Origin of the sequence: Methylocella silvestris, from assembly GCF_002891535.1 — a bacterium.
GTDB lineage: Bacteria > Pseudomonadota > Alphaproteobacteria > Rhizobiales > Beijerinckiaceae > Methylocapsa > Methylocapsa silvestris_A.
The window spans coordinates 1-115,343 of sequence record NZ_PDZR01000007.1; the positions used below are offsets into that span (position 1 = coordinate 1).

The 115,343-nt window shown below is 63.6% G+C and carries 99 protein-coding genes, 1 tRNA gene and 1 pseudogene (1 of these 101 running past the window's edge); 47 read left to right on the forward strand and 54 right to left on the reverse strand.

Translation table 11 applies throughout. The features are described 5' to 3' along the window. Positions 1-260: 260 nt before the first annotated feature. From gshB to CR492_RS08045, 4 genes are all read left to right on the forward strand, one after another. Positions 261-1,283, forward strand: coding sequence for a glutathione synthase (gene gshB, locus CR492_RS08030; RefSeq protein WP_102843238.1), 1,023 nt, complete (start codon positions 261-263; stop codon positions 1,281-1,283). A 121-nt stretch (positions 1,284-1,404) separates the two neighbouring features. After that, entirely contained in the window at positions 1,405-4,218 is a 2,814-nt protein-coding gene (locus tag CR492_RS08035; protein ID WP_102843239.1) for a [protein-PII] uridylyltransferase, read from the forward strand. 120 nt (positions 4,219-4,338) lie between these two features. Further along, the gene (gene grpE, locus CR492_RS08040; RefSeq protein WP_102843240.1) at positions 4,339-4,899 is read left to right on the forward strand and encodes a nucleotide exchange factor GrpE; all 561 of its coding nucleotides are present in this window, start codon (positions 4,339-4,341) and stop codon (positions 4,897-4,899) included. A gap of 601 nt (positions 4,900-5,500) precedes the next feature. Continuing rightward, a complete protein-coding gene (locus CR492_RS08045; protein ID WP_102843241.1) occupies positions 5,501-6,682 on the forward strand; it encodes a glycosyltransferase family 4 protein in 1,182 nt (393 codons plus the stop codon). A 29-nt stretch (positions 6,683-6,711) separates the two neighbouring features. Here CR492_RS08045 and CR492_RS08050 read toward each other — a convergent pair whose 3' ends face one another. Continuing rightward, positions 6,712-7,620: a LysR family transcriptional regulator gene (locus CR492_RS08050; protein ID WP_102843242.1), complete on the reverse strand. Its 909-nt coding sequence runs from the start codon at positions 7,618-7,620 to the stop codon at positions 6,712-6,714. Positions 7,621-7,758: 138 nt separating this feature from the next. Between CR492_RS08050 and CR492_RS08055 the strand changes: the two genes are divergently transcribed. Continuing rightward, entirely contained in the window at positions 7,759-8,532 is a 774-nt protein-coding gene (locus tag CR492_RS08055) for an SDR family oxidoreductase (RefSeq protein WP_102843243.1), read from the forward strand. A gap of 362 nt (positions 8,533-8,894) precedes the next feature. Here the strand turns inward: CR492_RS08055 and CR492_RS08060 are convergent, their stop codons facing one another. From CR492_RS08060 to CR492_RS08075, 4 genes are all read right to left on the reverse strand, one after another. Further along, positions 8,895-9,506 (reverse strand): ABC-type transport auxiliary lipoprotein family protein, encoded by a 612-nt coding sequence (locus CR492_RS08060; RefSeq protein ID WP_245412013.1) that lies wholly within the window; start codon positions 9,504-9,506, stop codon positions 8,895-8,897. A 59-nt stretch (positions 9,507-9,565) separates the two neighbouring features. After that, complete coding sequence (locus tag CR492_RS08065; protein WP_102843244.1) at positions 9,566-10,639, reverse strand: MlaD family protein; 1,074 nt, start codon at positions 10,637-10,639, stop codon at positions 9,566-9,568. A 178-nt stretch (positions 10,640-10,817) separates the two neighbouring features. Continuing rightward, positions 10,818-11,693 carry an ABC transporter ATP-binding protein gene (locus tag CR492_RS08070; protein ID WP_245412014.1) on the reverse strand — a complete coding sequence of 292 codons (876 nt, stop codon included), beginning with the start codon at positions 11,691-11,693 and terminating at the stop codon, positions 10,818-10,820. Between the two features lie 8 nt (positions 11,694-11,701). After that, positions 11,702-12,841, reverse strand: a complete 1,140-nt coding sequence (locus CR492_RS08075) for an MlaE family lipid ABC transporter permease subunit (RefSeq protein ID WP_102843245.1) — start codon at positions 12,839-12,841, stop codon at positions 11,702-11,704. A gap of 286 nt (positions 12,842-13,127) precedes the next feature. Here CR492_RS08075 and CR492_RS08080 point away from each other — a divergent pair, with 286 nt between their 5' ends. From CR492_RS08080 to CR492_RS08105, 6 genes are all read left to right on the forward strand, one after another. Further along, a complete protein-coding gene (locus tag CR492_RS08080; protein WP_102843246.1) occupies positions 13,128-13,520 on the forward strand; it encodes a hypothetical protein in 393 nt (130 codons plus the stop codon). 68 nt (positions 13,521-13,588) lie between these two features. Continuing rightward, the gene (locus CR492_RS08085) at positions 13,589-14,566 is read left to right on the forward strand and encodes a hypothetical protein (protein WP_102843247.1); all 978 of its coding nucleotides are present in this window, start codon (positions 13,589-13,591) and stop codon (positions 14,564-14,566) included. A gap of 9 nt (positions 14,567-14,575) precedes the next feature. Further along, entirely contained in the window at positions 14,576-14,947 is a 372-nt protein-coding gene (gene copC / locus CR492_RS08090; protein WP_102843248.1) for a copper homeostasis periplasmic binding protein CopC, read from the forward strand. Between the two features lie 15 nt (positions 14,948-14,962). After that, complete coding sequence (locus CR492_RS08095; RefSeq protein WP_102843249.1) at positions 14,963-15,907, forward strand: CopD family protein; 945 nt, start codon at positions 14,963-14,965, stop codon at positions 15,905-15,907. A gap of 50 nt (positions 15,908-15,957) precedes the next feature. Beyond that, the gene (dgcA, locus tag CR492_RS08100) at positions 15,958-16,965 is read left to right on the forward strand and encodes an N-acetyl-D-Glu racemase DgcA (RefSeq protein WP_102843250.1); all 1,008 of its coding nucleotides are present in this window, start codon (positions 15,958-15,960) and stop codon (positions 16,963-16,965) included. Positions 16,966-17,205: 240 nt separating this feature from the next. Beyond that, a complete protein-coding gene (locus CR492_RS08105) occupies positions 17,206-19,728 on the forward strand; it encodes a glycosyl hydrolase family 28-related protein (RefSeq protein WP_146030207.1) in 2,523 nt (840 codons plus the stop codon). Positions 19,729-19,786: 58 nt separating this feature from the next. Here CR492_RS08105 and CR492_RS08110 read toward each other — a convergent pair whose 3' ends face one another. From CR492_RS08110 to CR492_RS08125, 4 genes are all read right to left on the reverse strand, one after another. Beyond that, positions 19,787-21,286 carry a phosphomannomutase/phosphoglucomutase gene (locus CR492_RS08110; RefSeq protein ID WP_102843364.1) on the reverse strand — a complete coding sequence of 500 codons (1,500 nt, stop codon included), beginning with the start codon at positions 21,284-21,286 and terminating at the stop codon, positions 19,787-19,789. A gap of 258 nt (positions 21,287-21,544) precedes the next feature. After that, positions 21,545-21,901, reverse strand: a complete 357-nt coding sequence (locus tag CR492_RS08115; RefSeq protein ID WP_102843251.1) for a ComEA family DNA-binding protein — start codon at positions 21,899-21,901, stop codon at positions 21,545-21,547. Positions 21,902-22,028: 127 nt separating this feature from the next. Next, positions 22,029-23,009 carry a thioredoxin-disulfide reductase gene (gene trxB, locus CR492_RS08120; protein ID WP_102843252.1) on the reverse strand — a complete coding sequence of 327 codons (981 nt, stop codon included), beginning with the start codon at positions 23,007-23,009 and terminating at the stop codon, positions 22,029-22,031. Positions 23,010-23,166: 157 nt separating this feature from the next. Further along, a complete protein-coding gene (locus CR492_RS08125) occupies positions 23,167-23,661 on the reverse strand; it encodes a DUF992 domain-containing protein (protein ID WP_102843253.1) in 495 nt (164 codons plus the stop codon). Positions 23,662-23,806: 145 nt separating this feature from the next. Here CR492_RS08125 and CR492_RS08130 point away from each other — a divergent pair, with 145 nt between their 5' ends. Then, complete coding sequence (locus CR492_RS08130; RefSeq protein WP_102843254.1) at positions 23,807-24,184, forward strand: GtrA family protein; 378 nt, start codon at positions 23,807-23,809, stop codon at positions 24,182-24,184. Between the two features lie 120 nt (positions 24,185-24,304). On the opposite strand, the gene CR492_RS08135 is transcribed toward CR492_RS08130, so the two are convergent. The 10 genes from CR492_RS08135 to CR492_RS08180 form a co-directional block, all read right to left on the reverse strand. After that, entirely contained in the window at positions 24,305-24,553 is a 249-nt protein-coding gene (locus CR492_RS08135) for a hypothetical protein (protein ID WP_102843255.1), read from the reverse strand. Between the two features lie 104 nt (positions 24,554-24,657). Continuing rightward, positions 24,658-26,391, reverse strand: coding sequence for a ubiquinone-dependent pyruvate dehydrogenase (gene poxB, locus CR492_RS08140; RefSeq protein ID WP_102843256.1), 1,734 nt, complete (start codon positions 26,389-26,391; stop codon positions 24,658-24,660). Between the two features lie 186 nt (positions 26,392-26,577). Next, on the reverse strand, positions 26,578-27,060 hold the full coding sequence (locus CR492_RS08145) for a TspO/MBR family protein (protein ID WP_102843257.1): 483 nt from the start codon (positions 27,058-27,060) through the stop codon (positions 26,578-26,580). A 164-nt stretch (positions 27,061-27,224) separates the two neighbouring features. Continuing rightward, complete coding sequence (locus tag CR492_RS08150; RefSeq protein ID WP_180982473.1) at positions 27,225-27,680, reverse strand: PTS sugar transporter subunit IIA; 456 nt, start codon at positions 27,678-27,680, stop codon at positions 27,225-27,227. A 26-nt stretch (positions 27,681-27,706) separates the two neighbouring features. Further along, positions 27,707-28,399: a response regulator gene (locus tag CR492_RS08155; RefSeq protein WP_102843259.1), complete on the reverse strand. Its 693-nt coding sequence runs from the start codon at positions 28,397-28,399 to the stop codon at positions 27,707-27,709. Beyond that, positions 28,396-31,104 carry a sensor histidine kinase gene (locus CR492_RS08160; protein ID WP_102843260.1) on the reverse strand — a complete coding sequence of 903 codons (2,709 nt, stop codon included), beginning with the start codon at positions 31,102-31,104 and terminating at the stop codon, positions 28,396-28,398. Before CR492_RS08160 ends, CR492_RS08155 begins: the two co-directional genes overlap by 4 nt. A 20-nt stretch (positions 31,105-31,124) precedes the next feature. After that, positions 31,125-31,727 (reverse strand): K(+)-transporting ATPase subunit C, encoded by a 603-nt coding sequence (locus CR492_RS08165; RefSeq protein WP_102843261.1) that lies wholly within the window; start codon positions 31,725-31,727, stop codon positions 31,125-31,127. Between the two features lie 10 nt (positions 31,728-31,737). Then, on the reverse strand, positions 31,738-33,846 hold the full coding sequence (kdpB, locus tag CR492_RS08170) for a potassium-transporting ATPase subunit KdpB (protein ID WP_102843262.1): 2,109 nt from the start codon (positions 33,844-33,846) through the stop codon (positions 31,738-31,740). Between the two features lie 76 nt (positions 33,847-33,922). Next, positions 33,923-35,632 (reverse strand): potassium-transporting ATPase subunit KdpA, encoded by a 1,710-nt coding sequence (gene kdpA / locus CR492_RS08175; RefSeq protein WP_102843263.1) that lies wholly within the window; start codon positions 35,630-35,632, stop codon positions 33,923-33,925. A gap of 9 nt (positions 35,633-35,641) precedes the next feature. Further along, positions 35,642-35,731: a K(+)-transporting ATPase subunit F gene (locus CR492_RS08180; protein ID WP_102843264.1), complete on the reverse strand. Its 90-nt coding sequence runs from the start codon at positions 35,729-35,731 to the stop codon at positions 35,642-35,644. A 435-nt stretch (positions 35,732-36,166) separates the two neighbouring features. Between CR492_RS08180 and CR492_RS08185 the strand changes: the two genes are divergently transcribed. Next, positions 36,167-36,439: a hypothetical protein gene (locus CR492_RS08185; RefSeq protein WP_146030208.1), complete on the forward strand. Its 273-nt coding sequence runs from the start codon at positions 36,167-36,169 to the stop codon at positions 36,437-36,439. Between the two features lie 65 nt (positions 36,440-36,504). Here CR492_RS08185 and modA read toward each other — a convergent pair whose 3' ends face one another. Next, positions 36,505-37,365, reverse strand: coding sequence for a molybdate ABC transporter substrate-binding protein (gene modA, locus CR492_RS08190; RefSeq protein ID WP_180982474.1), 861 nt, complete (start codon positions 37,363-37,365; stop codon positions 36,505-36,507). Here modA and CR492_RS20755 point away from each other — a divergent pair. Next, positions 37,364-37,528, forward strand: a complete 165-nt coding sequence (locus CR492_RS20755) for a hypothetical protein (protein ID WP_180982475.1) — start codon at positions 37,364-37,366, stop codon at positions 37,526-37,528. The genes modA and CR492_RS20755 overlap by 2 nt on opposite strands. Before the next feature lie 58 nt (positions 37,529-37,586). Here CR492_RS20755 and CR492_RS08195 read toward each other — a convergent pair whose 3' ends face one another. Beyond that, positions 37,587-38,423, reverse strand: coding sequence for a molybdate ABC transporter substrate-binding protein (locus tag CR492_RS08195; protein ID WP_102843267.1), 837 nt, complete (start codon positions 38,421-38,423; stop codon positions 37,587-37,589). A gap of 558 nt (positions 38,424-38,981) precedes the next feature. Between CR492_RS08195 and CR492_RS08200 the strand changes: the two genes are divergently transcribed. The 5 genes from CR492_RS08200 (at position 38,982) to CR492_RS08220 (ending at position 45,605) form a co-directional block, all read left to right on the forward strand. Beyond that, entirely contained in the window at positions 38,982-42,155 is a 3,174-nt protein-coding gene (locus CR492_RS08200; RefSeq protein WP_180982476.1) for a filamentous hemagglutinin N-terminal domain-containing protein, read from the forward strand. A gap of 30 nt (positions 42,156-42,185) precedes the next feature. After that, complete coding sequence (locus CR492_RS08205; RefSeq protein WP_102843269.1) at positions 42,186-43,910, forward strand: ShlB/FhaC/HecB family hemolysin secretion/activation protein; 1,725 nt, start codon at positions 42,186-42,188, stop codon at positions 43,908-43,910. A gap of 87 nt (positions 43,911-43,997) precedes the next feature. Further along, on the forward strand, positions 43,998-44,426 hold the full coding sequence (gene exbB, locus CR492_RS08210; RefSeq protein ID WP_102843365.1) for a TonB-system energizer ExbB: 429 nt from the start codon (positions 43,998-44,000) through the stop codon (positions 44,424-44,426). After that, positions 44,419-44,802 (forward strand): ExbD/TolR family protein, encoded by a 384-nt coding sequence (locus CR492_RS08215; RefSeq protein WP_102843270.1) that lies wholly within the window; start codon positions 44,419-44,421, stop codon positions 44,800-44,802. The genes exbB and CR492_RS08215 overlap by 8 nt, the downstream gene beginning before the upstream one ends. A gap of 44 nt (positions 44,803-44,846) precedes the next feature. Then, positions 44,847-45,605 (forward strand): energy transducer TonB, encoded by a 759-nt coding sequence (locus tag CR492_RS08220; protein ID WP_146030209.1) that lies wholly within the window; start codon positions 44,847-44,849, stop codon positions 45,603-45,605. 213 nt (positions 45,606-45,818) lie between these two features. Here the strand turns inward: CR492_RS08220 and CR492_RS08225 are convergent, their stop codons facing one another. The 10 genes from CR492_RS08225 to CR492_RS20460 all read right to left on the reverse strand — a co-directional run bounded on the left by CR492_RS08225 (position 45,819) and on the right by CR492_RS20460 (position 55,500). Beyond that, positions 45,819-47,075, reverse strand: coding sequence for a cupin domain-containing protein (locus CR492_RS08225; RefSeq protein ID WP_102843366.1), 1,257 nt, complete (start codon positions 47,073-47,075; stop codon positions 45,819-45,821). Positions 47,076-47,099: 24 nt separating this feature from the next. Continuing rightward, positions 47,100-47,879 carry an alpha/beta hydrolase gene (locus tag CR492_RS08230; RefSeq protein WP_102843272.1) on the reverse strand — a complete coding sequence of 260 codons (780 nt, stop codon included), beginning with the start codon at positions 47,877-47,879 and terminating at the stop codon, positions 47,100-47,102. 183 nt (positions 47,880-48,062) lie between these two features. Then, positions 48,063-48,296 carry a hypothetical protein gene (locus CR492_RS08235; RefSeq protein ID WP_146030210.1) on the reverse strand — a complete coding sequence of 78 codons (234 nt, stop codon included), beginning with the start codon at positions 48,294-48,296 and terminating at the stop codon, positions 48,063-48,065. A gap of 325 nt (positions 48,297-48,621) precedes the next feature. Next, positions 48,622-48,987: a response regulator transcription factor gene (locus tag CR492_RS08240; protein ID WP_102843274.1), complete on the reverse strand. Its 366-nt coding sequence runs from the start codon at positions 48,985-48,987 to the stop codon at positions 48,622-48,624. A 73-nt stretch (positions 48,988-49,060) separates the two neighbouring features. After that, positions 49,061-49,729, reverse strand: a complete 669-nt coding sequence (locus tag CR492_RS08245) for a response regulator transcription factor (protein ID WP_102843275.1) — start codon at positions 49,727-49,729, stop codon at positions 49,061-49,063. Further along, the gene (locus CR492_RS08250) at positions 49,726-51,717 is read right to left on the reverse strand and encodes a PAS domain-containing sensor histidine kinase (RefSeq protein ID WP_102843276.1); all 1,992 of its coding nucleotides are present in this window, start codon (positions 51,715-51,717) and stop codon (positions 49,726-49,728) included. The genes CR492_RS08245 and CR492_RS08250 overlap by 4 nt, the downstream gene beginning before the upstream one ends. Before the next feature lie 189 nt (positions 51,718-51,906). Next, positions 51,907-52,410 (reverse strand): cytochrome P460 family protein, encoded by a 504-nt coding sequence (locus tag CR492_RS08255; protein ID WP_102843277.1) that lies wholly within the window; start codon positions 52,408-52,410, stop codon positions 51,907-51,909. 162 nt (positions 52,411-52,572) lie between these two features. Beyond that, positions 52,573-53,397, reverse strand: a complete 825-nt coding sequence (locus tag CR492_RS08260) for an alpha/beta fold hydrolase (RefSeq protein WP_102843278.1) — start codon at positions 53,395-53,397, stop codon at positions 52,573-52,575. Between the two features lie 119 nt (positions 53,398-53,516). Beyond that, the gene (locus CR492_RS08265; protein WP_102843279.1) at positions 53,517-54,476 is read right to left on the reverse strand and encodes an MBL fold metallo-hydrolase; all 960 of its coding nucleotides are present in this window, start codon (positions 54,474-54,476) and stop codon (positions 53,517-53,519) included. A gap of 664 nt (positions 54,477-55,140) precedes the next feature. Next, a complete protein-coding gene (locus CR492_RS20460; protein ID WP_146030211.1) occupies positions 55,141-55,500 on the reverse strand; it encodes a hypothetical protein in 360 nt (119 codons plus the stop codon). A 103-nt stretch (positions 55,501-55,603) separates the two neighbouring features. On the opposite strand from CR492_RS20460, the gene dusA reads away from it, so the two are divergent. Next, positions 55,604-56,611, forward strand: a complete 1,008-nt coding sequence (gene dusA, locus CR492_RS08275; protein WP_102843367.1) for a tRNA dihydrouridine(20/20a) synthase DusA — start codon at positions 55,604-55,606, stop codon at positions 56,609-56,611. Between the two features lie 65 nt (positions 56,612-56,676). Here dusA and CR492_RS08280 read toward each other — a convergent pair whose 3' ends face one another. Together CR492_RS08280 and CR492_RS08285 are read right to left on the reverse strand one after the other, a co-directional pair. Continuing rightward, a complete protein-coding gene (locus CR492_RS08280; protein ID WP_102843281.1) occupies positions 56,677-57,576 on the reverse strand; it encodes an ATP-binding protein in 900 nt (299 codons plus the stop codon). Between the two features lie 91 nt (positions 57,577-57,667). Further along, on the reverse strand, positions 57,668-58,015 hold the full coding sequence (locus CR492_RS08285; RefSeq protein ID WP_210200246.1) for a darcynin family protein: 348 nt from the start codon (positions 58,013-58,015) through the stop codon (positions 57,668-57,670). A 136-nt stretch (positions 58,016-58,151) separates the two neighbouring features. On the opposite strand from CR492_RS08285, the gene CR492_RS08290 reads away from it, so the two are divergent. The 13 genes from CR492_RS08290 (at position 58,152) to CR492_RS08350 (ending at position 71,971) form a co-directional block, all read left to right on the forward strand. Continuing rightward, positions 58,152-58,739, forward strand: coding sequence for a TetR/AcrR family transcriptional regulator (locus CR492_RS08290; RefSeq protein ID WP_245412015.1), 588 nt, complete (start codon positions 58,152-58,154; stop codon positions 58,737-58,739). Positions 58,740-58,848: 109 nt separating this feature from the next. Then, positions 58,849-59,190: a preprotein translocase subunit YajC gene (gene yajC, locus CR492_RS08295; protein ID WP_102843283.1), complete on the forward strand. Its 342-nt coding sequence runs from the start codon at positions 58,849-58,851 to the stop codon at positions 59,188-59,190. Between the two features lie 62 nt (positions 59,191-59,252). Continuing rightward, positions 59,253-60,851, forward strand: a complete 1,599-nt coding sequence (gene secD, locus CR492_RS08300) for a protein translocase subunit SecD (RefSeq protein ID WP_102843284.1) — start codon at positions 59,253-59,255, stop codon at positions 60,849-60,851. A gap of 36 nt (positions 60,852-60,887) precedes the next feature. After that, positions 60,888-61,844, forward strand: coding sequence for a protein translocase subunit SecF (gene secF / locus CR492_RS08305; protein WP_102843285.1), 957 nt, complete (start codon positions 60,888-60,890; stop codon positions 61,842-61,844). Positions 61,845-61,900: 56 nt separating this feature from the next. Further along, positions 61,901-62,299 carry an Mth938-like domain-containing protein gene (locus tag CR492_RS08310; protein WP_102843286.1) on the forward strand — a complete coding sequence of 133 codons (399 nt, stop codon included), beginning with the start codon at positions 61,901-61,903 and terminating at the stop codon, positions 62,297-62,299. Next, positions 62,299-63,162, forward strand: a complete 864-nt coding sequence (locus CR492_RS08315) for a phytoene/squalene synthase family protein (RefSeq protein ID WP_102843287.1) — start codon at positions 62,299-62,301, stop codon at positions 63,160-63,162. Before CR492_RS08310 ends, CR492_RS08315 begins: the two co-directional genes overlap by 1 nt. Positions 63,163-63,290: 128 nt before the next feature. Next, positions 63,291-63,551 (forward strand): hypothetical protein, encoded by a 261-nt coding sequence (locus CR492_RS08320; protein WP_102843288.1) that lies wholly within the window; start codon positions 63,291-63,293, stop codon positions 63,549-63,551. A gap of 347 nt (positions 63,552-63,898) precedes the next feature. Then, positions 63,899-66,898 carry an isoleucine--tRNA ligase gene (gene ileS, locus CR492_RS08325; protein WP_432431202.1) on the forward strand — a complete coding sequence of 1,000 codons (3,000 nt, stop codon included), beginning with the start codon at positions 63,899-63,901 and terminating at the stop codon, positions 66,896-66,898. Then, positions 66,895-67,410 (forward strand): signal peptidase II, encoded by a 516-nt coding sequence (lspA, locus tag CR492_RS08330; RefSeq protein WP_102843290.1) that lies wholly within the window; start codon positions 66,895-66,897, stop codon positions 67,408-67,410. The genes ileS and lspA overlap by 4 nt, the downstream gene beginning before the upstream one ends. Positions 67,411-67,499: 89 nt before the next feature. Next, positions 67,500-68,201 carry a hypothetical protein gene (locus tag CR492_RS08335; protein ID WP_102843291.1) on the forward strand — a complete coding sequence of 234 codons (702 nt, stop codon included), beginning with the start codon at positions 67,500-67,502 and terminating at the stop codon, positions 68,199-68,201. 487 nt (positions 68,202-68,688) lie between these two features. Continuing rightward, positions 68,689-70,062 carry a M16 family metallopeptidase gene (locus tag CR492_RS08340; RefSeq protein ID WP_102843292.1) on the forward strand — a complete coding sequence of 458 codons (1,374 nt, stop codon included), beginning with the start codon at positions 68,689-68,691 and terminating at the stop codon, positions 70,060-70,062. 55 nt (positions 70,063-70,117) lie between these two features. Next, positions 70,118-71,425: a M16 family metallopeptidase gene (locus CR492_RS08345; RefSeq protein ID WP_102843293.1), complete on the forward strand. Its 1,308-nt coding sequence runs from the start codon at positions 70,118-70,120 to the stop codon at positions 71,423-71,425. A gap of 123 nt (positions 71,426-71,548) precedes the next feature. Then, positions 71,549-71,971, forward strand: coding sequence for a hypothetical protein (locus tag CR492_RS08350; protein ID WP_146030212.1), 423 nt, complete (start codon positions 71,549-71,551; stop codon positions 71,969-71,971). Between the two features lie 19 nt (positions 71,972-71,990). Here CR492_RS08350 and CR492_RS08355 read toward each other — a convergent pair whose 3' ends face one another. From CR492_RS08355 to CR492_RS08365, 3 genes are all read right to left on the reverse strand, one after another. After that, positions 71,991-72,572 carry a GNAT family N-acetyltransferase gene (locus tag CR492_RS08355; protein ID WP_102843295.1) on the reverse strand — a complete coding sequence of 194 codons (582 nt, stop codon included), beginning with the start codon at positions 72,570-72,572 and terminating at the stop codon, positions 71,991-71,993. Beyond that, on the reverse strand, positions 72,572-74,416 hold the full coding sequence (locus tag CR492_RS08360; RefSeq protein WP_102843296.1) for a pyrroloquinoline quinone-dependent dehydrogenase: 1,845 nt from the start codon (positions 74,414-74,416) through the stop codon (positions 72,572-72,574). The genes CR492_RS08355 and CR492_RS08360 overlap by 1 nt, the downstream gene beginning before the upstream one ends. Positions 74,417-74,574: 158 nt before the next feature. Further along, positions 74,575-75,327 carry a hypothetical protein gene (locus tag CR492_RS08365; protein ID WP_102843369.1) on the reverse strand — a complete coding sequence of 251 codons (753 nt, stop codon included), beginning with the start codon at positions 75,325-75,327 and terminating at the stop codon, positions 74,575-74,577. 336 nt (positions 75,328-75,663) lie between these two features. On the opposite strand from CR492_RS08365, the gene mutL reads away from it, so the two are divergent. Further along, positions 75,664-77,484 (forward strand): DNA mismatch repair endonuclease MutL, encoded by a 1,821-nt coding sequence (mutL, locus tag CR492_RS08370; RefSeq protein ID WP_102843297.1) that lies wholly within the window; start codon positions 75,664-75,666, stop codon positions 77,482-77,484. Positions 77,485-77,494: 10 nt separating this feature from the next. Here mutL and CR492_RS08375 read toward each other — a convergent pair whose 3' ends face one another. After that, positions 77,495-78,496: a lysozyme inhibitor LprI family protein gene (locus tag CR492_RS08375; protein ID WP_102843298.1), complete on the reverse strand. Its 1,002-nt coding sequence runs from the start codon at positions 78,494-78,496 to the stop codon at positions 77,495-77,497. 373 nt (positions 78,497-78,869) lie between these two features. Between CR492_RS08375 and purD the strand changes: the two genes are divergently transcribed. Together purD and CR492_RS08385 are read left to right on the forward strand one after the other, a co-directional pair. Further along, on the forward strand, positions 78,870-80,168 hold the full coding sequence (gene purD / locus CR492_RS08380; RefSeq protein WP_280951530.1) for a phosphoribosylamine--glycine ligase: 1,299 nt from the start codon (positions 78,870-78,872) through the stop codon (positions 80,166-80,168). Positions 80,169-80,209: 41 nt separating this feature from the next. Beyond that, entirely contained in the window at positions 80,210-80,767 is a 558-nt protein-coding gene (locus CR492_RS08385; RefSeq protein ID WP_102843299.1) for a fasciclin domain-containing protein, read from the forward strand. A gap of 81 nt (positions 80,768-80,848) precedes the next feature. Here CR492_RS08385 and rsmD read toward each other — a convergent pair whose 3' ends face one another. Further along, entirely contained in the window at positions 80,849-81,424 is a 576-nt protein-coding gene (gene rsmD / locus CR492_RS08390; protein ID WP_102843300.1) for a 16S rRNA (guanine(966)-N(2))-methyltransferase RsmD, read from the reverse strand. Positions 81,425-81,429: 5 nt separating this feature from the next. Then, positions 81,430-83,409, reverse strand: a complete 1,980-nt coding sequence (locus tag CR492_RS08395) for a pseudouridine synthase (RefSeq protein ID WP_245412016.1) — start codon at positions 83,407-83,409, stop codon at positions 81,430-81,432. Between the two features lie 195 nt (positions 83,410-83,604). Here CR492_RS08395 and CR492_RS08400 point away from each other — a divergent pair, with 195 nt between their 5' ends. Then, positions 83,605-84,066, forward strand: coding sequence for a DUF4126 family protein (locus CR492_RS08400; RefSeq protein ID WP_102843302.1), 462 nt, complete (start codon positions 83,605-83,607; stop codon positions 84,064-84,066). Beyond that, positions 84,063-85,439 (forward strand): FAD-containing oxidoreductase, encoded by a 1,377-nt coding sequence (locus CR492_RS08405; RefSeq protein WP_102843303.1) that lies wholly within the window; start codon positions 84,063-84,065, stop codon positions 85,437-85,439. Before CR492_RS08400 ends, CR492_RS08405 begins: the two co-directional genes overlap by 4 nt. Positions 85,440-85,464: 25 nt before the next feature. Here the strand turns inward: CR492_RS08405 and CR492_RS08410 are convergent, their stop codons facing one another. Then, positions 85,465-85,824 (reverse strand): (2Fe-2S)-binding protein, encoded by a 360-nt coding sequence (locus tag CR492_RS08410; protein ID WP_146030214.1) that lies wholly within the window; start codon positions 85,822-85,824, stop codon positions 85,465-85,467. 681 nt (positions 85,825-86,505) lie between these two features. Here CR492_RS08410 and CR492_RS08415 point away from each other — a divergent pair. Beyond that, a complete protein-coding gene (locus CR492_RS08415; protein WP_102843305.1) occupies positions 86,506-87,330 on the forward strand; it encodes a methyltransferase, TIGR04325 family in 825 nt (274 codons plus the stop codon). A 47-nt stretch (positions 87,331-87,377) separates the two neighbouring features. Here CR492_RS08415 and CR492_RS08420 read toward each other — a convergent pair whose 3' ends face one another. From CR492_RS08420 to tagH, 6 genes are all read right to left on the reverse strand, one after another. After that, positions 87,378-89,255, reverse strand: a complete 1,878-nt coding sequence (locus tag CR492_RS08420; protein ID WP_102843306.1) for a serine/threonine-protein kinase — start codon at positions 89,253-89,255, stop codon at positions 87,378-87,380. Then, on the reverse strand, positions 89,252-90,040 hold the full coding sequence (locus CR492_RS08425; RefSeq protein ID WP_102843307.1) for a PP2C family protein-serine/threonine phosphatase: 789 nt from the start codon (positions 90,038-90,040) through the stop codon (positions 89,252-89,254). Before CR492_RS08425 ends, CR492_RS08420 begins: the two co-directional genes overlap by 4 nt. A gap of 5 nt (positions 90,041-90,045) precedes the next feature. After that, entirely contained in the window at positions 90,046-90,717 is a 672-nt protein-coding gene (gene tagF / locus CR492_RS08430; protein WP_180982478.1) for a type VI secretion system-associated protein TagF, read from the reverse strand. A 5-nt stretch (positions 90,718-90,722) separates the two neighbouring features. After that, positions 90,723-94,157, reverse strand: a complete 3,435-nt coding sequence (gene tssM, locus CR492_RS08435; RefSeq protein WP_102843309.1) for a type VI secretion system membrane subunit TssM — start codon at positions 94,155-94,157, stop codon at positions 90,723-90,725. A 104-nt stretch (positions 94,158-94,261) separates the two neighbouring features. Further along, positions 94,262-95,746 carry a type VI secretion system protein TssL, long form gene (tssL, locus tag CR492_RS21360; protein WP_102843310.1) on the reverse strand — a complete coding sequence of 495 codons (1,485 nt, stop codon included), beginning with the start codon at positions 95,744-95,746 and terminating at the stop codon, positions 94,262-94,264. A gap of 87 nt (positions 95,747-95,833) precedes the next feature. After that, positions 95,834-97,438, reverse strand: coding sequence for a type VI secretion system-associated FHA domain protein TagH (tagH, locus tag CR492_RS21115; protein ID WP_245412018.1), 1,605 nt, complete (start codon positions 97,436-97,438; stop codon positions 95,834-95,836). Positions 97,439-97,715: 277 nt separating this feature from the next. On the opposite strand from tagH, the gene CR492_RS08455 reads away from it, so the two are divergent. From CR492_RS08455 to trmD, 5 genes are all read left to right on the forward strand, one after another. Next, positions 97,716-100,889, forward strand: coding sequence for a caspase family protein (locus CR492_RS08455; protein WP_180982479.1), 3,174 nt, complete (start codon positions 97,716-97,718; stop codon positions 100,887-100,889). 97 nt (positions 100,890-100,986) lie between these two features. Continuing rightward, positions 100,987-101,061 (forward strand) — tRNA-Val (locus tag CR492_RS08460). 279 nt (positions 101,062-101,340) lie between these two features. Continuing rightward, positions 101,341-102,774, forward strand: a complete 1,434-nt coding sequence (locus CR492_RS08470; protein WP_102843313.1) for an aspartate aminotransferase family protein — start codon at positions 101,341-101,343, stop codon at positions 102,772-102,774. An 8-nt stretch (positions 102,775-102,782) separates the two neighbouring features. Next, positions 102,783-103,382, forward strand: coding sequence for a ribosome maturation factor RimM (gene rimM, locus CR492_RS08475; protein WP_102843314.1), 600 nt, complete (start codon positions 102,783-102,785; stop codon positions 103,380-103,382). A 112-nt stretch (positions 103,383-103,494) separates the two neighbouring features. After that, complete coding sequence (gene trmD, locus CR492_RS08480) at positions 103,495-104,190, forward strand: tRNA (guanosine(37)-N1)-methyltransferase TrmD (RefSeq protein WP_102843315.1); 696 nt, start codon at positions 103,495-103,497, stop codon at positions 104,188-104,190. Between the two features lie 21 nt (positions 104,191-104,211). Here the strand turns inward: trmD and CR492_RS08485 are convergent. Further along, a pseudogene (locus tag CR492_RS08485) lies at positions 104,212-105,333 on the reverse strand (glycosyltransferase family 2 protein); the annotation flags it as partial. A gap of 263 nt (positions 105,334-105,596) precedes the next feature. Here CR492_RS08485 and CR492_RS08495 point away from each other — a divergent pair. Then, a complete protein-coding gene (locus CR492_RS08495; RefSeq protein ID WP_102843318.1) occupies positions 105,597-106,031 on the forward strand; it encodes a hypothetical protein in 435 nt (144 codons plus the stop codon). 127 nt (positions 106,032-106,158) lie between these two features. Here the strand turns inward: CR492_RS08495 and CR492_RS20465 are convergent, their stop codons facing one another. Further along, positions 106,159-106,923 carry a phosphoribosyltransferase gene (locus CR492_RS20465; RefSeq protein WP_146030215.1) on the reverse strand — a complete coding sequence of 255 codons (765 nt, stop codon included), beginning with the start codon at positions 106,921-106,923 and terminating at the stop codon, positions 106,159-106,161. A gap of 162 nt (positions 106,924-107,085) precedes the next feature. Further along, positions 107,086-108,054 carry an IS1595 family transposase gene (locus CR492_RS08500; RefSeq protein ID WP_102843319.1) on the reverse strand — a complete coding sequence of 323 codons (969 nt, stop codon included), beginning with the start codon at positions 108,052-108,054 and terminating at the stop codon, positions 107,086-107,088. A gap of 54 nt (positions 108,055-108,108) precedes the next feature. Here CR492_RS08500 and CR492_RS08505 point away from each other — a divergent pair, with 54 nt between their 5' ends. Both CR492_RS08505 and CR492_RS08510 read left to right on the forward strand, forming a co-directional pair. Further along, entirely contained in the window at positions 108,109-108,378 is a 270-nt protein-coding gene (locus CR492_RS08505; RefSeq protein ID WP_245412019.1) for a helix-turn-helix domain-containing protein, read from the forward strand. 343 nt (positions 108,379-108,721) lie between these two features. Beyond that, entirely contained in the window at positions 108,722-109,567 is an 846-nt protein-coding gene (locus CR492_RS08510) for a hypothetical protein (RefSeq protein ID WP_146030216.1), read from the forward strand. Positions 109,568-109,609: 42 nt separating this feature from the next. On the opposite strand, the gene CR492_RS08515 is transcribed toward CR492_RS08510, so the two are convergent. From CR492_RS08515 to lnt, 5 genes are all read right to left on the reverse strand, one after another. Beyond that, positions 109,610-110,368: a hypothetical protein gene (locus tag CR492_RS08515; protein WP_146030217.1), complete on the reverse strand. Its 759-nt coding sequence runs from the start codon at positions 110,366-110,368 to the stop codon at positions 109,610-109,612. Positions 110,369-111,150: 782 nt separating this feature from the next. Then, the gene (gene trmB, locus CR492_RS08525) at positions 111,151-111,960 is read right to left on the reverse strand and encodes a tRNA (guanine(46)-N(7))-methyltransferase TrmB (protein ID WP_102843323.1); all 810 of its coding nucleotides are present in this window, start codon (positions 111,958-111,960) and stop codon (positions 111,151-111,153) included. Between the two features lie 110 nt (positions 111,961-112,070). After that, on the reverse strand, positions 112,071-113,267 hold the full coding sequence (gene metK, locus CR492_RS08530) for a methionine adenosyltransferase (RefSeq protein ID WP_102843324.1): 1,197 nt from the start codon (positions 113,265-113,267) through the stop codon (positions 112,071-112,073). 139 nt (positions 113,268-113,406) lie between these two features. Beyond that, positions 113,407-113,904, reverse strand: coding sequence for a helix-turn-helix domain-containing protein (locus CR492_RS08535; RefSeq protein WP_102843325.1), 498 nt, complete (start codon positions 113,902-113,904; stop codon positions 113,407-113,409). Positions 113,905-114,006: 102 nt separating this feature from the next. Then, positions 114,007-115,343: the 3' portion of an apolipoprotein N-acyltransferase gene (gene lnt / locus CR492_RS08540; protein ID WP_102843326.1), read on the reverse strand. It continues 394 nt past the right edge of the window; 1,337 of the gene's 1,731 nt are visible here — the last part of the coding sequence; the start codon falls outside the window, past its right edge; it ends in the stop codon at positions 114,007-114,009.

The following is a 115,343-nucleotide window of genomic DNA, read 5'->3' on the forward strand; positions in this document are numbered from 1 at the left end:
GGCCTCGGAGGAGCCTGCTCGGGGGCTGGCGCAAGGGCTGGCGCAGGGGCAGGCGGAGAGCGGCTTGGCCAACGGGCGGAAGACGGAGCCCCCCGCCGCGCTGGCGGGTTAGCATTGTCTGCCTTCTGCGCGTGGGCCGCGGCTTGACGCCGCGCCCGCGCCGACGCCTTGTGCCGAAGGCGCATCCTCTGCGAAAACACCGTCGGCGCAGAGCATGACGCCGAACGCCCGCTGATCGCGCCTCAGAAAGCAAATAATCCATGCCGCTAACCGTCGCCGTCCAGATGGACCCGATCGAAAAGGTCAATATCGCCGGCGACACGACGTTCGCCCTGATGCTGGAGGCGCAGGCGCGCGGCCATCGGCTGATCTATTATACGCCCGACAAGCTTTCCTTCTCGGACGGGCGCGTCATCGCGCTGGCCTGCGCTGTGGCGGTGAGGGATATCGCGGGGGATCATTTCACGCTTGGCGAGGAACGGGCCGTCGATCTTGCCGGCGTCGACGTCGTACTGCTGCGCCAGGACCCGCCCTTTGATCTTGCCTATATCACCTCGACGCACCTCCTTGAAATGCTGCCGCCGCGCGTCCTTGTCGTCAATGATCCGGCCAGCGTCAGGAACGCTCCGGAAAAGCTGTTTGTCATGAAATTCCCCGAATTGATGCCAAAGACGCTGATCTCGCGCGACAAGAAGGCCATCGAGGAATTTCGCGAGGCGAATGGCGAGGTGGTGATGAAGCCGCTTTACGGTCATGGCGGCTCCGCCGTCTTCAAGGTCGCGCGGAAGGATCCCAATTTCGGCTCGCTGTTCGATCTGTTCACGGCGACTTTTCGTGAGCCCTGGGTCGTGCAGCAGTTCCTCCCCGCGGTCAGCCGCGGCGACAAGCGCATTATCCTGATCGATGGCGCCGCGCTTGGGGCCGTCAATCGCGTGCCGGCAGAAAACGACATCCGGTCCAATATGGTGCGCGGCGGCGCTGCGGCGGCGACCGAATTTACGCCGCGCGAGCGCGAGATCTGTGCGGCGATAGGTCCGGAACTTAAGCGGCTTGGCCTGATTATTGTCGGAATCGACGTCATTGATGGGCATTTGACCGAAATCAACGTCACCTCTCCTACGGGCGTCCGGGCGATCAGGCGGGTCGGAGGTCCAGATCTCGCCGTAGCGGCATGGGACGCGATCGAGGCGAGACGGCATGCGAAAACCGCTATAGTCTCGCCAGAAGCCGGGGCGGGCGCGCACGGCTCTGGCGAAGATCGCGCTGCAGCCTCGCGCCCATGATGTCGAAAAGAAGCAGCTCTTTCGGATCGACGTCAGCCTCGGAAGACCTGGAATAACGTCGTGTTTTTCGGATTGATTCAATTCAACCCATCAATCTGATCTAATCGGAATGTTTGACGGCATGCTCGAGACGATTTCCCCAACGAAGCGCAGACGCGCGTCCGGGCCGCCGCCCGGATCGCTTTTCGACCGCGCCGGCGTCCGCGCCGCGATCGCCGCCGTGCATCACGACGGGCAGGTCGCTGACGAATCGCCGCGCGCGGCGGTCCTCTCGATCCTGCGCGCGGCGCTCGACAGCGGACGCGCCCGAGCGCGCGCCGCTCTTGAAGCCAAGGGGCGGGGCCTCGTTTGCGCCGGGCAGCTCGCCCAAATCGAAGACGAGATGATTGGGGCAATCTATCATTATGTGGTGACCTATCTTCATCCGCCGATAGCAGGCGCGCCGGCAAAGCCGTTCGCGATCGCCGCGGTCGGGGGCTATGGCCGCTCGACCCTGGCTCCGGGCTCAGACATTGATCTGCTTTTTCTTCTGGACAAGGAGCCCGGCGCGCGCTGCCAGGCGATCGTGCAGTCAATCCTCTACATCCTGTGGGATCTCGGACAGAAGATCGGCCACTCGGTCCGCTCCATCGAGGAATGTCTTGAGGAGGCCCTTGCCGATTTTACCGTGCGGACCGCTCTTCTCGAGGCCCGCTTGCTGGTCGGCGACGGCGCGCTATTCGAGACCATGCGGACGCGCTTCGAGCGTGAGATCGTGCATGGCGCGGGCGCCGAATTCGTCGCCGCCAAGCTGGCTGAGCGCGACGCCCGCATCGCCCGAGCCGGCCGTTCGCGCTATCTCGTCGAGCCCAATGTCAAGGACGGCAAGGGCGGCCTGCGCGACCTCAATACGCTGTTCTGGATCGCGAAATATGTCTACGAGGTGCGCGAGGCGTCCGAACTCGTCGCTGCCGGGCTGTTTTCAAAGGCGGAATATCGCCTGTTCTGCCGCTGCGAGGATTTTCTCTGGCGGGTGCGCTGCCATCTTCATTTCATGACGGGCCGCGCCGAGGAGCGGCTGAGCTTCGACCTGCAGCTGCCAATCGCCGCGCGGCTCGGCTATTCCGAGCGCGTCGGCCTTGCCAGCGTCGAGCGCTTCATGAAGCATTATTTTCTGATCGCCAAGGACGTCGGCGACCTCACCGCCATCGTCTGCGCCGCGCTTGAGGAGCGTCAGGCCAAGCCGATGGCCATGCTCGACCGCTTTGGCCCCTTCCTGCCGCCGCCGGCCTCGATCGCGGCGGGCGATTTCGCCATCGACAATGGCCGCATCACCGTTGCCGGGCTCGAAGCCTTTGAAACCAATCCAGTCAACCTCATCAAACTGTTCTGGGTCGCCGACCGCAACGGGCTCGCCATTCACCCCGACGCGACGCGTCTCGTCACGCTCTCGCTGAAGCGCATCGACGCCAAGCTTCGCGCCGACCCCGAAGCCAATCTGCTGTTTCTCGACATTCTGACCTCGCGCAACACGCCGGAGATCGTGCTGCGTCTCATGAACGAGGCGGGCGTCCTTGGCCGTTTCGTGCCGGATTTCGGCCGGATCGTCGCTCTGATGCAGTTCAACATGTACCATCATTATACGGTGGACGAGCATCTCCTGCGCACCGTCGGCAATCTCGCCGACATGGAGCAGAACCGCTATTCCGGCGAGCATCCCCTGGCGAGCGAGATGTTGCAGGCGATCAACAACCGGACCGCCCTGATCGTCGCCTCGTTTCTGCACGATATCGCCAAGGGCCGCGTCGAGGATCATTCCATCGCCGGGGCGCGGGTCGCGCGCGAGGTCTGTCCGCGGCTCGGCTTGAGCGACGCCGAGACGGAAACCGTCGCGTGGCTGATCGAGAATCATCTTGTCATGTCTGATACGGCGCAGCGTCGCGATCTTGGCGACCGGCAGACGATCGTGACCTTCGCCAAAAAGGTGCAGACGCTCGAACGGCTGAAAATGTTGTTCATCCTGACGGTTTGCGACATCAGGGCGGTCGGTCCCGGAGTCTGGAACCATTGGAAGGCCGAGCTGATGCGCACCCTCTATTGGGAAACCGAGATGATGCTCGCGGGCGGTCATTCGACCATCGACCGGAGGCGCAGGGTCGCGCAGGCTCAGCTTGAGCTGCGGCGGGCCCTGCCGAATTGGTCGGATCTGGATTTCGAGGCTTACGCCCAGCGCCATCCGCCGGCCTATTGGCTCAAGGCCGACCTCAACCAGCAGATCCTGCACGCCAAGCTGCTGAACATGACGGAGGTCGAGATGCGCGCGCCGGTGACGCATATCGACATCGAGCCGCTGCGCGGGGTCACCGAACTGACCGTGATCGCTCCGGATTCGCCGCATCTCCTGTCGATCATCGCTGGCGCCTGCGCCGCCTCGTCTGCCAATATCGTTGACGCGCAGGTGTTCACGACGACTGACGGCATGGCGCTCGACACCATCGTCGTATCGCGCGAATTCGATTTCGACGAGGACGAGCTGCGCCGCGCGAGCCGCATCGCCTTTGCAGTCGAAAATGCGCTCGCCGGGGAAATCACCCTCGCAGATATGGTCGCCGCCCGCGTGAGTTCGTCGGCGGCGCGGCAGCAAACCTTCAAGGTGCATCCCGAGGTTACGATCGATAATTCGCTCTCGAGCCGATTTACCGTCATCGAGGCCTCCGGCCTCGACAGACCAGGGCTACTGTTTGATCTCACGACGGCGATTTCGGAGCTCGACCTCAATATCGTCTCGGCGCATATCGCGACCTTCGGCGAGAAAGCGGCCGACGTCTTCTATGTGTCGGATAATGAGGGGGCGAAAATCACCGTGGCGGAGCGGCAAGAGGCGGTCCGCCGCAAGATCCTTCCGATATTCGATCAACCCAAAGGCGAATCTGGCGCGAGGCCTGCTCGCAGATAGTGTTTTTTGGCGGCGCAAGGCCGCGTCCGTCTCTAGTTAATTCAAGGCGCCGCGAAAAACTTGATTTTTGCGTCCGCAGAACTGATATCCGAACTGCCTTAAGCTTCAAAAGAATGAGTCATGAACGATATAAAGAACGCGGAAAACGGTCCCGGCGAAGCAGACGCGCCCCAGGGGCCGTCCCAGGAGCCAGATCCCTTCGTGGTGCTCGAGAACCTTCAGGCCGAGAATACGAGCCTCAAGGACAAGCTCCTGCGCACACTCGCCGATATGGAAAACCTGCGCCGTCGCACCGAAAAGGAAGTAGCCGACGCGAAAACCTATGGCGTCACGGCGTTTGCCCGCGACATGCTGACGTTTGCCGACAATTTGCATCGCGCTCTCGCCAATGTTCCGGCGGAGGCTCGTGCCAGGGCCGACGCGGCGGTGCAGACCCTGATCGAGGGGCTGCAGCTGACCGAGCGCGACTTCGCCTCTCGTCTCGAACGCTTCGGCGTCAGGAAGGTCGATCCGGCCGGCCAGAAATTCGACCCCAATCTACATGAGGCCCTGTTCGAGCAGCCTGATGAATCCGTGCCGAACGGAACGGTGACGCAGGTGATCGAACCCGGCTATGTGATCGGCGAGCGGGTGCTTCGTCCGGCGAAAGTCGGGGTGTCGCGCGGCGGGCCGAAAGGTTAGGCGTCGCGATCGGCGCGTGTGGCTGCGTTCTCTCGTCAAATTGAATGAAGGCGCGCCGCGCCCAAAGGCAGGAATTTGCGGGCCCTTTTTTGCCCCGCGCGATCTTTTGGTCATCCGTAATTGTGTTTTCGGCGTCGATCGGCGCTTTTTTGGCGCGATTTGATTATTTCGCGTCCTTTCGCCGAAGCGCCCGCGCGGGGGCGGAGGAGCCGTGATATTGACGCCATCCCAAGTTTCGGCAAAGCATTCGCAACGCATGCATTTGCTGGATACCGAGCTTGCTGGGGCCTATAGTCCCGGACGGCGGCGGGATCGCGATTGCTATTGATCGACAGCAACGTGGCGCGCATAGGATAGGGCGTCCGCGCTTGAGGACAAGGGTTTTCGAACCGGGATTTGTTTGCCCCTCGTCTTTGATGGCAGTCGGTGTCCGACCGTGATGGCCTTGCGCATTGGTCGCCCGCCCGAAACGGCAAAAGCCCGCGCCCGACTTGACCGAAAACAGACGCCGTGGGGCTGCCACGCCCAGAATGGTTCTTGCATGGCGGAGGCCGCTGTGTTCGTTACCCGACGGTGTCATAGGGATTTAGGCGATGCAGAGATGACCGCGGAGTCGATTGTATTCGTCTGGGAAAATTTCGGTCCCATCCATTCCGACCGCTGCGACGCAGTGGCCTCGCGCGTGGGCGGAGGGCGCAAAGTCATCGGGCTTGAGCTTGGAGGAAACAGCCAAGTTTATGAATGGAATTCCGAGTCCGGAACAAAATTCAAAAAGAAGACGCTGTTCCACGGCAAGAAAATTGACGAAGTTTCCTTCCTGCGAAAATTTTACGCTCTTGCCCGAGCCTGTTTCGCGTTGCGCCCGGCGGATTTTTTTTTCTGCCACTATGAATCGCCCTTCATCTTCCTGACCGCGGCGCTGCTGCGACTGACAGGAAGCCGCGTCTTCGTCATGAATGATTCGAAGTACGACGATTATCGCCGCTACGTCGGGCGCGAACTCATCAAGAAGATGTTCTATCTACCCTATGCGGGGGCGGTCGCCTCGGGCACGCGCGCCGCTGATTACTTCCGCTTCCTTGGCCTGTCCGAGAAGCGGATCGTCCTGAATTACGATACGCTCTCGACCGACCGGATCAGGAGTCTTGCGGGCGTCGATCGCGCGCCGGGCGGCCCGCCCTTCGCGGCGCGCCATTTCACCATCGTCTCGCGCATGGTGCCGAAGAAGAACCTCTCCATGGCGCTCAACGCTTACGCGCTCTATCGCGCCGCAGCGGCGCGCCCGCGCCCGCTGCACATCTGCGGCTCGGGACCGCTCGAGGCCGAATTGCGCGAGGAAGCCGAACGGCTCGACCTGTCGGACAGCGTGGTCTTTCGCGGTTTTCTGCAGATCGAGGAAGTGTGCCCGATCCTTGGCAAGACTCTCGCTCTGATCTTGCCGAGCACGCAGGAGCAGTTCGGCAATGTGGTGATCGAGGCGCAGGCGATGGGACTGCCGGTCATCGTCTCCGAGAATTGCGGCGCGCGCGACCTTCTCGTGCGCAGCGGCGTCAATGGCTTCGTGATCGAGCCAGACAATCCGGAGGGTCTTGCCTATTTCATGGGGCTGATCGATGGCGACGAGGCGCTGTGGCGGCGCATGGCGATTGCGACGGCGCCATTTTCGGCCCTCGGCGACGCCTCGCGTTTCGCCCAGGCGATCATCGATCTTACGGGCGATTGCGTTGCTGGCCTCGCGCCCATAAATGAGCCGCCGAAAACCTCGATCGCGGATCGGCTCTAAGCCGCCAGCCCATATCGGCGTTCGCCCGGTCAGTCCGCTGCCGGAATGGTCGCGGCCAGAAGGACGCTGAGCCAGTCAAGGCAGAGCTGCAGTCGGCGCGAGAGATGACGCCGATGTGAGTATAAAAGCGCCATCGGCATCGGCGCCGCGCGGTAGGACGGCATGATGTCGGCAAGCTGTCCCGCCGCCAGCTGATCTGCCACATCATAGGCGGGAATCTGGATGACGCCGAGGCCGGCGAGAGCGCAGGCGATATAGGCCTCGGCGCTATTGACCGTCACGCGCCCGCGCATCGGCGTTGTGCGGATCTCATGACCCTCGACCCATTCAAAATCGGCAACCCGCCCTGTCGATGGCGAGGCGTAGAAGACAGCCCAATGATTTTCGAGGTCGGCGGGGGTCCGAGGGGCGCCAAATCGTTGAAGATAGGCGGGGCTTGCCGTGTTGATCAGGGGCAGGTCGCCGATACGGCGGGCGATCAGGCTTGAATCCGTCAAATCCCCTACACGCAGCACGCAGTCGACGCCGTCCTCGACAAGATTCACGGCGCGGTCGGTCACCCCGAGTTCGATATTGATTTCGGGGTAGCGCGCAAGAAAGTCAGGCAGCGCCGGGGCGATGATCCGCCGGCCAATGCGGCCTGGCGCATCGATCCGGATCGTGCCGCTCGGGCTGACGGACGTCTGCCGGAATAAATTCTCGGCTTCTTCGACGTCGGCGATCAGGCGTAAACAGCGCTCGTAAAAGGCCTCGCCATCCTGCGTCGGGGAGACTTTGCGCGTCGTTCGGTGGAGCAGGCGCGCGCCAACCCGGATCTCCAGATCCTGGACGGCGGCCGACAGGGAGGAGCGCGGAAGCCTCAGCGTTTCGGCGGCACGGGTAAAGCTCCCGCAATCCACCACGCGCGTAAAAATTTGAAAAAGGTCGATGCGGTCCATGTTGTCAGGCGCAGTCCGGCGTCATTGTTCGGATTTTCTGACATGTGACGTCAAGTTTTACGACTTTATACAGAAATTATAGACGCTATCTTGTGCGCCGTCCAGGGGCGATCGGCTCTTGGCTGAAAGGGAAACGGCATGGCGGATCACAGCATCAGGGGTAAGACAGTTCTCATCGCCGGCGGCGCAAAAAATCTCGGCGGCCTGATCGCACGGGATCTCGCCGCGCATGGCGCGCAGGCGATTGCAATTCACTACAACAGCGCCGCGACAAAGCGCGCTGCCGATGAAACCCTCGCCGCCGTCAAGGCCTCGGGCGCCGCGGCGGCGGCGTTTCAGGCTGATCTGACAACGGCGGCCGCGGTGACCAAGCTGTTCGACGACGTCAAGGCGGCCGTCGGCAAGCCGGATATCGCCATTAACACGGTCGGCAAGGTCTTGAAGAAACCCTTCCTCGAGATCACGGAGGCCGACTATGACGAGATGACGGCGGTGAACTCGAAAACAGCGTTTTTCTTCCTCAAGGAGGCTGGCCGCAACCTCAACGACAACGGCAAGATCGTTACGCTGGTGACCTCGCTGCTCGGCGCCTATACGCCTTTTTACGCGGCTTACGCCGGGACCAAGGCGCCGGTCGAACATTTCACCAGAGCGGCGTCCAAGGAATTTGGCGAGCGGGGCATTTCGGTGACGGCGGTCGGCCCCGGCCCAATGGATACGCCGTTTTTCTACCCCGCCGAAGGCGCCGATGCGGTCGCCTATAATAAGTCGGCGGCGGCGCTTTCCAAATTCTCCAAAACGGGGCTGACCGACATCGAGGACATTGTCCCCTTGATCCGCTTCCTCGTCTCCGAGGGCTGGTGGATGACGGGCCAGACCGTGCTGATCAACGGCGGCTACACAACCAAATAGCCGCGACGAGCGGCTCGTTCAGCTGTGCCGGGGAAGCATCGTTGCGCGCCATGTTCGCCCGTTCATCGAAAAGCGCCGCATTTGCACACGGACCCGTGGCGCCAAGGCGGATCTGGAGAGCGGTGGGAATTGCGCACCGTTTCGGCGCCCACGCAGGGCGCAGCTCAGCCACGAGCTTTTGCATCATCTGTTGCTAGCGGGGCTTTCGGCCGGCGTCGCGCGGGCTTGCGCCGGATCGACATTGCATCGCATCAAGAGCGGGGATAGCCGGTCGATGCTGCGGCGCGCGGTCGTGCCGCATCCCGCTTTTGGCGGAGCCTGCGGATAAATTTTCCGTCCGATGAACCGGTCGGCTTCGCCGACTAAATCTGCGGCGCCGTCCAGCGTACGATCTGGCGCATGACCTCGGCCGTCGCGGCGTTCAGCGCGGCGACGATGGTCGCGCCGTCATTGGCGGGCGCCGGGGCGGTCGCGGAGAATATCTTCCCGGCCACAATGCGGCCGGCGCCGCCAACGATCTGCGCCGAGATTTCGACGAACACCGCGCCGCGGCCCGCCACATATTCGAATCTGCGGATCTGGCTGCGCAATTCATAATCGGCGGACATGCCGGGCGCCACCACGGCGCGAATCAGACTGGCGTTCTGAAAAGTCGCGATGAGTTTGGCCTGTAACAGCGCCGGCAGCTGATCGGCCCAGGCGGCGCCCGTCAGCAGGGCGATCTGATCCTCTCCGACGCGGACGACGATCCGGTTGGAATCGACCGGCGGCAGCGCCGTTGGGGCGGCGATGGCGATCTGTCCGCGGCGCGCCTGCTTCGCCGAAAACCCGCTCGCGGCGGAGTCGAGATTGAAGGTCGCCGGCGGCGCGGAGGCGCAGGCGGCCGGCAAAACGCCAACCGAGACGAGCGCGGCCAGCCGCGCCAGCCGCGCGCAAACCGTAGGGCGGCGCGCCTCTGATCTGGTGAAAGTCATGCGTCCATCGGCAAGGTAAAGGGAAAGCCCGTTATAGGCGCCAAAGACATCATCGACGATTAACGCGCCCCTGAATATTCCGGAATCTGCTGTTTCCTGCCGAAGATGAATTGCTGCGGATTCTGCTCGATCGAGCGGATCGCCTGATTGAGCAGATCGAGCGTCTTGCGGCCGTCGGTCGCCAGCGCTTCATATTGGCGCAGGCCCGACCCGCTGAAGCGGGCCAGATTGCCGCCAATATCCTTCCAGCGGGCATTGACGTCGTCGGCGAGCTTGCGGATCGAGCGCGCCGCCGCGGCGATCTCCTCGAACACGCCCTTGTTGTCTCCCGTCGCAAGGAAGCCGTTCAGATTGGTCAGCACGCTGTCGACCTTATCAGCCGCGGCGTTGAGCTTGCCGGACATTTGCGCGAAATCGGTGACGATCGTCTTCACCTGCGCCGGATCGACCGCCTTGATGACATTATTTGCGCCATCAGCGAGCGTTTCGAGTTTCGCGGTCAGCGGCTTGATGGCGCGGCCGACATCGGCCATGGAGCCGAGAAAATCCTTCAAACCGTCGGAATTGGCGGCGAGCGCATCGGAAAATTTCTCGATATTCTTGACCGAAGCGGTGATCGAGCCGGAGTTTTCGTCGAGCACCTTGTTGGTCCGGTCAAGAAACTCCGTCGCTTGCCCGGCGATCTTGCGCGCGCTCTCGATCAGATCCTGGAAATCGGAGCGTTCGGCGATGATCGTGGGCGGCGCCCCGTCCGGGCCGGGCTCGAGCGTCTTGGCGTCCTCCGAACCGCCGGAGAGCGCGACATTGGCGACGCCGGTGAGGCCGGTGGTCTCAAGCCGCGCCTTGGTGTCGACCCGGATCGGCACGCGGGCGTCAATCTCGATCAGCGCATAGACCTTTCCCGGACTGTCGGGAACAAAGTCGATCTTGGTCACGCCGCCGACCCTCACTCCGTTGAAAAGGACGGCCGCGCCGCGCAAAAGACCCGACACCGATCCGGTAAAAACGACCCTGTAGACGTGCTGGCCGCCGGCCTTCTCCCCGCCCGAGAACCACAGGACGAAGGCGAAGGCGGCGGCGACCACCGCGAGGGTGAAGCCGCCGATCAGAGCGTAATTGGCCCTTGTTTCCATCGAGACGCCTTGTCCTGTTCCTTAGAGCCGCGCCGAGGATTGCCCACCTGAGGGAGCCCCGCTGGCCTTGAGCATATTCCGATCAGGTTGATAAAATTGATCGACAAGAAAACGCTCAAGCTTTTGAATCCGGACCGATTTCTTTCGACCGAATGGTTTTACGCGGTCGCAAAGCGGCCTATTGCCGATCTCCCTGCGCCGTTTTTCCCATCGTGGACGCGCTGAGCTGGCGCGCCCGCTTGCCGTGAAAATATGCCCTGAGCCAGGGATGCTCCGACGCGAGCATTGTCTCGATCGGCCCCGTCTCGATCACCCTTTTGTCGGCAAGGGCGGCGATGCGATCGCAGACCGAATAGAGGCTGTCGAGGTCATGCGTCACCATAAAGACCGTGAGCCCGAGAGTCTTTTGCAGGGTCGTGATGAGATCGTCAAATTCGGCCGCTCCGATCGGATCGAGGCCGGAGGTCGGCTCGTCGAGAAACAAAAGCTCGGGATCGAGCGCGAGCGAACGCGCCAGCGCCGCCCGCTTGATCATGCCGCCCGACAATTCCGACGGAAATTTGTCCGCGGCGTCCGGCGGCAGACCGACAAGCTCGATCTTGAGCATGGCAAGATCGTCGGCAAGACGGCGGGAGAGGTTCAGATGCTCTCGCATCGGCACCTGAACATTCTGTTTCACCGTGAGAGCGGAAAACAGCGCGCCCCCCTGAAACATCACTCCGATGCGGCGCTCCAGCGCGTCGAATTCGACACGGCTGACCTTGTCGAGATCGGAGCCGAACAATTCGATTTTGCCGGCGCGTTTCGGGATGAGGCCAAGGATGGTCCGGGTCAGCACGGATTTTCCGGTGCCGGAGCCGCCCACGAAGCCCAGGATCTCGCCGCGCCGCACATCGAGGTCGAGCCCGTCGAGAACAAGTTTTTCGCCGAAGCCGACGACAAGACCGCGCACGCTGATCGCGATCTCCGGCGCCGCGGCGCGGGGATTGGCGCGGCTGCGCTTTTTTGGCGCAGGGGCGACTTGCGGCGCGGGCGGCGGAGACGGAGTCTGCATCTGGCCGCCTAAAACCGGATCGTCGCGAAGAAGACGGCGAACAGCCCGTCGACGACGATCACCATGAAGATCGATTTCACCACCGAGGCCGTCACCTGGCGGCCGAGCGATTCGGCCGAGCCCGCGACGGCGAGCCCCTCCATGCAGGCGATGAGGCCGATGATGAGCCCCATAAAAGGCGCCTTGATGAGGCCGCTGAGGAAGGTGCGCAGCGCGATCGCCTCGGGGAGCAAGGCGACGAAGCTTTTCGGCGTGATGCCGCCATAGAGCCAGGAGACGAGCATGCCGCCGGCGAGCGCCGCCATGTCGGCGAGGAAGGTCAACAGCGGCAGGCTGAGGATGAGGGCGAGGATGCGCGGCGCGATCAAGACGTCGATCGGGCGCAGCCCCATCACGATGAGCGCGTCGATCTCCTCCCGCATCTTCATCGAGCCGAGTTCGGCGGTGATCGCCGAGCCGGAGCGGCCGGAGATCATGATCGCGGTCAGCAGCACGCCCAATTCGCGCAAGATCAGAATGCCGATGAGATCGACGACGAGGATCGTCGCGCCGAACCGCCGCAACTGGAAAATGCCCTGCTGCGCGACAATCGCCCCGACAAGAAAATTGATGAGGACGATGATCGGAACGCCGCGCAGGGCGATCGTCTCTATCTGGGCGACGAGGGCCGTGCCGCGGAAATGGGCCGGCTGGATGACGCTCTTGCCGATGGAGGCGACAACCTCGCCGAGAAATTCGACGCCGCGATAAACGTCGCGCCCCGAGGCGACGACGCTTTCGCCGACGTCGGCCAGCAGCGTCACGATGTAGAGGCCCTTGCGCCCGGGCGGTTGTTCGAAGCTGCGGAAATGGGCTTCCTTGAGCAGAATGTCGATTTCCGGCCGCCCGCCGGCGAAATCGGCCGAAACGCCTTTGGCGTCGAGCTGCTGCCGGGCGCCGTCTATCAGCCACGCCCCGGCGGTGTCCATGCGCTGGACGCCGGCAAGGTCGAGTATGGCGTGCTTAACGCCGGCGCCGGCGTCGACCAGCGCCTGCGCGCCCTCCTCGATGTCGGCGCAAGCGTCAAGCGTCCAATGGCCGGCGAGTTTCAGGCGAACGCCCTCGTCAGAGGGTTCGCTCGAAAATGTCGGGCCTTGCGCAACGTCCAATGTCAGCTCCAGGAGTCAGGCTGCAAGCGTCGAGCTCGGCGCGGAACCCGCGCGCTAATGGATGTAGCCGTCAGCCGCGGCGAAGTCGAGGCGAGCGCCGGCGGCCCTCACCTGCCGTGATAGAAATGTCGCTTGAAGGGGCAATCTCCAGCCTCCGCTTGTAACCGGTTGCAGAAGGGTCGTTCCAGGTCTTAGCTTTTGTCGTGCGAATTACCGTTGAAGCTTAGTTTCAGGTGCGCGCGTGTCGAAGAGAAGTCGGAGTGGGGGGCGGCGTGCGCCTCACGCGTTGACGCGTTATCGCCTTGGGGCCGATCGCTGTCTGGCGTTCGTCGCGCTGCTGGCTTTTGTTCTTGCCGCCTTCAACCCGTGCTGCCGCACGCAAGTCACATCCGCCTCCTTCGATGCAGGGCTCCAGACGGCGCTTGGTCCTGCGGCGCATGTCGCTCTCTGCGCCGGCGTAGCCGGCGACAAAAAGCGTCAGTCGGGCGACGACCAGCAGCCTTGCGATGGTCCCTGCTGTAGCCTGTCGCAAAACGACGCACTTCTCGCCGTGGCCGCGAGCGAAGCGGATTATCCGGGGGATGCTGCGCCCTCGCCTGTTCTGCGCCCCGCCAGCCATATAATCGTCATCGCGGCTGGACCGGTCGTTGGCCGACCACGCGGGCCTCCGTCGATCTGAAAATGCGCCGCCGGCGCCGCCCCTGACGGGACGCCGGCCTCTTCGCTTTTCATTTCTCGAGGCTGTCCATGACTTTGAACGCTTTTCTGGCGCGCGCCTGCGCGATCGGCGCTGCGGCCTTTGCCGCTGGCGTAACTCCCGCTCTCTCTCACGTCGTCGTCGGCGATCGCTTCTTTCCGGCGACGCTGCTCATCGACGATCCTGGCGTCAACGACGAATTATCGCTCCCGACTTTCGCCTACCTTACAAATCCGGATGGATCGCAGACCAATGTGTTCTCGTTCGAATATGACAAGCGCATCACGCCGGCGCTTGGCATTTCGATCGAAGACGGATTCATTCATCAGAACAACCCGCGGGCGAACGGCTGGGACAATCTTTCGACGTCGCTCAAATACGTCCTTTTTATCAACCCCGAGCATGAATTTATGCTTTCCGCCGGCGTTGAGTTCGAGTGGGGACACACTGGCGCCGCCGGCGTCGGCGCGGAGGCCTTCACAAGCTGGTCGCCGCAAATCTTTTTCGGCAAGGGATTTGGCGATCTGCCGGCAAGCCTTAACGCGCTGAGGCCGTTCGCGCTGACCGGGCAGCTTGGCGTCGAGCTTTCGACCCATCCGATCTCGACGATCATCACGCGAAACTTCGAGACCGGCGACGTCGACATCGATGTCGATCAAGACCCGACCTTCTTCAACTGGGGTTTTTCGCTGCAATACAGTCTGCCCTATATGAACTCCAATATCAGCGCGATCGACAATGATCTTCTCAAGCGGCTCATTCCGCTGGTCGAGGTTTCTCTCTCAACGCCCGTGGCGAATATCGGACCGCCCGGTAGCGGCAACAGCCACGTCACGACAGGTCTCGTCAATCCTGGCGTTATTTATGTCGGGCAGACGTTTCAGCTCGGGCTCGAAGCGCAGCTGCCGATCAATTCGGCGAGCGGCAAGCATGTCGGCGTCATCGCGCAGTTGCATCTCTATCTCGATAACATCTTCCCGGATTCGATCGGCCGTCCGCTGTTCGACGGGCCGGCTTCTGCTTTTTAGGGGACGTCCATGCAAAAGTTTGTAAAACTGGGTCTTGTGCTTTGCCTTGGGCTTGGCGTCGCCGCGACCAACGCACATGCGCACGCCTTTCTCGACAAGGCCACGCCGCCGGTCGGGGGGACGGTTTCGACCGCGCCAACGGAGATACGGCTTGTTTTCAGCGAGCCAATTGTCCCCCAGTTCAGCGGATTGAGTCTGACGACGGCGGGCGGCGCTTCGGTCGCCACCGGCAAGCCGACGCAGCCGCCGGGCGACAAGGCGGTTCTGATCACGCCGATCGCCAATGCGCTGGCGCCAGGCGCCTACCAGGTTAAATGGCACGCCGTTTCGGTCGATACGCATCGGACGCAGGGAAGTTTTACTTTCTCTGTCGGCCGCTGAGCCGGAGCGGGCGGCGTGAGCGTCGAGGCTCTGCTTTTCGCCGCCCGCTGGCTCCATTTCGCCGCCCTTAGCCTTATGTTCGGCGCGCCGCTGTTCTGGTTCTACGCTTTTGCCGACCCATTGGCGGCGAGCCGCCTTTGGCCGAAAACATTTGCGGCGACGCGAAGGTTGCTTCGCGTCGCTGCGCCGGCCGCCACCCTTTCAGGCGTCGCCTGGCTTTGCGCCCTCATCGTCAATGCGGCGAGCGACCCTGCCGATCCGCAATGGGGCGCGCTGTTCGATTCTGAAACCTTGAAACTGTTTTTCCTTGAAACGGAATTCGGCGCGGCGGCTCTTTTGAGACTCGGCTTGCTCGCCGGCGCGCTCGCCCTCGCGATGCGGCCGAAGATGGGGCTCGCCGTCTTCGCCGCGTTCGGCGTCCTTGGCGCTCTGCTGTTCGTCAATCAGGCGTTTCTCGGACACGCGGCGCAAGGCGGCGCGGGATTTTATGGGGCTACGATGATCGCCGCCTACAGTCTGCATGTTCTTGGGGCCGGCGCCTGGATCGGCGGCCTCGCGCCGCTTCTATCCGCCCTGGCCGAAGACCGCGACGGCGGGGATAAAGTCCTTACCGCAAAGCTCGATGTGCTCTTGCGCTATTCCGCAATAGCCATGATGGCCGTCGCGGCGGTCCTTCTTGGCGGCGTCGCCAATATTGCATTTCGGTTGGGCAGATCCTTCCAGCGACTTTTCGAGACGCCCTATGGGGACATCCTGTGCGCCAAGGTCGCGATGGCGGTCCTTATGCTCGCCCTCGCATGCTTCAATCGGTTCGTGCTGACGCCAAGGTTTCAAGTTGCGGGGAAAGCCCAAGACGCGCCAGCTGGCTTTCTCATCGGCGCCATTGCAGCGGAGCTTATTTTGGGCTTCGCCGTGCTCGCAGCTGCGGCCATTCTCGGCGTGACCCCGCCGCCGCAATAATCAGCGCCGGCCGCAATTGCCGCGGCGCGCGGATTTTGCGATCAACGCTCATGGCAAACCCCGCGTCAAAACTCTCCGTCGCCGTCGAAAAATTTCCCATCGCCGGTAAATTCGTCATTTCTCGCGGGCAGAAGACGGAGGCCATCGTCGTCGTCGCGACGATCGTGGATGAACGCCACGCAGGGCAAGGCGCAAGGGGGCGCGGCGAATGCGTGCCCTACGGCCGCTACGGCGAAAGCGTCGAAAGCGTGCTGGCGCAGATCGAGGCCGTTCGCCCCGCGATCGAACAGGGGGCGGACTGCGCCGTGCTCGGCCAGCTGTTGCCGCCGGGAGCGGCGCGCAACGCGCTCGACTGCTCCCTTTGGGATCTTGCAGCCAAACGCAGCGGGCGCCGCGCCTTCGAACTTGCGGGCCTTGCCGCCCCTCGGCCGGTCGTCACCGCCTATACGATCTCGGTCGGCGAGCCGGACGAAATGGCGGCCGCCGCGGTCCGGGCGGCAGCGCGCCCCCTGCTTAAGATCAAGCTTGCCGGCGCGGGCGATCCGGCCCGCATCGCGGCCGTGCGCGCTGCGGCGCCCGAAGCGACGCTGATCGTCGACGCCAATGAGGCCTGGAGCGAAGAGGATCTTCCTGCCCATTTTGCAGCCTGCGAGGCGGCGCGGGTTGCGCTGATCGAGCAGCCGCTGCCGGCCGGACGCGACGCCGCGCTGGTCGGGCGCCCGCGCCGGATTGCCGTCTGCGCCGACGAGAGCGTCCACGCGCGGCAGGGTCTTGAATCGCTGCGCGCAAAATATGACGCAGTCAATATAAAGCTCGACAAGACGGGCGGCCTGACGGAAATGCTGGCGATGGCGGCGGAAGCCGAAGCGCTCGGCTTTCAAATCATCGTCGGCTGCATGGTGGGCACTTCGCTCGCCATGGCCCCGGCGCTTCTGGCCGCCGCGCGCGCCCGCTTCGTCGATCTTGACGGTCCCTTGCTGCTCGAGAGGGACCGGGTGGACGGGCTCGTCTACGAAGGCTCCGTCATTCTGCCGGCCTCAGCAGCCCTTTGGGGCTGAGGCGGCGCAGCGCAGCTTGGCTCGCTTCCACGCGCGCTGAGACGGCATTCCCTTGCGTCACGCCGCAGCGTTAAGCGCAGTCGCGCACAATTTAGCAGATAATATTCAATAATATATCCGTTCCGCATAGAGCGTGGCGTAACGTCTTTGTCTCATGTTGCTGACCATTGAACAGGCTATCGGCTTATATTTCTGCTTTTACAGAAATTTAGTCAATCTTATCGTTCATTGGAGGCAAATATGCTGCGAATTAGATCGATCTATACATCTCTTTTACGTAGGGGAGGCGCGCTTGAGCCGCCGGCCCGGAGGCGAGGACGCCGCCGCCGCGCCATCGCCATCCTCGCCGCCGCCCCGCTGGCCGCCCTGGCCATTCATCCGTCCGGCGCAGCCCTGGCCGACGCGGTCGCAAAGCCCGTCATCATCAACAAGCCGTTCACGGCAAAGCCCGGCGACGTCTTCAGCCTTGCTGGCTCGGGCTTCGGTTCGACCCCGCGCGTTTATCTGAAGCCGCGCCGGCTGACGACGACCACGGAGCTGCCCGTCAAGACTGCGGACGACGCAACCATTGTCGTCGAAGTCCCCAAGGCGGCGGTCTTCGATGTCTATGAGGTGTGGGTTGCAAATGGCGCGGCGACCAGCCCGCATGTCCTCATCAATACGCCGCAGCCGCAGCATTTCGACAACCCCGAGATTGCCGCCGGCGCGCATTTCCGGATCTTCGGCCGCAATCTCCTGCTTGGGACGCTCGCGCCGACGGCGACGCTTGTGGACGTCGGCACGGGAGCGCAGATCAAGGCGGTCGTCGGCGTTTCGGCGAGCAATGCCTATATGCTCGACGTGACGCCGACCGGCGTTCTCGCCGGCCATGCCTACAAGGTTCTGGTTTCCAATGGCTATGCGAGCGCCATGAGCGAGGCGAGCGTTGCTGGCCACGCCGCGGGCGTCGACCGGTTCGCGATCGGGCAGCCATGGGCCTATGATTTCGTCACCGCCGACGGTCCCGGCTACAAGGCCGGCGTCAAGGGAACGAACCTCGCCGACCACCATGTCTTCAATGTGCGAACCGACGTCGTTCTGCCGACCTTGGCCAAAGGCGACGGAAAGACAAACGACGGACCGGCCATCCAGGGGGCGATCAACGTGGCGGCGCGTTACGGCGGCGTCGTCTATTTGCCGGCGGGAACCTATAATATCGGCTCCACCAGCATCAGTCTGACGTCCAACGTGGTGCTGCAGGGACAGAGCGCGTCAGCGACGAAGATCATCTACACGGCGACGAAGCCGGGGTTCATCATCGGCGCGGGCGCGTCAATGACCGGCTTCGTCGATCTCACCTTGCAAAATCAGGACAAGACGAGCACGACGACCAATCTTGGAACCTGGCAGCAGCCGGTCTCGAAGGTCATCATCCAGCGGGTTGTATGGGATCTCGGCACCGGATTTTCCATCAACCTCAAGGGCGATCGCATCGCCATCCTCAATTCAACATTCAAACAGGCGATCAACTCCTGGAACGGCAGCGGGGCGGGGGCGCTGCTCATCACCAACACCACCAATCTGACGCTCAAGAACAATACGATCAGATGGGCGAGCAATCAGAACGCCTTTGGGGATCTCGTCAACGCGATTTTTGAGAACAACCACTTCACGCGCAGCGCGTCGGATACGGTGGTCGCGGGGCCGGACCAGCTCTCCTGGCCGTGGATCGTCAGGCCGATCAGGCTGGGCGACGTGCTGTCGCGGACAGCCGCCGGCGGAAGGCAGGTCTCGCTGAACTTCGGCACAAATATCGTGTTTCAGAACAATATCTTCGACACCTCGGACGGCGTCATTCAATATAATGCGGGCGATGGCGAGACCATTCTGAACGAGGGCGGCGGCGGCTCGCCGCGCGAGGACTTCGGGACCGTCACCACGGCGAGCGCCGCGATCATCGCCGACGATTCGAAATGCTCTGGAGCCTGCACCTGGAAAGTCTACCCCAATTCGAAAGTCGTGATCGTCAGCGGCGCCGGCGCCGGTCAGTGGCGCAAGATAGCCGCGCAGAACGGCAACAGTTTTACCGTCGACCCGCCCTTCGACGTCGTCCCCGCCGCGGGGGATCATTTCACGATCTCCGCTCCGTCCTATGAAAACGCCCTTATCCGCAACAACACGATGGTCGGCAATCCGATAGGGATCGCCATGTATCATGGCGTCTTTCTCAACGTCTCCGTCGTCGGCAACCAGCTCACCAACAATGGCGGCATCTATCTCCTGCCGTCGCAAGCCAATCAGCGCGCGGGGCGGAACTTTTTCAATGTCGCGCGCAACATTGAAATCAACGGAAATGTCCTGAAAAATCTCAACGGCAACTATCCGTCATATGTCTCGATCGGCTTCGTCATGATGACGCAGAATGTGTTCTGGGGCAAAAGCGTGCTCGCCGCCGAGGTCCGCAACAATCAGATCACGGCGCGCAGCGGCACCTTTCCCTACACATTCGGGGAAGGCTACAATCACCTGACCTTCTATCAAAATCCGGGCGGCGGCGCCTATGTCGAGGAAGGGAATGGGGCCATGTGGGGAACTGTATGGCAGGGCAACAGCTGCGCCAATTGCGCGGTCAACTACAACCTTAGCACCGGAGCCATGGATACGACGATCTGGAACGCAAAGGCGACGAATTCACCTGGCTTCGTCTCCACGATCCTGAAAGACGTCACGATCGCAAACAGCACCAAACAGGCCTCGACGCGAACGCTTGTCGGCAAGGATTGACGCCCGTAAGGGCGCCACGGGTGGGGATAGCGCGTTGAGCGCTGTCCCCACAGCAGGGTCAGATCGTCTGATTATAGGCGCCGACTTCGGGATTCTCGCGCAAAATCCCGTCGACAGCGTGAAACATCTCGCGCATGCGCGCTTCCGAAACGGGGCTTTCGACGACGACGACAAGTTCGGGCTTGTTCGAGGAGGCGCGCACCAGCCCCCAAGTGCCGTCCTCGACAGTGACCCGGACGCCGTTGACGGTGACGAGGCTCTTGATTTTCTGGCCCGTCAACTTTGCGCCTTCGGCCTCAAGGGCGGAAAACCGGGCGAGCGTCTTTTCGACGACGCCATATTTCGTCTCGTCGTCGCAATGCGGCGACATGGTCGGCGAGCCCCAGGTTTTCGGCAGCGCCTCGTAAAGCTCTGACATCGACTTGCCGGGGTTGCGGTCGAGCATGTCAAGGACATGGATCGCGGTCAAAATCCCGTCGTCATAGCCGCGCCCGACCGGCGCGTTGAAGAAGAAATGGCCGGATTTTTCAAAACCCGCGAGCGCGCCAAGGTCGCTCACGCGCCGCTTGATGTAGGAATGGCCGGTCTTCCAGTAATCCGCCTTGACGCCGCGGCTTATGAGGTCCGGGTCGGAGGCAAAGAGGCCGGTCGATTTGACGTCAACGACAAAAGTCGCGCCGGGATACAGCTTGGAGAGGTCGCGCGCGAGCATCACGCCGATCTTGTCGGCGAAGATTTCCGCGCCCTTGTTGTCGACGACGCCGCAACGGTCGCCGTCGCCGTCAAAGCCGAGGCCGACATCGGCCCCCGTCTCCAGCACCTTGGCGGCCATGGCGTGCAGCATCTCAAGGTCTTCAGGATTTGGATTGTAGCGCGGGAAATTGAAGTCGAGGTCGACATCGAGCGGGATCACCTCGCAGCCGAGCTGTTCGAGGATCGCCGGGGCGAAGGCGCCCGCCGTGCCATTGCCGCAGGCGGCGACGACTTTCAGTTTGCGCTTGAGTTTCGGCCGGTTCGTCAGGTCGGCGGCGTAACGGGCGGGAAAGTTTTCGACAAAACGATAGGAGCCGCCGTCGGCGTAGCTATAGGCGCCGGCGAGAACGATCTCCTTCAGCCGGCTCATCTCGTCAGGCCCGAACGTCACCGGCCGCTGCGCCCCCATTTTCACGCCGGTCCAGCCATTGTCATTATGCGACGCCGTGACCATGGCGACGGCCGGAACGTCAAGTTCGAACTGCGCGAAATAAGCCATCGGCGACAGGGCGAGGCCGATGTCATGCACCTTCACGCCGGCCGCCATCAGTCCCGTGATCATGGCGAGTTTTATCGAAGAGGAATAGGAGCGGAAGTCGTGGCCGGTGACGAGCTCGGGCTTGACGCCCATCTCGCGCAGCAGCGTCCCAAGCCCCAGGCCCAGCGCCTGGACCCCCATCAAATTGATCTCCTTCTCGAACAGCCAGCGCGCGTCATATTCGCGAAAGCCGGTCGGCTTCACCATCGGCGTCGTCTCATAGGCGAGCGTATTGGGAAAGAGCTGCGGCGCGGGCTTTGGAAACATGAAGTCATCCTTTTTTGCCGCGCCGGGCGGGCGGCTGGCTTGCATAGGCAATGGCGATTAGCACAGCTACGACGACAGTTGAATGCGGCGAACGATCTCCTGACAGATGGCCGAAGGCAAGCGCCCGGAGCGCTCCGCAAGAGCCGCTTCCGGCCGCGGAGATCCGGGCAGCAAGATCTCCGGCGAAAAACGCTACTGGCCTAGCGGCAGAGGTTGCCGCGGGTCGCCGTAAAAATCGATTGTAAAAATGCGGGGCGTCTATTTTTGCCTGGCGATAATCTGACTTTTGATCTTGTCGTAGACGCCCTGCGGGATGATTTTCTTCTGCACCAGCTCGTCCTTGCCCTTATAGGGCCGGCCTTTGATGATGTCGGCGGCGCGTTTGTCGCCAATGCCGGGCAACGCCTGAAGCTCGGGCTCGCTGGCCGAATTGATGTCCAGCAGCGCGGCGGCCGGCGTCGCGGCCTTGGCGGGCGCCGCCGGTTTGGCCGGCGCGGCGGCGGGTTTCGCCGCGCTCGGGGCCGCGGGCGCGGCGGTCTGCGCATGGCCTGCGATTGGCAGGCTGGCGGCGGCGGCGAAAAGCAGGGCGTAAAGCAAATTGCGGCTGGCGTTCATGGAAGTTCCCCCGTGCAGGCATAATTGCCCGCGCCGGCGCGTCTTGAGGGCGCGCTGTGCGTCTGGAGGATGACGCAAATCGTTGAAACTACAACGCCGCCAGAGGGATGCGCGAAAATTTGATGACTTATTCCGCGGCGATCCGGCGATGTTCCTCGGCGGCGAGCCAGCGTTCGGCTTCGAGCGCCGCCATGCAGCCCATCCCAGCCGCCGTCACCGCCTGACGGTAGATGTCGTCGGTCACGTCGCCAGCGGCGAAGACGCCTGGAATGTTGGTCGCGGTCGAATTCGGAGCGGTCTGGATATAGCCGTTTGGTTTGATGTCGAGCTGGCCGGCGAACAGTTCCGAGGCGGGCTTATGGCCGATCGCCACGAAGACGCCATGCGCCTCGATTGGCCGGAGCGCGCCGGTGACGGCATTCTTCAAGGTGACATGGGTCACGCTGGGCGGATTGTCGGAGCCGTGGATCTCGTCCACGACATGATCCCAGATGATTTCGACATTCGGCCGTTTGAATAGGCGCTCCTGAAGGATGCGTTCGGCTCGGAAGGCCGAGCCGCGATGGACCACTGTCACCCGCGCAGCGAGATGGCTGAGGTACAAGGCTTCCTCGACCGCGGAATTGCCGCCGCCGACGACGATCACATCCTTGCCGCGGTAGAAAAATCCGTCACAGGTGGCGCAGGCGGAGACGCCATAGCCCTTGAAGGCGTCTTCCGACGGCAGGCCGAGCCATTTCGCCTTGGCGCCGGTGGCGATGATCAGGCTGTCGCAGACATAGGCCTCGCCGCTGTCGCCGAACAGGCGGAACGGCCGCCGGTCAAGCTCGACCTTGACGATATGATCCGAAACCATCCGCGCGCCGACATTTTCCGCCTGCGCGCGCATCTGCTCCATGAGCCATGGACCCTGGACCGGAGAGGCGAAGCCGGGATAGTTCTCGACGTCGGTCGTGATCATCAGCTGGCCGCCGGATTCGAAACCGGCGATCACCAGAGGCTCGAGCATCGCCCGCGCCGCGTAGATCGCGGCGGTGTAGCCGGCGGGGCCAGATCCGACGATGATGACTTTGGCGTGGGCGGATCGGGCGGCGGAGGAAGCGGGCATGGGGCGTCTCGATCGGGCGCGGCCAAACCGGCTCGCCTGCTAAATTTAAGCTTCCGGACCTCTGGCTGCAACTGCAGCATGATCTGGAAAGCGCGGGCGGCTGAAGAGCGCGCGACGCCCGCTTGCGCGAACGCGGCGCTCCGGTTCGAGATTGCCGTCAGTGCGGATTGGCGACGGGCTCGAGCGTGATGGCGCCGACGCCGGCCGAAAGGTTAATCCCGGATTCGACGCCGACCGACAGCGGCTGCAGGCTGATCGACCGATTGTTGCCGCCGACAAGCACATTGGCGGTCAGGCCGCCGCCGAACGAGGCGTTGCCCCCAGCGCCAACGAATTCGCCCGCCAGGGCGAAGGGCGGCACCGAGCGCCCGGCCGCGAGAACGGCCCAGGCGAATCGGCCGCCGGTGGTGAAGCCGATGTCGAGGCCGAAGCGGCGGATCGTTCCGACATAATATTCCGGCTGCCCGCGGCGGGGGCTGAACACGCAGGAAAGCGCCCGGCTGGACGTGACGATAAAGCCGACCCCGGCTGCGACATTGCATTGCAGCACGCCCGCGCGGGTGATGGCGGCGTCAGCGCCTCCAGCCGTGATTCCGACCATGGCGAGGCCGGCGGCGAGAGCCGCAAGAGATCCCCCAAAAACGTTCTTCATTATCTCTATCTCCAAGACGGGCCGGCTGCTTCGCGCTCAGGCTCTGGCCAGCGGCGCGTCGCAAACCGCGACATTGACAAAGCTGAAGTCCAGACCAAAACAACCCCGCGCGGCGAAAATGCCGATGGGGAAGCGATCTATAGCGATGCCGCAGTTGTTTCGCCAGCTTTCATCCTTTACCGGCGTCGGCCTTCTCGCGACGGCTCTCCACTATGGCGTTCTGATTGGGCTTGTCGAGGTTTGGCGCGCGCCCCCTCCGGCCGCCGCGGTGGCCGGCAGCGTCGCCGGAGCGGCGCTCTCCTATGTGTTGAACCGGCGCCATACGTTCCGCTCCGAGCGCCCGCACCGGCGCACCGGCGCGCGATTCGCGCTCGTCGCCCTCGGCGCGGCGGCGCTGACCTATGTGTTCATGTCGCTGTTCGTGAACGGTGCTGGGGCGCCCTATCTTGCCGCACAGGTCGTGACGACGGGCATCGTCGCCCTGTGGACGTTTCTGGCGCACAGGATCTGGACATTCGCCTAAGGGTCGCCTGAAGGTCGCAAATGCGGCGGCAGCGCGCGACGAGTTGCGCGCCAAACGGCGCCGGCAAAAGGGCGATAAGAGGCGTCCCCGATCAGCGCGAGCAGGTACGGCTGCGAAAGCTCAGTGCGCGGTCGCGTCCTGGCCTGGCGTGGCTGGCGCGGCGCCATCGACAGACGGAACATCGCGCGATTTCGCGCCAGCGTCCTGATACGTCGTTTCGTCGCGTTCCACATAATGCGGAACGGCGACGCTGCGGCCCGTCGTCAAATAAGGCGCCGCCGGGCCATAGGTGCGAACTTGAGCGATCGTCGCGCCGGAAAAGGCGCATGCGACCGCAAAGCCGGCCGCAACTGTCGCAAGCAGTTTCATCGAACTCTCCAAAAGCCGCCTTGCCTTAGGCGTAACCCGCGTACTAAACGCTCAAGCTTGCAGCAAAGTTCAATAGCGGCTTAAAAAAATAGCAGAAAGCGCGCTCAACGCAGAACGTTGGTGCGCGCGAGATCGATGATCTCGTCGCCGCGCCCGTTCATCACGGCGCGCAGCATATAAAGGCTGAAGCCCTTCATCTGTTCGACCGTCGTCTTTGGCGGCATCGGCAGTTCATGCCGGGCGGTCACGACATCGACCAGCGCCGGGCCGTCATGGGCGAACGCCCGCTCCAGCGCGCCGCGCAGATCAGCGGGATCTTCCACCCGCTCGCCATGGACGCCGATCGCTCTGGCCATGGCGGCGAAATCCGGATTATCGAGGCTGACCCCCATGTGCAGGAAGCCGGCGGACTGCATCTCCAGCTCGACAAAGCCGAGCGTTCCATTGTTGAAGATGACGATCTTGACGGGCAGTTTCTGCTGCCGCAGCGTGAGAAAATCGCCCATCAGCATGGCGAAGCCGCCGTCGCCCGAGAAGGAGACGATCTGCCGCTTCGGGAAGGCCGCCTGCGCGCCGATCGCCTGGGGCATGGCGTTCGCCATCGATCCATGCACGAAGGAGCCGATCAGGCGGCGCTTTCCATTCATCTTGAGGTAGCGCGCGGCCCACACCGTCGGCGTGCCGACGTCGCAGGTGAAGACTGCGTCCTGACTGGCGACTTCGCTGACCGTCTTTGCGACGAACTGCGGATGAATCGGCTTTTTGCCCGGCTCGCCCGTCGCAAGATCGTCAAGGCCCTCGCGCGCTTTTTTATAATGCGCGAGGGAGCCGGCGAGGTGCGCCCGGTCCTCCTTTGCGGCAAGGCGCGGCAGCAGCGCGCGAAGGCTGGTCTTGACGTCGCCGACAAGGCCGAGTTCGAGCCGGCAGCGGCGGCCGAGATTTTCCGGCCGAAGGTCGATCTGCGCGATCTTCGCCTTCTCCGGATAGAACTGGCGATAGGGAAAATCCGTGCCGAGCATCAGCAGGACATCGCAATCCTTCATCGCCTCATAGCCCGAGCTGAAGCCGATGAGGCCAGTCATGCCGACGTCGTAGGGATTGTCGTATTCGACATATTCCTTGCCGCCGAGCGCATGGACGATCGGCGCTTTCAGCGTTTCGGCGAGCTCCAGAAGCTCGGCGTGGGCGCCCTTTGTCCCGCGGCCGCAAAGCAGCGTCACCTTCTTTGCGTCGCGCAGCAGAGCGGCCAGAGCCTCGATCTCGGCAGCGGCCGGCCGTGCTTCAGGCGGCGGCGGCAGCAGGCCCGAATTGGGCGATATCGCGGTCGCGGCGGCCGGCAGCATGGCGACGTCGCCCGGCAGCACGATGACTGACACGCCGCCGAGGCCGAGGGCGGCGCGGATCGCGCTCTCAAGGATGCGCGGCAATTGTTCGGGAACCGAGACAAGCTCGCAGAAATGACTGCATTCGCGAAAGAGGTTCTGCGGATGCGTTTCCTGAAAATAGCCCGAGCCGATTTCGGGGCTTGGAATATGCGCGGCAATGGCGAGCACGGGCACGCGCGAGCGGTGGCAGTCGAACAGTCCATTGATGAGATGCAGATTGCCAGGGCCGCAGCTGCCGGCGCAGACGGCGAGGTTGCCGGTCAGATGCGCCTCGGCGCCAGCCGCGAAGGCGCCAGCCTCCTCATTGCGCATGTGAATCCACTCCGGCGCGCCGCGGACGCGGATCGCTTCCGTCACTGCGTTGAGACTGTCTCCAACGACGCCGTAGATGCGGCCGACGCCGATCTGAGTGAGAGTTTCGATTACCAGATCGGCGACGGTGTTGATTTTCATGTATACTCCCCGCGTTGCGACGGATTCCCGCCCAAATGCGCCTGTCAGCTGCAAGGCTCCACCCCGCGGCGGCATTTCTGACAGGACTGGGCCACGGCAAGATTGCGCCAGCCTTGACGGAGGTCAAGGCCGGAGCAGGCTGAGAGCGATCCGCCAATGTGATCAACAGAGGCTCTGGATCTGTTTTCAGGATTTGGCGTGCGCGAAAGGCTCGTTGATCCTGACGATCGTGAGATTGAGGAAGGCGGCAAACGCGACCCACATGAGATAGGGCAGGAGCAACCAAGCCGCCAGCGAAGAGAGCGGCGCAAGGCCGACCATGAGCGCAAGGATCGATAGCCAGAGAAACGGAATCTCGATCAACGCCCAGTCCGGCCGCCGCAGGTTGAAGAAGAGCGGACTCCACAGCATATGCAGAACGATGTTGACGCCGAACAGAAGCGCGATGCGAAGCTGCGCCGCGGCGTCCGGGGCGTTGGCCCAGGCCAGCACGCCGGCCGCGGCGGCAAGTCCGAGGATGATCGTCCAGGCGGGACCAAAGACCCAATCGGGCGGAGTCCATGCGGGTTTGCGCAAACTGCGATACCACGGGTCGACGGTCGTCGTCATTCCGCCGACCGCAAGGACAAGCGCCGTGACAATGACCGCGACGGCAATGGGGAGCGTCATGTCTGTTCCCTGAGGCGCATGATTGGCGCGCCTTGGCAATGCAAATGCGGCTATTCGGTTCCGCGGCTTCTAAAAAATCTCTCCGGATTCAAAAACTTGGGGCAGATTGTTGTGGCGGCGGCCGGTCCGGATTAAATGATGAATTGTAAATCAACGGGACGATCTCAGGATTTCTGATTGACGCAAAGAATGTCATAGGCGGCGCCGCTGTTGGCGGCGCGCCGCAAATCGTCGCGCAATTTGGGTTGGCGCAGACGGCGCGAGAGGCAGCTCAGCGCTTCGAGCGCGGTCCCGGCGCCGCCCTCGGGGAGCGCCAGCAGCACGACGACATCGACCGGCTTGTCGTCGATCGCCTGAAAATCGACCGGACGGCCGAGGATCGCAAGGACGCCAACCGGATTTTCGACATTGGCCAGGCGCGCATGCGGGATCGCGACGCCATCGCCTATGCCGGTCGAACCAAGCGCTTCGCGTTTCAGCACGGCCGCCAGCAACGCCGGCTCGTCGCAGCCGGCGCGCTCCGCCAGCCGACGCGCAAGCGCCGCTAGCAGCGCGTGCTTGTCGGCGGTTTTCTCGATCAGCAGAACGCGGTCCGGGCCGATGATCTGTTCCGGATTCATGATCGATCCATCCATTCAAGAAAAATCTATTCGGGAGCCTGTAGACGGTAGCCGACGCCGGTTTCGGTCAGGATATATTTCGGCTGTTCCGGGTTTTGTTCCAGCTTTTGGCGCAACTGACGCACATAGACGCGCAGATATTGCGGATCCTGCGCGTCGCCCCAGATTTCACGCAACATGAAGTGATGCGTCAGGACGCGGCCGGCATGCTGCACCAGAAGACGCAGCAGATCATATTCCTTCGGCGAAAGCTTCACCTCCCGGCCGCCGACGCGGACGATGCGGCGCACGAGATCGACGGTGAGGTCGCCGATCTCGAACACCGGCCGTTCGCCCTGTTGCTGCAGCCGATGGCGCAGCGCCACGCGAATGCGCGCCAATAGCTCATTCATGCCGAAGGGTTTGGTCACATAATCGTCGGCGCCAAGCTCCAGCGCCTGCACGATGCCGGCCTCGTCGGTGCGGCTCGACAACACGACGACCGGCACGTCGAGCCGCTGCTCGCGCCAGCCGCGCAACAGTTCGAGACCCGGCGTATCCGGCAGGCCGAGATCGAGAATGATAAGGTCCGGCTTTGACTCGGCGAGCGCCGCGCGGGCGAGGCGCGCGCTCGGCGCGTCGCTGATGCGAAACCCCTGCGTTTGCAACCCGGTGCGCAACAGCTTTCGGATCGCCGGCTCGTCATCGATGATGAGAATATGAGCGGCGACAGGGGTCATGCGGAAAGCTCCGCGCCGGCGGCCGGCTCCAGCGCAGGCAGACGGATGGTGAAGACGGCGCCATGCCCGTCGGAGCGGGTGCCGGCGACGATCGTTCCATGCATAGACTCGATGAAGCCGCGGCAGACCGCAAGGCCAAGGCCGGTGCCGGCTCCGACCTGATCGCCCTTTTGCGCGCGCGTGAATTTATCGAAAATCCGCTCGACGTCGGCGGCCGGGATGCCGGGCCCTTCATCGAGAATCTGCAGCACGACGAAGCCGCCGTCCCTGACGGCCTGAAGCCGGATCGAGGATCCCGTCGGCGCATATTTCGCCGCATTGTCGAGAAGATTGAACAGAGCCTGTTCGAACAGTACGGCGTCAATATCGAGCATCGGCAGCTCCGGCGCGAGAGCAACCTCGACGCGATGGGCGGCGAGGATTTTCCGCGCCCGCTTCAGCACGGCGCCGAGGACGTCGGAGAGATCGTGAGGGGCGGCGTTCGGACGGATGGCGCCGGATTCAAGCCGCGTCATGTCGAGCAGATTGGCAATGAACCGGTTGAGGCGCTCGGCCTCCTCCTGAATGGTGTCGGTCAACTCGCGCTTTGACTCGTCGGTGAGCTGACCGGCGAAATCCGAGAGCGCGCCCGCCGCGCCCATGATTGAGGCAAGCGGAGTGCGCAGATCATGCGAGATGGACGTAAGCAGGGCGCTGCGCAGCCGGTCAGTTTCGCTGACGAGCCGCGCGCGGTCGAGATCCTCGACGAGACGGACGCGCTCGATGGCGAGCGCTGTCTGGTCGATCAGGGCGTCGAGCAGGCGCCGGTTTTCGGGACTGAGCAAAGGGCCTTCCCGGTCGCTGTCGAGGCCGACGACGCCGATCGAGCCGCGCCCGGTCCACATCGGCAGAAACAGTCGTTGGGCGCCCGGCAGAGTGTCGGCGCCGCGCCCGGCCGAACGGTTGTTCTCGAAGGCCCAGCGCGCCGCGGCGACGTCTGCGGGCTCGACCTGATCCTCGGGCGGATAGCCGGCCCGCACCTCAAGCCTGCCGTCATCCTCGGGCAGAAGAATGACAACCCGCACGCTCAGCATGGAGGCGATCTGAAAGGCGGCGGCCCAGAGCACATCGTCGAGCGCGCCGACGCCGGCCAGCTTGCGGCTGAACAGATAAAGGCCCTCCGTCGTCTTCGCCCGCTTGCGCGCGACCACCGCCTGGCTGCGCACGCTTGCGGTCAGATTGCTGGCGATCAGCGCGACGATAAAGAAAAACACCAGCGCGACCACGCTTTCCGGATCAGCAATGGTGAAGGTGTAGACGGGCGGCAGAAAGAAGAAGTTGAACGACAGCACGCTGACGACGCAGGCGAACAGCGCGGGGTAGAGGCCAAAGGAGACGGCGCTCGTCAGCACCCCCATGAGATAGACCAGCGCCACATTGTGGACGTCGAGATATTGCCGCAGCACTGCCCCGAGGCCGGTTGCAAGACCGACGAGGCCGACGACCGCCAGCGCCTGCTTCCAGCCCAGCGATCGCGCGCCGCTGGCTTTTCGCTCATCCGCTTTGGCCGGTTGCGCCGCCGCCTCGCGCGGCGCAATTACATGGACGCTGATGTCGCCGGCGCCGCGGATCAGGGAATGAGTGACAGAGCCTTGCAGCAGTTCTCGCCAATGCGGGCGCTGGCTTCGCGCGATCACGATATGCGTCACATTGGTTTCGGCGGCGTAGCGCAGGATCTCCTCGGCGATCGTGCGTCCGGGCAGCACGATCGCTTCGGCGCCGAGATGCTGGGCCTGCCGCAGCGTTTCGGCGAGCCGGTCGCGCGCGGCCTGATCGAGCCGGACCGACGCGCCGGTCTCGATGTTGATCGCGGCCCAGGGGGCGCGCAGGCGCTCGGCGACGCGCCTTCCGTAGCGCACGAGGCCGATGGCGTTTGGCGAGTCGTTGACGCAGACCAGAATGCGCTCGCCGGCGGCCCAGGGGCCAGAGATCGCATGGGCCTGCATATGGGTGAGCAATTGCTCGTCGACCCGTTGCGCGGTGCGCCGCAAGGCGAGCTCGCGCAAGGCGGTGAGATTGCCGATGGAGAAATAATTCTCGAGCGCCCGGCCGGCCGTGTCCTGCGCGTAAACCTTGCCCTCATGCAGGCGCTGGATCAGATCGCCCGGCGTCAGGTCGATCAGTTCGATCTCGTCGGCGCGGTCGAGAATCGAATCTGGAATTTTTTCCTGAACGCGGACGCGCGTGATCTGCGCGACGACGTCGTTCAGGCTTTCGAGATGTTGCACATTGAGGGTTGTGTAGACGTCAATGCCGGCGTTCAACAGCTCCTCGACGTCGAGGTAGCGCTTCGGATGCCGGCTTTCGGGCGCGTTGGTATGGGCGAGCTCATCCATCAGGACCAGCTGCGGCCGGCGCTTCAAGATGGCGTCGAGATCGACTTCGCCAATCGTGCGGCCCTTGTAGGCGATCTGCCGCAGCGGAACGATTTCGAGACCGCGAATCAACGCTTCGGTCTCGGGGCGGCCGTGGCTCTCGACGACGCCGATGACGACGTCGACCCCTTCAGCCTTTCGCGCATGCGCCGCCGTCAGCATTTCGTAGGTCTTGCCGACGCCCGGAACGGCGCCGAAAAATACTTTCAGCCGGCCGCGAGTCTCCTGCTCCGCGGCGCCGAGGAGGGCGTCGGGCGAGGGCCGTTTGTCGAAATCGCGCCGCTCGCTCAACCTTTGCTCCTCCGCCGCCCTTATTTGCCCGATTCGTCCAGCGCCAGATTAAGGGCGAGGACATTTACGCGCGGTTCGCCGAGGACGCCAAGCAGCCTTCCCTCGACATGCTCGCTGACGAGGCGGCGCAGCGCATCTTCGCTTAAAGCCCGCGCCTTGGCGACCCGCGGAATCTGAAACAAGGCGGCCTCGGGCGACAGATGCGGATCGAGCCCGCTGCCTGACGTCGTCACGAGATCGACCGGCACAGGCTGAGACGGGTTCTCGGCCCTGAGCGCCTCCGCATCGGTTTTCACCCGGTCGATCAGCGCCGAATTGGTCGGCCCGAGGTTCGAGCCGGCGGAGTTCGCCGCATTATAGGGCGCAGAGATTGTCTTGGCCGGGTCGTTCGGGTCCGTCGTCGTCGTCGCCGACGGCCGTCCGTGGAAATAGCGGTCCGAGGTAAAATTCTGGCCGATGAGGGCCGAGCCGACGATTTGGCCGTTGCGGGTGATCAGGCTGCCTTCGGCCGCGGCCGGAAACAGCGCCTTTGCGACGCCCGTCATGGCGAGCGGATAGATAAGCCCGGTCAGGATCGTGAACAGAACGATCATCACAAGGGCGGGGCGGATTTGCGCGATCATGGAAGCACTCTCAGATGAGGTGAATGGAATTGACGAGGAGGTCAATCGCCTTGATGCCGATAAAGGGGGCAAGAATGCCGCCGACGCCGTAGATGAGCAGATTGCGCCGCAGCAGCGCGGAAGCGCCGATCGGCCGATAGGCGATGCCCTTCAGCGCCAGTGGAATCAGCGCGATGATGACCAGCGCGTTGAAGATGATGGCCGACAGAATGGCGCTCTGCGGGCTGCCGAGATGCATGATGTTGAGGGCTCCGAGCTGCGGGTAGAAGGCGAGGAACATCGCCGGGATGATGGCGAAATATTTGGCGACGTCATTGGCGATCGAGAATGTGGTGAGCGCGCCGCGCGTCATCAACAGTTGTTTGCCGATGCCGACAATCTCGATCAGCTTGGTCGGATCGCTGTCGAGATCGACCATGTTGCCGGCTTCGCGTGCCGCCATCGTGCCGGTGTTCATCGCGACGCCCACATCGGCCTGCGCCAGCGCCGGCGCGTCATTGGCGCCGTCGCCGCACATGGCGACGAGTTTGCCCTTGGCCTGCTCGGCGCGGATCAGCTTCAGCTTCGCCTCCGGGGTCGCCTCGGCGAGGAAATCATCGACCCCCGCTTCGGCGGCGATCGCGGCGGCCGTCATGGGATTGTCGCCGGTGATCATCACCGTGCGAATGCCCATGCGACGCAGCTCGCCGAAGCGCTCGTTGATGCCGCCCTTGACGATATCCTTGAGGTAGATCACGCCAAGCAGCCGTCCATCGCGCGCGACCGCGAGCGGCGTGCCGCCGGCCTTGCCGATGTCGGACGCGATCGCCTGGATTTCGCGCGCCGCCTCGTTCGTTGCGCCGCGTCGCGAGAGCGTTGTGGCGCCGCCTTGCGTCTCGACCTCGGTCGGGGCGTTGACGAAGGCTAGCACCGAATCGACCGCCCCCTTGCGGATGTGGGCCTCCGCGCCGGCTTCATTGATATCGACGCCGCTCATGCGGGTATAGGCGGTGAAGGGAACAAAACGCGCGTGCAGCGAAGCCATGTCGCGGCTGCGGATGCCGTATTTTTCTTTGGCGAGCACCACCACAGAACGGCCTTCCGGCGTCTCGTCGGCGAGCGACGCCAATTGCGCCGCCTCGGCCAGTTCGATCTCGCTGACCCCGCGCAGGGGGCGGAACTCGGAGGCCTGCCTGTTGCCGAGCGTGATCGTCCCGGTCTTGTCGAGCAACAGCGTGTCGATGTCGCCCGCGGCCTCGACCGCGCGGCCTGACATGGCGAGGACGTTGAAGCGCACGAGGCGGTCCATGCCGGCGATGCCGATGGCCGACAACAACGCGCCGATCGTCGTCGGAATGAGCGTCACGAACAAAGCGACGAGGACAACGACGGGGATGGCGCCGCCCGCATAGGAGGCGAAGCTCGGGATCGTCACGGTCGCCAGGACGAAGATCAGCGTCATGCCGGCGAGCAGGATGTTCAGCGCGATTTCGTTCGGCGTCTTCTGCCGTTCGGCGCCTTCGACGAGCGCGATCATGCGGTCGATGAAGGTCGAGCCGGCGGCCGCTGTAATGCGCACCAGGATCTCATCCGAGAGCACCTGCGTGCCGCCGGTGACGGCCGACCGGTCGCCGCCCGATTCGCGGATAACGGGCGCGGATTCGCCGGTGATCGCGGCCTCGTTGACCGAGGCGATGCCCTCGATCGCTTCGCCGTCGGAAGGAATGACGTCGCCCGCCTCGACGAGGACGATATCGCCGACCTTGAGGCTTTCGCCCGGCACGAATTTCATTTTCGAGCGATCGCCGCCTGGCAGGAGCTTGGCCTCCGTTTGCGTGCGGGTGCGCCGCAGCGCCTCGGCCTGCGCCTTGCCGCGGCCTTCGGCGACGGCTTCAGCGAAATTCGCGAACAACACCGTGAACCACAGCCACAGGATGATCTGGAACGAGAAGCCGAGTTGGCCGCCGCCGGTCAAAAGATCGCGGACGAACAATACGGTCGTGAGCAGCGAGACGACCGCCACCACGAACATCACGGGGTTGCGCGCCAGGAGACGAGGGTCGAGCTTTGCGAAAGCCGAGCCGATCGCCGGCGTCAGGATTTTGGGATCAAGCAGATTTGCAGATTTGGTCTTGGCCATGGGTCCCTCTCGGGGAAGGCGTCAGCGCGGGACCTCGCCCTTGCTGACGTTAATGAAGAAATGCGCCGCCGTTGCGTTAGCCGCCAAAGCTCTGCCCGGCGAGAGCCGAGAGCTGTTCGACGATCGGTCCCAGCGCCACCGCCGGAAAGAAGGTGAGGCCGCCGACGATCAGGATCGTGCCGATGAGGAGGCCGACGAACAGGCCGCCGTGCGTCGGGAACGTTCCGAGTGAAGGCGGCGCCGTCTTCTTGGCGGCGAGCGAGCCGGCGATCGCGATCGCGGGAATGATCACGAAATATCGTCCCATCAGCATCCCGAGGGCGAGCGTGACGTTATACCAGGGCGTGTTGCCGGTGAGGCCGCCGAACGCCGAGCCATTGTTGGCGGCGGCTGAGGTGTAGGCGTAGAGGATTTCGGAAAATCCATGCGGCCCCGGATTGGCGATCGAGGCGACCGCCGCCGGCAACACGACCGCCGCCGCGGTGAAGCCGAGCATCGCGAGCGGCAGGCAAAGCACGCCGAGCATGGTCATCTTGACCTCCTTGGCCTCGATCTTTTTGCCAAGGTATTCCGGCGTGCGGCCGACCATCAGGCCCGCGACAAACAGGGCGATGATGATGAACAAGATCATGCCGTAAAAGCCGGAGCCGACGCCGCCGATAATAATTTCGCCGAGCATCATGTTGATGAGCGGGATCATGCCGCCGATCGCCGTAAAGCTGTCGTGCATGGCGTTGACGGCGCCGCAGGAGGCGTCCGTCGTAACGACGGCGAAGAGGGACGACATGGCGGCGCCGAAGCGGACCTCCTTGCCTTCCATGTTCGGCCCATTGACGCCAAGAGCGTGGATCAGCGGGTTGCCGGCGGCCTCTGCCCAATAGACGATCACGACGCCAACAAAGCAGAGCGTCAGCATCGCGGCGAGGATCGCCCAGCCCTGGCGCTGGTCATTGACCATACGGCCGAACACGTTGGTCAGCGCAGCGCCGATGACGAAGATAGACGCCATCTGGATCATGTTCGACAGCGCCGTCGGATTCTCGAATGGCTGGGCGGCGTTGGCGTTGAAGAAGCCGCCGCCGTTGGTCCCAAGCATCTTGATGGCGATTTGCGAGGCGACGGGCCCGAGCGCCAGCGTCTGCTTGCCGCCTTCGAGCGTGGTGGCGTCGACATAGGGCCCAAGCGTCTGCGGCACGCCCTGCCAGACAAGCACAAGCGTGTAGATGATGCAGATCGGCAGCAGCACATAAAGCGTGGCGCGGGTCATATCGACCCAGAAGTTGCCAACCGTCTTTGACGAATGGCGCGAGAAGCCGCGGATCAGAACGATCGCGACCGCAATGCCTGTGGCGGCTGACAGGAAATTCTGCACAGCGAGCCCTGCCATCTGCGTCAGATAACTCATGGTTGATTCGCCGCCGTAGTTCTGCCAGTTGGTATTGCTGATGAACGAGCCGGCGGTGTTGAAGGCGAGCGCCGGATCGACGGCGCTCATCTCTGCCGGGTTGAAGGGGAGAGACGCTTGGAAGCGCTGCAGCGCATAGAGCAACACGAAGCCAGCGGCGTTGAACGCCAGCAAGGCGACCGCATAAATCAGCCAATGCTGCTCATCGTCTTCCCTGACGCCGGAAAGACGGTAAAATGCGCGCTCAACGGGGCCGAGCCCCAGGCTGAGGAAGGTTCTCTCGCCGGTGAAAACGCGCGTCATATAAAGCCCGAGCGGTTTTACGGTGGCGAGGACGAGCGCAAAAAAGATCAGGATCTGAATCCAGCCGATGGGGGTCATGACGGCCTCTTAGAAGCGTTCGGGGCGCAGCAGCGCATAGACGAGGTAGATGAAGAGAAACAGCGACACTGCTCCCCCCAGCACATAATCAAGGGTCATAATGGCTCCTAAGGTCAGAGGCGGTCACAAAGGACGCCATAGGCGATGGTGAGAGCGAAAAAGCTCAATCCAAGGCCAATGAGGGCGACGTCGAGCATCGAAATCTCCAGTGCCGGGATGTTTTCAAGTCGAGCGGGCGCGGCGCGGTCCGGCAGCCGGACCGCGCCGGCGCTGATAAGGGTCCCGGACCGACTGGAGATCGCATCTGCCGCATAAAGGATCGAGACCTTGAGCGGTCCGACTTTATAAAGACGGTATAAAGATTTTCGCGAGCGCGCGTCGGGATAGGGGGGCGCAAGGTGCGGCGGGCAAAAAGCCTCGATTCGGCTTTTGAAGACAAGCGCCGGGCGCGGCGCCGAGCCGCCCGCCTCAAGAACGGCGCGCGTGGTCGAGCTGTCTCGATCCGAAGAAGTCCATCGGCGCGGGCTCGCACAAATGATCGAGGACGATCCCGATCCGGCGATTCACGCGGTCGTGCGCTGGCGGCCGATCAATCCGGCGCTATTGGATCATCGAGGAATTCCGCATCAGCATCACGACGCAGAGTCTGAGCCGGCAGTTGCGCCTGCGTGGCTATCGCAAGCTTTCGTCGCGGCCGCGCCAAAATACTCTGGGCACAGCGGCCGCTGCAGAACCCGATCACAGCTGCTTCGCCGCGCGCAGGCTTGTCGATGCGCCATGGAAGATCATGTCGGCGCGCGCGAATGATCAATGCAACTTGGTACAACGGTCCAGGCGCGGTCCCGCGGGCGCGCCTGGTTAAGCGCAGGTCCTCAGGGAAGCTGATAGCAGTAATACTGAATTTTGGCCGTCCCGAGAGTTGTGCCGACGCCGGTCAGGAAGTTCAGGAAATTCGTCAGTTCCGTTTCCTGATCCGCGGTACGGCTTTTGACGACTTTGACGCCATATTGCTTGATCTGGTCATAGGGATGGGCGGCGTCATTATAGAGATATTCGTGGTGAGACGTATGCGTGCTGTCGTACCAAACTTCCGTCGTGCTCGGCTTCGTGCAGACCGCCGATTTGGCGACAAATCCATAGGGAAACGTTCCGTCTTTCACCGCTGCGTAGGTCGTGTTGATGTTCGGTCGAGTCTGGGCATAGCCGGAGGGGTATGTGGTCGACGTCGGAATCGACCAGGGCGCGGACGACAAGACCTGTGATGCAGCCTTTCCATAAGGCGCCTTGGTCGGATCGGCGAGGACAAAATTCGTCGTCAAGGGCGACGGCAGACCTCCGCTGATATCGACGTGATTGGTGGCTCCGGACCAAAGCACGAGGGAGCCTGTGGCATATTGAAACGGACTTCCCACCACCAGGCTGGAATAGCTCGTGTATAATTGTTGTGGGGCGGCAAAATCCGCCGACAGAAATAGATCATAGGGGCCGGCCCCGGCGCCGCTTATAATGGCGTTCTTCAAATTCGTCGTGGAGTCGACGACCGTGACGAACTTATAGGTATAAGTCCCGGAGTAGTAGGAGCTAAAGCTATTGATGATCGCGTTCAGCGTCGTGGAAAAATTTGCGGCCACGCCGATCGTGATCGTCGTTGTCGTCGCATAGGCGGGCGAACAGGCCATCGCCAACGTCGCCACAGCGGCGAAAGTGAGCTTTCTCTTTTTTCGACTTAGCATGATTTTTTCCTTTCCAAGAGACGCTGCGCCCATCGACGCGAAGCTCTATGTTGAATTCATTCCTGCGGCCCGATGGCCGCACATGCTGAATGGTCTGGAATTTAGTGACGGCGCGAAAGCTCCTCACGAAATCGAAATGACCGCCTGGAAGGCGACGCTCTGATTTGGCGTGTGATGAGCTTTGCAAGGATGGCTGAAGCCGGGCCTGCGAGGCTGCAGTCTCAGGGGAGCTTGTAGCAATATTGCTTGAGGATGTCGGTCCCTACAGCCGTTCCGGCGCCAGTTAGGAAGTTAATGAAACTGGTGAGTTCTGTCTCTTCATCCGCTGCGCGCGTGCGGGCAATCTTAATTCCCTTGAGCGCAAGTTCGAGATAGGGATGCGCCGCATTGTTCGAACGATATTCGTGGTGGTAGGTCCCATCCACATAATGCTCTGCGCCGCCGTAATATTGGCAGATTTGCGATTTCGCGACAAACCCATAGGCGTAGCTGCCGCCATCGACCGCAGCGAATGTCGAACCGATATCGTCCCGCGTCTTGACGTGGCCTTGTTGGAGCGCGGTAAGAATGCCGGGCGTTGTCGCCAATACCTGGGCCGTCGCCTTTCCATAGAAATCCGCGGCCGGATCAGCCATCACGAAATCCTTGGTTAAAGAGGAGGGCAGGCCGGCGCTGATATCCACGGAAGTGGAATAAAGCATCAATGAGCCGATGGCGTAGCGAAATGGGCTGCCGATCACAAGACTCGGATTGCTATTGACCAGATCATATGGGGATGCATATCCCGAAGACAAGAACAGATCATAAGGCCCCGTGGCGCCGCCATTTACGATGGCTGATTTCAGATTGTCCGTCGTGTCGGTGGTCACTACAACATTATAAGTCAGATTGCCATTGATTATGTAGTAGTTCTGGAAGGACGCAATAATGTCATTCAGCGCGTCGGAAAAACTCGGCGTTGCGCCAATTCTTATTGTCGTTGCGTGAGCTGGCGAATACAACAGCGCCAAGACCGTCGAAACGCCGAGCGCCAATTTTTTAACCTCACTACGTAACATGCTTGTTCCTTTCTTGTGAAGCTTGCTAATCAAGGCGAGACTTCCGCCTCAAGCGATCTACCCGGCCCGCTCGCGCCGGTCGGATAATCCATTGTCCCGCGCGCGATCAACGCAGCCGCGATGATGCGCGCAGCGGGAAACTCATAAAGACGCCAGCGTGATCGAGGATTCCGGATTAACGCGGCGGGCCAATTTGCGTCGCGACAATGAATCGCCGCGCCAGCAAGGGGGCGAGCTGATCTCGAATTCCATCGCGCCGGACGCGTTGGCCCATGTATTTATTTTGCGCAACCATATCCATGGCGTTCCGACGCCTCCTGCTGCGCGTGAGTCCTTGGTGCGCCCTGTACCAGACTACAGGGTCAGGACGCCGCGAAACGACCGCGTGGCCAATTTACCATACCGTCCGGAGATATCAGGCGTCCGCCGCGCTGCGCGGGATTGGGGCGCATTTTTCCGGTTGACGTAAGCGGAGCCGTTCCGTAACTAGGATGTACTATATCAAAAGGTATATAGCAAGCGCCGGCTTGGCGCGGGTATGTGATGTGTGAGTCCGCCATGTCCTCAACCTCAGTCGGAACGTCGAACATAGCGTGCGCCCTAGCCTCGCACCGCGGGCTGCGCCTTTCGGTCCGGTTGCGCGCATTGCATGGCCCCTTCGGCGCCATGACGACCATCGCCGCATTGCTCGCTCTGCCCCGTCCCGGACTCGCGGCGCCTGCCGGCGGCGTAGTGGTCGATGGCTCGGCGAACATCGCGCAGGCGGGCAGCGTCACCAACATCAATCAGTCCTCCAACCGGGCCATCATCAATTGGCAGGGCTTCTCCATCGGCTACGGGGAGACCGTCAACTTCAATCAACCCGGCGCGTCGGGGGTCACTCTCAACCGCGTCGTCGGCAATGAAGCGAGCATCATTTCCGGCGCGCTCAACGCCAATGGCCAGGTCTTCATCGTCAATTCCGCCGGCGTCCTCTTCAGCAAGAGCGCGCAGGTCAATGTCGGCGGGCTCGTCGCCTCGACGCTCGATATTTCCAATGCCAATTTCATGGCCGGGAACTACGTCTTCTCCGGCTCGTCGGCGGCTGCCGTCGTCAACCAGGGCTCCATCCATGCGAGCGATGGCGGCTATGTTGCGCTGCTTGGCAAGAAGGTCTCGAACGAGGGCGTGATCACCGCGACGCTGGGCGCGGTGGCGATGGCGTCGGGCAACAAGATCACACTCAATTTCGCCGGTGACTCGCTCCTCGACGTGACGATCGACGAGGGAACTCTCAATGCGCTGGTCGAGAACAAGCGGGCGATCAGGGCGGACGGCGGCCGGGTCATCCTGACGGCGAAGGCCGCCGACGCCGTCCTGTCGGCGCAGGTCAACAATACGGGGATCATCCAGGCCCGCACCATGGCGGCGCTGAAGGGCGGCGCAACCACGCGCGGAACGGCGCGGATCGGCTCGATCAAGTTGATCGCCTCGGGCGGCACGGTGAGGGTCGGCGGCACGCTCGACGCCTCGGCGCCCAGGGGCGGCAAGGGCGGCAAGATCGAAACCAGCGGCGAGAAGGTCAAAATCGCCGATAGCGCCTTCGTCACGACCAAAGCTTTGAGCACGGCGAACGGGAACTGGCTGATCGATCCCGACGGCTTCTCCATTGCGGCGAAGGGCGGCGACATCACCGGCGCGCGGCTCGGCGCTTTGCTTGACGAAAACAACATCACCTTGCAATCGACGAGCGGCAAAGGCAAAAGCGGCAACATCAGCGTCAACGACGCCGTGAGCTGGGCGGCCAACACGCTGTTGACGCTGGACGCCACCAAGACCATCCATATCAACGCGCCCATCACCGCCACGGGCGACAGCGCCGGGCTTGTGCTAAACTATGGCGGTTATGCGACGACTGGCAGCGTGGCGGCTGGCGCCGACTATCGAATCAACACAGGCATGGGCGCCTCGATCACCCTCAGCGGCGCCAACGCCAGCCTGAGCATCAACGGAAATGCCTACACGCTGATCCACAGCATGGCCGATCTGACGGCGATCACGCCGCTTCTCTACGACGCGAACGGCAATCCGGTCTACGATCCGGACACGCTGCTCCAGGCTTACGGACCCGGGGGAACGGGCTATTACGCGCTGGCGCAAAACCTCGACGCCGCGGGCGTCACCTATAACGGCCCGTTGATCTCGAACCTCTCCGGCGTCTTCGCCGGCCTCGGCCATACGATCAAAAACCTCAAGATCGATTCCACGGCGCCGAACGCCTACGGTCAATACGCCGACGGAGTTCTCATCGATGAGATCGGGGAAGGCATCGGCTCCGCCGCCGTGGTCCGCGACATCAAGCTGACGAATGTCAATATCGCGGGCTTCCAGGAGGCAGCCGGCTTGGCCTCGTCGAACCGGGGGACGATCAGCAACGTCTATGTGACGGGAAATATTAAGGTGACAGACGCCGGCAGGGCCGCGGGTCTGGTGGATGCCAATTCTGGACTGATTACGAACGCGCGTACCAATGTCGCCGTGACGGCCACACATGGCGGATCGGAAATTGGCGGGCTGGTCGGATACAATTCCAGCAGGGGCGTCATTCGCTACTCCACCGCCGATGGGTCCGTGCGAGCGGCCGGATATAGCACCTCCCCTGACAGCGGTCTTTATGGGAGCGTCGGCGTCGGCGGCCTGGTCGGAACCAATATCGGAACCATCGCCTACTCGAACGCCAATGTGACGGTGACGACAAAAGACAGCGTCAACGTCGGCGGCCTCGTCGGCGCCAATTACAACTTCAATACGCCCGGCGACGGCACGGCAGGCGTCATCATCAACTCCTCCGCAACGGGCAATGTGACGGCGACTTTCACCAGCAGCCAGTTGCTCGGTCAGTCTGGCTACGGCGTAGGCGGACTGGTCGGTTCCAACTATGGAGGCACGATCACGGGCGGGGTCGAGAGCGGGAACGTAAAAGTAACCTCGACGGACGCCTCCGGGCTCTCGGGCGTCGGCGGACTGGTCGGATATAACGAGTTCGGCACGATCTCCGATTCGTCCGCGACCGGCAATGTCTCAGCCGCCGGCAAAAATGTTTCCGACATCGGCGCCCTCGTCGGAATGAATCTGGACGACATCGCAGATGGCTTTGGCGGCATCGATAATTCCACCGCCAGCGGAACCGTGACAGGAAAAGGCGCTGGCGGACTGATCGGATCTGGTAACCTGAAAGCGGTCTCGGATTCTACGTTCACCGGGTCTGTAAACGGCGTCGGACCCGCCGTCGACGCCGCCGCCGCGGCGCAAGCCAAAGCCCAGGCCGACGCGGAGCAGGCGACGGCCCTGGAAGACGCCCGGCAGACGGCGGCGATCGCTCAAGCGGCGGCGAATTCAGCGACGGTCGTCGCCACGACGGACGCGGAAGATTCCGCGACGCCTCCCGACCCCGTGCGGGCGACCGCGGCGGGCAAGCGCGCAACGGCCGCGATCGCCGGACCGAAGACAGAGGACAGCGTCAAGATCGAGCAGCCCGCGCCGCGCGTCGCGACCACCGAGGAGACGCCCGCCTCGAGCGAACCGGCGCCCGTCCGCCACAAGGCGGAAACCAGGACGGCGCAGAAATCCGCCGTCAAAGGCAAGGGCGCGGGCTTCGGCGCCGCGATCCGCAGCATCGAGATCGATGGTCAGCACTACGATCTGCAGGACGACGCCTCGAAGAAAAACGCGCCGGGACAGAAAGCCCAGTAACAGGCCCTCGCGTCGGAAAGGTTTATCGTCATGAAGCTCCGCACCTTTCTTCTATGCTGTGGCGCACTGGAGGCCATGCTGGCCGGCGCGTTTCCGGCGCGGGCGCAAACCCCCGCGCCCATCGTGCCCTTTAATATCGGCGATGCGGTGCGCGAGAGCGAACAGTCGCGGCGGCCTCCGCTGCCGGCCCCGTCTGCCGCGCCCGTGCTGCCGCAACTCGTCGAGCCGCAATTTACGATGAAGGACAAGGAGACGCTGTTTGTCCGCAGCATCGAGATCGAGGGTCCAGACCTCGGCGCCGGCGCTGAGGCGCGCGAGCTGATCGCGCCCTACGAGAACCGCACATTGCAGCTTGGCGAAATCTACGGGCTCGCGGACCAGCTCACGACGCTCTACCGTACGAAGGGCTATCTCGTCGCCAAAGCCTATATCCCGGCTCAGGACGCGCGCGGCGGGGTGCTGCGGATCAAGCTCGTTCCCGGCCTATATGGAAATATCGCGATCAAGAACGGCTCGCTCGTCCGGGACGATTATCTGCGCGGCGTAATCGACCAGGCGCTCGCCGGCTCGCCGGTCATTCAGAAGGATCCGCTCGAACGCGCCATGCTGTTGATCTCCGATCTGCCAGGCGCCGGCATGCCGCGGGTTGCGATCGGCCCGGGCGGGCTGCCCGAGACGTCGGATTTTATCTTCAGCGCGCCGGAGGCGCGCCGCCTCGATGGCTATCTCCTTGGCGATAATTTCGGTTCGCCCTACACCGGGCGGGACAGGCTGAGCGGCGGCCTCAATCTGAATTCGCCGCTCGGATACGGCGACCGCCTTTCGGCTTTCGGCATCGTGTCGGAGCGGGCTGGCCTTGTGAACGGGCGCGCCGCCTATTCCTTTCCGATCTTCTGCGATGGGCTGCGCGGCGAAATCGGCGCCTTTCGCACGACCTACGCGCTGAGCGGCGTCTATCAAGGGCTCGACGCGACGGGCACGGCAGACGCGGTGACGGCGACGCTAACCTATGCGATGCGGCGCCAGCACGACGACAGCATCTATATCTCGGGCAACTACAGCCATATGTCGCTGAACGACAAAGCGCTTGGCGTTTCCTTCGCGCAGAGGACGATCGATCTCGGCACAGCGGCGATCACGCGCGACACCTTCAGCGACTTCATCGGCCTGCCACTGACGACGAGCGCGAGTTTCTCCTTCACCGCGGGCTACGTGAACTTCCCGGACCCTAAGCAGGAAGTCGCCAATATCGCGACCGTCGACACCGCTGGCAATTACGCGAAAATCAACCTCTCCTTTATCGCAACCCTCGCGCTCGCCGAGAGGCTGTCGCTTTCGGCCAATGTCAGGGGCCAGAAGTCGCTGTCGGGCAACCTCGATTCCAGTCAGCAAATGAGCCTCACCGGCTATTGGGGCGTGCGCTCCTATGATGAAGGGCTGAGCGGAGACAGCGGTTATCTCGTGACGCCCGAGCTGAAATACGCCCTGCCTGACATTTACGGCTATCGCCATGCGATCGGCGTCTTCACCGACGTCGGCGCCGCGTGGCTCGAAAACGGCTCCTACACCCTGACGCAGAAAAGCTACACGCAGCTGAATGATTTCGGTCTCAGCTACAACGCGACCTATGAATATTCGCCCGGACGGTTCTTATTGGCGAAGGCGCTGGTCGCCCATACCTATGGCTCCGATTGCGGCGCGAAGAGCTACGACCGGACCACCAAGGGGCTGGTGCAGGTCGGCTTCACGTTCTGAACCGGCAAGGCCCGCCGCGGCGCGCTCTTTTGGAGCGCAGACGCCTGGCTGCAAAGACTTAGCGGTTGAGGCGTGGAGACATTCGCGATGCAGATGCAATGGTTGTCGGCTGTCGTCGACTTCGGGGTGATCGGACTTCTGGCCGCGCTCAATATCCTCGTGATTGCGATCGTTCTGGAGCGGTTGTTCTTCTATCGCTCGCTTGACCCCGATCTTTTTCAAAACGTCAAGGCGCTCGAGCTGGAACTGACCAAGCGTCTTACCATCGTCGCTTCCGTCGCCTCCAACGCGCCCTATATCGGGCTGCTCGGCACGGTTCTTGGCGTCATGCTGACTTTTTACAACATGAACCTTGAGGCGTCCGCGGACGCCGGCAAGATCATGGTCGGCCTTGCTCTCGCATTGAAGGCGACGGCCGCCGGCCTCGTCGTGGCGCTCGTATCGGTTGCCGCCTACAATGCGCTGTTGCGCAAGACAAGAGTGCTGCTGCTCCAATGGGAGATCGCCCATGGATGAACGCCCTTTCGAGTCGCTTAACGTCATTCCCTTCGTGGACATCATGCTGGTGCTGTTCACCATCGTGCTGACCACGGCGAATTTCATTGCGACGGGCCGCGTTCCGATGTCGTTGCCGCAGGCTTCACGCGCGCCGGTCGAGAAGCATCAGGACAAGACGATCGAACTCAACGCCAACGGCGAGATCTATTTCGACGGCGAAATTTTCGCGCAAGACATATTCGAGAACCGTTTGCGGGCGCTGCCGCCCGAGACCACGTTTCTCGTCCGCGCCGATCGGACGCTCGCCTTTCAGAGGTTCATCGACGTCGCCGATCTGCTGAAGCGGCTGAATTTCACCAGGGTCGCCGTGCAGACCCAGAGCGTGTCCAGATAGGACCGCCAGCGAGCGTCTTGAAGTCGGGATCGTCAATCATTCTCATGTCCGAAACAAAGGCGCGCGGAAGATCGCGGTTCACGATCTATCATGGCTTGGCCGTCTCGCTCGCGCTGCATTGCGCCCTCGCGCTGCCCTTCGTGCTGCAGGAGCTGTCGCCGGCGCCTGACGAGCCGGAGATCCTCGTCGTCGAGCTGCAGGGCGTCATCGCCGATACCCAGAGCGAACAGAAGACGCTTCAGGAGACGAAGGGGGCCGCCCAGCAGGAAGCGGCGGAGGCGGGCCGGCCTGCGCAGGCGGTCGCCGCTCCCGCAGAGCCGCCGCCGCCCGAAGATCAGCCAAAGGATGACCCGGCGAGGGAAGAGGTATTGGCCGCGCCCCCCGTCCCCACGACAATCCCGCCTCCGCCTGACGCCGCCCCGCCGCAACCGTCGCAGGGGGCGGGGGCCAACACGAGCGCCGGCGCCGAGGAGCGCAGCGCAGCGCAAAGGATCCGGATGGAGCGCGACGCAGAGCGCGATCGCCTCAAAGCCTATGTCAAACGGCTGACGAAAAGGGTCCAGGCCCATCTCGCCTATCCCGACGAAGAGCGGCAGGCCGGTCTGCAGGGCGCGGCGACGGTGTCCTTCACCATCCTGCCGGGCGGAGCGATCCGTCCGGAAACCCTGAAGATCATATCGACCAGCGGCCAGCCGAAGCTCGATGCCAGCGCGCTGAAGACAATTCGGCTGAGCGGGCCATTCGATCCGCCGCCAAGAGAGATGACCGTGGCGCTGGCGGTCGCTTTCGGCCGCAGGCGCTAGGCGAAAGCGGTATCCCAAACGGACCCGTCGAGCAGGGATGAGGATCACAGGAGGAGGATCGATTATAGTGCAGGTTGCGGACCATTTTTGGTCCGCAACTAAAAAATCTGTCCGGTCAGCATCTACGCGGGTCGTATCGCCAATTGATACGGCGGCGCCGCTACTGCTGTAACGGAGCCAACGCTTGTTCGTGGCGATGCCGATGTGAGAGACCTAGACCGGCACGACGCCGACGCTGGCGCGCGGGAACTTGGCGATAACGTCAGCCGGGACGTTCAGATGCGATGTCACCATCTGCGGCGGTGTGTGGGTCAGCCAGTCCGACAGGCCGATGTCCTGATAGGACTCCGCGCGAAACACCTCGAGAAACACGAGGTCATCGGAGCCGACATTCTTGATGTAGTGGCCGAAGTTGCGCCTGATGTAGCCGATGTCGCCCGAATGAAAATTGGTCGTGACCGCCTTCGGCCCGGTGTCGAACACAGTCATCTGGCCGGCGCCCTTGATGTAATACTGCCACTCGTCGGCGTTCGGATGCCAGTGCAATTCCCGCATGCCGCCGGGATGAACGGTGACGAGGGCGGCGGCGATGGTTTTCGAGACTTTGAAATTCTCGCTGTCGGCGATCTGCACCATGCCGCCCTTGGTCTGTTTGGCCACGGGGCCGCTGCCGAGAGAAAAGACGAACGGATTGGGCGGCGTGCCGGCGGAGCTCTTGACGGCGGCGAGGTCGGCCGCAAGCGGGCCGGGGAGCTCGCTTTGGAAGATGTAGGTGTCGGTCAGCGGGATCTTGCTGAAGGTCTCAGCGGGCACGCCAAAATTCAGAGCGAGGACGTCCGGCGGCGTGTGGGCGAACCACTCATTCAGCAACAGCGTGTCATATTCCGACTGCTTGCCGTCGTCGAAGCAAAGCAAAAACTGCGCGCCGTCCGGGCCAAGCCCTTGCAGGGAGTGCGGATAGCCGGCGGGAAAATACCACAGATCACCTTCCTTCACATCGGCGACCGATGCGCGTCCCTGCGGGTCGAGCACCGTGACGCGGCATGAGCCATAGGTCATAAAGGCCCATTCCGCCGCCTGATGCCAGTGCATCTCGCGGATCGCGCCCGCGGCAAGCCGCATGTCGACGCCGGAGATCGTCGTCGAAATCGGAAAGCTCTCCTGCGTGACCTGGCGCGCCCAGCCGCCGTTCTGGATGCGCCGCTGTGCGTTGTTGAATGTCGCCCAGAACTCCGGCAGGGCTCCGACGTCGGTCGGCGGCGGATTGATCGAGGTCGGGAACTGACCGGACATGACGTCGTCATGCGGCCCCGGAATGGTCACGCTGGCCGGGTTGCCTGTGGTGTTGATGACGCCTTGGGGCGGCTCGTCAGGGTTGCCGAAGGAGGGGCCGGCAACCGCGGGGCCAATCCCCGCGACGCTCGCCGCCGCGCTGAGCGCCAGTATGCTGCGCCGTGAAAGCTCGTCCATGATCATTTCTCCCTATGCTGTTGTTCAGGGCGCGGCATGTTTCGCGGCGTCCTCGATCACCGCCGCCACTTCCTTCGGGCGCGATTCATAGACCGAGTGGCTCGCGCCCTTGAGTTCGATGGTATGGCTCTTGGCGCGGGCATAGTACCACCGCTCAAGATCGGGATTGATAATTTTGTCGTCGCCGGCGACAATTCCCCAGCTTGGCTTTGTCTTCCACGCGGCGACAGACATTGGCGTCGTGAAAACCTGAGCCGCCGTCAGGATCTGCGAGCTTGCCTCGAAGTCAGCCTGTTTGCGCGGTAGATCGGCGGCGAAATCCGCGTGAAAATCCGCGCGATTAAGAAAAGTGAACCCGTCATCCGTGTGCTGGATCGCGCCCTCCTGCTTCTGCGTGAAGCTGGGCATGCCCTTGCCGAGGGCGGCTTCATCCTCGCCGACATCGGGCGCATGGGCGGCGACATAGACGAGGCCGACGACATTCGGATGCACGCCAGCTTCAGTAATGATCGAGCCGCCATAGCTATGGGCGACGAGGATGGTTGGGCCGCTCTGCAGGTCGAGCACGCGCTTTGTCGCCGCAACATCATCGGCAAGCGAAGTCAGCGGCTCCTCAACCATCGTTACATGGTAGCCATCCCTGACGAGGATTTCGTAAACGGGCTTCCAGCCGGAGGCGTCGACCCAGGCGCCATGAACCAGCACGATATTCTTCGCAGGTTCGGCGAGAGCCGGGACGCAGCCGCCGGTCAAAAACAAAGCCGCGATCGCGGCGCGACGAAGATTACATCCGCTCTTAAGCATAATGGCTCCTCATGTCTTTGAACCCACGGGCGGGCTGATCTCCGTGGCGCGTTTCTGTCGAAGCTGCTCGCCCGCGCCGACATCGGATATGATTTGCGGCCGCCCCATAGACCAGGGCGGCCGAGGAAAGCTGGCGTTCTGCAGGCTGAACGTTCGGTAGACGAGGCGTCGCTTAAAGACGCTTCAATGCGCGTCGTCGCTGCTATAGCCATGCGTGCTGGCATAGATGCTCGAATGCTGACCAACCTCATTGGACGGGCTGAGGGTCTGCGAGGACATCATAATCATGCTGGCGTCGCCGCGCGGGCCGGCGATTTCCCCGTAGTTGATCGAGGAGTTCGCGCTACGAGCCGAAGCCCCGCCGGCAAGGGCGAGCGCGAGGAACAGCGACGAGGTGTAGATCAGGCGTTTTTGCATCGAAATGCTCCATTGTGAAAGATAATGCGCAAAGGCCCTTTGGCTGTTGCGGCTTCCGCTCCGATCTGTGGAACAGATGACGCTGTAACAATACATCTTCTGTACATCGCGTCTTTCATACTTAGGTTTGCCGGCATATAGGGCGGCGACGCCTTTTCCTTGCTGATGTACGCGCGCAATCTGGCGCCCGATCGCCGTTCAGTCGGCTCGAACCGGGGCGGTTATGGATTGGACGCGTCGAAGATCATGAATGCGCCAGGCGGCGCGGCCGCGCCGGCCGCCAGATATCCCGATGGGCTGGGCTCAGCAGCGAAAGGCGGGGGCCCTATTTCGGCATGTTGTCTTCAACGCAGGCGAGAAGCGCGTCGGCGTCGAAGGGCTTTGCAAAAAAGCCGGCGGCGCCGTTGGCGATCGCCTCCGCGCGGGCGATGTCTGTCGGGTGCGCCGTCATCAAGATGATCGGAAAGCGGCGCGCCATTGGGACAAGACGCCCCTGAAGCTCAAGGCCGCTCATGCCGGGCATGTGAACGTCGGCGATGAGGCAGGCCGTCTCATGAAGTTCGGTTGAGACGAGAAAATCCTCGGCCGAGGCGAAGGTGCAAACGTCAAGCCCGATTGAGCGCAGGAGGCTCGCGGTCGCGGAGCGAACCTCGGCGTCGTCGTCGACGATTGAGATGGTTAGAGGCGGCAACGCAAATCCACCGGGTTGAGCGGAGCGGCCCCCGCGTTCAGCCACTTTACGGCGTGGCGCGAGGCCAATGATATTATACTGAAGTTTGAAAACGCGCCGCCGAGACGTCCCTGACGTTCAAAATCTCGGCCATTCGCACGAGATCGGCGAGCGATTGCGCGCTCATTTTCTTCATCATCGCGCCGCGATGGATTTTTACGGTGATTTCGCTGAGGTCAAGCCGAGCCGCCACCTGCTTGTTCATGAGGCCGGCGACGACGAGGCTCATCACTTCGCGCTCTCTGGCGGTCAGCGACTGATAGGCCCCGCGCAGCCCGGCCTCCTTCGCCTCGCTCGCGCGGCGCTGCCGGTCGTGCTCGATCGCTGCGGCCACGGCGGCCAGCATGGCCTCTGCCTCGAAGGGCTTTGGCAGAAAGTCGATCGCCCCCGTCTTCATGGCCTGCACCGACATCGGAATATCGCCATGGCCGGTCATGACGATCACTGGAATCAGCACGCCGGCCTGCGCGAGCTCGGCCTGAAAATCGATTCCGCTCGAACCCTTGAGGCGAACATCGAGCACGAGGCAGGACGGCTTGTCCGGCGCGCCGGCGGCGCAGAACGCCTCCGGCGATTCGAACAGAGCGACGCCATAGCCGCTCGCGCGGAGCAGGCTGCCGAGCGCGCTTCGGACTTCGGCCTCGTCGTCGATCACGCAAACAATCGCCGGCTCCTGCGCATTCGCTTCGGCGCTGTCTTTCATGCCGCAGCCTCCTCCAAAGGCAGAGTGAAGTGAAACGTTGCGCCGCCGCCGTCATTGTTCTCGGCCCAGATGCGGCCGCCATGCGCTTCGACGATCGAGCGGCAGATCGACAGCCCCATGCCCGTTCCGCTGCTCTTGGTGGTGAAGAAGGGCTCGAAGACGGCGTCGGGATTTTGCTCCTTGATCCCCTCGCCGCTGTCGCGCACGCTGATCCGCGCAAAGCCCGCGCCCTCGCGCTGCGTCGCAACGAAAAGATCGCGCCGCCGCGGATCGATCGCCGCCATCGCCTGCGCGCCGTTCATCGCCAGATTGATGACGACCTGCTGGATCTGCACGCGATCGCCGAGGACCCGCGGCAGATCGGCGGCAAAACTCTGCCGCAGGTTGATCGCGCCGGTCGTGAGTTCGCGCCGCATCAGCGCGACGGCCTCCTCGATCGCTTCGGCGAGATGCAGCGGAATTTTGGGCGCGGCGCCCTTTTTCGTCAGCGCCTTCAGCCCGGCGACGACCTCGCCCGCGCGCTTTCCGTTTTCGATGATATGGTCGAGGCAATCGCGAACCTCCTGCGCGGCCGGCGCCTCGCGCGTCAGCCAGCGCCGGCCTGATTGAGCGTAGGTCGTGATCGCCGCCAGCGGCTGGTTGACTTCATGGGCGATCGAGGCCGCGAACTGACCGAGCAGCGCCACCCGCGCGGCGTGGGCGAGTTCGGCCAGCGTCTGGTCCAGCCGCGCCTGCGTCAAATTGCGCTCGGTGAGGTCGATGGCGGTGATGATCATGCGCCGCCAGCCCTCGCCGGGCGCGACGATGCAGGCGCGCAGCAGCACATCGATGGTTTTTCCCCGCAACGTGCAAAACTGCGTCTCCGCCTCGACGATCGCTGCGCCATCGGCGAGCTGGGCCAGCAAATGGGCGAGCGTGTTCTCTGCCGCCGTCGTCGAAAAGATCGACATGCTGCGTCCGATCAACGCCTCGCGCCTCGGCGCCTCGAAAAGCTTCACCGCCTCCTCATTGGCTTCCGTGATCTCTGCGGCCGACGCCATCTGGCGTAAAGTCGCGCGATGCGCGTCGAGATAGGCGCCAATATCGCCGACGCCTGCTTTTTGCAGATCCTCGACCGCCTCAAATCGCCCGGACCAATCCGCCTCCCATATGGCGAAGCCGGCGGCGCGGAAAATGGCGCCATAGCGCTCCTCGCTGCGGCGCCGTTCGGCCTCGGCTTTGCGCTCCGCCGTCAGGTCGGCGCTCGTCTCGATGATCCCGGCCGGGCGACCGTCCGAATGGTAGCGCACGAGCCAGCGGCTGGCGAGCACGATCCGCGTTCCATCGCGGCGGCGGCGCGTGAGTTCGCCGGACCAGCTGCCTGCCGCGGCGAACCCTTTGGCGACCTCCTCAGCGGGATATTGCGTCTCCAGCAGTTCGCGGCAGATCCGCCCCACCGCCTCCTTGCGCGTCCAGCCATAGAGCGCCTCGGCGCCGTCGTTCCAGTAGAGGATGCGGTCATCTGCGTCGCGGATCGTCACCGTGTCATGGGTGAGCTCCAGCATGCGCGCCTGCTCGGCCGCCGTCGTTTCGGCCGACCAGCTCCTGACCGCAAGCAAAGTGGTGATCGCCAGCGCCGTCAGGCTGACGCCGAGGCGGACATAAGCGCCGTTGAAGGCTTCGCCCCAATGCGACGAGACGAAGGCGACCAGAACCAGAACGCAGCAGCCGGCTCCCGCCGCGAGGACAAAGCGCCGGTCGGCGACCCGCGCGACGAGCAGCACAACAGCCGTGTAGAGGACGGCGACGGCGCCATCAAGCGGGCTCAGAACATCCGCCGCGAAGATCAGGGCCGCGGCCGCCGCAGCGGCGAGGATTTGCAGGCGCCGCCGCCTCGACCAGCGTTTCTGCGGCCGCAACAGCGGCGGCAGCGCGTCGTCGCCGCCCGAAATAGCGCCCGCGCGGTTTTCCTGGGGCAAATCCTGAGGCGATGCGGCGGGTTCGAACATGAGCGTCTCGGCGCCCGCTTGATGGCGAAGCCGCCATTCGCCCGCAGCGGCTCAAACATCCGTGTCGAAGCTCAGGCGCGTCCAATGATCCGCTTGCTTACCTCAGCCGTCGCGCCTCGACAAGACGGCGCGCCCGGTCGGGAGCGGAGCGGATGAGGGCACAGGCCGTGCGTCGCTCCATCGCGGCTCTCAAGGCGCATAGCGGGTGAAGACAAAGTCGCGCGCTTCAACGGGGACATGGCAGGAAAAGCAGGCGCCGAGCATCGCATCGTCGACGGGTTTGCCGTCGTTGAACTGTGCGAAACCCCAGCCGCCTGTCGCGGCGAATTTTCTTGCGTCCTTGACCATAAACTGAACATTCGTGGGCGCGCCCGCCACGAATGATTGGTCACGGCCGAAGACCTTGTTGTTTTCCTCCGACGGAACGTAACGCCAGGCAAGCCGGGCAATGATCGCGCCGTCCGGGAACGGGAGCGTTCCTTCCCGGTAGGCCTTGATTGCTACATCGTTGCCCAGAATGGCGCGCAGATCGTTGAGGTCGCCTTCTTCGTGGGCCACGGAGATCAACCTCCAGTCCCGGTATCCGGGAGGGAGTTTGATACCGAAGAGCGGGACGGGCTCCGCGCCGCCTTGTCCGGATGCGGGGGCCATGGCTGCGGGCGCGCCGGACAGCGCGGCGACTGCGGCCAGCATGACTGTGCTCCGTCTCATACGATCCCCCTTCAGAGTTCGGCGGTCCTCTGCTGCACCGCGTTCAAAACGATGTTGATGTTCTCCCGGTACAGGAGGGCTGACGATCGCGCGCCATTCGTCAGCCCCTGAAATGTGATGTCGCCCGGCAACGCGCCTGTGGCGTTACGATGTCAGGAATGCCAGCAGATCGGCGTTGACCGTCTCGGCCTGAGTCGTGATCATGCCGTGGGGAAAGTCCTTGTAGGTCTTCAGTGTTGCGTTCTTCAACAGTTTGGCGCTTAACGGGCCGGCAGCGACATAGGGCACGATCTGATCGTCTTCGCTGTGCATCACCAGCACCGGCACGTTGATCTTTTTGAGGTCTTCGGTGAAGTCTGTCTGTGAGAAGGCGACGATCCCGTCATAATGCGCCTTCGCGCCCCCCATCATGCCCTGTCTCCACCAATTGGCGATCGCAGCCTCGATCGATTCCACGCCCGGCCGGTTGAATCCGTAGAACGGGCCTGCCGGCAGGTCGCGGTAGAATTTCGACCGGTTTGCCGCGAGCTGCGCCTGCAAATCGTCGAACACCGCCTTTGGCAACCCGAGCGGGTTGGCCGGCGTCTGCACCATCAAGGGCGGAACCGCGCTGATGATCGCCGCTTTGGATACCCGGCTTTCGCCGTGACGGGCGAGATAGTGGACAACCTCGCCGCCGCCTGTCGAATGTCCAACATGGATCGCGTCCTTGAGATCGAGATGGGCGGTCACCGCCGCGAGATCGTCGGCGTAGTGATCCATGTCATGGCCGTCGCCCGTCTGGGTCGATCGGCCATGGCCTCGGCGGTCATGGGCTATGACGCGATAGCCCTTGTTGAGAAAGAACAACATCTGCGCGTCCCAGTCATCCGATGACAGCGGCCAGCCATGACTGAAGACGATCGGCTGTCCAGATCCCCAATCCTTGTAAAAGATGTCGACGCCGTCTTTTGTTGTTATCATGCCCATGTGGCGATATCCTTGTATTTATTGACGAAATGACATCTGTATCTAGCTTGCGTTTAGGCTTGCTTGCATCGGGTTCCTCGTCACATACATAGTGACTGTCCTTCCGTCGTTGGCGGCAGTCAAACGCCCTCAAAGACCAATCGTGTGAAAAAGTCGGGGTCAATCACGAAACTGCCGAATTTGCCGTCGAAGGCCGCGGTTGGCTTTGCCGCGACGATTTCATCCCGTGACCGGCCTTGCGTCTTGAGCGCGGCGACATTCTCCCGAACCGCCACGAGCATGTCGCGGAATTCTTGCAGTTCGGATTTGTTGCTCACCGGCTGACCATGGCCCGGGATGATGATGGTGTTATCCGTGACGACTGCGAGATTGGCGTCGCACGCCGCAATCGTTCCATCGATGCTTCCCCCGGTCGAATAATCAATGAAGGGGTAGACGCCGTTCCAGAAGGTGTCGCCGACATGCATGATGTCGGCTTCTGCAAAATGAACGGAAATGTCGCTGTCGGTATGGGCGGGACCATAATACTTGCAATTGAGCGTGGCGCCATTGAGCTTCAGGGTGCGATCGCTCGAAAAGACATCGTCAGGAATTCCGCCGGCGCCGAGGGGAAGAAAATTGTAGTCCCAGTCCTCGACGCGCTGGACCTGCGACAGGCGCTTGCGCGTGTTCTCGTGAGCGATGATTTTTGCGCCGGCCGCATGTAGCCACTCATTCCCGTCGGCGTGATCGAAGTGCCAGTGAGTGTTGATCAGATGGGTGACAGGATCGGCGCCGAGGTCGGCAAGAGCCTTGCGGATGTTGGTCTGCGATAGTCTGATGCCGGCGTCGACAAGCACCTTTCCGTCCGAGCCTGTGAGCACAGCGATATTGCCGCCTGAGCCCTCAAGGACGCTCACGTCGCCACGAAGCCTGTGAGTCACGATCGGCGTCACGGCGGCGCTGTCTTTGATCAGGCTGACGAGACCGCGCGCCTCGGCGTAGGCCTCCCGCGGCGTCAGCCAACCCGCCAATCCTGCCTGAGCCGCTCCGATGCAGCACAAGCAGAATCCGCGTCTCGAGAGGGTCCTGCGCTCCATTGTCTTCCCCGCCTTCGAAGGTTAGCCGATTATGTCCGATGGTCTGGTCAGTGTTTGATAAAGGCGTGAGGACCTGCATTGTCGCAATGCGGCAGGCTCTTCGATCAACGTCAGGATCCCGGCAGGGATGAGACCTGGTGTTTGCTCGCCGGCGAAACCGTTTGCCAATGAACCCCTATGATGGCTTCATTAGCGTGCAACGAGCCAAGTTTGCGGTTTCCGGCGTCTTTTGGCAATCCTCGAATTTCGAAATATCGCGCTCAATGATCGGGAAGCGCTAGCCGATGGATCGGTGGGACGGGATGTCCGTCTTTATGGCGATCGTTGAGGGCATGGCGCGGCGATCGGCTTGGAACTCCGCCTCCATGGCCGGCGGCTGGGCGCCCTCACGCCACGGAAACGTGTCGCTGACATGGCGTCCCTTGCGACGAATTTGGACACGCCAGGAACCGGACGGTAGTTTCGCGACGGCAGCCATCGGGTTAGGAGGTTGATCCACCCAAAATGGAAACGTAAGCCGTGTATAGAGGCGCCGGCCGCCAGCGAGTTTGCGCGTGTCAACCGAATTGGTAGCTATAACTCTTAGGTTGGCGGGACGAAATCATAGACCAGACCGCCGAGAGCGACATCCTCACCCTGAGCGCAATATCCGGCGGACTTCAAACTACAATTGCCATGGCGACGGTGTCAGCCCGGCGCTTCGTCCAATCACGGCGCGATCCGAATCGATAGCCATTGCCGGACGATCCAGAGTGGAATTCTTGCATTTGCGAGATTCGCGTTTCAGGTCGAGCGTCGCCGCCTTGGACCGGAGGGGCGCCTTGCCCACCGCCGCCATATCGTTCATATGGAGGTCGATCAATCCCTGAAGGTGTTGATTTTGGCGACGCGCGCGATCGTCGAGGGCGCCACGCCGGTCCGCAGCGGGCGGGCGCACGCCGCGAAACGTCTCGCTGAAATGGCGTCCCTTGCGACGAATTTGGACTCGCCAGGAACTGCAAGGTAGTTTCGTAACGGCCGCCATTTTGGTGTGCGGGCCGTGTGCGCTCCGGCGTCGAAGCGGGGCGTTTGCGGCGTAACAGCGAGTGCGGACGGCGCTGCCTGACGGCCTGATAGTACTGAAAAAAATGAAGCAAACTCAAACACATAGATTTTCAGTAGCGCCGATGATGGATTGGACCGACCGCCATTGCCGGTCTTTCCATCGTCTCCTGACCCGGCGCGCGCGGCTTTATACGGAAATGGTGACGACGGGCGCCGTGCTGCACGGCCAGCGCGACCGGCTGCTTGGGTTCGACGCGGCGGAGCATCCCGTCGCCGCGCAGCTTGGCGGCTCCGATCCTGCCGATCTTGCCGCGGCCGCGCGCATCTGCGCCGATTTCGGCTATGACGAAATCAACCTCAACGCCGGCTGCCCGTCGAAGCGGGTGCAGAACGGCGCCTTCGGGGCCTGCCTGATGCGCGAGCCGCAGCTCGTCGGCGAATGCGTTTCCGCCATGAAGGCCGCCGTCGATGTGCCCGTCACGGTCAAATGCCGCATCGGCGTCGACGAGCAGGAGCCGCGCGAGGCGCTGTTCGCCTTCGCGGAGACCGTGCTGGCGGCGGGCGCCGACGCGCTGATCGTGCATGCGCGGAAGGCCTGGCTGGAGGGCCTGTCGCCGAAAGACAACCGCCATATCCCGCCGCTCGATTATGCGCTGGTCCATGAGCTGAAGCGGCGTTTCCCCGATAGGCCGATCGCCATCAATGGCGGGCTCGATACGATCGACGCCATGCGCGCGCAGCTGGATCATGTCGACGGCGTGATGATTGGGCGCGCGGCCTATCAGGATCCCGCGCTGCTGCTTGAGGTCGATCCGGTGTTTTTCGGCGAGGACGCCCCCTTCTCAGAGATGGCGCAGGCGATCGAGGCTTTTACGCCCTATATCGCGGCGCGGCTGTCGGAGGGAGTTCCGCTCAACGCCATGGCCCGGCATCTGCTCGGCGCTTTCAATGGCCGGCCGGGCGCGCGCGCCTTCCGCCGGCATCTGGCGACGGAATCGGTCAAGCCCGGCGCCGGGCTTGAAGTCCTGCGCGCGGCCCTCGCGCTGATTGGCTCAAGAGCGGGCGAGGATCAGGCTATGGCGGCGGAATAGCTGCGCCCACCTAAACGTCCGTCGTGACGAAGGCGCCGATCGGTCGTTCTCCGCCGCAAACGGTCTCAATCGAGCCGCTTGCCGAGCCGCCCCGCAAGATCCTGAATATATTGGAACGCCGTCCGCCCCGAGCGGGCGCCGCGGGTGATCGCCCATTCCAGCGCCTCGCGCTCGATCACGGGGCGGTCCTGCGCGAGGCCGAAATGTTGGGCGTAACCGAATACCATGTCGAGATAGTCGGCCTGCGAGCAGGCGTGGAAGCCGAGCCAGAGGCCGAAACGGTCGGACAGCGAGACTTTCTCCTCGACGGCCTCGCCGGGATTGATCGCCGTGCCGCGCTCATTATCAACCATCTCGCGCGAAAGAATATGGCGCCGGTTTGAGGTGGCGTAGAACAGAACGTTTTGCGGCCGTCCCTCGATGCCGCCCTCAAGCACCGCCTTCAGCGATTTGTAATTCGTATCAGCGGCGTCGAAGGAAAGATCGTCGCAAAAGACGACGAAGCGGTAGGGCGCCTCGCGCAAAAGCCCCATCAGAAGGGGCAGGCTGTCGATGTCCTCGCGATGGATCTCGATCAGTTTCAGCGGGGCGAGCGCTCCAGCGCCGCTCAAGCGCTGGTTGACGTCAGCATGGGCCGCCTTGACCAGCGAGGATTTGCCCATGCCGCGCGCGCCCCACAAAAGTGCATTATTGGCCGGAAATCCGCGCGCGAACCGCTCCGTGTTGTCGGTTAATATATCGCGCAGCCGATCGATGCCGCGCAGCAACGCCATGTCGACGCGATTGACGCGCGCGACGGCGGACAGATGCGGCGCGTGAGCCGAAAAGATAAAGGCGTCGGCGGCGGAAAAATCGAGGGCCGCGGGCGGCGCCGGAACCAGCCTTTCGAGCGCAGTCGCGATGCGCTCAAGCGCAAGCGCGGCGCGGGCGTTGGCGAATTCATCAGGATTGCGAGCGTCGGTCATCGATCATCTGGCCAAAAGCAGATAAAGGGAGCGGCGTTAGATCATGGCGGCAGGCGCTTGGCTATACCGCGCGCCGCCGCCTCCAGTCCCTTCACGCCGCAAGCGGCGCCTCGCCATAATTGGCGGCATAGGCGTTCTCGACCGCCGGGATGATCTCGACGATGTCGAAGAAGCGATCCCAGAAGGCCGTCTCGCGCAGATCTTCCACCAGAAGCTCATAGGCGTGGTGGCTCGTCGCCTCCCAGAGCCATATGTCGGTGACGCGGGCAGAATAGAACTCGGCGTCGTAGAAACGCAGCCGCACGCCCTCGGCGTGTTTGCGCAGGATCGGCTCGAAGTGCTCGCGAAGCTCGGCGAACCTGGTTTTGACCGGGAAGCCAAGCCACTCCGGGGACGTTTTTACAAGCATGAAGACGGTCAGTTTTACGGGTGTGGTCATTTCAAGATCCTTGGCGATTGCCTTGACAGGCGACGCGCCTATATTGCGAGTTATTACTCGTATTTGAAACTCGCATCCCGGCATGTCCGACCCGCTCCGCTCCCCTGCGCTTAAGCCACGGAAAAAGCCCGCACAATTGCGCTCGGCTGAGACCGTCGCCTGCATCATCGAGGCTGCGGCTCGCATTTTGGAGGAGCGCGGTTTTGCTGGCTACACGACCAATGCCGTCGCCGAAAAGGCAGGCGTCGGCGTCGGTTCGCTCTATCAATATTTTCCCGGCAAGGACGCGCTGACGGCGGCGCTGATCGAACGCGAAACGGCCGTGCTGCTCGACGATGTGGCCGAAGCCGAGCGGGCGGCGAGCGGCGCGCAGGGGTTGAAACAGCTGATCCGCGCCGCGGTCGCCCATCAGATGCGGCGGCCGGCTCTTGCGCGCCTGCTCGATTTCGAGGAGCAGCGGCTGCCGCTGGAGCTCGAGGTCGGCAGGGTCTCGTTCCGGCTGGAGCAGGCCATCGTCCGCCTTCTCGCGCGGATGGCGCAAGAAAGCCCGGCCGACCCGCAGCAGGCGGCCGCTGACATGCTCGCCATCTGCAAGGGAATGGTCGACGCGGCGGGACAGCGCGGCGAGACAGACGCGGCTTCTCTCGAAGGGCGCGTCGCGCGCGCCATCTTCGGCTATCTGGAGCCGCTTCGTCCCGGTCGCGACGCGGCGTTAGAGGCGTGACCCCGCTTCAAGGCGCGCCCCCTGGGCGCCATTGCTTTCATGGCCGCGCCCGCTATAGTCCGCGCGCTTCGGGAGCGCCTGGAGCCGCGAAAAATCGAGGAGTTCGGAATTGTTTACCCCAGCTTTCGCCCAGGCGGCCGGCGCGGGCGGCGGAGCGACGGATCTGATCGTTCAGTTGATCCCCTTCGCGCTGATCCTCGCGATCATGTATTTCCTCATCATGCGGCCGCAGCAGAAGCGCGCCAGAGATCATGCCGACCTCATCAAGAATTTGCGCCGCGGCGATAGCGTCGTCACCTCCGGCGGGCTGATCGGCAAGGTGACGAAAGTTATCGACGACGCCGAGGTCGAGCTCGAAATCGCCCCCAATGTACGGGTCCGGGTGGCGCGCGGCCTCGTCACGGACGTCCGGTCGAAGGGCGAGCCCGTCAAGGACGCGGCCAACTCCTAGGCTTAACTTTCCGCCGGGCGCAGCCGCGCTCCCGCCTGATCTCTCCGGACGATTTCAAACTTATGCTGCGTTTTGCGACCTGGAAGATCGTCTCCATCGTGATGATGACCGTCATCGCGCTGCTGCTCATCGTGCCGAGCCTGCTCGGCCCGCAGAGCCGCGCGGCGCTGATGGCGCATGCGCCAAGCTTCCTGCCGATCCGGCCGATCGTGCTCGGCCTCGATCTGCAGGGCGGCTCGCATGTCCTGCTCGAAGTCGACGGCCAGTCGGTCGTCAAGACGCTGATCGACAATCTGCGCGACAGCGTCCGCCGCACCCTGCGCGAAGAGAAGGCCTCGATCTCCGGCGGCATTGGCGTGCAGCCGCGCGGCGTGCAGCTGCGCATTCCGGACGCCGCCGAACGCGAGCGGATCATGCCGAAGCTGCGCGCGCTCACGGCTCCCGCGAGCGCCGGCATATCCGGCGTCGCCGGCGCGCCCGTCTTCGACGTCACGGAGACGGCCGACGGCCTCATCCAGTTCACCGTGACCGAGGCGGGGATCAAGGCCAAGATGCGGCGGGCGGTCGAGCAATCGATCGAGGTTTTGCGCCGGCGCGTTGACGCCCTTGGCACCACCGAGCCGAATATCCAGCGCCAGGGCGACGACCGCGTGCTGGTCGAGGTGCCGGGCCTGCAGGACACCGGAAAACTCAAGGAAATCCTTGGCACGACGGCCAAGCTCGAGTTTCGCCTTGTCTCCGATACCGGCGCCGTTCCCGCCGAGACGGAAATGCTCGAGGAGGTCGACCGGCCGGGCTCGAAGCTTCCCGTGCAGAAGCGCGTGATGGTGCAGGGCGAGGATCTGACCGACGCCCAGCCGGGCTTTGACAGCCGCACGCAGGAGCCCGTCGTCAACTTCCGCTTCAATATTCGCGGCGGCCAGCGCTTCGGCGAGGTCACCTCCGAAAATGTCGGCCGCCCCTTCGCTATTGTGCTGGACGGCAAGGTGATTTCGGCGCCGCGCATCCTCGGCCCGATCACCGGCGGCTCCGGGCAGATCTCCGGCCATTTCACGGTGGAATCGGCCAATAATCTTGCGATCCTGCTGCGGGCGGGCGCGCTGCCGGCCAAGCTCACCATCGTCGAGGAGCGCACGGTCGGGCCGGGTCTTGGCCAGGATTCGATCGACGCTGGCAAGCGCGCCGCCTATGTCGGCGCGGCGCTGGTCGCCTTTTACATGCTGATCACCTACGGGATTTTCGGGGTATTCGCCAATATCGCGCTGTTCGTCCACATCGCCTTTATCTTTGCCGGGCTGGTGCTGCTTGGCGCGACGCTGACGCTTCCCGGCATCGCCGGCATCGTCTTTACGATCGGCATGGCGGTCGACTCGAATGTGCTGATCTATGAGCGCATCCGCGAGGAATCGCATGCCGGCCGCTCGATCGTGTCCTCGCTCGACGCCGGCTTCAAGCGCGCCTTCGCGACCATCGTCGATTCCAACGTAACCATGTTCGTCGCCGCCGCGATCCTGTATTTTATCGGTTCGGGCCCGGTGCGCGGCTTCGCCGTCTCGCTCGCGCTCGGCATTCTGACGACCATCGTGACGGCGGTGACCATGACGCGCATGATGATCACGCTGTGGTACCGCACCAAGCGGCCGGTCAAGCTGCCGATCTGAAATCAGGCGCCCGCCTCAGGCAAAAGGCTGTTCGAGATGAAACTTCTGCGCCTCGCGCCGGAAAACACCAAATTCCCGTTCATGCGCTTCCGGCGCATCAGCTATCCGTTCTCGGCTGTGATGTCGATCATCTCAGTGGTGCTGTTCCTGACGCTCGGCATGAATTTCGGCATCGATTTTTCCGGCGGCACGCTGATCGAACTGCGCGCGAAATCTGGCGTCGCCGACATCGCCGCGCTGCGCTCGGTCGGCGAGGGCGCACATGTCGGAGAGGTCGAGGTGCAGGGTTTTGGCCAGCCCTCGGATGTGACGCTCCGCTTTGGCGTCCAGCACAGCGAACAGGGCGACGCCGCGGCGCAGGAGGCGGCTGTCGCCAGGATCAAGACGGCGGTCGGCAATGATTATGACTTCCGTCGCGTCGAGGTCGTCGGCCCCCGCGTTTCCGGCGAACTGGTGCAGTCCGGCACGCTTGGCGTCGTTCTCGCGATCGTCGCGGTGCTGTGCTATCTGTGGTTCCGCTTCGAATGGCAATTCGCCGTCGGCGCGATCATCGCCACCATGCATGATTTGCTACTGACGGTCGGCTTCTTCTCGCTGACGCGGCTCGAATTCAATACGACCTCGATCGCGGCGATTCTGACCATCGTCGGCTATTCGCTGAACGAGACTGTCGTCGTGCTCGACCGCATCCGGGAAATGATGCGCAAATACCGCAAGATGCCGACCGACGAGCTGATCGATCTCTCGGTCAACGCCGTGCTGCCGCGAACCATCATGACCGCGACGACGGTGTTTCTCGCGCTGCTCTCTCTGGTGGTTTTCGGCGGCCAGGTCATCCGCTCCTTCTCGATCGCGATGATCTGGGGTATTTTCGTCGCCACCTATTCGTCGGTTTTCATCTGCTCGCCAATGCTGATTTACCTTGGCCTTCGCAACGAGACCGTCGGGCAGGAGCCGACCCCCGGCGGCAAGCTCGCCAAGAATTCGGCCTGATCTCACGCCGCCGTACAACCGCCGGGACACGCCAGCGCGCCGCCGAGGGGCCTGCGATGCCGAATGACACGCGCGACCCGAAATACCCCGGTTTTCTGCCCGGCCTGCACGCCATCGACGGTTACGGCTCCGGCGGCTTCCGCTTCGGCGGCATGTCGCATCGCGGATCAATCCTGGCGCTGCCGTCCGGCGTCTATGCCTGGAGCGTGCTCGATCCGTCCGACATCACCGCCGCTTCGTTCGGCCAGCTGTTCGCCGAGGAGCGCGGTCTGATCGAGCATGTGCTGATCGGCGTCGGCGTCGCCATGGGTCCGCTCGACCCGGAACTGAAACGCCGGCTCAGCGTGGCCGGCATCCGCGCCGAACCAATGCAGACGGGCGCCGCGGCGCGAACCTATAATATTCTGCTTGGCGAAAAGCGGCGGGTCGCCGCCGCGCTTCTGGCGGTTCCCTGATGAGCGAAGCTTTGACCGCCCTCGATGGCGATTACGCCCATTGCGAGACGATCGTCCGCCGCGACGACCCGGACCGATGGCTGGCGAGCCTGTTCCTCCCGGAAGGCAAGCGCCGTTATGCGCATGCGCTCTATGCCTTCAGCCTCGAAATCGCGCGGGCGCGCGAGGTCGTCTCCGAGCCGATGCTGGGCGAAATTCGCTTTCAATGGTGGCGCGAGGCGCTGGAGCAGCCAGATCGTGAGGATGTGCGGGCAAACCCTGTCGCCGCCGCCGTGACCGACGTTTTGGCTCGTTTTGACCTGCCGCGCGAAAACTTGCTGCAGTTGATCGATGCGCGGCAGTTCGATCTGTTCGACGATCCGATGCAGACCGTGGACGAGCTGGAAGCCTACGCCAAGGCGACCTCGTCCAATCTTTATTGCCTGACGCCGATGATCCTTGAGCCCGATACGCCCTCCGCCGGATTTGGCGCCTCCGGCCATGGCGGGACCGCTTACGCGCTGACCGGCCTGTTGCGCGCCTTTCCCTGGCATGCGGCGCGGGGTCAGTGCTATGTCCCGCTCGACATTCTGCGCCGCCACGGTCTTGAGCGGGCGGACATTGTTTCGGGGCGGTCGACGCCGGCGCTTTTATCCGCCCTTGAGGAGGTCCGCGCGCTCGCCCGTTCGCATCTTGAGATTTTCCTGAGTCGGATCGAGGGGCTGCCGGACCTGGCGCGCCCGGCCTTTCTGCCTATCAGCCTCTGCGAACCCTATCTGCGGCTGATGGAGGGAAAGTGCTACGATCCCTTCAAAACCAATATCGTGCTGCCGCAATGGCGCCGGCAATGGGCGCTTTGGCGCGCCGCCAAGCATTGGGGGTAGGAATCTGCATCGTCGCGGAGCTTTTTCGCGCAAAAACCGCGACGGTTTAGCCAGGATCATGGCGGCGCGGACGTGGCTCGGGCAGTGCGCAGCTTGAACGCATCTGTTCGTTAAAGGAGCCCTACGTCATGCGCATCCATAGCGAAGGCCAGCCGCATGCTGGCGAGGATTTCCATTTTTCCGTTTCGGGCGGCGCCGAAACGAAGACCCTGAAAGCCTATATTGAATATAAGACGGTGCTCGACATCAGCTTTTCCGGGGACCTCCAGCAAACGCTCGCTATCCCGCCGCAAACCGGCAAATTCACGCTAAAACTCCTTGCTCATGATGGGGCGGGCGAAAACGCCGAAATGCGCTACGTGATCGCCGGCGAGCCGGCGGCGTCCTGAAGAGCAGGAGCAGGAGGCGCCCGAGCCGCGTCTCGCAATTGCTTTCTTTTCGCTTTCATTGCTAGAACAGATCCATGATTGGAACCGTCCAAGAAAATTCCGCGCTGCGAATTACGCGCCCGGCCCGCGGCTGATTATTTCGCGCGGGGCCGGGACCCTTATCGCTGTTCCGGCGGCCAGTCCGCGCCGCGCTCGCAACGAGCGCCATCAAACCAGCAGACACAATCATGAATGAGATCGAGACGGCGCGCGGCGTTTTGCGCACGGCCGAAGGCAAGGACAGGGGCGAGGCCAAGTCCGGCCCGGATTATTCCAAAAGCCTCTATCTGCCTCAGACCGACTTTCCGATGCGGGCCGGCCTTCCGAAGAAAGAGCCGGAGCTGCTCGCCCGCTGGCGCGAGATCGGCCTTTACGGGCGCATGCGCGAGGCGGCGCGCGGGCGGCCGAAATTCGTCCTGCATGACGGGCCCCCCTACGCCAATGGCGACATCCATATCGGCCACGCGCTGAACAAGATCCTCAAGGATCTCATCGCACGCTCGCAGCAGATGCTTGGGGCCGACGCCAATTACGTGCCGGGCTGGGACTGCCACGGCCTCCCCATCGAATGGAAGATCGAGGAGCAATATCGCGCCAAGGGCCGCAGCAAGGACGAGGTGCCGGTCAATGAATTCCGCCGCGAATGCCGCGCCTTCGCCGAGCATTGGGTCGAGATCCAGCGCGAGCAGTTCAAACGGTTGGGGGTCAATGGCGATTGGGATCATCCCTATCTGACCATGACTTATCCCGCCGAGGCGACCATCGCCCGCGAGATCATGAAATTCGCCGGAAACGGGCTGCTCTATCGCGGCTCGAAGCCGGTGATGTGGAGCGTGGTTGAGAAGACCGCGCTGGCTGAAGCGGAGGTCGAGTATGACGACCACGTCAGCGACTGGGTGTTTGTGGCGTTTCCGGTCGCAGGCGTCGTCCGGCGTGGGCCTCTCCCAGCGAATCCGCTGGGTCGGGATCCGATTGGCGATGGTTCGTCGCTGAGCGATCCGATCGGGATATTTGGCGCAAAGGTCGTCATATGGACCACGACGCCCTGGACCATCCCTGCTAATCGGGCGATCAGTTTTTCGTCCAAGATCGCCTACGGCCTTTATCGTGTAACTGCGGCGCCGGATGGTAATTGGGCCAAGGCGGGCGATCGTTACATCCTCGCGGATGCGCTCGCAGAGGGGGTATTCAAATCCGCAAAAGTCGACGCCTTTGAACGGCTGGAAAGCATCGATGTAAGCCGATTGAAGGATTACATCGCCGAACATCCCTTGCGCGAACTGATACAGTTCGACATGGGCCATGGGAGCCACAACTACAAATTCGACGTCCCCCTGTTCGACGGCGATCATGTCACCGCCGATACCGGCACAGGCTTCGTCCATACCGCGCCCGGCCATGGCCGCGACGACTATGAAATCTGGATGGCCAACAAGCGCCCTCTGGAACAGCGCGGCATTGAAACCCGCATCCCCTTCACCGTCGACGCCGACGGCTTCTTGACGAAGGACGCTCCCGGCTTCACGGGCCGCCGCGTCATCGACGACAAGGGCGCCAAGGGCGACGCCAACGAGGCCGTCATCAAGGCGCTGATCGAGGCCGGCAATTTGCTCGCGCGCGGGCGGCTGAAGCACCAGTATCCGCATAGCTGGCGCTCCAAAAAACCGCTGATCTTCCGCAACACGCCGCAGTGGTTCATCGCGCTCGACAAGGATTTTCACGTCCCGCAAGGGCGAGCGGCGGGCGCCGAAACCACCCTGCGGGGCATCGCCCTTTCCGAAATCGCCCGCACAAAATGGGTGCCGGCAGCCGGCGAAAACCGCATCACCGGCATGATCGCCAACCGGCCGGACTGGGTCGTCTCGCGCCAGCGCGCCTGGGGCGTGCCGATCGCGATCTTTGTCGACAAGAACAGCGGCGACATCCTCAAGGACGCAGACGTGAACGCCCGCATTGAGGAGGCTTTTGCCTCCGAAGGCGCCGACGCCTGGTTCGCGGAAGGCGCCAAGGCGCGCTTCCTTGGCAACGCCCACGACCCCGAAGCTTTTGAAAAGATCGACGACGTCTTGGACGTCTGGTTCGATTCCGGCTCGACGTACGCCTTCACGCTCGATGATCCGCAAAACTTCCCGGGCCTCGCCAACATCCGGCGCAAGCGCGATGGCGGCGATGACGAGATCATGTATCTTGAAGGCTCCGACCAGCATCGCGGCTGGTTCCATTCCTCCCTGCTCGAATCCTGCGGCACGCGCGGGCGCGCGCCCTTCGATCTCGTCCTGACCCATGGCTTCGTCCTCGACGAGAAGGGTCAGAAAATGTCGAAGAGCCAGGGCAATGTCACCGCGCCGCAGACGATCATCAAGGACGCCGGCGCCGATATTTTGCGCCTCTGGGTCGCCGCCTCCGACTATTCCGACGATCTGCGCATCGGCCCGGAGATTCTGAAGACCTTCGTCGAGACCTATCGCAAGCTGCGCAACACCATCCGCTGGATGCTCGGCACGCTCGCCCATTACGAGCCGGAGCGCGCAATCGCCGTCGACGAGATGGACGAACTCGATCGGCTGATGCTGCACCGGCTGAAGGAGCTCGACGAGGAAGTCCGGGACGCCTATCGGCGCTTCGACCTGAAGCGCGTCGTGGCGCGGGTGTCGTCCTTCCTCAATACGGATCTGTCGGCATTTTATTTCGATATCCGCAAGGACGCGCTTTATTGCGAGCCGCCCTCCAGCCTGAAGCGGCTGGCGGCGCTGACCGCGATCGAGCAGATTTTCCGCGCCGTCACGCTGTGGCTGGCGCCGATCCTTGTCTTCACGAGCGAGGAGGCGTGGCTGTCGCGCTACCCGGACGCCTTATCCGTTCATCTCGAAACGTTGCCCGATCTTCCGGCGGCGTGGCGCGACGATGCGCTCGCCGCGAAATGGGAGAAAATCCGCCGCATCCGCGCCGTCGTCACCGCCGCGCTCGAAATCGAGCGGGCGCAAAAGCGCATCGGCTCGTCGCTGGAGGCGGCGCCACAGGTGTTCATCGCCGAACCCGAGCTTATGGCCGCGCTCGACGGCGTCGATTTCGCCGAAATCTGCATCACCTCGGATATGACCATTACGGCGGGCGAGGGGCCGGCCGACGCGTTCCGGCTCAATGAGGTTCTGGGCGTCGCTGTCGTCCCGGGCCGCGCGGAGGGACGCAAATGCGCCCGGTCCTGGCGCATCTCGCCGCTGGTCGGCTCCGATCCCGACTATCCGGACGTGACGCCGCGCGACGCGCAGGCGCTGCGCGAACTTGCGGCTTCGGGGCGCTGGCCGTGAGCCCACGCGTTCTTGGCGCGATCGTCGCCGCCTTGACCCTTGCCGCGGATCAGGCAAACAAGCTCTGGCTCATTTTCGTCTATGGCATCGAACAGCGCCAGCCGGTTGCGCTCGCGCCGTTCTTCGATGTCGTCTACGCCAAGAATCCGGGCATTTCCTATTCGCTGCTCAGCGCCCGGACCGATTTTCAGCGCTACGCTTTGCTGGGCCTGACCCTCGCCGCCACGATCTTCATGATCCTCTGGCTGTGGCGTTCGACCTCAAAGCTGATCGCCTGCGCGCTTGGCTTCATCATCGGCGGCGCGCTTGGCAACGCCTATGATCGCGCGGCCTATGGCTTCGTCGCCGATTTCTATCATTTCCACGTCGGCTCCTTCTCCTGGTATGTGTTCAACCTCGCCGATGCCGCGATCGTCGCCGGCGTCGTCTTGCTCATTTATGATTCCCTGTTCAGCGCCAACAGCGCGGGGACCGGCGGCAAAAGCCGGGACGAGGGCGCTTCGGCGCTATAGAATTTTAACAGTTTTCTGCCCCTAAATTGCCCTTATGGCGCGCGATGGTCAGCGCCGAGCGAGCAGTCTGTCGCTGAGGATTTAAGTTTATGGCATCGAACAGGATGAGCGCCGACCGTGTGCGGCTCCTTCGGCTTCTCGCCGTCAGTCTCGCCTTCTCCGGCCTCGCCGGCTTCGGTCCCGCGCGCGCGCAGGCGCCCCAGGAAGACACCAATCCGCTGAACTCGGTTCTCGGCTTCATCGGCATGCAGTTCGACAAGGATCGCGAATCGATCGATTACCGGGCGCGCGCGCCGATTGTCGTGCCGCCCCGGACCGAGCTGCCGAAGCCGAAGGTCGCCTCGCGCGATCCGTCCTGGCCGAGCGATCCCGATATCGGCGAGCGCCGTCATGCCGCCGCCGAAGCACAAAGACCCGCGCCGCAGCTGACGCCGCAGGCGCGCGTCGAACTCTCGCCGGCGGAGCTCGCTGGCGGCGTCGGTGGGCGCGGCACGGATGCGCCGCGCGGGGCAGAGGACGATTGCCAGCCGGGCGCCGGCACGCCGATCTGCCTTTATACACCCTGGAAAGCGCTGCAGAGCATGGTCGGCCTCGGCGGGGGCAGCTCGCCCGACAAGGTCGATCCCGGCGTCGAGCCGGATCGCCGTTATTTGACCGAACCGCCGAGTGGCTATCGCAAGGCGAGCGCCGCCGCGACGGCGACCATCGATGCGCCGAAAGATCAGCCCGACGCCGGCGACGCCCAGGCCTATAACCGCGCGCAAAGGCACAAGAGCTCCGTCGACGAATGAGCTTCTTTTAGGGCACGTCCCGTTCAGATGGAATCATCTGGACGATAAGGACATGCTCCAACTTATTGGTGCGGAATGATTTCTTATCGATCACATGTTTCCATGTGATCGGAAAGCGCTCTAGCGCTGCCGATCCTGCTCGGAAACGCAGGCGCCGCACAATTCTGACGAGGCGCTTTGCCGGAAAGCACGTCTTTGGGGACGGGCCGTGACGCCTTTCCCGGCGCCGACGCGTTGGAGCCGATCGCCGGCCTTGGCCGAGCTCAACCCGCCTTATGCCCTGCGCCGATCCGCGATCACGTCGGTTCGCCTTGAGGCTTCGTGCGCCTTATCTGCCCCTTGGCATTTGCTCTGCGCCGCCAAACCTCGCGGCGGCCTTGCTAAAGGACGGCGCCCTTTCTAAGTTTGCTTTGCCTCCGCCGCGCGCCTGTCTTCGATTTGGGGCCAATGCGGAGCGCTCGGCCGAATTTCAGAAAGCGGTGTCCCGATGTCCTTCGCCCCTCCCAGAGCACCCTCCCTCACGCCATCGGCGGAGGCGCCGGCGAAGCCCGGCGGACCCGCGATCGGCCAGGCGCGGCTCGCCAACGGCCTCGACATCGTCGTGATCCCCGATCATCGCGCGCCGGTGGTGACCCATATGGTCTGGTACCGCAACGGCTCGGCGGATGATCCTCTCGGCAAGTCGGGCATCGCCCATTTCCTCGAACATCTGATGTTCAAGGGCACCAGCACGCATCCCCAGGGCAAATTTTCCGAGCTCGTCGCCGATTCCGGCGGCCAGGAAAACGCGTTCACCTCGAATGATTACACCGCCTATTTCCAGCGCGTCGCCCGCGATCAGCTCTCGGTCTGCATGGAATATGAAGCCGACCGCATGAAGAATCTGGTGTTGACCGACGAGATCGTCGCGCCCGAGCGCGAAGTCGTTCTTGAAGAGCGCCGCATGCGCACGGATTCCGACCCCTCCGACCAACTGAGCGAGGCGGTGCAGGCCGCCCTTTTCACACAGCATCCCTATGGGCGGCCGATCATCGGCTGGAACCATGAGATCGAGAGCCTCGATCGCTCCGACGCGCTCGCCTATTACGACCGTTTCTATACGCCCGAGAACGCCATTCTCGTCGTCGCCGGCGATGTTTCGACCGAGGAGGTCGTGGAGTTCGCCGAGAAAATTTACGGGCCGATCCCGGCGCGGGGCGAGCCGCCGAAACGGCTGCGTCCGCGTGAGCCGGAGCAGCGCGCCCATCGCCTCGTCACGCTGGCCGACGAAAAGGTCGAACAGCCTTCGCATCATGGCGTCTATCTGGTGCCGTCCTATCACACGGCGGCGCCCGGCGTCGCCGAGGCGCTCGAGGTTTTGGGCCATCTTCTCGGCGCCGGCCACACCAGCCTTCTGTTCAAGAATCTCGTCATCGAGCAGAAGATCGCGGTCGGAGCGGGGGCGCATTATCTCGGCACGGCTGTCGACGATACGCGCTTTTATGTCTACGCCGTGCCGGCGGAAGGGGTTTCGCTCGAGCGGCTTGACGCCGCGATCGACGAGATCATCGCCCGCGTCGCGGCCGAGGGCGTCGATGAAGCCGATTTCAACCGCGCAAAAACGCGCCTCGTCGCCGATGCGGTCTATGCGCAGGACAATCAGGCCTCTCTCGCGCGCTGGTATGGCGCGTCGCTGGCGACGGGCCTTTCCATCGAAGACGTGACGCAATGGCCGCAGCGCATCGAGGCCGTGGCGCGCGAGGACGTGCGCAAGGCGGCGCGGCTGCTCGACAAGAAGCGCAGCGTGACGGGGTTCCTTCTCTCGGCGCCGGCGGGCGACGAAGCGTCGCGCGAGGGGCTCGAAGCGCCCCTGACCGCCTGAACCTTTCCTCTTTTTCGGCTGAGCCCAATCGGGCGCGGCCGCTGGAATTTTGTAAATGACACCGACCACAGCCCTCGAAACGCCTGCCCCGCTCAAGTCAGTCGAGCCCCGTTCCCGCGCCGCGCAGGTGCAAAAGCTTGTGTCCGCCGGCGGCATTGAAGCCTGGCTCGTCGAGGATTACGCCGTCCCCCTCGTCGCGGTGGAATTCGCCTTCAAGGGCGGCGCGTCGCAAGATCCAGCCGGCAAGCCGGGGGCGGCCAATCTTCTGTCCGGGCTGCTTGATGAGGGCGCTGGCCCCTATGACGCGGAAGGGTTTCATCGGGCGCTCGACGAAGACGCGATCGAATTGTCCTTTTCGACCGACCGCGATAATTTTCATGGAAGGCTGCAGACGCTCGCGCGCAATGTCGGCCCGGCCTTCTCCTTGCTGCGGCTGGCCGTTGCCGAGGCGCGGCTCGACGCCGAGCCGTTCGAGCGCGTCTCGGCGCAGATCGCCGCCGGCCTCAGGCGAGAGCTCAACGATCCAGACCATGTCGCGAGCAGAGCTTTCCGGGAAAAAGCCTATTTCGGCCACCCCTATGGCCAGCCCGTGCGCGGCGATCTTGACGTCCTGCCGACGCTGACGCGCGGCGACCTCGTCGAGATCCGCTCAGGCGTCTTCGCGCGCGAGTCGCTGAAAATCGCCGTCGTCGGCGCGATCGACGCCGAGACGCTGAAGCAGCATCTCGACGACGTGTTCGGCGCCTTGCCGCAGAGGGGCAGCCTGATCGCGACGCCGGAGGCGGCGTTCGGCGACGTCGGCCAGCGCTTTGTCGTCGATGTCGACGTGCCGCAATCGACGATCCGCTTCGGCCGGCCGGGGCTCGCGCGCCGCGATCCCGATTTCTTTGCAGGCATGGTGGTCAACCATGTGCTGGGCGGCGGCGTCTTCTCGGCGCGCCTGTTCCGCGAGGTGCGCGAAAAGCGCGGCCTCGCCTATTCGGTCTATTCGCAGCTTCTAAACTACGACCATGGCGCGATGCTCTATGGCGGCACCTCGACCAAGAATGAGCGCGCCGCCGAGTCGATGGCGGTGATCGAGGCCGAAATCCGCAATCTGTCCGAGGTCGGCCCGACCGAGGAGGAACTCGACAAGGCGAAAAAATATCTGATCGGCTCTTATGCCCTGCGCTTTGACACGTCGACCAAGATCGCCTCGCAGCTGCTTCATTTGCAGACGGAAGGTTTTGACGTCGATCAGCTGGATGAGCGCAACCGGCAGATCGCAGCTGTGACGATGGAGGACGCCAAGCGCGCCGCCAAGCGCCTGTTCGGCGACGCCAGCCTGCTGGTGGCCGTGGCGGGGCGCCCTGTGGGGATGTGAGGGCGGCCGGCCGCCCCGGCTTGATGGAATGTTAGCAATTCCATGGCGCACAAGAAAATTGCGTTAGGATCTCCTTTCCCGGCGCCGGCGTTCGAACCGGAGAGCCGGGCGGCGTTGCGGAAAATGATGGAAGACGCGCGGCGGCGCTGCCGCGACGATCTGTGGCGCGAGGCGCTCCGAAAACTTTGCGCGCTAGATGGAATAGACCTCGCCGATCCGCTGCATCGCAGTTTTTACGAAACGCTAGGCGCCTATGAACAGGCGCTGACCGAGAAAAATGGGCGCACGACGCGCGCCAGCCGGACCCGGCAAAAAATAAGAAACAAGGGAATCGTCGGCTGCCTCGCGGATTGGGCCCTGGCGCCTGCTCCGACGGAGGGGTTCGGGATGCTGATCCGAACCGGCCGGGCCGAGCTGACCGGCGAATATCTGCTGCTGAGATACCCGGATCGATTTTCTGACAAAGCCGTCGCCGCCGCCAGAGGCCGGCTCGAACGCGCCGGGATCAATGCGCCTTCCCCGGCGACGGTTCGCCCGGGCGTCTGAAAAGCTCAAGCCACGCCTTTTACATTTGCTTTGCGCCCTCGCCGGGGATCGAGGCGTCGCCCGCGCCGAGCGGGCGCTGCATCAGTACCGTATCGATCCATTGGCCAAGTTTTAGCCCGACCGAGCGCAATGTCCCGTTATGCGCGAAGCCGAGGTTCTTGTGCAGGGCGATCGATCCTGCATTGCCGCTGTCGCCGATGACGGCGATCATTTGCCGCCAGGGACCTGCTTCGCAGCGCTCCAGAAGCGCTGCGAGCAGCGCCGTCCCGACGCCGCGTCCGCCAAAGCCAACGGCGACATAGACCGAATCCTCGATGGTGTGCCGGTAGGCGGTTCGCGCCCGATATTCCGCAGCGTAGCTGTAGCCGACGATTGTCCCGTCGATCGCGGCGACAAGAAACGGCAGCCCGAGCGCCAGCACAGCGGCGCGGCGCGCGGCGAATTCGTCGACCGAGGGCGGCGTTTCCTCAAAGGTCGCGAGGCCATAGCGGACATGATGGGCGTAGATCGCCAGCGCCGCCGCCATATCGGCCGCTGCCGCGTCGCGGATGATGAGCCCGCAATCGGATGGCGGATCTGGCCGGACGTCGGACCGCTTCATCATTCGCCTTTAACAGGCAGCCCCTGCGGCAACGCGAAGACGAGCAGCGCGTCGCCCTGCGGATAGCCCCAGATCGCGCTGCCCCCCGCCGCGACGGCGATATATTGCCGGCCGCCTATCGCATAGGAAATCGGCGGCGCATTGACGCCAGCGCCACAATTGAAGCGCCAGAGCAGCGCGCCCGAGGCGGCGTCGAAGGCGTCGAAGAACCCGTTTCCTTCACCGGTGAAGACAAGGCCCCCCGCGGTCGCCAGCGCGCCGCCGACCAACGGCTGCGGCGTTTGATGGCTCCATAGAATCTTGCCGTTTTGCTTGAGATCGAGCGCGGCGAGCACGCCCCAGTTCGGAACATTGGCCGGATCGGCGGTGGTATAGGCGACGGGCGGCTTGCCGTCATGCGCCGGAAGGATGGCGGTCTTGAAAGTTGTCGGCAGATGCATCGCCGCGACATAGGCGATTCCTTTGGCTGCGTCGACGGCGGCCGGCGACCAATTGACCCCGCCGCCGACGCCGGGGGCGATCGTCACCCCTTCGGGCGTCGGCGCCGTGAACAGATTGTCCTGCGGCACGAAGGCGTCCGATTTATAAAGAAATTTGCCGTCGCGCCGGTCATTGACGAAATACCAGCCGAGCTTGCTCGCCTGACCGACGGCGGGAATGATCTTTCCGCCGATCTCGACGTCGAACAGCGAGGGCGGGCTCGCAACGTCATAGCCCCAAAGATCATGCGGAGCCTGCTGGAAATGCCAGCGCAGCTTGCCGGTTTCGACGTCCACCGCGACGAGCGAGACGGTGTAGAGATTATCGCCCGGCCTGCCGTCGCCGGTCGCCTGCGGCGAGGGATTGCCAATGCCAAAATAGAGAAGGCCGAGGGCTGGATCGAGCGCGGGCGTATGCCAGACCGTGCCGCCGCCGGTACGCCAGGCGTCGGGAAATTGCGCCATATCGGCTTTTTCGCGGGCGATATCGCGCGGCAGCGCGGCGCCATAGGCGGTCTTTTCGACGAAATCGCCCTCCCAGCCCGCTTGCGTTGAATCGAATTGCCAGATCCTCTGCCCTGTCGCCGCGTCGAAGGCGGCGAGAAAGCCGGAGCGTCCGTATTTTCCGGCGAGGCCGACGACGGTGCCGAGCGGCGCGCCGGGGCGCTCGCTTTCAAGGTGCAGCCCATAGCCGGCCCCGGTCACGCCGATGAACACCTTGCCGTCGTAATAAAGCGGCGCGGAATTGGCCCCGACGCCGCTCTGGCCCGAGGCGGCGCGCGATCCGGCACCGGCAATGTCGGCGAGCGCGGCCTTGTCCTCGGCGGTGCTGGCGTCCGGCGCGGCGAGCAAGACATTCCAGACGATCTCGCCCGATTTCGCGTCGAGCGTGATCAGGCGGGCGTCGACGGTGGCGACGAAAACCTTTCCTTCGCCCAGCGCGACGCCGCGATTGGCCGGTCCGCAGCAGAGTTTCTGCGCCGGCAGCTTATGCTCATAGCGCCAGATTTTTTCGCCGGTGCGGGCGTCGATCGCCGAGACGCTGGAAAAGGGTTCGGAGAGATAGATCACTCCGTCCGACACGAGAGGGGTCGCTTGAAACGTCGCCGCCTTGCCGGTCTGGTAGATCCATTTCGGCGCGAGATGCTGGACGTTCGCGGTATTGATCTCGGTCAGCGGCGAAAAGCGCAGATTGGAAAAGCTGCGCCCATTGGTCAGCCAGTCGTTTGGATCGGCCTCCGCCGCCAGAAGATCCGCGGATGTGACCTCGGCGGCGAGCGCGCCACAGGAATGTGCGGACCAGGAAACGGGCAGGCCGAAGCCGACCAGGACCCACGCGGCGGCGCGAAACAGGCGATGGCGCAATGGCTCCTCCCACTCAAGAGCCTTTAGTCTAAGGGCGCATCGCCCCCGCGCCAACTCCTTGATGGAGGCGCGAGCGCATGCCTGTCCGCGCTCGCGGTGGGGGCGGGCAGCCGAGAAGGATGGGACGGAGCTCCGGGATCGGCGCAGCGCCCGGAAAACTAGTTCCGGCGCGCGAGCGAGCGCAGAAATCCCTCATATTCCTCGTTCAGCTCCATGTCGACGGCAGGAGCCATCTTCAACAGCATATTGGCGGTAAACGCCTGATCGTTGCGGGTGTCCCCGAGGGCGTCGCGCAGGATCGGGACGTTATCCTCGATGTGCTGCAGGAAGGCGACGCCCTTTTCCAGCGTCTCGGTCCAGCGTTCGCGGGTCCATTTGGCCAGCGGATACATGATCTCATGAATGAAATTCGAATTGCGCGCCTTCTCGAAGAAGCGCAGGCCCGTGCTCCAGTTTTCTTTCGAGCGGAGCGGCGGCGGCGGCAGATCGGCGGCGAGCAGCTTCTTGCCGGCCTGGCCGGTAAAATCTTCCAGCGTCTCCGGATTGTCGATTTTCGAACGAAAATGCCACAAAGCGGACGCGCCGGGGAACTCCGGCCCCATGCTCTCGATGAGCGCAGCCTCGACCTTGTCCACCGCGGCCTGGTCGCCTTTCAGCGCCGCCGTCATGCAGAAAGCGAAGATCGCGTCATTGCCGACCTTCTGCACGCCTGGGCCTTGCAACTCGTCCGCCGATAGCGCCGGGGTTTTTCCGTCGGCGGGAATTTGTGCGAGACCCGCCCGCTGCGCCGTAATAAAGGCGGTAATTTCCAGCCAACCCATGAAATTTGCGATGAAAGCATCGGGATCCACATGCACAATCGCCAGATTGAGCGGCTCCTTGCGCTTTTTCAGTTCCGCCATGTCCGTCATGAATCGATCCTCGAATAGGTGCTCTAACCGTTTCAGGCGGGAGCCGACGCCGCTCCGCCGGGACGAAGGCGTTCCCGTATGGAGCTGCGGGCTATGCGCCCCCGCCGGCGCGAGGCCGGGTCCGGCCGCGCGCGCTGACCGGAGATAAAGCGAAAATGGAGCCAGACCGGCGCGGGGACCAAAATACGGCCGCCGCCGCGCCTTGTTGTGCGTAAAATCCAGCCGGCCGCGGACCAATCAAGACTTGTCCCAATCAAGGTTTGCCCGAACCAAGGCCTGGCATGCGATAATCCCTTTCCGATTCGCTCCGGCCCGAAGCGATCTCAGAGATTTACGATGGTCATCCGCCGTCTCGATCCTGTCTTGATCGACCGCATCGCCGCGGGCGAGGTGATTGAGCGTCCGGCGTCCGCGCTGAAAGAGCTGATCGAGAATGCGCTCGACGCGGGGGCGCGCCGCATCGACGTCGCCATCGAGGCGGGCGGGCGCAAGCTGATCCGGGTCATTGACGACGGCTGCGGCATGTCGCTCGAAGATCTCGATCTCGCCGTCGAACGCCACGCCACCTCGAAACTGGCGGACGGCGATCTGTCTTCGATCGAAACGCTCGGCTTTCGCGGCGAAGCGTTGCCCTCGATCGGTTCGGTCGCGGCGCTGGAGATTTTTTCGCGCGCGAGGGGTTCCTCCGCCGGCGCGCGCGTCAAAGTCGATTGCGGCGTGAAGGAGGGTCCGGCGCCCGCCGCGCAGCCGCAGGGCACGCGGGTCGAAATCCGCGATCTCTTCGCCGGAACGCCGGCGCGGCTCAAGTTTTTGCGCACCGACCGCGCCGAGGCGCGGGCCAGCGCGGAAATCGTCGAGCGGCTGGCGATGGCGCATCCGCAGGTGCGGTTTGGTTTTGCCTCAAGCGACGTGCGCGGCTTCGATCTTGCCGCCTGCGCCAATACGCCCGAGGGGCGGCTCATGCGCTTCTCCGCCGTTCTCGGGGCAGATTTCCGCGACAATGCGCTTTTTATCGACGCGGAGCGCGAAGGCGTGAGCCTGCAGGGTTTCGCCGGCCTGCCGACCTGGCATCGCGCCAGCGCCGCCGCGCAATATATCTTTGTCAATGGAAGGCCGGTGCGCGACAGGCTGCTGCTCGGGGCGGCGCGCGCGGCCTATATGGATTTTCTCCCTGCCGGCCGGCATGCCGCTCTCGTCCTGTTCCTCTCCTGCGATCCGCGTGAGGTCGACGTCAATGTGCATCCGGCCAAGGCCGAAGTGCGCTTTCGCGATCCGGGCCTCGCGCGCGGGCTGATCGTCGGCGCGCTGAAGCAGGCCCTTGCCGGCGCACAGCATCGCGCCAGCCCGGCTGGCGGCGCCAGCGCCCTCGACGTGCTGGCGCGGCGCGGCCACGGATTCCCGGACGCCCGCGGCGCGGCGAATTGGGATTGGCGTCGATCCCCGGCAAATCCTGGTTTTGATGCGGGCGCTTCGGCCGGCTTCGCCGAGCCCTCGCCGGCCGAAGCTTTCGCGGCGATTGAAAGCCTCGCCGCCGACGCCCGGGCAGGGGAGGCCGTCCCCGCGTTCGCGGATTTGGAAGCGCCGCTCGGCGCTGCGCGGGCGCAGATCCATGAGACCTATATCGTGTCGCAGACCCGCGACGGGATCGTCATCGTCGATCAGCACGCCGCGCATGAGCGGCTGGTCTATGAGCGGCTGAAGGCGGCGCGCGCCGGGAGCAAGGCCCCGCGGCAGGCGCTGCTCATTCCCGCGATCGTCGAACTGGCGCGGGCGGAGGTCGAGGCGATCCTCGACGCAGCGCCTTTGCTCGCCGAATTCGGCCTCGTCATCGAGCCCTTCGGTCCAGGCGCCGTCGCCGTCACCGAGACCCCTGCCTTGCTGCAGGACCCGGACCCGACGCGGCTCGCGCGCGATTTGGCCGCGGCGCTCGTCGAGGATGATGGCGCGGCGGCGCTGGAGCGGCGCTTCAATCTCGTGCTCGCGACCATGGCCTGCCATAACAGCGTGCGCGCCGGCCGGCGCATGCGGCCCGAAGAAATGAACGCCCTCCTGCGCGACATGGAGCGCACGCCGGGCTCGGGCCAGTGCAATCACGGCCGCCCGACCTATGTCGAACTCAAACTCGCCGACGTCGAGAAGCTGTTCGGGCGCAGGTGAGCGGCGGCCGCTAATGCGCCCCAGCCGTTGGCGGCAAATAGTCATATTTGAGAAATTTCCGGAAAAATCCGACCGGAAACGCGCAGGAATAAGATCCCTCGACATAGGCGCCAAGCGTATAGGCGTCGAAGCCGATCGTCGCTGACGTCGCCGTAAAACTCCATTCCTTCAACTCGGCGGTGCTGACGGCGATGGCTTTTTCCAATTCGGCGATCTCGTCGCCGGAAAGCGTCACATCCGGCAGTTTTTCGTGCTTTTGCGCCTTGATCTGGGCGAGGCAGGAGTCCTCGAACGGCTGTTTGGCCGCCTCGTCGAACATGTCGGCGAAGGCGAGTTCGCGGCCTGAAGCCAGATCGATGGCGAAATTCGACGTTTGCGTATTGCCATGCGCGCCGCCCGAATAATCATAAAGCTCGGTATGGCCGGAGACGAATTTTTCCGAGGCGAAAGGCGCGGTGACCTCCAGCCAGTAGGAATAGGTCTGGCCGTCGCGAATATCCTTGTCGCGAACGGGCGGAACCTCGTCGAGAAGAGACCCGACCTTTTGATTGAAGAGGATTTCTCCAGGCCGCTTCGGATCGACGAATTTCAACGCCTCGACATTGATGTCATATTCGCCGGGCTTGCCGACATGCTGGATGAACAGCGGCGCAAAGCCCGGCGGCGCCCCCGGCCCGCTTTGCGGCTCGCCGGCGAGAAAGGCGCGCCTGTCTGCCGTCTTTTCGACGAGACAGCTGTCGACGGCTTTGCCATCCTCGCTGACGCAAAGATTGGCGCGCTGCTCCAGCCAGCGGCGCTGCGAGATCAAAAGCGCCTGCCGATGCTCCGGCTTGAGGCTGTCCGCCAGGCCGTCATAGGCCTTGGTCATGGCCTCGTCCGCAGCGAGGACTGTGGGATTGGCGCAAATCGCCTTCTCGATCGGCGTAGCCGCCTTGGCGCAGTCGAAGGCCTCGGCCGGCGAGGCGAAAAGCCAGGCGGCGGCGAGAACGGAGAGTGTCAGGCTTTTGCGCACAGGCGTTTCCTTTGGATTGCGACGATTTGGAAAAGCCGGCGCGAAATCATAAAGCGTGATCGATTCCGAAGAATTGGCGCGTGATGTCGGTCTTTCGACATCATGCCGAGGCCGTGCGATTGGACGAAGGCCAGCCTGACGTTATCTCAAACTTCGCGCAAGAGTCTGCCGGCGCTTGCTTGCCCGAAACTTGAACTTGGCCCCGCCAGCATGGATAAAGGCGCCGCGCCGGCAGGTCTCGCCCGGCGCCCGGAGCGCTTTCCGACCGAATATCTTCGTTCGGACGATAAGAAATCGCTCCCGATTCAAGAGTCTGAGCCTATTCCAATCGGATTGCGTCTATCCGATCGGAATATGCTCTCGAGGATTTGGCGTGGCGAAAACTGTTCTTCTTCTCGGCTCAGGCGGACGCGAACATGCGATGGCGCTGGCGCTCTCGAAAAGTCCGCTGCTTGGCCGCCTGTTCGCCGCGCCCGGCAATCCGGGGATTGGCGCGCTCGCCGATCTCGCCGCGCTGGATATGACCGATTCTGGCGCGGTTCTCTCTTTCTGCAACGCGAAGGGCGTCGATCTCGTGATCGTCGGACCCGAGGCTCCGCTCGTCGCCGGGCTCGTCGATGCTTTGGAAGCCGGCGGCGTTATGGCGTTCGGACCGAGCGCGGCGGCGGCGCGGCTCGAGGGCTCGAAGGCGTTCACCAAGGAATTCTGCGCGCGCTTCTCCGTTCCGACCGCCGCCTTTGGCCGCTTCGAGGCGCCGGCGCCCGCCAAAGCCTATGCAAGAGAAAAAGGCGCGCCGATCGTCGTCAAGGCCGATGGCCTCGCCGCCGGCAAGGGCGTCATCGTGGCGATGAGCCTCAGCGAGGCCGAGGCGGCGATCGACATGATGTTCGAAGGCGCCTTTGGCGCGGCCGGACAAACCATCGTCATCGAGGCGTTTCTGTCCGGCGAGGAAGCGTCCTTCTTCGCGTTGTGCGACGGGACAAAGGCTGTCGCCTTCGCTTCGGCGCAGGACCACAAGCGCGTCGGCGAAGGCGATACCGGCCGCAACACGGGCGGCATGGGCGCCTATTCGCCGGCCCCGATCATCGATGCGGCGATGAGCGCGCGGGTCATGGCGGAGATCATTGATCCCACCATGAAGGGCATGGCCGAACTCGGCGCGCCGTTCAAGGGCGTGTTGTTCGCGGGGCTGATGATCGGCGCCGATGGACCAAAGCTCATAGAATATAATGTCCGCTTCGGCGATCCGGAGACGCAGGTCATTCTACCGCGGCTCGAGGATGATTTGCTGACGCTTATCATCGCATGCGTTGAGGGGGATTTGCCTGAAGCCGCGGTTCGCCTGTCGCCGCAGAGCGCGCTGACAGTCGTACTGGCCGCAAAGGGCTATCCCGAGGCGCCAGAGAAGGGAAGCGAGATCAGGGGGATCGATGACGCTGGAGCCTTGCCGGGCGTTACGATCACCCACGCGGGAACGAAGATTCTGGATGGGCGCCTCATTGCCGACGGCGGCCGCGTGCTGAACGTCACGGGAGTGGGCGAGGATATCCGCGAGGCGCAAAGCCGCGCCTACGCCGCCGTCGACGCGATCGACTGGCCGGGCGGATTCTGGCGCCGCGACATTGGCTGGCGCGCCTTGAAACTTTTAAGCGAAGGCTCCCGTAAAGCCTGACATGACGGCGAAAGCGCCGTTGGTTCAGAAAGGGATCCGCCATGAAATTCAACCGTTCGGCTCTGGCCGCTACATGCCTCGCCGCCGCCCTCGGCTTCTCCGCCACAGCTTCCGCCGAAATGACCAAGATGGTTGGCGGCGCGGCGATGTATCCAAGCAAGAACATCATTCAAAACGCCGTCAACTCGAAAGACAACACCACGCTCGTCGCCGCGGTCAAGGCGGCCGGCCTTGTCGATACGCTTGAGGGCGCCGGCCCCTTCACGGTTTTCGCGCCGACCAACAAGGCGTTCAACAAGCTTCCGACCGGCACGGTCGAAAATCTGCTGAAGCCCGAAAACAAGGGGGCGCTGACAGGCGTTCTGACCTATCATGTGCTGCCGGGCCACATCACCGGGAAGGATCTTGCGAGCGCGATCAAACAGGGCGGCGGCGAGGCGACGTTCAAATCGGTGCAGGGCGAACCGCTGGTCTTTTCGGAAAAGGGCAAGGCCTTCGAGATCACCGATTCCAAGGGCCGCACGGCGCGCATCATTATTGCGGACGTCATGCAATCGAATGGCGTGATCCATGTGATCGACGAGGTGTTGCTGCCCTGATTTCGAATCATTGGCGGCAGGTGGCGCCTTGTGGTGCGTTGTTCCATTCGACGAATTGTGACAACGCGCTACAGCCGCGGCTCAATCCCGCTGTTGTGTCGGGGCGCATTGCGCAAAGACGATCTGCGTATCGCCATATTGCCGCGCTTCAACCCTGTTGAGGCCCGGCGGCAATGCGACCTCTGCTTCCGCCGCTTCCTCGATGACAACCAGGGCATCCAGCGCGAGCCATCCGCCTGACAGCAGCGAGGCGAGGGCCGGCAGCGCGAGGGCCTTCCCATAGGGCGGATCGAGAAAGGCGAGATCGTAGCGCTCGCCGTCTGGCGCGGGTCCGAGCTTGCGCGCATCGCGGCGCAGAACACGGGTTGAATCGGCAAGCTGAAGCGCCCCGATATTGGCGCGCATGACGGACAGGGCCTCGGCGCCCTGATCGACGAGCAGGGCGAAGCCGGCGCCGCGCGAGAGCGCCTCGATCGCCAGCGCGCCGGTGCCGGAAAAGAGGTCGATGACGCGGCTTTCCTCGCGCGGGCGCCCGTAGGCGTGGCCCAAAATATCAAACAGGCTTTCGCGCAGCCGGTCCGCCGTCGGCCGGATCGCGCGAGACGGGCCGGGACCCTTCAGCGAACGCCCCTTGAGCCGGCCGCCGACGATTCGCATGGGCGCTACGGCCTCTTGTCCGGGCCGCGCGAGCCCGGTTTGCCGGGCCCCCTCTTGCCTGGGCCGCCCTTGCCGCCGGGACCGCTCCTGCCCGGAGCCCCTTTGCCGGGACCGCCTTTTCCGCGCGGAGGACCGGACGGTTTTGCGCCCGCGCGCGGGCTGCGCTCAGCCGATTTACCGCCGCGCGGGCCGCCCGCACGTTCGGCTCCCTTGCGAAAATCTCTCGCCGTTTCGCCGGGCGTCCCGCTCCGCGCCGTCTTGTTACGGGGGGCGGCCGATTTTTCGTCGCGCCGCTTTGCGGCCCGCGCCTCAAATCGCTTCGGTCCGCGCGCGGAGACGGGGCTTTCGCGCCCTTCGCCTGCGTTCTCCGTCGGCCCGCCGGACCGCCCGCCTGGGCGATGCGGCGCCCCTCCCGGATGCGAACGATCCTTTGCCGATCGCGGCGCGGGGGGACGCGCGCCTTGGTTGCGCTCGTCGCGGGGCGAGCGGTCGCGGTCGCGGGGGCGATCGTCGTCGCGCCGTCCCGCCCCAAAAGGTTTTGCGGGAGCGGCTTTGCCGCCATACGGCCGATCGGCGCGTGGCGCTCTTTTGCCGCCAGGCTCCGCCGCCGCGCCGGCGCTCTCACGCGGCTTGCGGGCCTCTTCGGCTCCGCCGGCGCGTTCGCGCGGACGCGGCGGCGCTTCCTCGCGCGTTTGATTGCGCGCTCCGCGGCGATCGCGCTCGACGCTTTCTCTGGCGGGACGCGGGCCCGGCGCCCTTGGCTGGGGCGCGGCCTCTTCGCGAAAGCCAATTTTTGCGGCCACGCGGCGCTCGACGGCCACGGCGCGGCCGCTCCGATCCGCCGTCTCGCTGCGTTCAATTCGCGTGCGTCCGGCGCCTGGTTCGGAGGCTTCCGCGCGGAGCGAGGAAATATGTTTGCGCGGGCCCGGCGCGGGCTTGTTCTTGCGCGGCTGAGCCGGCTCGAAGGGGGCCGCCTCGGGGCCGCGCCGACGCGCGAGCAGACCGGCGCGCGCCGGCCGCGCGCCGCCTTCGGCCTTGCGAATGGGGCCGCCATCCCTGCGCGGCCTTTCCTCGTCGCGAAAGGCTTTTTGATTGCGCAGGGATTTCTGGCGCGGCTGACGCGGCGCCGGCTCCTCGGGGGCCGGCGTCAGCGCGTCTCCGGCCGGCCCGACGAAATCCGCGCCGGCCGCGTCGGTGAGCGCGGCGCCGAGCTGATCGCGCAGCACGCGCGTGCGCACTTCCTCCACTTTTCCCTCTTCGAGGTCGGCGAGCTGGAACGGACCATAGGAGAGCCGGATCAGCCGGTTCACCTCAAGGCCGAGATGTTCGAGCACGCGCTTGATTTCGCGATTCTTGCCTTCGCGAAGGCTCATGGTGAGCCAGCAATTGGCGCCTTGGATGCGGTCGAGCGTCGCCTCGATCTGCGCGTAATCGACGCCCTCGACGGTCACGCCCTGGCGCAGCCGGTCGAGCGTCGGCTGATCGATGGTCCCCTTGGCGCGCACGCGGTATCGCCGCGCCCAGCCGGTCGCGGGCAGTTCGAGCACCCGCGCGAGGCCGCCGTCATTGGTGAGCAGCAGCAGCCCTTCGGTGTTGATGTCGAGCCGGCCAATGCTGACGAGGCGGGGCGCCTCGGGCGAATGCTCGCGGACATAATCGAAAACGGTCGGGCGGCCTTCCGGATCGTGTTCTGTGGTGACGAGGCCGCGCGGCTTGTGGAACAGGAACAGGCGGGTGCGGGCGCGTTCGGCAAGCGGCGCTCCGTCGATCAGAATAATGTCGTCCGGGCCGACATTGATCGCCGGGGAAGTCAGGATCGCGCCGTTCAGCGCAACCCGGCCCTCGCTGATCAAGGTCTCCGCGTCGCGGCGCGAACAGGCGCCCGCGCGGGCGATGACTTTGGCGATCCGCTCCGGCGCGGCGTCCGCGGCTCCCGCGTCGGCGTGCGCCTTCGCGGGCCGCGGTTTGTCGACGAGAGGAGCCAATCTTGTCCGGGGCCGGCGGGCGCCCTGAGGCGGGCGGTCGTTATTTGAAGCATCGCGCATGCGCCCCAATAGCAGACTCCGTCTTCAAAGGGGAGCAATAGGAGCATAAAAGCTTTGGCGCGAAGAACTTGAGCTTGCGCCCGCCAAAGAGATATCGTCACGGGGACGGCGGCCAAAAACACGCGGGCAACGATCATGAGTCTTTATCTCCTCGCATTCCTGATCGGCGTTGTCGCCGGGCTGCGCTCGTTTTTGCCGCTGGCGGCGACAAGCCTTGCGGCGCATGCCGGGCTGCTTTCCCTGCAGGGCGGCCCCCTGGCTTTTCTTGGGAATGCCGTGATCGCCTATATTCTGGCAGGTCTTGCCCTTGCCGAACTCGTCGCCGACAAGCTGCCGCAGATCCCGAGCCGGAAGACGCCGGGGCCGTTCGTCTTCCGGATCGTCTCGGGGGCCGTTTGCGGAGCGGCGATCGGCGCTGAGGGCGGCGCGCTCATCGGCGGCCTCATCGCCGGCGCGCTCGGCGCGGCTGCCGGCACTTTAGGCGGCGCTGAGGCGAGAGCCCGGCTCGCGCGCGCCTTCGGCAGGGATTTGCCGGCGGCGCTGCTCGAGGACGCCGTCGCGATCCTGATCGCCGTGCTCGTCGTGAAATCGGCATGAGCGCGCGCTTCGACGCCATTATCATCGGCGCGGGGCAGGCCGGGCCGCCGCTCGCGGAGCGGCTGACGAAAGCTGGAATGAAGGTCGCCGTAATAGAGCGGAGCCGTTTTGGCGGCACCTGCGTCAACACCGGCTGCATGCCGACCAAAGCCCTCGTCGCCAGCGCCTATGCCGCGCATCTTGCCGGGTGCGGCGCCGATTTCGGCTTTGCCGCCGGCGAGGTCCGCGTCGACATGAAGGCTGTCGCCGCCCGTGCCGGCGCGATCTCCGCAAGGGCGAGCGCCGGCGTCGAATCCTGGCTGCGGCGCATGGACAATTGCGTCGTCTACAAGGGCTCAGCGCGCTTTGAATCGCCGGGCAAAGTCCGGGTTGGCGCGGATTTGCTGGAAGCCGATCGGATCTTCATCAATGTCGGCGCAAGGGCGGCGACGCCGCAGATGCCGGGGATCGAGCAGATTTCCTATCTGACCAATTCATCCATGGTGCGGCTCGATGTTCTGCCGACCCATCTGGCGATCATCGGCGGCAGCTACATCGGCCTCGAATTCGCGCAGATCTATCGCCGCTTCGGGGCGAAGGTGACGGTCGTTGAAATGGCGCCGCGCCTCGTCTCGCGCGAGGATTCCGACGTCTCCGCCGCCATCAAATCGATGCTCGAAAGCGAGGGCGTCGATATTCGCGTGGACGCCGAGTGCATCCGCTTCGCGCGGCGGGGCGAGGATATTCTGGTCGGCGTCAACTGCCTTGCAGGAGAGCCGGAAATCGCCTGCTCCCATGTGCTTCTGGCGATCGGACGGCGGCCGAACACGGACGATCTCGGGCTCGACCAGGCAGGGATTGCGACGGACGCGCGCGGCCATATTGTCGTCGACGATCAATTGCGCGCCAGCGTCCCCGGCGTCTTCGCGCTTGGCGAATGCAACGGCCGCGGCGCCTTCACCCATACCGCCTATAATGATTTCGAGATTGTCGCGGCGAACCTGCTCGACAATGATCCGCGCCGCGTCAGCGACCGGATCGAGGCCTATGCGCTTTATGTCGATCCGCCCTTCGCAAAGGTCGGCATGAGCATGGCCGCGGCCAAAGCCTCGGGGCGGCGGGTGCTGGTCGGCGAGCGGCCGATGACGCGGGTCGGACGCGCCGTCGAGAAAGGCGAAACAACAGGCTTTATGCGCATATTGGTTGACGCCGACAGCCGCGAAATTCTTGGCGCCGCAATTTTTGGAACCGGCGGCGACGAGGCAATCCACTGCGTTCTGGATCTGATGTACGCAAAGGCGCCCTATACGACGCTGCAGCGCGCCGTGAATATTCACCCGACGGTGTCTGAATTATTGCCGACTTTACTTGGCGAGTTGAAGCCGCTGGCCTGAGCGGCTCGCTTTTGCGCGATAAAACCTATTCGGCGGCGAGCATCGCCATCTGGTCGTGGGGGAGTGAAGGCGCGACAATGTCGGCGTCGAGGGAGAAATCGTTGTCCGCCCGGCAGGGCCCCGGGCAATTGGGATCGCACGCGGCGTGATCATGCGCGTGCTCACGCGCCACGCTGGAGGCTGAACCGTGGGCGCTTAAGCGGCGCGCATCGAGCGTGTCATTGATGATCTTGCGAACGGTCCTGAAGCAGCGTCCGCAATTGGGGCTGCAGCCGAGGCATTTGTAGATCGCGGTCGGCGTCCGGGGCGATACGGCGCCGACCATCGAGTCGACTGCAGATTTGATCGTCGTGTCGCTCAAAACGTTACAGGAACACACAATCATCGGACCACACCAAGGCTGACGCCAGCTAGGCTCAATTGACGGCTAGGCAAATTACGAGCCAGCCCGGTTTCATGCTCGCCAAACGACGCCAGCGACGCGTGACCAATACCGCAAAAGCCGCTTATTTGCAACGCGTAAGCAAAGATTAGACTCGGTCTATAAAGTGATCGTCGCTGGCTCTTAGTTTAAAATCGTTCAAAATACTAAGGTTCCGAAGCTACGCTAAATCTTGTGTCGGATGTGTGCGATTCCTTACACGGCTGCGTTGCTTATCGGTCGGTCAGGAACATGCTCCCGGCCGCGTGAACGTCAGTCCGTTGCGCTCGGCTTTCGCCGGGATCTGCGGGAACAGCTTCGCTTCGCCGCTGGCGCGCCAGCGGGCGTCAGTTTCCGGGCCGGCAGCGATTTGGAGGCGGCGATCAGCGGCCGCAATTTGCCGGGGTCGCTCACGTTGGCGACGTGTTGTGAATGTTGCCGGTAGGATTGAAAATTTCTAGCTCGCCCCGAGCGTGCATCAGACTTTTTTTCCCGTAATGGGGTTTACTGTTTTCGCTCTTGACAATATCCTATTGCTTGAAAGCTAAGAGGCTTTTTTTCTTATATTTGTTAATGACAAGCGTCTTGGCGTCGCGCCCTTGCTGCTGAAATGAGCACCGAGGCTGACTTTGGGATAATGTAGTCATGAATACTTATTCTATTCTTAGAGATATTGCCCATAAAGTTGATGTAGTAGCAGATGTTCCGATCATTGGAACGTTATATAATAGAGTTTATGACCGTGTATTTGCTGCAGTATCCGGAAATCTACGCCTCTTTCGTGGCGTATATCCTGATTTTGCCAGTGCCGCCGACTCGGCCCCTCACACAAAACCTCTCGGTTATGACAATGAGGCGTCGGCGCTGCTTCTTGCTGACGACAGACATCATGTCTGGGCGAGCGACTACCCCGTCATGTTCTGGCTTAATAAATTGATCGGCGATCACAGCATAATCTTCGATTGCGGCGGGAACGTCGGCATCAGCTTTTTCGCATACCAATCCTATCTCTCCTATCCGCCGGACGCGCGCTGGGTCGTTTACGAAGTGCCGGCGGTGGCAGCGGCCGGGCGAGCCATCGCCGCCTCGTCGGGAGCCAAGCAGCTAAGCTTCGTCACGGACTATAAAGATGTCCCCAACGCCGACATATTTTTGGCCGCCGGTGTTCTGCAATATCTCGAGGACCCATTCCGACCGTTTCGCGAGGCGACGCGGCTCCCGCCACATATCATTATCAATAAAACTCCTATATTCGATCGCCCATCGGCGGTAACCCTGCAGGGGACAGGAGCCGCCTTTTGTCCTTATCATTTGTTCAATAGAACAGAATTTCTTCAACAATTTCATGATCTCGGTTATGTTGTTGTAAATGAGTGGGAAAATCCGAACGTAGGATGCCGGATAAGAGGATATTCTTACTATAATATACCTTCATTTTCGGGGTTCTATTTGAAGCGCTCGTCGAATTGAGGAAAATCATCTCAAGTCAGTTTGTGATGGGGCGTTGCCACGCGAACCTACTTCTCGACTTTGAAAGTTCGCACGGCTGCCGCGAGGGTCAGTCCGCTGCGCTCGGCTTCCGCCAGGATCTGCGGAAACAGCTTCGCCGCTGGCGCGCCAGCGGGCGTCAGTTTCAGGGCCGGCAGCGGTTTGGCGGCAGCGATCGCGATCACAAGCTGCAATTTGCCGGCGCCTAGCTCTGCGCCGGGCCGCGTCGTGAACGCGGGCGAATTGTCGCGCGCCGCGTGAAGGATCGACGCCGGACGCGCGAGGCCGTCGTCGCCGACGATGAGAATGCTCGCCTCGCGTCCGTCGGTCCCGGCGACCGAGCCTGAGATTTGCTGGCCCGCGCGCAGCACGGAGACTGCAATATCGAGTTTGATCGCCGCCGCCGGCGTATTGCGCAATTCGTTCAGGAAGGAGATTGCCGGGCATTGGCCAGGCGCAATCTGCCTGACGCCAATGTCCGTCTCGCGGCCGGCGGTCTGCCGGAGAGCCTCGTCGAGATTGCGGAAGGGCGCCGGGGATAGCCCAAATCCCTCGATCGCCGACGCGTTGTCGGCAAGAACGATGGGTTTGGCAAAGAAGCACTCGCCGCCGTCATATTGGCCAAGCGCCTTGGTGAGCGCCGCAAGGGATGCGCGGCGGGCAGCCTCGGTCGCAGAGTCGGGCGGGGCCGCCGGGACGATGCGGTCGGGCTCGACTGTGGCGAGGTTCAGCGGCGCAAGGCCAGGCCTGACCGGGCTGAGGTCCGCGGGCGCGGCGGCGGCCTGTGGGCCCGACGCGCCGGGATTGTCGTCGGCCGGCGGCGACGCCTTTGCCGCGCCGGCCGGCGGCGCGCTGTCGTTTTGCAGCAGCGGCGCCGGACGCTCGACGGTCTGCGGCGGACGCAACGCCTCATACAGGGTCGGGGTCGCGGCGGCGAGCGCGATCAGGGCGAGCCCGCTGACGACCGCCGCAACCCGGGCGAAAGTGATTTTCAGCCCTTGTTTCGGGAGCGGGAGCGCGGCTGCAGCGCGGGCCCGCGCACGCTGTGGCATAACCGTCCCCGCCTTCCAGGCGGCGACCTCGGCCATCGAGGCCGGCCGATCCTCCGGGTTCGGCTGCAACATATGTTCAATCAACGGCCGCAGCCGTTCGTCGATGGGGCCGAGTTCAGGCACCCTGCGACGCTTCTCGATGACGTCGACATGGTTGCCGCCCATGTCTATCGGTCCGCTGCGCAACGCCTCGGCGAGCACGAGTCCCAGGCTGTAGATGTCGGATTTCGGCGTGATTTCGCCGCCGTAGAGGCCGAGCTGCTCGGGCGAGACGTAATTATATTTTCCGGCGAAGCCCGCACCGATCACCGTTCCCTCGTCGTCGAGCCGTGTCGAACGGGCGATGCCGAAATCGATGATCTTGGCGCGGCTCATATCGCCGCCCGGAATGATGATATTGTCCGGCGAGACGTCGCGATGGACGATGCCGCGTTCATGCGCGGCGTGGAGCCCCGAGGCAATGCGCTGCATCAGCCGGTAGACCGCCTCGAAGGCGAGCGGGCCGCCACGCAGCATCGCCGAGAGCGACTGCCCGTCGACATATTCCATCGCGAGATAGGGCCGCTCCAGCACCGGATCGACCGTGAATACGTAATAGCGGACGATGGCCTCGTGATAGAGGTTGTGCAGCGCCGACGCCTCCCGGCGGAACAGCGCGAAGGCCGCCTCGGCCTCGGCGAGATCGGAGCGGATCAGCTTGATCGCGACGACGTCGCCGGTCTGGATCGAATGGCCTTTGTAGATTTCGCCCATGCCGCCGGCGGCGATCGGCTCATCGATTTCATAGATGCCGTTGAGCTGCGTCCCGGCCGGAATGATCGGCCGGGTCGACCCGAAGGTCGCGGCATGATTCATCGCGGCGTCCAGCGCGCCTTCGGCGCCCCATCCTGGGTGAAGACGATGGTCGATCCCATCGGCGCGTAGCGGGCGACGACGACGGTGACATTGTCGGAGGCGCCGCGCTCGAGCGTGAGCGCGACGAGCCTGTCGCAAGCGGTCTGCGGCGGATTGAGCCGCACCAGATCGAGGATTTCCGCGTCGCTGACATGCGTCGTCAATCCATCGCTGCAGATGATGAAGCGGTCGTCCTTCTGTAGCACGCCTTGAGCGATTTCAAGGTCGAGCTCATGATAGACTCCGACGGCGCGCGTGATGACGTTGCGCCGCGGCCAGGTCTGCGCTTCCTCGGCCGTCAGCACGCCTTCGGCGATCAGTTCGGCGACCTCGGTATGGTCGCGCGAAAGCTGCTGGATCTTTCCCTGACGTACGAGGTAGATGCGGCTGTCGCCGGACCAGACGCAGGCGTAATAGCCCTCCCAGGCGAGCACGGCGGCGATGGTCGCCCCGATGACGATGCCGCCGCGCTCATCGGCGATTTCGAGCAGCCTGTCATTGGCGCGCGCCAGCTTGTCGCGGCAGCGCTGCAAGAGGTCGGCGACCGACGCCGGCTCGGCGACAGTGGCAAGCTGTTCGACGACGATCGAGCTTGCGAGCCGCCCCGCCTCGTGCCCGCCCATGCCGTCCGCAACGGCGAAAACGCCGCGCTCCGGCGCCAGCAAAAAAGCGTCTTCGTTTTCGAGCCGCACCTTGCCGACGTCTGAGGCGGCGCCGCTTTCGAACTTCGGCGAAATTTCTTTCATGGCGCTTATCCGGGTTGCGTAACCGTTTGGAGCGGGGCGTCCGGCGCGGCCGTTTCGGGCGGGCGCCGGCTCAGCATATCGGCGAAGGCGGCCTCGGGCGGCATGCCGATCTGCGCCAAGGCGAGCGGCGGGAAGGCTGGCCCGCCGATCGTCCACCAGAAACTCGCCTCATCCGGCGCGCAGTCCTGCAGCTCCGCGCGCATTCGCGCGAAGGCGCCGGCAAGCACGCCAGTGTTTTCGTCGGGCGCGGGAGACGCGCAAAGGGTCTTGAGCCGCGCCAGAAGGGCCGGTAAAGGCGTCTCGAGATCCAGCGCGTCGAGCAGCAATTGTTCGACGCTCGCGAACCAGAGTTCGCGGGGATCGACGTCGGGGGGATCAAGCCTCTCCTCCCCCGCGGCGGCGCCGATCAGCGTCAGCGGATACATGCGGCCGAGCGCGTCGACCGAGGGCATGAAAGCGCCGATGAAGGCCTCGCCGCAGAGCGCAGGGCCAAGCCAGAACCGCCAGATCGGCGCGGAATTGAAGGCCTCGGCCCATTCCTCCTCGGAACCGCGCGCGTGGCCGAAGGCGAGGCCATGCTCGATCCACGGCTCCCACAGCCGCAGGAAAGCGCGCGGCGCCGAGAAGGCGATGAAATCCCGCTTCGAGGGCAGTTTGCCATAAAGGCCGCAGCGCATGGCGATCAGCTCCCGCCGGGACAATGAAAGGCGCGCAATTGGGCGATGTTTAACGGCCGCATCCCGGCGGCGGGATTGGCCGGCGTCGAGACGAAGCGGAAGGCGAGGTCGCGGCCGCCGAGATTGAAGGTCGCCTGCGTCCCGTCCGCGTTCAGCTTCGCCGTATCGAGCAGACGGTAAACCGACCAGACGCCCGATTGCAGCAGCATCGGCGGGCGCGCCGCATTCGATCGCATGGTCAACAGCGTGCGGTGATTTTCGGCGCTCCCCGGCCATTGCACGGCGGTCGCGCCCTGGCTGCCGGTGATCAGCGTCGCATCGATTTCGAGCCGGACGCCGCTGACCGGGGGTGGCGTGACGGTGTAGGAGAACGCCGGCGCGGAGGGGTCCGAACCGAAAAAGGCGGCCCTGATGTCGGCGGCGATCTTGAAGTCGGCGAGGGCGGAGGGCGCGAACTCCTTGGCCAGCGGACTACCGTCGCGCCATTTCCACTGCGGCCCGCTGGTGTCGGCAAAGGCGACCACATAGCTTCCGAAGAATTGGTCGATGAGACCCTTCGGCCCGAACATGCGGACGAAATCGTCGAGTTCGACGTCGCGCTCGGCGTCTTTCGCAAAGGGGTAGCGGCCGCCGATCTTCTCCTGGCAGGTGAAAGTCACTTGTTCGCGCAGCTTTGCCACGGTGCGCGCGACAGCGGAAAGCGTGACTTCGCGCAAGATGTCGGAGGCGGTCTGCTCCATCATGCCCGCGAAGGGCGGCGGCAGAGCGGCGGCGTTGGTCTTGAGCCGGCCGACGCCGCTTTCGATCCGCTCCGCGATCTCGCCGGACGGCGCATTGGTCGCGAGCCGGCTCAGATTGACGCGGATCTCATTCAGCTCCGACAGCGTCCGATCGATCGGGCGCTGTCCCGGATCGCCCTCGACAAGCTTGTGATAGGGCGCGAGCGCCGCCTCGATCATCTGCGCCGGCGTTTTGCCGTCGGCGCCGACGACGGCCATGGCCTCGCCCTCGACGCTTGCCGATTTGGTCGGCGCGTCGCCGTCGCTCGTCGACAATTGCGTCTCGTCGCGAATCGATTCCAGAAGACGGATGAATGGCGAGGTGACTGAGGAGGCCGCGGTCAGCAACGGATAGGACGGACGCTCGACCGTCAGTTTGCGTATTTTGAGCTTGCCGATCGCCTCGCGCCAGGCGTCGATGAAGCTCTTCGCATAGGCGTCGACGAGATTTTCGCGCAGATGATCATATTGGGCGGAGATCTCCACCGTCTCGCCGGCCGCGCCGAGCACCCAGCGGTCGCGCGCCATCTCCTCGACCACGGACGGCAACGCCTTGACGAAGCCCTCATATCCGCTCCTCGTGAGGAAATAGGGAACGCTGATCGCCTCGATCGAAGGCTCGAAGACGAGGAGAGCGCCGGCGCCGCCGACCTTGGCCGCCGACCAGTCCGCCCGCAGCAAGGCCCTGGCCCGCGCCGCCATGATGCGCAGGGCGCGATCGGCGACAGTCTCGCGCGCCAGCGCCGCCTGCGCCTTCTCGACGAGCGGCCCGTTGAGCTGCACGAAAGCGCCATGGCCGGTCTCAAGATCGAGCATGGCGAGAAGGTGCTGCTCCAGCTCCTTGCGGCCCTCGCTGTTCTTGGGGCCGGGATAGAGCGTCTCCGACCAGTCGCGCTGCATCCAGTTGACCAGCAGCTGGCGGTCCACGGTCTCGAGGCCGCCGAGCATCAGATAGACTTTCAGGGCGTCGAACAGATTGGCGGGATCATTGGCGCTGGCCTCGATCTGCTCCTCCAGCCGATAGACGAGGCGGGGGCGCAGCATGCGTTCGAGACCGACGCCATAAGCGCTCGCCGCCGCCGAGCGCAGCCGCGCCGTCTGGTTGAGACCGAGGCCGCCGGAGATCTGCTCGGCGTCGGAATCGGCGTAGCCGCCAGGCAGATAGCGCAGCGCGTGCAGCGCCGGCAGGGCCTTGGCGAGATCGCGGTCGCTGACGACGTCGGCCTCGCCGACCCCGCGCGACGCCGCCGGGTATTTTTGCGCCGCTTCGACGGTCTGGCTGATACGGTCGACATTGCGGGCGTAGCTGACCCACCAGGCGCCGATCAGCAACGGCGCGGCGATGATGAGGCTTGCGAAAGCGGCCATCTTGACGATCCGGTTGCCGCGGCCGGTCGAGACCCAGCCGGCTTCGCCGATGACGACTTTCTTGATGAGGTCGGTCAGGAAGAAACTCTTGCCCTGGCCCGAGTAGACGGGCGTTCCGACCGCCTCGGCGCCGAATCCCTTGGCGAGCGCGCCGAGCAGCTGGTCGATCGGCGTGCCCTGCTGCGTGCCGGAGGTGAAGTAAAAGCCGCGCAGGGCCGCCCGGATCTTGTAGCGCGCCGGATCGAAGATGGCGTCGAGGAAGCCGATGACCGGCCCCTGCAGCGCGGCCATCTGGGCCGGAAAGCCGAAAGCCAGCACACGGGTCGCGGGGTCTTTCTCCTCGTCGAGCCGGTTCTGCGCGATGCGGCTCAAGGGGTCGAGCAGCGCCTTGAACTCGAAAGGCGCCTCGGCGAGCATGGATTTGCCTTTGTCCATGGTCGCGAAGGTCGCGCCCCAGACCTGGCGCCGGCCGGCCTCGTCGAGGTCGCCGAAAAACTCCATGAAGCCGATCAGGAGGTCGGCCTTGGTGAAAACGGCATAGACGGGGAAGTCGACCTTGAGCCGCTGATGCAGTTCGACCAGTCGGGACCGGATCGCCGCGGCATGTGCGGCGACTTCGTCGGCTGGCAACGTCAAAATATCTTCGAGGCTGATCGCGACGAGAACGCCATTGATCGGCTGGCGTGGGCGGTTTTTCTTCAAAAGGTCCAAGAAAGCAAGCCAGCTTTTCTGGTCCGCCCGCGCGTCGGAATCCTGCGTCGTGTAGCGCCCCGCCGTATCGATCAGCACGGCGTCCTCAGTAAACCACCAGTCGCAATAGCGCGTGCCGCCGACGCCCTTGACGGCGCCCGGTTTGACGCCGCCGGCGAGCGGGAATTCGAGCCCGGAATTGATCAGCGCCGTCGTCTTGCCGGAGCCGGGCGGCCCGATCAGCACGTACCAGGGCAGGTCATAAAGGTAGTTCGCCCGTCCGCCGCGGCCGCGCAAAACCGAGAGCGCCTCCTTCATGCGCTCGGCGAGCACGGGGGCGTCGCTATCCTCGGCGGCGAAACCGTCGGCGGTGAGGCTTTGCGCGATCCGCGCCGCGCCCTTGCGGCGGCGATTGAAGCGGTAAAGGCCGGCGCCGCCGATCAGCGCGAAGATGACGGCGATCAGCGCCGCGCGTGGAAGCGGCTCCTCGAGCGGATGGGCGCCCTGCAGCGGGATCAGCGGGGCCGCGAGCCAGATCAACGCGCCGAGCGCCAGGGCGCCGATGACGCTGATCGAGAGGCGGAGCCAGAATTTCCTGTTCATCAAACCCCGCCTGCCGGATCGATCGCGTCGTCTTTAAAAGGTAGCGAAAACGCTTTGTTGAAACTGAATTGAGAATCCCCGCTCGTGGGACCGCCGCCGCCCGCTCAGTCGCTGCGCGGGACGACGATCTCGACCCGTCGGTTCTTCGCTCGGCCCTCAGGCGTATCGTTTGGGGCGATCGGCGCGTCGGCGCCCTTGCCTTCGGTCTCCACGCGTTCGGGATGGGATAGTGATTGCTTCAAGAGCGCTCCAACGACATTGGCGCGTTCGAGCGAGAGCTCGAAATTGGAGGCGAAGCGCGCGTTGGAGATCGGCGTGTTGTCGGAATGGCCGATCACCCTGACAGCGCCGCGATCGTCGTCGAGCGCCATCGCGATATACATCATCAAGGGCTTCACATCGTCGAGCATCGTCGACTTACCGGGCTGAAACAGCGCCCGGTCCACGATGCGGATGACGATCTGATTGGCGGTGGCGTCGACGCTCAAGGCGCCGGACTGGATATTCGGCGCGAGCACATTGCGGACATGGTCGAGCTGCGAGGCCTGCGCCGGGCTCGGCGGCGGCGCCGGCGGCGGAGCGACGGCGACCTTGCGGCCGATCGCGACCGGCGTCAGCGGGTTCAGCGCGCCGACGCGCTGCGCCGCCGCTTCCGCCTCAGCGCCGAGCGAGACGCGAAACCAGATGAAGGCGCCAAACAGCACGAGGCCAACGAGGCCGGCGGCGGCCCAGAACGGGACCCGCAGGCGCACCGCATGTCCGGCGAGCGGCTGCCCCTGCCAGCGCGGCGACAAAGCGGCGGGCGGCGCCGGCCCGTTCTGTTGCAGAAGATCGCGGAGGCCGGCGCGGACCGTGTCGATGGCGCTTGCCGCCGTCGCCGGCCCTGCGCCGGCCTGACGGCCGCTCGGGAAAGCCAGCGCCAGGCAGGCGTGAAACAGCTCAAGCAGGAAATAATGGGCGCGCGGGTCCTCTTCCACCCGGGCGAGCTCGTCATAGAGTCGTCGCCCGGCGCTGGTCTCGCCGAAGAAACGCGTCGTCAGCCCGGATTGCGCGGCGCCGCCGCGCTCGTCGGCCGGCAGATTGGCGAGCACCTCGTCGGCGGTGGCGCAAAGCACATATTTGGCGGTGTTCGCCTCATCCGGCGCGACGCCGGCCCCGATCATGTCGCGATCGCATTTTTCGATCGCGGCGGCGATTTGCGCCGTCAGATTATGTCCCGGCGTGCGGACCAGCGCGGTGCGCAGACGGCCAAGCAGCAGCAGGAGCGGCCCGGCCGCCTGCAGGATCGGATTGGCGTTGGGCGCGATGAGATCGCGCCCCTGCGTCGCGGCCTTGCGCGGCGGCGGCGCGGCGTTTGGCGCCGGCGCCGGCTGGCCAGGCGCGCGGCGCCCGCCCGGGTTCGGCCGAAAGACGGTGCGCTCGTCGGCGAAGGAAACGACGGTCATATCGGCGGGCGCCTGCGGCGCGGATAGCGACGCCCCAGCCGCGGCGGCGGGGTTTTGCGCCGCCGCGCGCGGCGGCATCGGCCGGAAAATCGTCCGGTCGTCGCGCGCTTCCGGTTCGGGCGGAGCCTGGTCCTTATCGCTCATCGCGCTGTTGCTGCCCTTTTTTCGCCTGGCTGCAAGGCGGCGGCCCGCCGCATGGCCCGCCTGCCGCCCGCCAAAGCGCCTCCCAATTCATTTTGTGTCTTTTGCCTGATCGTAGCATTGCGCGAAATAGAGCATGAAAGCATCGACGAGTCCGTCTTCATGGCGCAGGGTTTTCGCCTGCCAGCGGGCGAGGTAGAGATCCCACAGCCGCGCCTTGTGGCCGCCGAGCAGCGCCGCAAGGCCGGATTCCTTACCGGCGACGTCCTCGATCGCTTTGGGGTCGAGGTCCTCGACGAGCATGCGGACGGCCTGCTGCATCGCCGCGAAAGTGTTGACCTGATGCGTCTTGAGATCGGTAAAGGCGCCCTCGAAGGCGCGCTTTGCGTCGAGATAGCCGCTGGTGCGCGGCCCGAACATGATTTTCAGGGCATCTTCGGGCGTCGGCGCAAATTTGAGCGGATTATTGTCGAGCGCCTGGATCATCGTCTGGCTCGATGTGCGGGCGAATCGCTTGGCCTTGAAGCGGGCGCTGAGCAATTGCGTCAGGTCCTCGACCGAAAGGCGCATCAGGGCGCCGAGATCCTCGGCCACCTTGAGGCTGTTCTGACGCGCGAAAATATGGTCCGGAATGCCGGCGCCCTTGGCGAAGCTGCGCAGGAAATCCTCGGCGGTCGCGACGGCGGAGGCCGCGGGCGCAGCGACAGCGGCATGCGAGGCCGCCGCGCCTGAGATCTCGGGCTCGATCGTCTGCGAGGGGCCAGAGGGCGCAAAATCGCGGAGGGGATCTGGCTCTGATTCGGCGAAGGCGGTTTGCGGCGGCCTCTCGGGCGCGAGGGCGTCGATCGGCGCGGGCGCGGCGCGCTCGCCGGCCCCCCAGGCGAGGGCCTCCTGTTCGCGCAGATCAAGCGACGCCGCCTCCGATTCACTCGCCTTTTGAGCCTCGCCAGCGAAAGCCGGGGGAGCGAGAGATTCGAACCAGGGCGATTCGGCGTCCACGGCCTGTGGTCCCGGCGGCTCGCCGTCAAACTGGGGCGCCGCCGGGCTCGATGTGTCCCGGCTCGGCGTGGGCGGGGGGAAAAAGCCGCGCGCCCTGACCATGGTGAAGGGCTTGCCGGCCGTCGCTGCCGCGTCGCGGGCGGCGCTGTTGATATCTACCCTCGCGACGACTTCTTCCAGCGGGGCCGGGCTCGGCTGGCGGGGCTCCGGCGCAAAGGGCTCGGGCGGCGCGGCGGGCGGCTCAAAGCGCGCAATCCCGGACGCCGTCTCGACGGCGATCGCATGCGCGATCTGGGCCTTTATGTCCGCCTCCGCGCCGGGCTCGAACGGCGCAAAGACGGCGCCGCTCCGGGGCGCCGGCGTTTCCGGCTCGGACTCCGCGTCGAGCGCGACCGCGATGATATAGGAGCCGATCGCCAGCCGGTCCCCGTGGCGCAGCCGGTGCGGCGCCTGGATCCGCCGCGTGCTGTCGTTAAGGAAAGTCCCGTTGGTGGACAGATCGTTCAGCCAATAGGCGCCCTCGCGAAAGCGCACCTCGCAATGGCGCCCCGAGATGAACCGCGTCGGGTCGGGCAGCGACCATTCGGCGTTGGCGGAGCGGCCGATGTCGACGCCCCGCCCGTCGGTCAGCCTGACGCTCACCGGAGCCCCGTTCGGCAGGCTCTGTTCGTTTTCGATCGTCAGGGTCAACGTCATTTCAGCCTCCACGCACGCGCAATACCTTGGGAACGCCTCTTGTTTTCAGTTGCCCGGACAGTATGAAAACGCTTCATTCGGCATAGCCCAAATGAGCGATTTGCGCCACAGCATCGCCATTATCCCGCTGGCATCCGTGCGCGGCCGCACGCGGCGCCCGCGCACGTCATTGTCTAAAGTCTAGACTGAACCTATGTTAGCGTCGACTTTTTACCGGCGCGGCGGGGGCGCGGCATTGGGGGCGGGCGCGACCGCTCGCGCGCGAGTTTGGTCGAAGATGCAAAGCTCGCTTAAGGCCCTGATCGTCGTCGTCTGCGGGCTTCTCGCCCTCGCTGCGGCGCCTCTCGACGCGGCCGCAGCGGAGCGTCGGGTCGCCCTCGTCATCGGCAATTCCGTCTACAAGAATTCCGCGCTGGATATTCCCAACGCGCGCAACGACGCCGAGGATGTGGCAGCGGCGCTGAAGGCGCTGGGATTTGACGTTCTGCTTGAAACCGACGTGGATCTCGCCGCCGCAAGCAAGGCCATCCAGCAATTTGCGCGAATGTCGGTCGGCGCCGATGCCACGCTGTTCTATTTCGCCGGCCATGCCGTGCAGTATCAGGGCCATAATTATCTGTTGCCGGTCGACGCCGAGGTGAAGGACGAGATCAGCCTCCCCTTCGAGACTATCGCCGTCGACAATATCCGGGCCGTGCTCGATCGGTCGAACGGCGTGAAAATCATGGTGCTCGACGCCTGCCGCAGCAATCCGATCGCCGACCGCCTGGCGAAAATGGCGAGCGCTGCGCCCGCGATCGACCCCAGCGAGCGCACCCGTGGGCTGGAGCGGATCGATAAATCGGAAGGGATCATCGTCGCTTACGCGACGTCTCCCGGCGATGTCGCGCTGGATGGCCAGGAGCGCAACAGCCCCTTCACCAAGGCTTTCCTGAAGCGGCTGAACGAGCCCGGCCTCGAAGTCGAGATGATGTTCCGGCGCATCGCCAATGACGTGCGCGAGGCGACGAGCGGGCGCCAGCGGCCCGAAACCTATGTCTCCCTCGTCAATGAATATTACCTCAACCAGACGGACCGGGTCGCCTGGGAGAAGGTGAAGGAAACCGACGATCCCGCCGCGCTGCATGATTTCGTCGAGCGCTTTCCGTCTTCTTTCTACGCCATCGAGGCGCGCTATCGTCTCAAGGCGCTGGAGCGGGCGATCGCCGAGCAGAAGGCGCGGGCGCTCAAGGAGGCGGAGCTTGCGCGCCGTGAAAAGGAAGTTGCGGCGCAGGAGGCCACCGCCCGGCTCAAGGCCGATGAGGCCTGCCGCACGGAGCGCGCCGCGCTGACGGCGACGTCTCCGCGCGATGCCGAGGCTTTGCGCCGCCTCTCGGCGAGCGCCTGCGCGGAGGTCAAGGTCGCCGCGCAAAAGCGGCTCGCCGAACTTGAGGCGGACGTCGCCGCCGAGGCCGAGGCCTGCCGCCGCGACGAAGCGGCCCTCGCTGGCCTCAGCAGCGGGCGCGACGTCGGCGCCCTGCGGACGTTGATGCGCGAGACGTCTTGCGCCGCGGTCAAGACATCGGCCGCGGCGCGGATCGGCGCCCTCGAGGCCGATCTCGCCAAGGCCGCCGAGATCTGCCAGCGCGAGGAATCCGAGCTGAAGGACCTCGTCGAGCGCGGCGACGGAGCCGCTCTTGAAGGCTTGCGCAGCCGATCGAATTGTCCCGCGACTCTGCCGGCGATCGCGCAAGGGCTGCGGACGATCACAGCGGCGGCGAAGGCCGCCTGCGAGCGCGACGGGGCGGCTTTGCAGGCGATCCCGGAGCGCGACGCCGCCTCGCTGCGCATCTTTCTCGCCCGCAACGTCTGCGATCCGGTCAAGGCGAGCGCCCAGACGCGGCTGCGCGAGCTCGAAACTGTTCTGGCGCGCGAGGAGGCGCAATGCCGCAGCGAGCAGACGTCCTTGAAGGATCTTGTCGCGCGCGGCGACAGCGCTGGCGTCGGGGAGCTTCGCGCGCGAGCCCAGTGCCGGGCGGCGGTCGCCGCCGCAGAGGCCGCCTCGCGCGAGATCGCCGCGGCGGCCGACGCCGCCTGTGCGCGTGACAACGCCGCGCTGAATGCGCTGGCCCCCCGCGACGTTGCGGCCCTGCGCTTGCTTTCCGATCGCTCAAGCTGCGGCGCCGTCAAGGCGGCGGCGACGCAGCGTCTCGCGGCGGCGGAGGCGGCGCTGCGGCAGGAGGCGGAAGCCTGCCAGCGCGATGAGGCGCAGTGGGCGGAGCGCGCGGGTTCGGCCAATCGCGCCGATATTGAAGCCTTCGCGAAGGGCGCCGAATGCGCCGCCGTAAAAGGCGCCGCCGAACGCAGGCTGGCCGAACTCGGCGCGATCTGCAAAAGCGACGCGGCGGCGCTCGCGGCGCTCGGCGCGCGCGATGCGGGCGGCCTCTCCAGCTTCATCGGCGCGGCGCAATGCGATGAGGTGAAAGCGCTTGCCAAACAACGGCTCGCCGGGCTCGAAACCGTTCTGGCGCGCGAGGCGCAAGCGTGTCAGCGCGATGAAGCCCTGATGAAGGACGTCTCGAGCGGCGACCGGGAAGCTTTGACGGCGCTGCGCCAGCGGGCGGAATGTCCAAGCGTCCGCGCCACGCTCGATCGCGAGCTGGCCGATCTGAAACAGGCCTGCCAACGCGAGCAGGACGCCTTCAGCGCCATCGGCGCCGGCGACGGCGCGGCGACGAAAGCCTTCATCGAAGGCGCTGTCTGCGGGGACGTCAAAACCGCCGCGCTCGCCAAACTCGCGCGCATTGAGGCCAATGAGGCCAGGGCGGAAGAGGCGTGCCGGCGCGAGGACGTCGAACTGACGGCCCTGAAAACGCAAGGCGCCGCCGCGCGGGACCAGCTCGACGCATTGAAAGGCCGCCTCACATGCGCGCGGCTGCGGCCAGACGTCGAGGCGGCGCTCCGGCTGCTTCCCGAGCCGGCGCCCGTCAACACCAGGCCGCAGATCCGCGCGGCGCAGAGTGAGCTGCAACGGCTCGGCTGCCTTGGCGCGGTCGAGACCGGCGCGCTCGACGGCAAGACAAGGGCCGGCTTCGCCCGTTATTTCGAGGCCAAGGGAGAGGGCGCCCCGTCGGCGTCCGAGCTCAAGGTGACCGACGAGGTTCTGGCGAAGCTCGAAGGGGATAAAGCCAGACTCTGCCCGCCGGCCGATGTCGCTAAGCCGGTCAAGCCCGCGGGCCGCTCCAGGAAAGACCTCGCGCGCGTCCCGCCGGCCGAGGAGCCGAGCCAGAAGGCCGAGCCAAGGCCAGCGCGTGAGAAGGCGGCAAGGCCGGCTCCGGCCGAGCGTCCCGTCCGCGTCGCGAAGCCGCAGCCCGAGCAGCGGCCGCGTCCACCGCCCGCTTCTCCTCCGGCCCAGTCGACGGCGAATAAGGCCGGGGGACATTCCGCGTCCCCGCTTGGCGTCGGATTTTAGCACGCCCGCTTTCGTCGCCCCGAGCCCGATTTTTGCGGCTTGCGCCCATAGGTTCAAGCCGATATACCGTCGCCGAAGCTGGCCCTTGCGGGCGGCGGGGCGCGTAGCTCAGCGGGAGAGCACTACGTTGACATCGTAGGGGTCACAGGTTCGATCCCTGTCGCGCCCACCATTTCGGTTGCAAGGCGCATGCAGGCGATTCCCGCGCCATGCGTCGGATTGGTTTCGTGAGGAAAGCGCCCGGCAAAAGCTGCAACCCGTGGGGCGGCCAAGCCGCAGCGAGGCGAACTTTTCCGCAGCATGGAACGGACTTTAAGCTCGGCCGTTTCCCTGAGGCCGAGCCCCCCGCCGTTGCGGCCGTCCGCCGATCCGTTTATCTCTCCCCGCGCTGGGCCATGCAGCGTAAATTGGGCGCTGGCGCGAGCATCGCAGCCTTCGCGGAGCTGTCACTGTGACGATAAAAGCGTTTCCGGAAACGAAATCCCTGCCCGCGTCGCGGCGCTTCGACATCGCCGCCCTCGCCGCCGAGCGCGAGGGCGAGCGTTACGCGCTGCACTCCCGCTACATGAATGAAATGATGGTCCGCGTCTTCCAGACGATCGGGACCGACGTCGGCTTCCAGCGCGGCGAGGGCCAATATCTCTATGATGGCCGCGGCGCGCGCTATCTCGATCTTCTGAGCGGCTGGGGCGTCTTTGCGGTCGGACGCAACCATCCGCTCATTCGCGAGGCGCTGGAGAGCGTGCTCGCCGCCGAACTGCCCAATCTGGTGCAGATGGACGTCTCCGTCCTCGCCGGCCTGCTTGCCGAGCGGCTGCTCGGCTTCGTCCCCTATCTCGAAAAAGTGTTCTTCGCCAACTCGGGCACGGAGGCGGTCGAGGCCGCGCTCAAATTCGCGCGGCGCGCGACGGGCCGGACCGAAATCATCCACTGCGGCCACGCCTTTCATGGCCTCAGCTATGGCGCTTTGTCCTTGAACGGCGACGCCATCTTCAAGGATGGCTTTGGTCCGCTGCTGCCTGGCTGCGTCGAGGTTCCGTTCAACGATCTCGCAGCCCTCGAAAAAGCGCTCGCCAGCGGCGACGCGGCGGCTTTCATCGTCGAGCCCATCCAGGGCAAGGGCGTCAACATGCCGGACGATTGGTATCTGCGCGACGCGGCCGCGCTGTGCCGGAAATATGGCGCGCTGTTCATCGCTGATGAGATCCAGACGGGTCTTGGCCGCACCGGGCGTTTCCTCGCCGTCGAACATTGGGGCGTCGAGCCCGACATGGTGCTGATCGCCAAGGGGCTGTCCGGCGGACATGTGCCGGTCGGCGCCGTCCTGACGCGCAAGCATGTGTTCGAGAAGGTCTTTAACCGCATGGACCGCGCGGTTATCCACGGATCGACCTTCGCCAAGAACGATATAGCGATGGCGGCTGGTCTTGCGACGCTCGAAGTGATCGAATCCGAGCGGCTGATCGCCAACGCGGAGCGGCTCGGCGCCCGGCTCCTCAAAAGCTTCGCGGCGATGGAGCAGCGCTACGAACTCGTCAAAGCTGTGCGCGGCAAGGGATTGATGATCGGCCTTGAGTTCGGCAAGCCGCAATCCCTGAAACTGAAGGCGGCGTGGGGGGTCGTCGAGGCGGTCAACCCCGGCCTGTTCTGCCAGCTGATCACGCTGCCCCTGTTCGAGCAGCACAAGGTTCTCGTCCAGGTGGCGGGCCACGCCAGCCATACCGTCAAGCTGTTGCCGACCCTTGTCATCGACTCTGCCGACTGTGACTGGATCGAACGCTCCTTCGACGCCGTCATCGCCGACAGCCATCGCGTGCCCGGCGCCGTCTGGACGCTCGGCAAGACGCTCGCCGATCACGCCCTTAAAGCGCGCGCGACGAAATAGGACCGGCGATGGATCGGCAAATTCCGGATCGGAAAACATCGGACCGGCTCGTGCTGGTCGGCCGGTTCGGTGCTCCCCATGGCGTCAGGGGCGAACTGCGGCTGCAGAGCTTCACGGAAAATCCGGCCGCCATTTCATCCTATGGGCCGCTGACCGACAGGGCGGGAGCGAAAGCCTTCTCGATTTTGGCCGCGCGCGCGGTCAAGCCCGCTCTTTTTGTCGTCAAGCTCAAAGGCGTCGACGACCGCACTGCCGCCGAGACTTTGACCAATGTCGAGGTTTTCGTCGCGCGGGAAAAACTGCCGGAAGTCGCTGCGGACGAATTCTATCTTGCCGATCTGATCGGCCTTGAGGCGCTCGACGTCGCGCGGGCGCCTTTTGGCCGCGTGAAAAATGTCCTTGATTTTGGAGCTGGCGATATTCTCGAGATCGAACCTGTTGGCGGCGGCGAGACGCTGCTGCTGCCTTTCACGCGGCAGGTCGCGCCGGAAATCGATCTCGCCGCGGGCTACATTGTGATCGATCCGCCGGCCGAACGCGCGGCTCCGGCGTTTTTGCAGGACGACGATACGGAGGCCGCGGCGTCGCCGCCGCCTTCCGCCTCATAGAGCGGGATGGCGAAAAGTGGATTCCGGTTTTCCGCCCGCATGCCGCTCTACGTTGTTGAAATCAATTTATCATGGACCGATTCTGTCCATGAGTGCGATCTAGCCGACGCCGATGTGGCGCGCTTCGATCTTCACCCTGTTTCCTGGCATGTTTCCGGGTCCGCTCGGCGCCTCGCTCGCCGGCGAGGGGCTTTCGCGCGGCGTGTGGGCGCTTGAGACGCATGACATCCGCGACCATGGCCTTGGCCGCCATCGCGCTGTCGACGATAGGCCCGCGGGCGGGGGCCCCGGCATGGTCATCCGCGCCGATGTTCTCGCGGCCGCGCTCGATTCCGGGATCGCGGCGGGCGATGGCCGTCCGCGCCTGCTGCTCAGCCCGCGCGGGCCGAGCCTGCGCCAACAGCGCGTGCGCAGCCTCGCGCAAGGGGAGGGCGCGATCCTGATCTGTGGCCGCTTCGAGGGCGTCGACGAAAGGATCATCGCGGCGCGGGGCCTCGAGGAAATTTCGATCGGCGACTATGTCCTCTCTGGCGGCGAGCTTGCCGCCATGATCGTGCTCGACGCTTGCGTCAGGCTTTTGCCGGGCGTGATGGGCAAGGAGGTCTCGGGGCTCGAGGAAAGCTTTGAAAGCGGCCTGCTCGAATATCCGCATTTCACCCGCCCGCGCGAATTTGAAGGCCGCGCGATCCCGGAAATCCTGCTATCGGGCGATCACGCCCGCATCAAGGCCTGGCGCGAGGCCGAGGCCCTGCGCCTCACACGTGAGCGGCGTCCGGATTTGCTTGCGGCCGATCGCAAGCCGCGCTGAAGGCTTTGGGCGGCCGACGGCCTAAGACGTCGCCGGACGCCGACGGCGGAGCGGCGCGAATTGGAGGTCCGTTCGCTTACGCGCGCCAAGGCGCGCCGTCGCGACGGCGAGCGCCTGGGACTTGTTCCAGGAGCTTCTGGCGAGGCCATGCTCGGTCTTGTGCCAGTGGAACGGCCGCATGATGAGGTCGTAGAGAGCGGCCCAGGAGGCCGCTGATATCAATAGGTAATAGGGCGCGAGCAGAGGCAGGAAGAGCCACAGCCGCAGCAGCTTGCGCCGCTTCATGCCCAATAGAGCGATCCAGACGATTGAGCCGGCGCCGAAGGCGGCGACGGAAAGCCAGAGCGTCGCCGCGACCGCTGAAACAATTCCATCCGGGCGCGGCGCCCCGAAGCGCGCCAGATCGAGGATCGTGACGCCGGTCAGGAGAGGCCAGAGCAGCGGCCCGACGACGAGATTGATCATCATCAGCGCGTAGACCGCCACGCCGGACCAGCCAACTTCCCGGCGCAGCGCCGCCGGATTGCGGCTCAATGTAATGAAGGTCTGCATCCAGCCTTTCGACCAGCGCCGCCTTTGCGTGAGCCACGCCTTGAGTTCGGCTGGGGCTTCCTCCGACGTCGTCGAGACGAGGGTTTCCGAGTGATAGCCGAGGCGGTTCAGCCTCAGCCCGAGATCGGCGTCCTCCGTGACGTTCCAGGGATCCCAGCCGCAGATCTGGCGCAGGACGTCGGTTCGAAAATGATTCGACGTGCCGCCGAGCGGAATCGGCAGCCGGAGTCCGGCAAGACCATGGGTGAGGACGTCGAACAGCCCGGCATATTCGATGGCGAACAGCCGGGTCAGCCAGGAATCCTCGACATTGTCGATCGCGAGTTGCGCCTGCAGGCAGGCCGTTTGTGGTGGCGCGCGGAGGAAGCGCTCGGCGGCGTCGCGCAATTGCCGCGGGGCCGGAATATCCTCCGCATCGAAGATCGCGACATAGGCTCCAGCGACCAGCGAGAGGGCGATATTCAGCGCACGCGGCTTCGTCCGCGGCCAGCCATGTGGCGCGACGACGATCTCATAGATCGGCGGCAGATCCAGCGCCTCCAGCGCCTGCCGCGTTGACTCATCGTCCTCCTCGATCACCAGCTTGATGTCGAGCTTGCCGTGCGGATAATCGCGGCATTAGGTAGCAAGCTCACCTAATTCATTGGCTGATCTTTTGCGGCCATGCGCTATAAATTTGCGCCCCGGTCCCGACGAGAACTAAGGCGGTTCCGATATACGCTCGAATTTGCGTGAAATGCTCTGCTGCGATCTCGGCATAGCCGGACCATCTGGCAACGGTCGTAGGCAAGCTAAAGCCCACGAGAATCCCGGCGCAAGTTAGCGCCAACCCTGCAACGGCAGCCCATCTTTTCATGGCAGAGCCTCAAATCGTTAATACGCTTCGCTCAAAGCGTGATGAGCTAGAGCGCATTATAGCCAGCTATGAAAAGGCAATAGACGCCGCCCGCTGTGATCTCTCGCACGTCAACGCGACGTTACAGCTATTCGAGCGGGGGGCGGATCCCAAGGCCTATCCGAGTCGGATGAGCATCATTCGTTTGTTCAAGCGCGGAGAAGTTTTCGCGCTGTGCAAGGAAGCTCTGGCGGGCACTCCCGAAGGCCTCGACACGCGGGAACTGGCGCTGGCGGTGCTTCAAGCCAAGGGGATGGATGCCGGCGACGCCGTGCTGCGCAAGGCCGTCGCGTACTCGATCATCAATGTGATGAGGCAGCAATTCAGGCGGGGGCACGTCCGGGGTGCTGAAAAGAAGCGGGGCGTTCGGGTGTGGTTGGCGAATTGCCAATAAGCGGCAATGCTTGTCATCGTTCCACGGACACGAACGCTAAACCGTCATGCCTCGGGCCCTAGCGGCTAGAATCCGAGGGTTGATTCCCCGATGGCCTTTTGCGTCGAGGGCCTTCTTGGCAAGATCATTACACTGCCTGAGCTGCTGCTTCAGCAAAGCGATCTCCGAGGCGCTGAAGTGCGAAGTCCCCGGCTGACCCGTCAAGCTCCGCTTCAGCCCATTCGAGGAGTCCGGCACCTTCCCCTTCTGTGATACATTTGATGCCATGACCGACTTCCTTTAACCAAAACTCATCCAATGGGACGATTCCGAAGCGTTGTCCTAAAGCGAATAACGTCTCCGAACTTATTCTAAGAGACTGGTCCAGTCCATTACGGTGCGCTAACGCAGTCGCCGCTATTACCGTTCCTCCGGACCTGACTATGTAACTTCGCAGTGACGACAAGGTACCACCGTTTGTGCAAACGTCGTCAACTAAAATATAGGCACAATCGCTGAACACCTCGCCACTGAAACAAGGCTGCCACAAATATCGAGGAAATTTTCTTAGTTTCGTTCGGCCCGGCCTAGCAATTTCAATGATTTCCCCATCAAGTTCGCTTCCGAGCTCCGCAGCGACCATTGCGGCCAGCGCGAAAGGGAGGGCATTTCCAACGCCCGGAATGCCTGTCGCAGAGCGAGTCGAGACGTCAAATTGAGGATGGGGGACAACGATGCGAGAGACTTTTCCTGCCCCTAAGAGGTGATCGACGAGGCGGTCAATCACACGTTCATTTGTGCAATCCGCGACAATGTCTGCCGCTGCGGCTGTGTCGTAATGCTGTTTTGCTTGTGTGTGTCGTTCGATAAAGGGCTCTGCCGCCTCCGGCGAACGGCCGTATGTGCCGAGCATTCTTCCAAGCGTTGCATGTACGTAGACGGTCGCGCAATCGCCGCTGGCCCACGGCTCGCGGGGATGTTTCCCCACTTTCGATAAGGGCTCGATCCTCTGAGATAGCGGTTCCGGCGGCATTGTCACTGGCGGGAAAGTCCGAGGTATAAAGTTCGAGCTTCTCTAGACCCTAATATTCCCCCGTTGCCAATACCCCTTCCATTGACGAGATACCGGATGAATTAGGGCGGCGTTGGTCGCCATCAGATATTGCTCACCGTTGCTAACGCGACGATGATCCTCGCGCCACGCCATTTCAGACGCATAAGCCCCGAGATGGCGCCCGCTGATATGATGATGCGTGCCGATCTCAGCGCGACGCAGTCGGCTGAAGAAGCTTTCCGCCATATTCGTGCAGGCTTCCCCGTCCGAATAGCTCTCTTGGTGATTGATCCGCTTGGTCAAATAGCGGGTGTGAAGCACATCCCAATGGGCGGCTTCGTCGGCATGGATGACCCTGCCCTTCTCGACGCGCTCGGCAATCGTATGAATGGACTGGCTTTCCGCCTTGAATACGAAGGGAAGGGTCCGGCCGCCGCGTTCGCGCATGATAACGACCACGCGGCGCTTGCCGGTCTGATTTTCGGCAAGGCGGCGGTCAAGGCGGTTTTCTTTCCAGTTGGCCGGCTTCGCATAGCCGCCGAAATACGCGCCATCAACTTCGACTTCGCCTGAAACGGTTTCATCGGCCATTTCATCAGCGAGCGCTTCGCGGATCTTGTGAGCGAGAACGAAGGCCGTCTTGTACTGGCAATCAAGGTCGCGGCTGAGTTGTAGAGCGCTATGGCCCTTTGCGCCGTTCACAAAGATCGCGATGGCGAGAAGAATGTCGCGGATCGGCATCTTGCGGCTGGCGAAAATCGTCCCGGACGTGACGCTGAATTGGTGCGTGCAAGCCTTGCACTTCCAGAGTTTGCGGGTTTCGTATTTGTACGTCGCGCCGCACTGGCAACGCGGGCAAACCGGCTCGCCTTCGGTCGCAGTCCAGCGGATTAGACGGAAGGCGTCATGCGCTTCTTCGTCCGAAAGCCGGGCGACCCGAGCGATGCTCAGGCTCCTTGCGGCTTTGGAGAGAAGAAAATGCTGCGACATAAGACCAACGCTTTCCGTTGGCCTTAGTAATAAGCGTTGATATCGCGGGGGTCAATGAAAATCGTTGGCGTTGACGGTTATTGTTTTTCTCGCTATCTTTCGTGGATGTCACCGGAACAGTGTCGAGCAGCGCGCGCGTGGTTGGGGTTGTCGCAAGACGAGCTTGCGAGCGCCGCCGGCGTTTCAAACTCGACCGTGCGCGATTACGAAGCGGGGCGGCGTACGCCGATTTCGAATAATCTAAAGGCAATTCAAGCTGTTCTGGAGAAGCGCGGAATCGCAATAATCGACGGCGAGCCATCTGGAATAACCTTTAGAAAGTAGACGTGATTCGATGATTCTGATAAGTTCATGGACTAGGAGAGAGTTGGACTCTCGGACGGACGGATGGAAAGCCCCCGACCAGCACCGGCTCTAGCCCTCTAAGAACACAGGGGTGTTTAGCCCCTGCTTATTTCTTGTGTAGCGGATGTGCTCACATCAAGGTCGCGACCTGGCAGGGTACGCGGCCTTTCTTTTTGTCCCGACATTCGTCCGTGAGCTTTTAACGAAGTCGGCCCATATCTTCTCTGCATGTCACCACCTATCGGCACGACCATACAGAATCTTATTGATACGTCAATAGTGACGTGATAAGACTTTCTGATAAATATTGATAGGTGGCGCGATGTCAGAGCCGGCAAATGTAGAAACAAACGCCAATAAGGCGAAACGGGAGCGCAGCCCGTCGTTCCCCTTCATTCCTCTTCCTGTTGCGGTTCAGCGGCTGGCTGCATTCGAAGATTATTTTAAAAGGCACCCCGCCCCTGCTAGGAGGGCTGGTCTGGCGTGGGGAATGAAGGGCGATAGTAGTCAAGCCGGCCAGACGCTTGCCGCGTTAAAGTCTTTTGGTCTCGTTGAATACAGCGGAGCGAAGGATGGTTTGGTGGCGTCCCTCAGTGACGACGCGCGTAACTATCTCCGGGCACAGCAAGACAGCATAAAACGCGAAATCCTTAGCCGCTTAGCTCTAAGGCCTAGGCTCATTGCGATGTATTGGGAAAAATGGGGGCCTGACCGGCCGCCGGATCCGGTGTGCTTGGATGATTTGGTCCTAAAAATGAGCTTTAACCAAGCCGGCGCGGAAACATTTTTGAAGGTTTATGACGCCACTATTGCCTTTGCAGGGCTCTCCCATTCTGATATCGTACCCCTACAAGAGGCGGGCGGAATTGATTACGACGGAACTAGCGAAGTAGGTGATGTCAATAAATATTCGGCAACGCTTCCGCAGTCCCCGTCTAATGAACTAGCCGCCCAGAAGCATAGGGGCGTTTTAATGGATGGCGAGCGCGAGCTAACAACGGGCCTTCTGTCCAAGGGGGCGAGCTTTCGGCTCATCGTAAGCGGCAGAATTGGGGAAAAAGAAATCGAGCGCCTAATCAAAAAGCTTGAGCTCGATAAGGAGATCCTTGCTGATCAAGATGACGATGATCTTGATATCGACTCGAACCTCCCTCGAAGCGGCCCGTAAAAACGTCTTAAACCCGGCCACGCCGGGTTTATTTTTGTCATTCTAGGTGAGCTTGCTACCTAATGCCGGATAATCGATCGCGTCGAGCGCAGCGACGAGTTCGCGGACGATTCGCGCCTCCTTGTGCAGCGCGACGATGATCGAATAGGGGGGCAGCTGGCGGTCATCGATCCGGGGCGGCCGGCTGACGCGCGTCGCGCTCGCCGCGCCGGCGAAGAGACGCAGGCTGATCGCCGCCAGAAACACAACCCCTGCGCCGATCGCCAGCGCCGCCGAAATAGGCGGGGCGAGGGCGCAGGCGAGTCCGATGGCCGCGGCCGCCGCGATGACGGCGCAGCATTGCGCCTCGGTCGCTCCGCCCCGCGCCGACAGTTGCGGATAGCGGATCGCAAGTGCGAGGCTGGCGTGACGTGCGATCATGGGAGCGGCCAGCGCGCGCACCAGACGCGACATATTCGTCGGCGTTGTGATGGCGAGGCTGTCCGCCATGTCTTCGCCCTCGTCCCTGCGCCGCAGCAGGCTGCCCAGCGTCGCGCCGCGGGGCGCGACAAGCCAGCGCGGCCCCGGGCCGCAGAGCGGGGCGATCCCGGCCGAGATGGAATGCGGATAGCGCGTCCCGGTCCCGAGCGAAGCTTCCTTCTCGATGAAGGCGACGCCAAGATACGCGGCCAGCGATCGATAGAAAAAGGCTTCCGTGATGAAGCCGCCCCCGAGCAACGCGGCCTCCGGCGCGACGCCCTGGGCGACCGCAAGCTCTGCCGCCTCGCCAAGCAAGGCGCGGGACGCTCCGAACGTCGTCAAAAAGACGAGTTCAGGAGGTAGCTGATCGACCGGAAGGCTGTCCGTAACCGTGGCGCGGGATAATGCGGACGGCGATGGCGGCGGCCGACGCCAGGATGACGGAGACAAATGCGAAGCGGAACGCCAAGCTGTCTGCCGTGAAACGTTCTGCTGCGCCATTGTGAAGCCGCCTACTGTGACGCTCTAGCTTGGAATTACAAATTATCCAAGTCAACAGTCGTTTTTTGGCAGACGAAAAAAAATAAATGTGACATAGTTGGGGCGTGAACTTATAGGCGTCGCCGTTTTCCCCCATGGGTTGAAAATCAGGCGACTGCCCGAAGAGGTTTTATTACTTACGTAGTAAGCAACAAAAACTATCCGGGTGGAAAAGGGGCCGAGGGGATGTATCTCATTGCTGGCGCTTGCCTTGTAACGGGCGTTATATTTGGTCGTTACTTCAAGGTCTATGTTCTTGCGCCGACATGCGCTGTCGTGTTTTTCGGGTCGCTGTTTGTCGCCTATACTGACGCCCATTCGTTCCCATCGGTGGCCTTCGACGCCACGGTTCGGTTGACGCTTCTTCAGTTTGGCTATCTGTTCGGGCTGATCGCTCCAGCCATACCCTCATTATTGCATTCCGCATTGTCGCGCGGGGCGCGCCCTTCCGCCTTAAACCTTGCGCCAACTCAGTATAAGCCGCGAAAAGACTGCTGAGGCCGGATCGTGAGCTTATTCCGATCTGATTTATTCAATCTGATCGATAAGAATATTGTTCAAGCTTTTGATTTTGGAGCTATTACTTACCGGTCGAATGAGTCCATTCGTTCGGAGCCGCTCGACGCGTCGAGCGGCTCGGCGCAAGGCGGCGCGTCGGTGCGCGTAAAGGTAAAATAAGCTGGAATGCGGCCTTCGCCCACCGCCTTGGCCTCGTAGCGGGTCGAACTCCAGCCGGCCCATGGATCGCGCCAGTCGCGCGCGCTCGCGGGCGACCAGATAAAATGCGGCGACCGCAGGATGCGCGCAAGCGTCCAGCCGCTATTGTCGTCGATATCCGTGGCAAAGCGCAATTGCGCGCCCGGCCGCATCACGCGCGCAAGACTTATCAGCATGGCGTCAGCGAGGAAACGTCGTTTGCGCTGACGCCGCTTCGGCCAGGGATCGGGATAGAGCAAATAGACGCCGTCAAGCGCGCCGGGCGGCAGCGCCGCAATGACGGCGCGTGCGTCTCCCTCGTATATCCTCACATTTTGCAGCCGCCCTTCGTCGATCAGGGCGGCCGCCTTGGCGACGCCGTTGCGAAAGGGCTCGCAGCCGATAAAACCGGCGCCGGGATCCTGCGCGGCGCAGGCGGCAAGGTGCTCGCCCCCGCCAAAACCGATCTCAAGCCAAAGCGAGGCGGACGCTGCGCCAAACAGCATAGCGGGGTCGATCGGCTTTGACGGATCGACGGCGACCGCGGGCAGGACGGTCTGCATCAGTAAAGCATGACGCTGCGTCAGCCGCTTGCCCCGCCTGCGGCCGTAGAGACCCGAGTGGCCGTCCGCTGACCCGGGCTCGCTGTCGGCCTCGGATAAAGGCGCGGCGGCGCAATCGGTCCCGCTGTTCTCCAAGACTTTTTCATCCCGCCGCGCAATCCGTTCACATGGATCGCATGTGAAAGAATTGCACGACTTCTAGCGTTGGCGACGCGTTGGTAACTTAAGCGGCGTTTTCGTCTGGCTCAGGACAGATGCGCCTTGAGCTTTGGGCCGAGATCCGTCTTCTCCCAGGAGAAGCCGCCTTCGGCGTCCGGCGCGCGGCCGAAATGGCCATAGGCGGCGGTTCGCGCATAGATTGGGCGGTTCAACTGTAGATGCTCGCGAATGCCGCGCGGCGAGAGCCGCATGCTTTGCCCCAACGCTGTTTCGATTTTGTCCTCGGCGACCTCTCCGGTGCCATGGGTGTCGACATAGATCGACAGCGGTTCGGCGACGCCGATCGCATAGGCGAGCTGAATCGTGCAGCGTGACGCGAGGCCGGCGGCGACGACATTTTTGGCGAGATAGCGCGCCGCGTAAGCTGCCGAGCGATCGACCTTGGTCGGATCCTTGCCGGAGAAGGCTCCGCCGCCATGGGGCGCCGCGCCGCCGTAAGTGTCGACGATGATCTTGCGGCCGGTCAGGCCGGTGTCGCCGTCCGGACCGCCGATAACGAATTTCCCGGTCGGGTTGACGTGCCAGGCTGTGCTGTCGTCGATCCAGCCCTCGGGCAGCGTCGCGCGGATATAGGGCTCGACGATCTTGCGCACATCGTCCGAACTCAGCGTCTCGTCGAGGTGCTGGGTCGACAGGACGATCTGGGTGACGCCGACGGGCTTGCCCTTGACGTAGCGGACGGTGACCTGGCTCTTGGCGTCCGGTCCAAGCTTGGCCGCCTCGCCCTGGCCGGATTTGCGCTCGCGCGCCAGCACTTCCAGTATTTTATGGGCGTAATAGAGCGGCGCGGGCATCAGCTCGGGGGTGTCGGTGCAGGCGTAGCCGAACATGATCCCCTGATCACCAGCGCCTTCGTCCTTGTTGCCGGCGGCGTCGACGCCCTGAGCAATGTCGGCCGATTGCGCATGCAAAAGGATTTCGACGCCCGCGGTGCGCCAATGAAAGCCGGCTTGCTCATAGCCGATGCTCTTGATCGCGCCGCGCGCCGCGGCCTCGATCGCCTCCATCGGGATCGCCGGGCCGCGCACTTCGCCAGCGATGATGACGCGGTTGGTGGTCGCGAGCGTCTCGCAGGCGACGCGGATCTGATACGGATCCATGCCCGCGCGCGCGCCCTCACGAAAAAAAAGATCGACGATCTCGTCGGAAATCCGGTCGCACACCTTGTCCGGGTGACCTTCGGCGACCGATTCACTTGTAAACAAAAAATTCTCGCGAGCCATCGACCTCTCCGCAGACGACAAAGGCCTCGCGCCTCGCGCTCATTGGCCTAACGCGGAAAATCCACGACAGCGTTCTTTTTGTCAAGCGTTTTGGCCGGAAGCGTTCGTTAAAGAGAACGCTTGGTTTCTCGTCGCCCCCTTAATTCTCCAAACTGACTTCGCCCTTGTCCGGATGGGGCGCCTCGGAAATCGCGTCATCGCCGGCGAGAACCGAAATGAGGTCGATGATTCGCTTCCGCACTTTCGGATCGTGGATGCGCGCGAAGGCCATGTTGAGATGGAGACCCTCTGCTGTCGACAGGAAATCCGCGACGTAGCTCGAATTCGCCTCCTCGGCGACGCCAAGCGCTGGCGTGGCTCCGCCGGGCGCTGATTCGAAAGACGGCGCTCCCTCGAAGAAAAAGGCCGGCGGCACGTCGAGTGTGCGCGAAATCTGCTGCAGTCGGCTGGCGCCGATCCGATTCGCACCCTTTTCGTATTTTTGCACCTGCTGGAAGGTCAATCCGAGCGCTTCGCCAAGTTTTTCCTGGCTCATGCCGAGAATGACGCGGCGCATGCGCACGCGGCTTCCGACGTGGCGATCAATCGGATTGGGGATTTTCTTGGCTTTTTCCATAATTGCTGGCTGGTCGCTCATAAAACCTACCGTGTTGACAATTGGGGACGCATGTCCGCTCATTTTTTTACCATAGGTAGCCGAACGAAGGGGGCTGCAGCCTAAGCGATAATCACCCGCTGCTTATGACAAAAGACGAATATAATTAGATGACAATTGTTGCCTCCTTGTCAAATGTGTCTTCCTCAAAAAAGCCATAATCCCCACAATGTTGCAGATGAGCCACAGCGCAAGCGGAAGTAAAACGCCATGACGGGCATAAAACGGAGGAGCGATCGCCTGCGGCAGCCCGCCTGCGATCAATCCTTCAGCGCCGAGCGGCAGTCTTTCGGTGATTCGGCCATAGGGATCGATGATCGCTGAAATTCCGGTATTGGCTGCCCGCAGCATGGGCAGACCCTCCTCGATCGTGCGCAGTCGCGCCTGTGCGAAATGCTGATAGGGGCCGGCGGTGCGGCCGAACCAGCCGTCATCCGTGACATTCAACAGGAGGCCGGGCCGCGGCGCGCCCGGCTCCTGCGGCAGCGCCTCGCCCGGAAAAATCGCCTCATAGCAGATCAGCGGCGCGACCGGCGGCAGACCTGGAACGTTCAAAGTGCGGCGCCCGGGTCCCGGCTCGAAGCCGCCGGGAATTGAAACGAACTGCCGCAGGCCGACCCGGGCGAAAGCCGCCTCGAACGGAAGATATTCTCCGAACGGCACGAGATGGCTTTTGTCATAGGCGCCGATAAGGAGCCCGCCGCTGGCGACGAGCTGAATGGCGTTGAAAAATACGGGATGCTCGAGCCGCCCCGAAGCCGGCTCGAACGCATCGCCGCGATAGGAGGGATCTTCCTCCGCGCGGGCGGCGCCGGTCGCAAGAATGACGCCGGGGGGCAGCGCGTCGCCGATCTGCGCCATCGCCTCGGGATCGCGCGACAGGATAAAGGGAAAGGCGGATTCCGGCCAGACGAGCAGCGTCAAATCGCTGGACGCCTCCTCGGGCAACAGCGCCGACAGCTGCAGATAACGCGCGACGATCTCGCGCTTGTATTCCGGCCTGTATTTGTCGTCCTGCGCAAGGTTCGGCTGGATGATTTTGATCATGACGCCGGGAACGCGCGGGGTCGGGGCGGGCGCTGCCGCCAGCCGCCAAGCGCCGAAGCTGAACATGGCGCCAAGAGCCAGCAACGCTGCGCCGGTCGGCGCGAGCGAGGCGAGCGACAGAGGCCGCGCGGCAAGAGTCGCCGGAGCGGAAAACAGGGCGATCGCAAATAGCGTCAGGCCGTAAAGGCCGGTCAGGGACGCCGTCTGCGCAGTCAGAAGATTGCCGCCGAGGGCCATGCCGAAAGCGTTCCACGGAAAGCCCGTAAACAAATGGCCGCGCAGCCATTCGGCCAGCGTCAGCGCGGCGGCGAAGGTCAGGATGCGCGCGGGACCCTGCGTCCAGAGAAGGCTGGCGAGGAAAAATCCGAGCGCGG

Coding starts and splice junctions, on each gene's coding strand:
- CR492_RS08195 (WP_102843267.1), bottom strand. CDS start 38,423: ATGTTACGTAGTGAGGTTAAAAAATTGGCGCTCGGCGTTTCGACGGTC.
- CR492_RS08185 (WP_146030208.1), top strand. CDS start 36,167: ATGATCGAGGACGATCCCGATCCGGCGATTCACGCGGTCGTGCGCTGG.
- CR492_RS08065 (WP_102843244.1), bottom strand. CDS start 10,639: ATGGAAACAAGGGCCAATTACGCTCTGATCGGCGGCTTCACCCTCGCG.
- gshB (WP_102843238.1), top strand. CDS start 261: ATGCCGCTAACCGTCGCCGTCCAGATGGACCCGATCGAAAAGGTCAAT.
- CR492_RS08350 (WP_146030212.1), top strand. CDS start 71,549: ATGATGGAAGACGCGCGGCGGCGCTGCCGCGACGATCTGTGGCGCGAG.
- CR492_RS08150 (WP_180982473.1), bottom strand. CDS start 27,680: ATGAATCCGGAACAGATCATCGGCCCGGACCGCGTTCTGCTGATCGAG.
- CR492_RS08085 (WP_102843247.1), top strand. CDS start 13,589: ATGACTTTGAACGCTTTTCTGGCGCGCGCCTGCGCGATCGGCGCTGCG.
- copC (WP_102843248.1), top strand. CDS start 14,576: ATGCAAAAGTTTGTAAAACTGGGTCTTGTGCTTTGCCTTGGGCTTGGC.
- CR492_RS08200 (WP_180982476.1), top strand. CDS start 38,982: ATGTCCTCAACCTCAGTCGGAACGTCGAACATAGCGTGCGCCCTAGCC.
- CR492_RS20755 (WP_180982475.1), top strand. CDS start 37,364: ATGATTTTTTCCTTTCCAAGAGACGCTGCGCCCATCGACGCGAAGCTC.
- CR492_RS08405 (WP_102843303.1), top strand. CDS start 84,063: ATGAGCGCGCGCTTCGACGCCATTATCATCGGCGCGGGGCAGGCCGGG.
- CR492_RS08155 (WP_102843259.1), bottom strand. CDS start 28,399: ATGACCCCTGTCGCCGCTCATATTCTCATCATCGATGACGAGCCGGCG.
- CR492_RS08260 (WP_102843278.1), bottom strand. CDS start 53,397: ATGGGCATGATAACAACAAAAGACGGCGTCGACATCTTTTACAAGGAT.
- trmD (WP_102843315.1), top strand. CDS start 103,495: ATGTGGCGCGCTTCGATCTTCACCCTGTTTCCTGGCATGTTTCCGGGT.
- CR492_RS08500 (WP_102843319.1), bottom strand. CDS start 108,054: ATGTCGCAGCATTTTCTTCTCTCCAAAGCCGCAAGGAGCCTGAGCATC.
- CR492_RS08505 (WP_245412019.1), top strand. CDS start 108,109: ATGAAAATCGTTGGCGTTGACGGTTATTGTTTTTCTCGCTATCTTTCG.
- CR492_RS08535 (WP_102843325.1), bottom strand. CDS start 113,904: ATGAGCGACCAGCCAGCAATTATGGAAAAAGCCAAGAAAATCCCCAAT.
- mutL (WP_102843297.1), top strand. CDS start 75,664: ATGGTCATCCGCCGTCTCGATCCTGTCTTGATCGACCGCATCGCCGCG.
- CR492_RS08510 (WP_146030216.1), top strand. CDS start 108,722: ATGTCAGAGCCGGCAAATGTAGAAACAAACGCCAATAAGGCGAAACGG.
- tssM (WP_102843309.1), bottom strand. CDS start 94,157: ATGAACAGGAAATTCTGGCTCCGCCTCTCGATCAGCGTCATCGGCGCC.
- CR492_RS08340 (WP_102843292.1), top strand. CDS start 68,689: ATGTCCTTCGCCCCTCCCAGAGCACCCTCCCTCACGCCATCGGCGGAG.
- CR492_RS08035 (WP_102843239.1), top strand. CDS start 1,405: ATGCTCGAGACGATTTCCCCAACGAAGCGCAGACGCGCGTCCGGGCCG.
- secD (WP_102843284.1), top strand. CDS start 59,253: ATGCTGCGTTTTGCGACCTGGAAGATCGTCTCCATCGTGATGATGACC.
- CR492_RS08400 (WP_102843302.1), top strand. CDS start 83,605: ATGAGTCTTTATCTCCTCGCATTCCTGATCGGCGTTGTCGCCGGGCTG.
- kdpB (WP_102843262.1), bottom strand. CDS start 33,846: ATGGCCAAGACCAAATCTGCAAATCTGCTTGATCCCAAAATCCTGACG.
- grpE (WP_102843240.1), top strand. CDS start 4,339: ATGAACGATATAAAGAACGCGGAAAACGGTCCCGGCGAAGCAGACGCG.
- CR492_RS08345 (WP_102843293.1), top strand. CDS start 70,118: ATGACACCGACCACAGCCCTCGAAACGCCTGCCCCGCTCAAGTCAGTC.
- ileS (WP_432431202.1), top strand. CDS start 63,899: ATGCGGGCCGGCCTTCCGAAGAAAGAGCCGGAGCTGCTCGCCCGCTGG.
- CR492_RS08145 (WP_102843257.1), bottom strand. CDS start 27,060: ATGACGCTCCCCATTGCCGTCGCGGTCATTGTCACGGCGCTTGTCCTT.
- CR492_RS08130 (WP_102843254.1), top strand. CDS start 23,807: ATGCCGCAGTTGTTTCGCCAGCTTTCATCCTTTACCGGCGTCGGCCTT.
- CR492_RS08235 (WP_146030210.1), bottom strand. CDS start 48,296: ATGCAAAAACGCCTGATCTACACCTCGTCGCTGTTCCTCGCGCTCGCC.
- CR492_RS08230 (WP_102843272.1), bottom strand. CDS start 47,879: ATGCTTAAGAGCGGATGTAATCTTCGTCGCGCCGCGATCGCGGCTTTG.
- CR492_RS08205 (WP_102843269.1), top strand. CDS start 42,186: ATGAAGCTCCGCACCTTTCTTCTATGCTGTGGCGCACTGGAGGCCATG.
- secF (WP_102843285.1), top strand. CDS start 60,888: ATGAAACTTCTGCGCCTCGCGCCGGAAAACACCAAATTCCCGTTCATG.
- CR492_RS08335 (WP_102843291.1), top strand. CDS start 67,500: ATGGCATCGAACAGGATGAGCGCCGACCGTGTGCGGCTCCTTCGGCTT.
- CR492_RS08055 (WP_102843243.1), top strand. CDS start 7,759: ATGGCGGATCACAGCATCAGGGGTAAGACAGTTCTCATCGCCGGCGGC.
- CR492_RS08045 (WP_102843241.1), top strand. CDS start 5,501: ATGACCGCGGAGTCGATTGTATTCGTCTGGGAAAATTTCGGTCCCATC.
- kdpA (WP_102843263.1), bottom strand. CDS start 35,632: ATGACCCCCATCGGCTGGATTCAGATCCTGATCTTTTTTGCGCTCGTC.
- CR492_RS08280 (WP_102843281.1), bottom strand. CDS start 57,576: ATGACCGACGCTCGCAATCCTGATGAATTCGCCAACGCCCGCGCCGCG.
- CR492_RS08495 (WP_102843318.1), top strand. CDS start 105,597: ATGGCAGAGCCTCAAATCGTTAATACGCTTCGCTCAAAGCGTGATGAG.
- CR492_RS08060 (WP_245412013.1), bottom strand. CDS start 9,506: ATGACTTTCACCAGATCAGAGGCGCGCCGCCCTACGGTTTGCGCGCGG.
- CR492_RS08285 (WP_210200246.1), bottom strand. CDS start 58,015: ATGACCACACCCGTAAAACTGACCGTCTTCATGCTTGTAAAAACGTCC.
- CR492_RS08105 (WP_146030207.1), top strand. CDS start 17,206: ATGCTGCGAATTAGATCGATCTATACATCTCTTTTACGTAGGGGAGGC.
- CR492_RS08365 (WP_102843369.1), bottom strand. CDS start 75,327: ATGACGGACATGGCGGAACTGAAAAAGCGCAAGGAGCCGCTCAATCTG.
- metK (WP_102843324.1), bottom strand. CDS start 113,267: ATGGCTCGCGAGAATTTTTTGTTTACAAGTGAATCGGTCGCCGAAGGT.
- CR492_RS08310 (WP_102843286.1), top strand. CDS start 61,901: ATGCCGAATGACACGCGCGACCCGAAATACCCCGGTTTTCTGCCCGGC.
- CR492_RS08115 (WP_102843251.1), bottom strand. CDS start 21,901: ATGAACGCCAGCCGCAATTTGCTTTACGCCCTGCTTTTCGCCGCCGCC.
- CR492_RS08125 (WP_102843253.1), bottom strand. CDS start 23,661: ATGAAGAACGTTTTTGGGGGATCTCTTGCGGCTCTCGCCGCCGGCCTC.
- CR492_RS08225 (WP_102843366.1), bottom strand. CDS start 47,075: ATGGACGAGCTTTCACGGCGCAGCATACTGGCGCTCAGCGCGGCGGCG.
- modA (WP_180982474.1), bottom strand. CDS start 37,365: ATGCTAAGTCGAAAAAAGAGAAAGCTCACTTTCGCCGCTGTGGCGACG.
- CR492_RS08070 (WP_245412014.1), bottom strand. CDS start 11,693: ATGCAGACTCCGTCTCCGCCGCCCGCGCCGCAAGTCGCCCCTGCGCCA.
- rimM (WP_102843314.1), top strand. CDS start 102,783: ATGGATCGGCAAATTCCGGATCGGAAAACATCGGACCGGCTCGTGCTG.
- CR492_RS08385 (WP_102843299.1), top strand. CDS start 80,210: ATGAAATTCAACCGTTCGGCTCTGGCCGCTACATGCCTCGCCGCCGCC.
- CR492_RS08050 (WP_102843242.1), bottom strand. CDS start 7,620: ATGGACCGCATCGACCTTTTTCAAATTTTTACGCGCGTGGTGGATTGC.
- CR492_RS08110 (WP_102843364.1), bottom strand. CDS start 21,286: ATGTTTCCAAAGCCCGCGCCGCAGCTCTTTCCCAATACGCTCGCCTAT.
- CR492_RS08215 (WP_102843270.1), top strand. CDS start 44,419: ATGGATGAACGCCCTTTCGAGTCGCTTAACGTCATTCCCTTCGTGGAC.
- CR492_RS08250 (WP_102843276.1), bottom strand. CDS start 51,717: ATGTTCGAACCCGCCGCATCGCCTCAGGATTTGCCCCAGGAAAACCGC.
- CR492_RS08180 (WP_102843264.1), bottom strand. CDS start 35,731: ATGACCCTTGATTATGTGCTGGGGGGAGCAGTGTCGCTGTTTCTCTTC.
- tagH (WP_245412018.1), bottom strand. CDS start 97,438: ATGACGTTGACCCTGACGATCGAAAACGAACAGAGCCTGCCGAACGGG.
- CR492_RS08220 (WP_146030209.1), top strand. CDS start 44,847: ATGTCCGAAACAAAGGCGCGCGGAAGATCGCGGTTCACGATCTATCAT.
- CR492_RS20465 (WP_146030215.1), bottom strand. CDS start 106,923: ATGCTCGGCACATACGGCCGTTCGCCGGAGGCGGCAGAGCCCTTTATC.
- dusA (WP_102843367.1), top strand. CDS start 55,604: ATGAAGCAAACTCAAACACATAGATTTTCAGTAGCGCCGATGATGGAT.
- CR492_RS08355 (WP_102843295.1), bottom strand. CDS start 72,572: ATGAAGCGGTCCGACGTCCGGCCAGATCCGCCATCCGATTGCGGGCTC.
- CR492_RS08320 (WP_102843288.1), top strand. CDS start 63,291: ATGCGCATCCATAGCGAAGGCCAGCCGCATGCTGGCGAGGATTTCCAT.
- CR492_RS08410 (WP_146030214.1), bottom strand. CDS start 85,824: ATGATTGTGTGTTCCTGTAACGTTTTGAGCGACACGACGATCAAATCT.
- CR492_RS08265 (WP_102843279.1), bottom strand. CDS start 54,476: ATGGAGCGCAGGACCCTCTCGAGACGCGGATTCTGCTTGTGCTGCATC.
- CR492_RS08455 (WP_180982479.1), top strand. CDS start 97,716: ATGCAAAGCTCGCTTAAGGCCCTGATCGTCGTCGTCTGCGGGCTTCTC.
- CR492_RS08135 (WP_102843255.1), bottom strand. CDS start 24,553: ATGAAACTGCTTGCGACAGTTGCGGCCGGCTTTGCGGTCGCATGCGCC.
- dgcA (WP_102843250.1), top strand. CDS start 15,958: ATGGCAAACCCCGCGTCAAAACTCTCCGTCGCCGTCGAAAAATTTCCC.
- CR492_RS08245 (WP_102843275.1), bottom strand. CDS start 49,729: ATGAAAGACAGCGCCGAAGCGAATGCGCAGGAGCCGGCGATTGTTTGC.
- CR492_RS08255 (WP_102843277.1), bottom strand. CDS start 52,410: ATGCTGGCCGCAGTCGCCGCGCTGTCCGGCGCGCCCGCAGCCATGGCC.
- CR492_RS08425 (WP_102843307.1), bottom strand. CDS start 90,040: ATGAAAGAAATTTCGCCGAAGTTCGAAAGCGGCGCCGCCTCAGACGTC.
- CR492_RS08415 (WP_102843305.1), top strand. CDS start 86,506: ATGAATACTTATTCTATTCTTAGAGATATTGCCCATAAAGTTGATGTA.
- CR492_RS08420 (WP_102843306.1), bottom strand. CDS start 89,255: ATGAATCATGCCGCGACCTTCGGGTCGACCCGGCCGATCATTCCGGCC.
- tagF (WP_180982478.1), bottom strand. CDS start 90,717: ATGCGCTGCGGCCTTTATGGCAAACTGCCCTCGAAGCGGGATTTCATC.
- CR492_RS08165 (WP_102843261.1), bottom strand. CDS start 31,727: ATGATCGCGCAAATCCGCCCCGCCCTTGTGATGATCGTTCTGTTCACG.
- tssL (WP_102843310.1), bottom strand. CDS start 95,746: ATGAGCGATAAGGACCAGGCTCCGCCCGAACCGGAAGCGCGCGACGAC.
- CR492_RS08315 (WP_102843287.1), top strand. CDS start 62,299: ATGAGCGAAGCTTTGACCGCCCTCGATGGCGATTACGCCCATTGCGAG.
- exbB (WP_102843365.1), top strand. CDS start 43,998: ATGCAGATGCAATGGTTGTCGGCTGTCGTCGACTTCGGGGTGATCGGA.
- trxB (WP_102843252.1), bottom strand. CDS start 23,009: ATGCCCGCTTCCTCCGCCGCCCGATCCGCCCACGCCAAAGTCATCATC.
- rsmD (WP_102843300.1), bottom strand. CDS start 81,424: ATGCGAATCGTCGGCGGCCGGCTCAAGGGGCGTTCGCTGAAGGGTCCC.
- poxB (WP_102843256.1), bottom strand. CDS start 26,391: ATGAAAATCAACACCGTCGCCGATCTGGTAATCGAAACTCTCACTCAG.
- CR492_RS20460 (WP_146030211.1), bottom strand. CDS start 55,500: ATGGCGGCCGTTACGAAACTACCTTGCAGTTCCTGGCGAGTCCAAATT.